Raw genomic sequence first — 115,343 nt, forward strand, 5'->3', positions numbered from 1 at the left:
ACATTATAAGTCTAGAAATCTAATTTAACGCACTGTTTTATAGCAAAAAATGACCGTAAATCTTATACGGTCATTTTGAGTCATTGCACATACTGGTGATACGACCATCAAATCACCATCAATAAAATACTATCAATGATTAAACGCTTTCGATCGTGCCAGCAGGCAATACTGAAATAACAGAAGCACGTTGTACTTTTACATCAGTGTGGTTATTTAAGCTTACAACGGCATAGTCGCCTTCTATCGCTTTAATACGACCCATCAAGCCACCAGCAAAGATGATTTCGCTACCCACGGTCAATGCATTGACCATCGCACGATGCTCTTTGGTACGCTTAGACTGTGGACGGATAACCAAAAAGTAAAAAATCGCAAAAAAGGCAATAGGCAATATAAGTTGACCGAACTGTTCCATATCTCTCTCTCTCATTAAATGATAGGTAAAAATAAAATTAAACGCATAGTAACAAAAAATCCCAGTCTTGGTAACTGTTAATCATAGGCTAAGGACGTTTTTATTGAGTTAACAGTATACTAGTAAGCCATACTTATGGTACCAGTGAGTAGTTTTACTCGGACAGTGATACTAAATTTTTGAAAGTATATCAAATTCTGAGTATTTGATGGCCAATAGATAAAGATATATGAGAAGACACGTCAAAAAATCAAGGCTCGAAAAGAGCGACTTATTGTGAAATGCTATCATCAATGCTACTATCAAATGGTAATAATTACTTGTATTTAGCATGCAATCCACTGAGATGTGATAAAGTTCTAATATGAAGTCAAAAATCCGTTTTGAGCGGTTGTTGGCCATTGTTTTTATAGGCATCTTGGCCTATTCTGACAAATAATCTTGTTATCAGATTTAACTTACTCGTTGTATCCCTTTTCCTTTTTTCTGTTTAGGTTCCCTAACTTGTTCAACACTCCTATGTTTATACCTCGTTTACGTCGTCCACGCGCTCATAAAGAAGCGTCTGCCAAACCTCCTCCGACGATACGTCATATCATGCGGCTTAGTCGTTACCAGTCAGTTTCTGGTATAGCAGCGCTAATAGCCTCTTTGATGTTGCTAATGTCTTCTTCTGCTTTTGCAGCAGGGGCAGGAGCGGTAGCAACAGAGGCGATAGCAGATCCAACTGCCACAAGTGTGTTGTTACTGGTGTTTTTTGTCGTCGTTGCCATTGGTATCTCATTTATTTGTTCTTTATCAGAAGCAGCGTTATTGAGTATGACACCGTCGTACATTGCTGATATTCAAGAGCATAATCCAAAAAAAGCAAACATGCTCAGACGCCTAAAAGTTGATAACATCGATCAGTCTTTGGCAGCTATTTTGACTTTAAACACAGTGGCTCATACGTTAGGGTCTATTGGTGCGGGTGCACAAGCCACCATTGTATTTGGTAGCGCGTGGTTTGGACTGTTTTCTGCGTTTATGACCTTGGCGATTTTATTTTTATCTGAGATTATTCCAAAAACATTAGGCACCATGTACTGGCGTCAAATAAGTGGCGTTGTCGCTTATTTTGTCCGAGGTATTATTCTACTGCTGTATCCTTTGATTTGGATATCAGAGCGACTGACAAAATTGCTGGTACGTGGTAAAGAACCTCAAGCGTTTAGCCGTCGTGAGTTTGCCGCACTTGCGAGTATTGGCGAAGAGTCAGGACAAATCGATCCACTAGAGTCTCGTATTATTCGTAACTTACTGGCGTTTGGTGCCATTAAAGTTGAAGATATTATGACGCCGCGATCGGTGATGTTAGCGTTTGAAGAAAACAAAACGGTGGCTGAGTTACTGGTTGATCGTCCAAAATTGACGTTTTCACGATTGCCAATTTATGAAGGCGATTTGGACAATATTACTGGTTTTGTCCTAAAGACAGATATGCTGTTGGCAAAAGTCAACCATGCTATGCATAAGCCATTGACACAGTTCAAAAGAGAAATTACGTTTGTATTCTCAAAAATGAAGCTGTTCGACTTGTTAGAGCTGATGCTAAAAAACCGTATTCATATTGCTATCACGGTAGGTGAGTATGGTGAAGTCAAAGGCTTGGTCACCCTAGAAGATGTGTTTGAAACACTATTGGGTCTTGAAATTGTAGATGAAATAGATCGCGTTGAAGATATGCAAGCGTTGGCTCGTCAAATGATGGACAGACGAGTGGAGCGTTTGGGTATGAAGCTTAGTGATGATGAAGAATACGAAGACATCAGCGGTAATAGCAAACTGTAATGCAAACTTGTAGAGGCATCGTTTTTAAATGCATTGTTTGCAGAGACAAAGATATCGTTAGCAAGAATCAAGCCAGCAGCTGTATATTGTATTCAACGAACTCAGCTGTTTTTGATGGTTTGATTGCCGCATTGTCATAACCGTAAGAGTCCCTTTATAACGACATCCTGTACGTTTTGTTTTTCGCAATAATTACACAGGGTGTCACATAACTGTGAGAATTGAATGATACGCTCACTCTATGATACAAGTAAGCTATCATCGATATTGATTGATATAGTGTTGATGAGATGGTGCTTAGGTATTGAAGTCAATTTATTGATTTATCGAAATATAGAGTCTAAAAAATAAGTATTTAAATGATAAAAGTATTGATTGTCATCATTCAAATACAATGATATTAACCGCAATGAAAACAGAGTTCCTAAGGATTACCATGAAACAATTATGGGGTAAAAGGTGGCTCGCGCTATTGATAAAAGGCACAAGCGTTGCTGCAGTTGTAGCAGCGGTGAGTGCAGTAAGTATCACTGCCCAAGCAGCAACGATGACCGAAGCGCTAGTATTAGATTATATAGCAGCCATGAAGTCGTCAGCGAACAGCCAAAGTATCAACCAAGTTGCCCGTCTGGTTTCTGATGATGCACTAATTTCATTATCTAGAAAGGGTAAATCCACCAGTTTAGATAAAGATGCTTATCTAAAATTATTACAGAATAGTTGGAATGATACGTCCAATTATAATTATGACATTTCTGTTGATAATATTGTTATTACTGGCACGCAGGCCAAGGCAAATGTCACGACCAATGAGAGTTGGGTAAAAGATGGTCAAAAAGTTTCATTTGTAACGACATCAAGGGTGACCCTAACAGTCGCCACTGGCAATGCAGTACTGTTACGTGCAGTGTCACAGGTCACCATTAATTAATCATTGATGTGACTGTAGGTCTGGTTTTTGCCTACTATCTTTTAATATTAAGGTAGTTTTTGCTTTACGTTGCATACTATACTACCAAACAACTTTATCTTATCACTTCTTGTCGTTAGGAAACTTCCAATATCATGTCTACTGTGCTATCAAAATCTCACTCATTTATTGCGTTGCCATTGACGCTTGCGGTCTCCACTTTACTTATCAGTGCTTGTAGTAATACGTCAGCGGTAAAAGATAAAGGTGTGACCCATGGCTCATCTGTGCTCGTCAAACGTCCCTCCACTCAAGCACCTAAACCAAATAGTAGCGATGAGTACTCAACTGCGTTTTTGGACGCAGAGAGCTTAGATGAGTTAGCAGATTTGTTAGAAGCCACTGACATGACGATGGTGGAAGGTAACAAACTTGCGATTCAACAGTATGGTGATTTGTGGAATCGTTTACGTGCTGGTTATCGCATGAACGGTGGACAGCCAATTTATAACCAGCGTATTGAAGGGCAGAAAAGCTGGTTTACCAGTCGTCAAGATTACCTTAATCGTTTGACAGCGCGTGCCAGTCGCTATATCTATCATACTGTACGAGAAGCGGAGCGTCGTAATATCCCAACGGAGCTTGCTTTATTACCAGTCATTGAGAGCTCTTACGATCCAAGTGGTACAAGTAGTGCGGCAGCGGCAGGTCTGTGGCAGTTTATTCCAAGTACAGGCCGAATCTATGGTCTGAACCAAAGCGGTACTTATGATGGTCGCCGTGACGTTATCGAATCGACGCGTGCCGCCTATGACTTTTTGACGGCACTGCACAATCAGTTTGGTAGTTGGGAGCTTGCGCTTGCTGCATACAATGCTGGTCCTGGTCGTATTCAAAAAGCAATCGATGCCAACGCTGCCCGTGGTTTGCCAACCGACTACTGGTCACTCAGATTGCCTACTGAAACCATGAACTATGTGCCGCGCTTTTTGGCAGTTGCCGAAATCGTTGCCAAGCCTGAGCAATATGGTGTCTACTTACCAGCCATTGCTAACCGCCAGCATTTCCGTAGTGTGCCAGTCAACTATGGAGTAAGTTTGGCCGAAGTAGCCCAACTAACGGGTGTGAGTTATGATGAACTAGAAAGACTAAATACGGCTCTGACTTCTGGGCGTGTTGACGCTTCAGGTCCTCAGCGTGTCATCATTCCTAATGATGTCAGTCTCAATGCAGATGCTAAACTCAGCACATTGAGAGGCAATGGCACAGGTAACGTATTGGCTTCTAATAACACGAGCAGTCCAACGACTACCACAACTACGCCAAGCTATAACAGTAAACCATATAGCAACTCTTCTTTGCCATCTACCGGCAGTGCATTGGCTGATTATGCAGCAAGCGCCAGCGTGCCACAGCAAACAACAAGCTACATCTCACCTTCTGTGACACCAACCAGTGGCTCTACCTACAATAGTAGTACACCAAGCCGTACTGAGCCACCACTAACCAATGCAGAAACCAGCAAGATCAATGCTGAGCTTAAGAGTAGTAATAGTCTGCCTACGACTTCTGCCCAAATCACTCAGAATAATACGATTGTTCAAGAACCACCATTGAGCAAAGAAGAGCGTGATTTCATTGCCAATCAAATTCGTACCAGTACGTCTGAGACTAATGTCATCAATGCAGATGGTAATATTAATTTATCAGCAGTACAGACGCAGCAGTCTATTCTAGAAGCCAGTGGAGAAGAGAAAAAACTGAGCTTTGCAAATTCTTCAGCGAGCAAACCTAAGCCTCAAGGCACACGTACAACGTATACCGTAAAACGTGGTGATACTTTATCCAATATCGCCAGTCGTGCTGGTGTGAACTGGCGTGATATCGCAGAGTGGAACCAAATAGATGCCAGTGCTAATCTGCTATCTGGTAGTACCCTGTATTTATATAACGCCAAAACCATTGAACCTTTGAGCACAGAGAGCAGTGCCGCAGCCAAGCAACCAGAAAGCTATGTGGTACAAGGCGGAGATACCTTAATTGGAACGGCGAATCGCTTTGGTTTGTCAGTCACTCAGCTAGCCAGTTACAACAATCTTAGTAGCCGTGCCGACTTGCTAAGAGGTCAAAAGCTATGGCTGATACCAGGCAAAGTATCTGCGCCTGCTGTGACTCCAGCAGCACCGTCTAGTAAGCCAAGTAAATCAAGTACAGCTACTAAAAACTATAAAGTAAAAGCAGGAGATGGTCTGATTGCACTGGCACGTCAGTTCAATGTTCCAACGAATACACTTGCTACATTGAACGGTATTGGCGCTACAGATTCATTGTACGTTGGTCAAACGCTAAAAGTACCTGCTAGTGTTGATTTCAATGCCGCTGCCAGCACCGCCTCTACTGTAAGTAGCAGTAACGGCACCAGTAGCTCAAGCTCAGTCGCGACAACCAACTACAAAGTTAAGTCGGGCGATACCTTAATTGGAATCGCTAATAGTGTAGGGGTTAGTCCAGCGGACATCGCAGCGGTCAATAGTAATTTTAATGCCAATGCACGTTTGCAACGTGGTCAGACTATTAAAGTACCTGTGTCTAAAGAATTGGTAGATCGCCAGCTTAATGACAAAGAAGTCAGTTATAAAGTGAAGTCTGGGGATACCTTGACAGGCGTGGCGCAACGCTACAATATTGGCATCAGTGATTTGGCTGCCGCTAATAATCTAAAAACCAATTCTAATCTCATATTGGGTCGTACCATTACGATCCCTGCTGGCGGTAGTGTCACAACTTCTAGCGCTTCTAGCAGCACTAAGCAAAGTAGTAGCAGTAACACTACTAGCACAGCAAGCAGCACTAGTACTGGTAAAAAACTGGGAAATACTGAAAGCTACAAAGTCAAATCAGGTGATGGCTTAATTGCGCTAGCCCGTCAATTTGGCGTCTCAGTAGAAGACTTGGCTGCAACCAATGACATGGCAACCAATGCCCAATTGCAGCGTGGACAGACGCTTAAAGTACCAAAAGCAACCGTCAGTTACACCGTGGGTTCAGGTGACAGCTTGATTGGACTGGCGCGTAAGTACGGTGTATCGACGCAAGAGTTGGCTGATATGAATAATATAGCTGCCAATACCATGCTACAACGTGGTCAACGTCTCACAGTACCAAACCGCTAGTCGTACAGGAGTAACTAAAGCTAATATCAGTTTACCGACTAAAGGTTTAAACCTAAATACGTAAAAAAGCTGCTCTTTATAGAGCAGCTTTTTTATTAGATTATTTACCCATGAATGATGGATAAAAATCTGTGGTTAAACCGTTTGGGTTTTTATCGTCTCAAGGTAGCTTCTGATATTACTGACATAATGCATCGCCTGACCGTAACGACTGTTAGAGGCTTTATTATCAGCCAAATATGCATAAACGTTTGCCCAGCTTTTATCATCAATACCCTGATCTCTTAATTTACGCTGGATACTTTTTACCGCATTGGGGCCCATGTTATAACCCGCAAGCGCAAACCAGATACGATCTGTTTTTGGCACGTCTGCAAACTCGCTTTTTACTTGCTCTAAATAGCGTGCGCCACCACCGATACTTTGATAAGGATCTACGCGGTCTGATACGCCCATCGCTTTAGCGGTATTATTGGTTAGCATCATAAGGCCACGCACACCAGTGGGTGAGACAGCATTGGCATCAAGGTGTGATTCTTGATAGCCCATTGCGACAAGCAATTCCCAATCGTGGTTATAATTGCGCGCCTGTTCTTCAAAAGAAGATTGATAATCAGGCAGCTTCTCTGTCAGCGTCTTTTTGAAATGATCTTGACTATAAGCATCTTTTAATAAGTTTTGATTATAGAATGCCGCCAGCTTTTGCGTGTTTTTTAGCTTGATGCTATCACACAAGAAATAACTGGCTTTTTTTGATAAAGGATCTGTTGAAGAGCCAAATGTCCAGCTTACTTTTGGATGCAGCCCGTTTTTGGTTAAACTGGCATCATAGCCGCAGCTGACGTTGACAGACGCCAAATTCAGCTTGCTTTTTAGTTGCGTACTGGCTGTGGTCAGCGCCATATCTGCTTTACCTGAACGCAAGGCTTTTAGCGCTGCTTCCTCATTGGCATAAGCTTGAAGATTGATATCGACACCAAGCTCATCGGCATAAGTACGTACCAAATCAAAGCCAAAACCGTGTTGGAAACCATCAGTGGCAAAGTACGTGCTATCACCTGGGACAGCAGCAATCGTCAGCGTATTATTAAGCATGACGTGGTCATAAGCTGGCATTTGCACGCCCATCGTCGTCAAACTCTGAGCGGGGAGCGAGAGAAAGGCGATACTAGAGATTTGTGCCAACTTCTTAGTTTTGGAAAAACGAGTCGAGGTAATAGGGGTAACGGATGAAACGATGTTACTTTTAGTGTTGAGTCGGCGTTTGGTTGGACGCAGTAAATAAGAAATACGGCGTTTTGCCCCTTGCGCAGATACCTTTACACGGTAAGTAATACGCTGCATGGATGTCTCCTGATTTTAGCCATCCTACTTACCCTAAAACGTAAATGAACCACGCTGATACAATAGACGTAGACCACTATTACATTTCAAATGATAGGGCACTCATCGAATAGACAAGTCCACCATCACTCTGTTTTATCATCGCTCCGCTACTAGCTGTCTTAATAAGGTAGCAGGATGCTTTATGTATTCGCTCTCTATTGGCATAAACGTTGGCGACTAAAAAGATCGCCCTTAAAATCTAGACGCACAACCACGCGAAGGGTATAAATCGAATGACTCCTTCACCGATAATAGAGAGCAACAATAGTAAAACAACGATAGATCAAACACAGGTAAGGTCATGAATAAGTTATCAAAACAACACCGTATATCAATGGGTCAGCAGAGGTAATTATCATTACCACATCGCTGTCGCTCGAATATCAATACGTTCATATTTTTCACTATTGGCGTGTGTATTCATTTATCACGCAGCAAATAGGTGCAAATATGTCATTGTTCAGTTATAAGGATGAGCAAATAACCTTGATAGATAAGGACAGCAATCATAACTGTCTTATCATCAAAATATGCAACATCGTTATTAAGACGCCAAAATAAAGGCAAGTATCACTGCTCAAAATATATGAGACAGTAAAAAGCCAATGGACAACCAGTCTAAAACCTCACAAAACAATAAGATAGTAGAGAGTTATCCCCATTAAAGCGCCATAACCGGAAGCTATAATAAATGGGAAGTCTCATGACAAGACGTTCTTTCTTCAATGAGTAATATGTAGATACTAATAGGATTATTCAAGAGGAGTTAAGAAATAAGCGATAAAACTTAACAATAGAACTATAGACGGTAAAAAATAGGGTCATTATTTATGGGTTTACAAGAATAAATATCATAAAAACAGAGGCAATAAGACAAGAAATGGCTCTTCTCGTCTTATTTTTTTGACCGTTTTGGCCAAACGCTCTTCAGTCATGGGGTAATTAAGCAGGGTTTTCAATATCAATAAAAGTGACAGGCAGCGCAAAATGATCAGCAAGCACATGACCTAAAGCTTCAATACCGCCACGCTCTGTCGCATGATGACCGCAGGCAAAATAATCTATGCCAAGCTCACGAGCAATGTGAGTAGTGCGCTCTGATATCTCTCCAGAAATAAAGGCATCACAGCCCATGATCGCCGCCTGTTCAATCATGTCTTGCGCGCCGCCCGTACAGATACCGATGCGCTCAATCATTCGCTCATTTTCTATCAGGTTGCCGGTCTCATGAGAGGCATGATAGTTGGCTGAGATGTGTAGTGGTTTACGTCCCAATACTTGAGTGATGTGAGCAATAAGACTGCCTGCGCTCTGCGGCTGACAAGTAGTGATATTGCCAACAGGATGCGACTCATGAGGGTATAGCGCACCAGTGATGGTCAAATTCAGTAACTCTGCAAGTTTGGCATTATTGCCAATGATTGGATGAGCATCAAGCGGCAGATGATAACCGATCATAGAGATACCATGTTGCATCAGTTTGCGGATACGTCGTCCTTTCATTCCCGTAATAGGAGCGGGTTCGCCTTTCCAAAAATAACCATGATGTACCATGATGACATCTGCATTCTCTGCAATAGCCGCATCAATCAGCGCTTCACAAGCAGTCACACCAGTGACAATACGCTGCACAGGGCGTCCACCATCAACTTGTAAGCCATTTGGAGCATAGTCTTTAAATGCGCCAGCCGATAGGTAGTCATCACAAAACTGCGTTAAGTCTTGTACGCTGATACCAGTAGGGAGGGTAGGTGTTGAGACAGAGTTGGTGGTCATTTTTATTTTCCTTATCATTGGCATGTTTTGAGTCAAAATGAATGCGCTACAAATAGCTTATCATTAAATAGACTGTCACTGTACAGGGCAGAGTGCTTAAAGCCTGCATTTTAACATGACACTGCAAAAGAGTAGACAAAGGCAATAACTGAAATGGTACACGATACGTGACAATTTGATGATATGGAGAGTTATACTTTACGCACGTGAGCCTGTACCCAACATCACCTATTATGACCTCTCGGCAGTGATTGCCACTGGATAGGTGAGGCGGAATCGGCACGTTTCTCCTACTTCATTCACTTTCGTTTGCTTGTATCAAATTTATAGAGGTTTTATATGTCATCGTCTCGGAACACCAACAATAAGGCACCTTTTTTAAAATGGTTACCTTGGGTTTTATTACTGATAGTGATTGCCGCATTTGTCTGGTTGTTTATGAGTATGAAGTCGCCGTCTAAGGATGCATGGGAGCCGCCAAGAACCACGCCAGCTGAGCAACAAGCCTCAGCGCCTACCAGTGATACACCAGCGCCGATTGCCTCTTATCATAATGCGGTCGCTCGAGCGTCGCAGTCGGTTGTCAATATCTACACCACACAAACGATGACCGAGCATCCTTATATGGATGATCCTGTATTGCGCCGGTTCTTTGAATATCATGGTGGCCCATCACAAGAACAGGGCAATACCAATTTAGGCTCTGGTGTGATTGTGTCAGAAGATGGCTATATCGTGACCAATGCCCATGTCATCGAAAAGGCAGATGAGATTACGGTTGCCTTTAACGATGGTCGTAAGAGCCGTGCCAAAATCATTGGGACAGACCCAGACAGTGACTTGGCCGTGATTAAAGTAGACATGACTGGACTGACGCCGCTTGGCTTCCGTGAAGAACCTATTCGAGTGGGCGACGTAGCACTAGCCATTGGTAACCCGTTTGGCGTCGGTCAGACCGTGACACAAGGTATTATCTCAGCCACAGGCCGCACAGGCCTTGGCGTCAATAAGTTTGAAGACTTTGTACAAACAGATGCAGCAATCAATCCGGGTAACTCAGGCGGCGCACTGGTGGATGCGTATGGTGAGCTACTAGGGATTAATACTGTGATTTTCTCACGCTCTGGCGGCTCGATGGGTATCGGTTTTGCCATTCCTACCTCTATCGTTGAGCAAGTGATGAATGCTCTGATTAAAGATGGTCGAGTAAGCCGTGGTTGGCTCGGTATCGAGATACAATCACAGCTGCGTGATCCAACACAGCTTGAAACCTCAACAGGGGTCGAAGTCTTAAACGTCATCGAAGGTGGCCCTGCTGCCAAGAGTGGACTACGTGTTGGCGATATCATCTTGACTATTGATGGCGTTGAGATGACGGATGCCAACACACTGATTCAGTACGTTGCGCGCAAATCGCCCAATACCAAACTGAATGCACAAATCCTGCGTCAAGGTAAAAACGCACAAGTAGAGATATTGCTAGAAGAACGTCCGGCGCAAGAGACGGTTGAGCAACCTGTTGTCATGATGCAAGATGAAGACGGTCAATCAGGTCTACAAGGTGGACAGCAAGAAGTACCTATGATGTCAGAGGCTGAGCGTGATCGTATGCGCGAAGAGTTATTAAAATTGTTCGAGCGAGATGGTGCGCCTTTATAACAGGCATAGTTAATACAGAAAGGCTTTGAACAAAGTAGCCTATAAGAAAAAGCGCGTTATCCGTTGAGATAGCGCGCTTTTTTGATGGGACGGTCTTTAATGCAGGAGCAGTTATTTTACGACAACCTCATGATTGATATGAATCACGCCTTGCACACGGCAACAGCAAGGCAGGATTTCATCGTCCTCAATCATGGCAAGCGGATGAAAGGGATAATCAATTTTGTGGGAGCTGGCGATGTGCTTGACACGGCAGCTACCACAATAACCTTCACGGCATTGATAATTCACATCATGGCCTGTGCGTAGCAAACCATCTAACAGACTTTCGTCATCATGTAGATAGAACTGCTTTTTACTGGTCATTACCCAAGTCATAGTCTTAATCCTATTGGGATATGTCTTTGCTATTACTACTATTAAAGCCTAAAAATATTACAGTTCAAAGTCATCAAAATCACTGTCTGAGAGATCAGAATCAATCTGACCAACCAAGTACGAGCTAATCTCGGTCTCTTGCGGGGCGACCTGCACATTGTCAGACGACAACCACGTGTTGATCCATGGGATTGGGTTTGATTTTGAGTTCGGGAACGCCGCTGGCAAGCCGACCGCTTCCATACGTAAGTTAGTGATGTATTCGATGTATTGGCATAGAATGTCTTTGTTGAGACCAATCATTGAGCCGTCTTTGAACAGATAACCTGCCCATTCTTTTTCTTGCTCAGCCGCCTTGCGGAAGATTTCAATACTTTCATCGAAACACTCTGCAGCAATCTCGACCATCTCAGGATCGTCACGACCGTTGCGCATCAGGTTCAGCATGTGCTGCGTACCCGTCAAATGCAGCGCTTCGTCACGAGCGATGAGTTTGATGATTTTGGCATTACCTTCCATCAATTTGCGCTCAGCAAAGGCAAACGAGCAAGCAAATGAGACATAGAAACGAATAGCTTCTAAGACGTTGACCGCCATGATGCATAGGTACATCTGCTTTTTTAGCGATCTTAAATCAACGGTCACTTGCTCACCATTGATGTTGTGCGTACCTGGACCGTATAAGCTATATAGCTGCGAGTTGCGATACAGCTCATCATAGTATTGGGCGATATCAGAGGCACGGCCTAAGATGTGCTCGTTTTGCATAATATCATCAAAGATAATATTTGGGTCATTGACGATATTACGAATGATATGCGTATAGCTGCGTGAGTGAATGGTCTCAGAGAACGACCATGTCTCAATCCACGTCTCAAGCTCAGGGATAGACACTAGCGGCAGTAGCACCACGTTTGGACTACGACCTTGGATAGAGTCGAGTAGAGTCTGGTACTTGAGGTTACTCAAAAATATGTGCTGCTCATGCGAGGACAGATTGCTAAAGTCGATACGATCTCGTGATACATCGACTTCTTCTGGACGCCAAAAGAACGACAGCTGCTTTTCAATCAATTGCTCAAAGATCGGGTGTTTTTGTTGGTCATAGCGCGCCACGTTGACGGGCTGACCAAAGAACATCGGCTCTTGTAGCGCATTGTTTGGCGTTTGCGAAAAAATCGAGTAAGTCATGGGACTGCCTTTATCATTGATATGGTTATTAATGTGAATGTTAAAAATGCTGCTTTAAAAGTAATATATAGCCATTCCAAAATAAAATCGATACGTGCATGACGACGTGCTACTGGTATACATATTTTTTGCTTGCTGTTCGCAAGCGTGACAGAGGCTAAAAAATATGTATACCAGTAGCTCTGTATCGGTTTTAAAGTGTGTTGACCATATTATAAATTCTCTAATGATATCTGTGAGGATTCTTGTCCATCGTTCATATAGGCTTTGAATATCTCGCTTAGCTCACTATCATCGAGTGCCTCTAATTCATCAAGTGCGCTTTTGCGTAGTGTACTCACATCAGACTCTTCCGCTGCTGTTTTTAAGTCTTTTTTAGCCGCTCTCGATACTGGTTTTTTGGCTGCTTTTGCCACGCTTTTTTTGGCGACGGCTGCCTTTGGTGCTTCTTCTACACCTAACTGCTGACGCACCGCTGCAATATCAACCTCGACTTGTACGATATGTGAGCCACCATCGTTTAGGTCTGAAAATACGTTTGGGATAAACAAACCACCGTCTTTGATGATTGCGGTATATTGCACATGACCTCCGTCGTTTTAGTTCTATCTAGGTTTTGATTATGGCTGACGCGTCGCCAGACTGTCATATACCTTGTTGTTTTCTCTTTTACCGACTGCCAATACATAAACCACTACCACGTCATCTTTGACGGTATATACCAGACGATAGCCTATGGTGCGTAATTTGATTTTATAAGTATCTGTATGTCCAGAGAGTTTTGACGCAGGCACATGAGGATTTGAGAGTCGCTGCTGTAATTTTTTCTTAAACTGCTGCTGGATACTTGGCGCTATCTTTTTCCACTCTTTTAATGCTAACGGGTGAAACTCAAGACTATAAGTCATCTAACGTGACCTTGATAGGTGTTTGCCCATCATTCATCCGTGCGCCCACGGTTTGGCTGAGTGCCATATCGTCCATCGCTTCCATCATGCGCTCAAACATGTCTGTTGATACCAAATAAGCCACGGGTTTGTTGTGGTTTAAAATAGCAATCGACTCACCATCTGACTGTTTGATTAAGGCAGAAGGATTGTTTTTTAGCTCTGAGATACTGGCTGTTTGTGTCGCAAATATCGGTTGCATGACTCATTCTCCACTAAAATTAAGCTCTAAATATAGGGCTGATTTTAGCACGAAAATTAGGTCTTAATTACTACTATATTAAATTTAGATACATGACTTATTTTAGTTCAGTTCTGTTTACAAACAACGTCTTCTAGTACGACCGTTTTATCACTAATTATGTCTAGTATTGATGCTATCAAGTATTCACTAGAAAATTTTCTGATGACTATAGTGTAGGGCACCCAAAAGTAGTTGCTAAATGGCGAATCTATAACAGTGTTGTCCATAGATGCTATCACGCAATTTAACGAAAAGGCGGTGCCTGCGTAAATATTACCTTTGTACTCTAGAAAAAAATCCAAGTTTTCGGATAATTTGTCACTCACTTCAAATGAATGATGGGTATAAATCCGTACGCCATCTGCATCATATAAAATAGTGGACATCAGGTTTATCTCTTTTAGACTTAGCATTTGGATGCCTTTAGTGCAAGTATTAAATTCTTGCGGCTCATCGTTACTCTAGATGTACTCCACATCACGTGCAAATATCTTACGTCCTACATGCTGTATTGATAAAAAACTTGTCTGCTATTTTAAATTTACTCTGTTGCACTGTAATATCTTCTAATAATTGATATTCGTAGAAAATATCAGAATAACCATACTCTTCTTCTGTTGGACAATTTGTACGACATTTATTGATAGCGACATATGCTTTCATATCATTATCGAAAGTATAGTCTTTCGGATCAACGAATGGTTCAACAAATGGCTTACCCGCTATATTCTGATAAATAGTTTTGGGTGATACAGCAAGGTTTTCAATATCTTCCAACGATGAATCGTCTTCGTCTGTAATTTCGGGAACAAAGCGTTTAATCGTTTTGCCTTGCTGAAAGATAAGATGATCGTCTTTAATAATTGCTTTGATAGTATCTTGATAAGTCAGGTCTAGATACGTTGAAATACGAAAATCATTAAAATTATTGTTATTATTAAATGTGTATATATCTATTTTTGAATTTCCTTTATTCCCATTATCAGGGTTGTAAGCGAGTGAGATTGAATCATATTTCTTAGGTAGCTCACTAATATAAGGTCTTTTGTTGCAATCAGTATTTTTATTCAAGATAGGTGTTAGTATTGGCGTCTCATTCAATACATTATCGTAGTTTATGAACGTATTATGGCTAAGATAGGTGCCATTGAAAACTACTCGACTCGTCTCATTCAACTCAGTGGTATGACGACCATAGACGTTGAAAGGATAGGCGTCATAAGCCAGTAAGTGTAAATATTTACCATCTACCACTCGCCAATCACCAACCCTAATAGGGGTAGTAAAGTTAGAGCCAATCATTGTATATTTTCGATTTTTAGAAAGTTCAATTAGCTTTTGTTCTGCTTTAGACCCTTGTCCAAAAGATAACGTATAGTGTCCAACTAAATCATTCTCTATATCTCTATATTTATCGTCTATCTTATAAATTGGATCAGCAAGCTTTGACTTAGCTGAGCTATTTTTTAATGAGCTATCAACCTCTCCAAAACTTTGAGCATTCACTGGTATGGATAACAAAGAGATAGTGAGTAGACAAAAGAATATTGAAACATTATTGATTTTCATAACTATATTCTCTTGTCATTTTCGTCAATATTAAATTTCTATTTCATCGGTGTGCTGGGCACATCTTAAGATTTAATAAGCCAGCCATTATCGTTCGCAATATTTCCAATCAAATCGAAATCCTGATTATGAGAATCTTGACCGATATCCATCTTAATTTCGCTAATCAAGCCTTTGATCTGTTGCCAATTTAAATAACTGATAAAGTCTTCGGGCTTACTGTTATTTACGTCGAATGACTCTTTAAATAGCATCGGCGGATGGTAACGTTTGCAATCATCTGGCGAGTCACGAACGACTTCCATAAATATACAATATTTGCTGTCGTCATCTGCGGTGAATCTCAATTCAAGCGAGCCACCATCACGGTAAATTGTTGCATTAGCAGAGCTTTTATAACTGATTGGTGAAGACAGCTGCATTTTTATCCAACCTATCTAACAGGCGTAGGGTGTGCCTCGCGCACCTTTAAACACAATTCCTATACTATCGGTGCGCTGGGCGCACCCTACACTTTTTGCTAGTTAAAAATTGAAAATAAATAATTGATAAATAGACCTATAATTATTGTTCCAGCTAGAGAAAGAAACCAAAGTTTATAAGATCTGTTCTTATCCAACGTCTCCATATAAGATTTTGTTTTATTTGTTAAAATAATAAACGAAGTTGGAGGTTGAAGATAGCTTTTCAGAACACTTACTAAACAGATTAGTATAACTATAACCAGCATTATTTTTCCGAAGCGGTAAGCCATGTACCAAAAATCTATCTCAGGTCTGTTGAAAAACTTGTAAGCCATGAAGTCTATTTTGTGATGAAGACTTTCAATGCCCGTTGGATATTTATTTGAAATATCAAGATAGTTTGAATATGTTAAATCTTTTATATCTGTTTTTTGAGGAACTGACATGTAAATAAAAATTAAAATAAATATTGGAACGTACATATACTGCATTTTTAATATTGAGGTTAAAATTCTACCAATTTTTTTTATAGTTGTTTCTTTCACCCATATATCATCAAATGAGTTCTCTATCAATGTCAACATGTCATCAGCCCATGTACGTTCAGTATGGTTTATTTCTACAGAAACAACTCCAGTAAGTTCGTTTTGGGTTTTTAAAGCCACATCAAACATATTTCTAGCATACGTACCATTCGCACTTAATGAAGTAGCAAAATACATATCTATTTCTTGTTTTTCAGGTATATCCTTTCTAGGAAAATTTACAAGTATTCCTAATTTTAAGTTTAAATCTGTACTAACTAGATTTTTTGTTTCAGAGAAACCTTTGAAAGCTTCAATAGTTGATACTTTTCTCTTAGTTTTATCTTTATAGCCTATAGTTGCTTGAAATGAGACAATGCTATATTGGTTTTGCTGATCTAAGCGTTGGATTATTAAATCAATAAGATTAATAAAATATTGATAATCTGCTACGTACGAATCAGTAAAAATTTTTTCAATTGACTGAGGCTGACCTAGAAGACTTGAAATGAATGACGCTAACTTTTTATCTTCTAATGGTAGAAGGATGCCACCATCTTCACTATTTATATTAATCAAGCTACTCATTTATGCATCCTTACTAATTTTATTAAAAAACATTTAGAGTATATAAATTAATTCAAGATATCGTATGCATTTTTCTGAAAAATCTGACCAATTAGTTTAAAGGTAATTAACTGAAGTGAGCTTAACAAAGCTAGATGACGAGCTTAACCCAAAAGCCAAACCCGCCATCCATCAGAAATTCTATTTGAAGAATTTCTCTTGCGAACCTAAAATTGCACTGCAATTTTTTAACGGTTCTTAAATCTTACAAGCCCCGCCAGCACAATCATCTTCCATATCCGCTTGCGCATCGTTCGCACCATCACGAGTGTTATGGTAGTACAACGTCTTCACGCCCATTTTATAAGCGTTTAGCAAATCTTTTAGCAATATTTTCATCGGTACACGGCCACCAGCATAACGAACGGGATCGTAGTTGGTGTTGGCAGAGATACTTTGATCGACGAATTTTTGCATGATAGCGACCAGCTTTAGGTAACCGTCATTGTTTGGCATTTGCCATAGTAGCTCGTACTGATCTTTTAGCTTATTAATCTCAGGCACGACTTGCTTTAAGATACCGTCTTTTGACGCTTTGATAGAGACCAGACCACGTGGTGGCTCGATACCATTGGTCGCGTTGGCGATCTGACTTGAGGTCTCAGACGGCATCAAGGCAGTTAGGGTAGAGTTACGTAGACCGTGCTCGGTGATCTCGCCACGTAGCGTTTCCCAATCGAGATGTAGCGGCTCTTGGCAGATTTTGTCCAAGCCGGCTTTGTACGTATCAATCGGCAAGATACCTTGTGAGTACGTGGTCTCATTGAACGCAGGGCACGCGCCTTGCTCTTTTGCCAATTTGTTTGACGCTTTTAAGAGATAGAACTGCAACGCTTCAAACGTCTGATGGGTCAGACCAAGCGCGCTGTCGTCTGAATAGCGTGCGCCATTCTTAGCCAAGTAGTAAGCATAGTTAATCACGCCCACACCGAGCGTACGGCGACGCATGCTGCCGTTTTGAGCCGCTTTGACTGGGTAGTCTTGATAGTCGAGCAGGGCATCAAGTGCACGCACGATTAGCTCAGCTGGCTCTTCGATATCGCTGACGTTATTCACTTTACCCAAGTTGACCGCTGATAGCGTACAAAGGGCGATTTCGCCTTCTTCGTCATTGATGTTATCAAGTGGCTTGGTCGGTAGCGCGATTTCCATACATAAATTTGACTGGCGAATTGGGGCAACCGTCGCGTCAAATGGGCTATGCGTGTTGCAATGATCGACGTTTTGGATATAGATACGGCCCGTACTGGCGCGTTCTTGCATCATTAGACTGAACAAATCAGCTGCTGGGATCTGACGGCTACGAATAGCAGGGTCATTTTCGTACTTGGTGTATAGCTCTTCGAACTTGTCTTGATCTTCGAAGAACGCATCATAGAGGCCTGGGGTATCGCCTGGTGAGAATAGCGAGATGTCTTGGCCTTTGATGAGGCGCGTGTACATCGTTTTGTTTAACTGTACGCCGTAATCCATATGACGGACACGGTTGTCTTCCACGCCGCGGTTGTTTTTGAGTACCAGTAATGACTCAACTTCTAAATGCCATAGTGGGTAGAACAATGTTGCAGCACCGCCACGGACGCCACCTTGTGAGCAGCATTTCACCGCTGTTTGAAAAAGTTTATAGAATGGGATACAGCCAGTATGCTGTGCTTCACCGCCACGGATAGGGCTACCAAGGGCGCGGATACGGCCTGCGTTGATGCCGATACCAGCGCGCTGTGACACATAGCGTACGATGGCGCTGGTGGTCGCGTTGATTGAGTCTAGGCTATCGCCGCACTCGATCAATACGCACGAGCTAAACTGGCGTGATGGCGTACGCACACCTGACATGATAGGCGTCGGTAGTGAGATTTTGAATTCTGAGGTCGCATCATAGAAGCGTTTGACGAAATCAAGACGGTCTGATTTGTCGTATTGGCTAAATAAGCACATACCGACCAGCATATATAAGAACTGCGGGCTTTCATAGACCGTCTTACTCACGCGATCCTGTACCAGATATTTACCAGCCATTTGCTCAACAGCGGCATAAGCCAAATTCATATCGCGCCAATGATCGAGGTATTCTTCTAGCTCATCAAATTCAGCACGGCTATAGTCCGCTAAGATATGCTGATCGTATTTGCCAGCGTCCGTTAAGGTTTTGACGTGGTCATATAGGTGCGGCGGCTCAAACTGGTTATAAGCAATCTTACGCAGATGGAAGATCGCCAAACGCGCGGCGAGATATTGATAGTCAGGGGTGGTTTCAGAAATAAGGTCGGCGGCAGATTTGATGATGGTCTCATGAATGTCACGAGTTTTGATACCTTCATAGAACTGAATGTGCGACTTTAGCTCAACTTGCGATACTGACACATTTTCTAATCCATCAGCGGCCCACGCGATAACCTTATGAATTTTGTCTAAATTAATAGGCTCTAAACGTCCATCACGTTTGGTTACTTGGATTTTATCAATATGTGTCATGTTGGCCTCTTAAGTTGATTACTTATAGTGATGCTGCACAGCTGATACTTGGCAGACATTCTTTATAACGCTAGTGCGATAGGTTTTTTTAGGCAAAAAGCTGCCGCTACTCATGATGATGATTAAAATCATTGAGTACTACATGTAGCGTGTTTGTTAGTAGGTAGGCACAATATAGCGGGAAATTTTTGAAAATACTATATTGATTTTAGGATAAAACTATGTTGCTACAACGTTGTAGACGGTCCAAATTTTGGCAAAGGACGATGGGATAAGGGTTAGGCGCAAATGCGGTCGATCATAAATTTTTTGTAAAAATAGTGCGGCCGTTTGCTTTTTATTTTCTCAGTGATTGTCGCCTGATAACCATCATCATGGCGGCAATAATGCGGGCGCAGATTGTACATCAAACCACAAAAAATCGCCACCCATATGTTATTACTAGTGAGTGACGATTTAGACGAAAAAGATAGCAGGTTTTAATCAACTATCTTTTCGTTAAGCAACAACGGTCTTATTAAACAACCATGCGTACCGTTTTGGCATTATCAAGTGACGCATATAGCGCATTGACCTGACTGGCATTGGTTAAATATAGATTGACTCGTGCTGAGTGAAAACGACCCGTTCTAGAGGGCTTGACTTCGATAGAAGCCAAATCAAAATCTGGGAACTGGCTGCCCAAGATAAGCTTCACTTCATTAAGCAAGCTTTCGTGCTCGCCTTCATGACCAATGATGCTTAAAGGATAGTTCATCGGAAAATCCCAAAGCTCAGGATTTTGAATGTCCGTTTTTTTGCCTTTTAAAGTACCTTCATTGGGTGTGAGGTCAGTCATATTCACGGCTCTTTTGTTTGCTGGGTTTTGGCTATTGTCTCTTTGATCATCACTCATGATGTATGCCTCGCTTTTCTAAGAATTTGGCTGTATAAATATCGGCCTTAACAAAGCCAAAAAGCTGAGACAGGCTCAGTCTTTTAATGAACTCAATTGCTGGACAGGTGCCTTTATTAAGGGGAGTTTCTTTATGCGCTATTTATGGTGGTATCTGCACGATTTTTCAAGTGCCTTGATATCCATCTATAATCAGTCAGGCGCTGTCATGCACCGCGGCAAGCTTAACAATTATACCATCAGGATAAATAGCCATCGATAGGGGCGATAGCGGGCGGCAGGTCTGTCTCTCCCAAGGCTTCTAACAGATTAATCTCAATCGTACGTGACAAAGCGGTAAGCGGCAGTTGATTGGCAGCCATGCCAAAGGGTTCTTCAAGCTCCTCGCTCAGTGCATCTAGACCAAAAAACGTATAGGCAATCACCGAACAGATGAGAGGTGTTGCCCAGCCGAGTGAGGCCACCAAGCCAAAAGGCAACATGATGCAATACAGATAAGTGGTACGGTGTACCAATAGCATATAGGCAAAGGGTAGTGGCGTATTGTGAATGCGCTCACAAGCAGCCAAGACGATCGTCATAGAGTTCAGGCGTTCATCCATATTTTGAATCATTTGCTCTGACGTCAGTCCTTGACGTCGAATATCCCCAAGCGCGCTCCCCATCAAACGTATTAGATAATCGGGTAAGTTTTGCGCTTGACGCATGCTGGCATGATGCGCTGGGTCAACAAACCGCTCGATATCTTGCCACGGCTGAGTATCACGAAGGCGATGGCGCACAGCGTGAGTAAACGCAATGGTTAGATAAATCATATTTTTCTGCAAATCTTGTCCAGTCTCGTCTTCTTCGTCTATAAAAGACAAGATTTGACGAGTGAGGCTGCGACATTCGTATACCAGCTGACCCCAAAGACTGCGCGCTTCCCACCAACGCTGATAGCTTGCATTATTACGAAATCCTAAAAATAATGATAAAGCGACACCGAGTAAGGTAAAGGTTGCTGTGCCGTAGTAGGGAAATGAGTTCGGAATCCAGTGCTGCACAATTGTAATCAAGGTACTGAGCAGAGCGATTAGCAGAATTTGTGGATAGATTTTTGGAATGATTGAACCGCGAAGGGTAAAAAATATTTTGAAACGATGAGGTTTTTGCCGAACAATCATGATGTTTCCTAAGGCTGGCGCGTCTATATGTAGCGCATAGTATATAGTGTAAGATTACACCATAGGGCAAAAACCTACTGTTTTTTCGCTCTAGTTAATCTATTAAAAATTAACATTTTAAAAGCTTCTTAAAAAGAGTAGATAGAGTGTCTGTATGCTTGTTAAGCTGACGAAGAATATTTGCTTATAAGAAAATTTGGAACTTATATGTTGAATTATATTGACGTAGATAGACAGTTTTCAGTTATTTCTAAAGATAAAGATGATTCACAAGATATTGAAAATTACCTCAAATTTAATGCTGGACAGTCTGAGTCATGGGGTTCACTTCTCAACGAGTATCGTTGTGTCGTACTTGCTGAAGCAGGTGCAGGAAAAACGCTTGAGTTCAAGGAAAGAGCTTCTTTGATGAAGTGTAAGGGGGAGTATGCATTTTTTATTAGAATTGAAGATATTGATCGTCATTTTTATGAAAGCTTTGAAGTTGGCGATGATGAGGCGTTCGATAGTTGGTTAGATTCAGATGAAGAAGCATGGTTTTTTCTGGACTCTGTAGATGAAGCCTTACTTACCAGTCCAAGAGCATTTGAAAAATCAATACGGTGTTTTGCTAAAGCCATTAAGAGAGGTCAGCTTAGAGCACACATATATATTTCTAGTCGACCTTATAGCTGGAGAATAAAGACTGATCAAGAATTAATGGATGAAGTTTTGCCACTAAAAGGCAGCGATTATCAAGAAGGGTCTAACAGTAATGATGAAAAATCTCCTAGTGCGCTTAAAGTTTATAGCTTACGTCCTCTGGATAGAGAAAAGATCGCTGCATACTGTCAAGAAAAGGGTGTTAAAGATACTGATCAATTATTAGATGAGGTTGAAAGGATTGACCTTTGGAGCCTAGCTGAAAGACCGTTTGACTTAGATACAATAATCGATAAGTGGAAAGATGATAAGTCACTTGATGGACGCCTAGAACTTATACAACATAATATTGATCTACGGCTTAAGGAGAGTCATAGCGCTGGCTCTCGTACCGCATTAAATACAGATTTGGCGCGCAGCGGGGCACAGCGCTTGGCGGCAGCTGTAGTATTAACAGGAAATGCAGAAATTAATGTACCTGACTCGGAGCGTAATAAAAAGGGCATAGATGCAGACACCATACTGTACGACTGGGATAAAAGTGATGTAAAAAAGTTATTAGAAAGTGGACTGTTTAACGATATTTTATATGGCGCAGTACGGTTTAGGCATAGGGATATACGCGAGCTATTGGCAGCAGAATTTTTTAGTTCGCTAATTAAAGATAATTATAATCGTTTAAATATTGAATCCTATTTTTTCAAAGACTCTCTTGGTGAAAGTATTGTCACCCCTTTACTTCGCCCAGTACTTCCGTGGCTGATTCTATTTGATGACAATATTTACGCTAAGGCTTTGAGTATAACACCAGAAATCCTCATTGAAGGTGGTGACCCGTCTAAGCTAGCTATGCATTTAAGAAAGCAAGCACTCTTAAAGCTTATCGACAGTATAGATAAAGATCGCTACAAAGCATACGTAGGAAGCGATACAGCAATTGCCAATCTTGCCCAGCCTGATTTAGAAAGTGATGTGCTCGAACTTATCGACCATTATAAAGGTAACGATAATATCATTCTATTTCTTAGCCGATTGGTGCTTCAAGGAGCACTGTCGAAATGCGTTAGTGCATTGATATCTGTTGTTATTGACGAGGATAGACAGAAGTATACGAGAAGAGTAGCTGCCAGTGCAGTTATGTCAGTTGGAACTCAAGAGCAAAAAAATACTGTATGGCAAGGTATTAATAATTCTAATAAGGAGATTCCAAGATGGCTATTAGCGGACTTAGTCCTGTATGCTGAATCAACGATTTCAAATGTTGATTTGATTATCCATAGTGTTGTTAATTTATCTGAACCAAACGAATTTACGCCCACAGCCTTGTCTGGAGCAATGTCTGGATTTATTGAACGTGCAAATAGTGATGTCACTGCTTATCTGTTAAATAAGCTCCACAGCCATCTAAGCATACAGGTGTTGAATGAAACAGAAAGGGACGAGGTGTCAAAACAAGATGCGTGGCTGATGAGTGTGGCGCTAAAATGTATAGAAAGATTGATTTTAGCAAGGAATCAATATGCTCTATCGAACGCATCACTGTCAGTATTGGCTTGTGCAGCTGAGTTAAGATTTTATCGAGAAGTGCGTTTTGATGCCTGTGAAACGAATTTGCACCATATATTACCTCAATGGACTGAGTTGAACGATGCCCTGTACTGGTACAGTATAGAAGATGAAAGAACAAGACTGAGTAGTGCTGATCAATCTCGACCTTTGAATTCCGACTTCCTTCTATTTTATAGAGATAATTATTGGAGGTTTGAAACGTCTGATTTTTCAAGAGTGCTTGCGTACGTCGGGTCACGAACGCTAGATGATGATAAGCTAGTCGCACTTGGTAATGCGTATCGAATATATCATCAGAGCGATTGTCCCACTGAGATGTTGGACGATTTGCGCAAAACTGTATCAGGAAGTGATGTACTTGAGGATAAATTAGAAAGATTATTGAATCCTGAAATCAGTGAAGCAATGAAAAAGTATGAAGAAGAATCAAAAATAAGGTGTGAGCAAGCAGAGAAAAGAAAAGAAGAGTGGGAAAAAAGTAAGAAAAAATGGATAACGCATTTACGCAATAATCCATCCGAAGTTATTACACCTTCAGTAGTGGAAAGTGAAATCACTAATAATCATCTATGGCTATTAGATGAGATAAGAAAAAATAGCGTAGATGCCAGTTGTCTATATTGTACCAACTGGAAAAGCCTGATTCCTGAATTTGGTAACAAGGTTGCATCAGCATACAAAGACTTTTGTATGAATTATTGGCGATATTATAAACCTCGATTAAAATCAGAACAAGACGTTGATAGTTCAATTTCTGATGCTCTATTAATCGCTTTGTCTGGTCTAGAAATTGAAGCCAATGAAATCAGTGACTTTCCTAACTATTTAGATAATAATGACCTAAATACAGCACTGCGTTATATTACTTGGGATATTCATGGTTTTCCCAGTTGGTTTGAAAGAATGCATAGAGCATTTCCAAAAGCCACAGAAGATGCTATATGGAAAGAGTTGGTTTGGGAGCTAGAAACCTCTTGTTCTGAGGGTTCTTTAAGTCATATTTTGCAAGACTTGATTCATCATGCTCCTTGGCTTCATGAATTTATGGCGGGCAGAGTATTAGACTACTTGATGGGTCGTACCAGTCCACTTACTATTCGTAAAGAATACTGTGTGAAGATATTGATTGAGGCTGGTGTTGAATCTGGAAAGTTGGCCACACTAGCTGATAAATATATAGCACTTAATGCTGATGACTATAAAGAAGTGGCTTGGTGGTATGCACTATTGGTTGATAATGATGCAGATAATGGTCTTCCAAAGCTTGAGCACTGGCTATCTGGTTTGAATAATACAGATGCTCAGCAACAAGCTGCAGCTATATTTATTACAGGCTTATTAGGTGGAACTTATACTCAGAAAACAGTATATAACGCAGGAAAATTTAAGATAGCCCCTCATTTAAAGACCCTTTATGTGCTGATGCATAAATATATTAAGCTAAGCGATGATATACAGAGAGCTGGAGAAGGTGTTTATTCTCCCACCATTCGTGATGAGGCTCAAGATGCTAGAGATAGATTATTAAGTTATTTGGTAGAGACACCAAGCAAAGAGAACTATTATGTTCTTAAGCAAATTTCTAAAGAGCATCAAGACAGCTCACACAAATTGTTGCTGCAAAAACGTGCTTACGAAATGGCGGAAAGGTATGGAGACATAACGCCATGGTCTGCCCAACAATTTAAGGACTTTTATAAATCTAAAATGTTGTCCCCTCAAACACATAGACAGCTATTTGATTTGGCAGTACAACAGCTAAAGGCGCTCAAAAATTGGGTCGAAAATGGCAATGACAGTCCATGGTTAACTTGGCAAAAAGCAGTAGAAGAAAATGAGGTTAGAACCCTTGTAGCGGGTTATCTAAATCAGCACAGAGGCGGTCACTATACCATTGCTGAAGAACCTGAACTGGCTAATGAGCAACGAATGGATATTTGGCTTGCTAATCCAAAAATTCAATCGCCTGTACCTATTGAGTTAAAGCTGCTTGATAAGAAATGGAGTGGTAATGATTTATGTGAGCGATTGAGAAATCAGTTAGTCGGTGATTATCTGAGAGAAGAAACGGCGAGGTGTGGTATCTTTCTTCTAGTCTCCCTGAATCAAACAAAGGGTTGGATAATTGACGGTAAAACAGTCAGTATTGATGACTTGGCATCAGCTTTGAAGCAATATTGGCAAACTATCTCTGATCAATATACGGGTATCGAGGAAATAGAAGTTATCGTCATTGATTTAAAAAAACGAGCGCTAGTTTCTAATAAATAAGCTGTCAGGTATCAAACCGTGATTTTTACGCACTTTAATACCCGCAATACTTAACTAGAGCCTTTAAAGTACAAAAAAGCCGAGATAAACTCGGCTTTTCTAGTTAATGCACCATCTATTATTGAGAGTATTTGATTTATAAATCCACTACTTCTTTACGCAGTAGTTGTCATCAAATCAGCTGTACTAATAATTTTCAGCAATACTCCAAGACAACAGACCAATTAAGATATTAATTGGTCTTACAAATCATTAATAACAAGCTTAAACCGATCTAGCACAGAGTCTAAGACTGATAACATTATCAAACAGACATAAAAAACTGAGATATGCCCAGCTTTATATGTTTTATTTTGATAAATGGCTTACGCTTAATTAGATCCTAAACTCTAAACCCAGATAACATAGTACTAAAGGCAGCCACTGTATTGGGTAAAGCAACTTCTGGATCAGTACTCGCTGCAATCCAAAGGGCAGCATTCATAGCAGCACCATTAATGAGCATGGCAGTGGCTTCCGGATCTACCTCTTTCATGGTTCCTTCTTCAATTAACTGAGTCACAATCTGCTTGGTAGACAATAAGCAGCGATTTTGACTGGGCCAAAGAGAAGGGTCGCCCAATACAGCAGGCCCATCTAATAAAATAATTCTCTGAATTTCTGGATCTAGCGCACTCTCAATGTACGTTTGTGCCTCAATGAGTAATCCTTCCCAAAGGTTCTCGCACCCTTCTACTCTAGCCTTTGCGTTTTCTACCATCTCCAAATCTATTTGTTCAACAACCGCTGAAAACAGTCCTTTTTTATTGCCAAAGTTATGGTAAAGCGCTCCTCTAGTCAAACTGACATCGGCTGTCAACTTATCCATTGACGTCTCTGAATACCCATATTCGGCAAATGATTTTCTGGCCGCAGCGATTATATTTTTTCTGGTTTCAGCCATTTTTAATGCACGTTTTGACATAGTCTTGCCTCAAAAGTAAAAAATAAAAATCACATACATCACGTATATTAACTTGACATACGCCACGTATGTGTTAATTTTACATACGCAATGTATGTTAACTGACAATAAGCACCATTATAAGGGCTATATGTCTTTTAATCCTCAATATATATCAATTCAAACATTTTGGAGTAAGTTATGTCTCGAAGAAAAGCAGTATTTCCAGCGGGTAGACACTCTCTTTATGAGAAACATGGTTATTCTGCCGCCATTCAATCAAAAGATTTACTATTCGTTTCAGGTCAAGTAGGCAGCCTTCAAGACGGCAGTGCAGAACCAGATTTTGAGAAGCAAGTCACACTCGCTTTTGAAAATTTGCGTCATACATTAGAGGCGGCGGACTGTACGTTTGAGGATATTATAGATGTGACAACCTTTCATACGGATCCCGAAAATCAACTTGATTCAGTACTGAAGATAAAAAACACTATTTTTAAAGAAGCGCCTTATCCAGCTTGGACCGCGATTGGTGTGACTTGGCTTGCTGGTTTTGATTTTGAGATAAAAGTGATTGCTCGATTGCCAGATGATGTGCGTTAGATAAAAAATTAGACATAGAGTGGGCTTGTGTTGTTTTAAAAGCTCAAATGCGTTTTCTTATATATAAAAGGAGAAAAATTTTGAATACTAAATATCCTATACTCTTTGCCGGTGCGACAGGCGTTGTCGGTCAGCAAGCGATAGAGTGGTTTCGCACGATCAATCCTGAGCAAGCCATTTATATTGGTGGTAGAAATATGGCACTCGCTGATGAACTTGCTCTCAAAGTCGGCAACGCATCGTCACTCGCAATTGATGTCGAACGGCCCAACTTGGGGATAGACGATCGTATCGAGATCGGTGCTGTCATGATGCTTGCTCCAGATTCTGGTACGCATGGTTTACGCCTTGCACAAAATCGCAAGATACCTTATATGAATGTTGTGACTGGAATGGTTGAGATTGGTGCTGAGTTGGCAGAATATGCATTGACCACCTCAGGCCCAGTACTACTCGCCAGCCATTGGGCTGCAGGTGCTGCAACATTTTTAGCACTACACTTGGCAGAGCAGTTTGATTCAGTTTCTACACTTAATATCGGTGTGGTGCTCGATCCAGAAGACATCTATGGTCCTGCTGCATTCGAGGATATGGAGCGATTACAATCAGGTGTGCCCTCAGCATTTTCTTATGAGGACGGAAAGAGAAAATGGTTAATCGAGGATGCTATACATCATAAAATATCTACGATTGATGGTCGAGAGGTCATAGGAACGTCCTTTGCTTCACTTGACACAGTGAGTTTACGAGCCGTAACAGGTGCAAAGAACATTAGGTTTGATATTGCAAGCGAGGCCTCTTCTTTTAGAAACACACAAGATAAGGCTGCGGCCGAAATTATTGTATCCATAACGGGAAGTCACGCTGGGGTAGAGAGCACTCGCAAACTAGCCATTGAGTTTCCTAAAGGTCAGTCTGCGCTAACCGGACTGTGTTCAAGCTTATTACTCAATGAGTTCATTAAAAAATGGCAGTCAGATGATAAGGCGACATTGTACACACCCGAGAGTTTGGGGATAAAGCCAGCAGAGTTTTTGGGTTTACTTGTGGATTTTGGTGCAAGGATTGTTGAACTATAAGGTTAATGATAACTGAATGGTGTGGCCGCAGCCGAGAAACATAAGACGACATATTATCTTTATGGTTGATATAATCGTAAAGATAATATAATGAAAATAAAGGAGTAAATGTTTAATGTCTAATTTAATCATTCCAATTCAAGTTGATTACGGCGCTGAGGAGTATATTTGGTATAGCTCGTTTACTAATATAACAGATCTCATTGAATGGTGGGAGAATGTCCCTTCTATAGATATTTTAAATTATGACCCATACAAACTTATTAATGGAGGTAAACTAAAACTTATAACAAACGAAATGGAATTCGACTTTGGGCAACGGTATTCTATAGATAATGGTCCAAGTATTATGATGGACAATGATTATTCTTCTTACCTTTATTATGGTGGTAAGCAGTATCAACATAAGGGACATAAAATTTATAGGAACGAGCACTATATAATTAAATGAGAGTGAGTCATGCTTAAATTTGTTTGTCGATGCGGTCGAAGGATAAGTCCATCAGAGTCTATCACTTACAAAAAAAATAGGATGTTATAAATCGAACGCATCTATGTTAGAATGACCGCAAATATTATTTCATACACTCAAAAAAGCTACTCACTATAAAGATGAATACGCCACCCTAGCTGTACCTCTCCTCAGTAAACATTGCTCTCGACAGCAATGACTCTTATAAAGCGTCTGACGCTTTTTCTTATGCATATGCGCTGCTTTTACGTTTGTCTCATTATTCGATGTTTCTACTGCATTATTAAGATCAAATGAACCATCAAGATCAAACCACGAAAAGTAAGTTATGACAACAACTGACTAACGATGACAGTTCACATTTTTATACTCATTACTTGATGGGCATCATGCTTAGATAAAAATGTGTCGGACTGTTTGGCTCAGATGTTTTCAAAACACTTCACTTGTTGACAGACCAAAGCTGCGCTCAAAAACTGAGCTAAAAATGTTAAATACAATTAAAGAACAATGGCTAGGCAACGTGAGAGGCGATGTCTTGGCTGGCATGGTGGTGGCTTTGGCCCTTATTCCTGAAGCGATTGCGTTTTCTATTATTGCTGGTGTGGATCCCCAAGTAGGTCTCTACGCTTCGTTCTGTATCGCTGTGGTGATTGCCTTCGTTGGTGGACGTCCAGCCATGATTTCTGCGGCAACGGGTGCGATGGCACTATTAATGGTCACGTTGGTTAAAGAGCATGGTTTGCAGTATTTACTAGCAGCCAGTGTGTTGACAGGCGTCATACAGATTATCTTCGGCTTTTTAAAGCTCGGTAATTTGATGAAATATGTGTCTCAATCTGTTGTCCTTGGCTTTATCAATGCGTTGGCTATTTTGATATTTATGTCGCAGATTCCTGAGCTGATGCCGCAAGCAGGCTCAAATTTGGTACATGTCTATGCTTTGGTGGCGTTAGGTTTAGGGATTATTTATGGCTATCCCTATATTCCCAAAATTGGCAAAATCATTCCGTCACCACTCATCAGTATTGTACTGGTGACCGCAATTGCTATTTTGTTTGGGGCAGAGGCGCGTACCATCAATGATATGGGTCAATTACCCGATACCTTGCCGATATTTTTGATACCTGATATCCCGTTAAACTTAGATACTTTATTGATTATTTTTCCATATTCTATCAGTCTAGCGATAGTGGGCTTGCTTGAGTCTATGATGACCATGACCATCGTCGATGATTTGACTGATACCAAAGGAGATCGCACCCAAGAATGTAAAGGTCAGGGTATCGCAAATATCGTCAGCGGGTTTTTTGGGGGCATGGCAGGCTGTGCGATGATTGGGCAGTCTATTATTAACGTAAAATCTGGTGGCTATACACGGCTTTCTACCTTGGTGGCAGGTGTGTTTTTATTGCTGATGGTCGTGTTTTTGAGTGACTGGCTAAAGCTGATTCCAATGGCAGCACTGGTTGCTGTGATGATTATGGTTTCTATTGGTACATTTAATTGGGGTTCTTTTAAAGAGCTGAAAACCAAGCCGCTACAAAGTAATCTTGTGATGCTGACGACGGTTGCTGTGGTCGTTGCCACGCATAACTTAGCGTACGGGGTACTTATTGGCGTATTACTATCAGCACTGTTCTTCGCCAATAAAATCGAGCGTTATATGAGCGTGCATACCTATATGGATGCATCAGGCACTCGTCATTATCGCGTTGATGGACAGATATTCTTTTCATCAGCAGAGCGTATGACGGAGTCCTTCGATATTAAAGAGTCTGTCTCCAAAGTCGTTATTGACGTATCACGAGCACATTTTTGGGATGTGACGGCAGTTGCTGCGATAGATAAAGTCATTATTAAGTTTCGCCGTGAAGGCACTGAAGTTGAACTAATAGGTCTAAATGACGCGAGCCAAACGATGATAGAGCGTTTTGGTGTTCATGATAAAACCGATGCTGAAAAAAACTTAGGGGTTCATTAATAGCCTAGATTAACAGACACAAAAAAGCCGAGATACACTCGGCTTTTTTATACTCAACTGACTAAAGGCTTAGTCATTTTCAAGGAAAGAGCGCAAGTGCTCAGAACGTGATGGATGACGCAGTTTACGTAATGCTTTTGCCTCAATCTGACGAATACGCTCACGCGTCACATCAAACTGTTTACCCACTTCTTCTAGCGTGTGGTCAGTTGGCATATCAATACCAAAGCGCATTTTCAATACACGTGCTTCACGTTCAGTCAAGTTGCCTAAGACATCACGAGTGGCTTCACGCAGACCAGCCGATGTTGCATCATCAACAGGACTTGAAATCGTGCCGTCTTCAATGAAGTCACCTAAATGTGAGTCTTCATCATCACCGATTGGTGTCTCCATTGAGATAGGTTCTTTGGCAATTTTCAACACTTTACGGACTTTAACTTCGTCCATCTCTAAGCGTTCGCCTAATTCCTCAGGCGTTGGCTCGCGTCCCATTTCTTGTAGCAACTGACGTGAGACACGGTTAATCTTATTGATGGTCTCAATCATATGCACAGGAATACGAATGGTACGGGCTTGGTCAGCGATAGAGCGGGTGATTGCCTGACGAATCCACCATGTGGCATACGTTGAGAATTTATAACCACGGCGATATTCAAACTTATCCACTGCTTTCATCAAACCAATGTTACCTTCTTGAATCAAATCCAAGAACTGTAGGCCACGGTTGGTATATTTTTTGGCGATAGAGATAACGAGACGTAGGTTGGCTTCGACCATTTCTTTTTTGGCACGGCGAGCTTTTGCTTCACCAACCGCCATACGGCGCGCCACATCTTTCATGTCATGGATTTTCATGTCGAGCTGCTGCTCGTAGTCACGGATACGACGTTGTAATAGAATCACGTCATCGGTGACTTTCTCTAGTGTGCCAGCAAATGCAGGCTTGCCTTTGATACGTTCGATGAGCCAATCAACGTTGGTTTCGTTGCTTGGGAAGGTCTTACGGAACTCTTCACGTGGCATACGACCACGGCGAATAACCAAACGCATGATTTGGCGCTCAAGCTTACGCACATCATCATAGACATCATGCATGATGGCCATGACCTGATCTGACAAGCGGTTGTTCAGCTTTAACATCATAAAGCGTTCAGCGAGTAGGGCATAAGCATCATCTGCTTGTGCACTACCACGACCGTAGTCTAGCAAGGCTTGTTTGGCTTTGATGAATAGATGCTCGATTTCTTCTAGACGTAAGCGAACTTCTTCTGGATCAAGACCACTGGTTTCTTCTTCAGCTTCTTCTTCAACGTCTTCTTCATCTTCGTCATCATCATCTAATGCCAGTGCCTTGGCATTGGCTTTTGCTTTGATGATTGGTGGGTTTTCTTTTTCTTCTTTGATTCGCTCTCGCTCTTCTTTTGCTGCTTCTTTGGCTTCTTGCGCAGCAATCTTGTCTTCTTCGGTTTCAGGATCTAAAAACCCAGTGATGACATCAGAAAGTTTTTTCTCACCATCTTGTACTTTTTGATATTCATCAAGGACAAACTGTACCGTACCCGGCCAGTAAGACATGGCATGCTGTACATCACGAATACCTTCTTCGATACGCTTAGCAATGGAGATTTCACCCTCACGGGTCAATAGATCAACGGTACCCATCTCACGCATATACATACGCACAGGGTCAGTGGTGCGACCAGGCTCAGTCTCAACAGAGGCGAGTACCGCTGCTGCTTCATCCGCTGCCATATCATCATCACTTGAATCATCGTTCATCAAGATGTCATCGGCATCGGGGGCTGATTCAAAGATTTTAATACCAACGTCAGTTAGCATTTGCACAATATCTTCGATCTGATCGCTTTCGGTAATAGAGTCGGGCAGTTGGTCATTCACCTCAGCATAGGTGAGATACCCCTGCTCTTTACCCATCTGGATTAAGGTGGCCAGTTGAGATGTGGACTTAGAAACTGACTTATCGTTCATAAATACTCGCTTACTTGCATCGGACATTTTTATATTGTGACTCGCTATCGCTTGTTGGCTGCGTTGATCTTATCAATCGATTGATCAAAATGGGGCGTAGAGGTTGTCAATAATATCAAAAATGAGTTGATATGAATAAAGGCTCAAAACACTACAATAACACTGCTGAAAACAGCTAAACATTCAAAAAGGCTTCAAACGCTGAGGCCTAAAAAACAAATACCTAAAAAATGTGTGCTCAACGAGGCGTGCGTATCATCACTCACTAAGCAATGCTGCAAATACACAGCGACACAGTTTAACACAGACCACCGCAGTCAAGCACGAGGTAGTGAGATCTACCCACTGTTTTTTACTGATTATTTGTCATCAGCGAAACGACTAATGGGCTGCACATGCTACTGGGCATAATCATTAATAGTGGGGGCAGCTATGATACTTTTAAAGGGCTACCATTTGAGAAACAAAAATTAAGCATAGACGCTAAGATTGGACAGTGACCATTTGCGCTGATTGTTCGGCCTGCTGGGCGCGTAGCCAATCATTTAATAATTGAGACTGCTTACGAACAATTGCCAGTTTGATGTGGTCTGGATTTTTTATCAGCTCTTGCATCTTTTTTTGTAGATGTAATTTGAGCAATTGCATGACCAAGTTTTCAACCAGCTCATCTAGGCTTAATACATTTCTTGCGGTCAATGTCTTATAAAACCCGCCCCAACCACGGCTGAGCGTTTCTTGTGTGAGCGGCTTTAGATTGGATAAGATAAAGTGCGCCGCTGCATTGGCATCTTTTGGCAGGTAATTAAGGCAGCGTTTGATGGTGCTGACAATATCGAGCAAGGCCGTGTCTTGTAAGTCCTCCCAAGCTATAGGACGCAAAACATCAGGTGATGCTTTTTGTTGAATATGGGGCGGCAAATGTAAACCGTTAATACCAGCACGCTGCCAAATGATTTCTATAGGATCATCAATAAGCGTGCGCGGTTGAAACAAAAAACAAAGTTGAAGCTGCTGACTGATGGTCATGTCACCATCAAAATCTAATAGCGCATCTTTGGCTTCAACATTTTGGCTGCGTTTGCCGCCCAATTTTTGATAAATGTCATTATTGAGCAGATAGCGAAAGCTACTGCCTTTGGGCAGGGCCGTCGTCAATGAGCGTACTTGCGACATCAGTTTGGCTTTGCCTTCTGCCAACGTTAAGTCATAACGCTCGCTTAAATAAGCAAAGATGTACTGAGACAAAGGCATAGCGTTGGCAATTTGCTCGCGCATCGCATCGCCCCCCTGACTCTTGATAAAAGTGTCAGGGTCATGGTTGTTTGGTAAGGTTAAAAACCGCAGCTCCTTATCATCAGCCAATACAGGCAAAGCCACTTCAAGCGTACGCCAAGCGGCTTTTTGTCCCGCACCATCGCCATCAAAGCTCAAAGTTAGCGTCGGGTTTAACGTCAATAATCGAGATATCTGACTCTCATTAATCGCCGTACCCATAGATGCGACTGCGCCATAAATCCCCGCTTGATAAAGGGCAATGACATCCATATAACCTTCGACCACAAGCCAGCTGTCAGCACGTTGCTGGCGCGATTCATAATAGCCATATAGCACGTGTTGCTTATGAAAAACGGGTGAGTCTGAAGAGTTGATATATTTGGGTTTTACTTCATTGTCGAGCGCTCGACCACCAAAGCCAATAGTGCGTCCTTGATTGTCACGAATGGGAAAAATCACGCGATCACGCAATAAGTCGTAATCTCGTCCAGATTCTGATTGGCGCACCAATCCTAGGGCTTTTAATCCCTCAATATCTTGTGGAAATTGATGCTCAAGATGCTGCCAGCCAAAAGGCGCATACCCCAAACCAAACGTCTCAAATATGTCTTCTGTGATACCACGTGATAAAAAATAATGCTTGGCGTGAGGATGAGTAGCAAGGTTGTGCTGATAAAACTGCTGTATCTGCTCTAGTAACTCATACAAGTTACCATCTTCATCAGCGGCAGGATTCAGATTGTGCAGCTTTGTGATGGCATCAGTGTCTGTCAACCATGAAGGCGGATAACCATTATCACTACTACTCTGATAGTCTAAGCCGTCATTCTCAGGTGAATAAGGCACTGAGTCATAAACGTCTACTGGGGGATAATTGTCATAATGACCCTCATCGTAAACAAAAGCGTCTGAATACGAGGAAGCGCTATTGTCTTGATTTTGACCAGCGGGCGTAGAACCCTCTGATGGAGGCGCTGTTGGTGCTTGAGGCGTTGGTTTTACAGTAGGCTGTTTGGTACGCTGATAGCTGACGTTTTGCTGTTCTTCTTTTGGTACTTCGATGCCCGTTTGCTTTGACAGCTCATTAACGGCTTCAATAAAGGTTAAACTTTCATAATCTCGCAAGAAACTGATGGCATTGCCACCAACCCCGCAACCAAAGCAGTGATAAATATTTTTTTGTGGATTGACATAAAAAGAAGGTGACTTTTCACCATGAAAAGGGCAGCACCCTTTATATTCGTTGCCCGCCCGTTTGAGCGTGGTATGACGCCCAATAATACTGATTAAGTCAGCTTGGCTATTTAATTGTTCGAGGATATGGTTAGGAATGCTCATACAAAAAACAGTTTACCATAGGTCAATTAGGTTAAGACATAGCCGAGCAATTAGTCGTAGCAAAATATCAAGGACAGAAAAATAAGGCCAACATAATGTTGACCTTATTATTTATGACACGCAGTAGACAGCATAGCGCTGCCCTAATAAATCTGCCTTAGTTCATATCTGTATCAGTATTCGATGGTGTGAGCATAATGCCATCACGCTCAGACTCAGGCAGAGTCGTGCGGCGTGTTGGGTTAACGTTTTGCGGATCAACGTTTGCTTCTCTGGCAGTCGAGCTTGTGCTTGATTGACTGGTAACGCGCTCTGTTGACGCTTCTGGCAATCCTAAGCCAATATTGACACCATTATTATTCATAGGCGCTGTGAAAGAACCAGCAACGGGTGCATTGGCTGGAGCAGCATTGTCACTTGGTAGTCTCAATTGACTGGCGTTGCGAATCATTTGGAGTTTGGTTGCACCATTATATTGACCAGTGGCAGCAGAAGCGTCTGTCATACTTGAGCGACCAAGTTTTCCAAAGGTTATCTTATTGAGCCACGTGCTGTCGCGTTTGGTTTTTAATTTAACACGGCCATCGTTGGTCAACCAGTTTGGATAGTTGATTTGCAGTAGAGTCTTATATTCATTTGCCAAATCAGTCAGACCCAATTTGCCATGACTATAAGCAAGCACGGCAATGGCTTCTGGCGTGGATTCACTGAGTGGATAATATTGGAATACCCATTTGGCGCGGTTCACAGCAGCGACATAGGCTTCACGCTCGATGTACCAATTGGCAGCGCTCATCTCACTTTGTGCAAACTGATTGTAAATAAAGGTCATGCGCTGAGCCGCATCTGGTGCATAAGGGCTGTTCGGGTATTTATTAATAAGCTCTTGGAAGTTGGCAAAAGCAATACGCAAGTAGGCGGTATCGCGCTCTGCTTGATTTAGTTTAAACAGCTTTAAGCCTTCTGATGAGCCTTCCATATTGGCCACGCCGCGTACATAGTAGGCATAGCTGACTTGTGGGTTGGATGGGTATAGGCGAATGAATTGTTCAGCACTGGATGCGGCCATTTCAAACTCGCCACTGGCATACTGTGCATACATCATGTCGAGCAGGGCTTGCTCAGCGTACTGTCCAGTAGGGTAAAAAGTACGCAAATTGGTCAAATCTTCGATGGCTTGATTGTAGCGATTTTTGTCAATTTGAGCGATGGCATCGTTATAGTAGTTTTGCTCTGATTTTTCGGCAGTTTCTACTGCATCGACGTCTTTTTTACCAGTCAGGTTTTTGAAAGTCTGACAACCCACAAGGTTTACGCTAAGCGCAAGTAAGGTTATTGAGGACAGTTTGATAAACGTATTGCCAACAGCTTGCATACTTCTTCTCCGACACAAGACGCACAATAGCAGCGCCATTATGCTATATAAAAGGTTAATAATAAAAAACGATGCTTATGGCATCAGTTAACTGTCTACTATTGAGTATGCTTATGATCAAGCGGACTCATTATAAATATGATCTTCATCGAATGCGATTTTGCTATGGCTAATACAACTTATGCATTAGATCAAGATCTTATTTTACGCTAATAAAATACGATTATTCTGAAATACAGTGCCATAGCATACAGCAAAACATGGCTATACTTTATAGAATAACACTGGCCTCGTCTATTTTTTCGCCATCTAATTGTAGCTACATGCTGTCAAATACCTATGAATCGGTGCTGCTCAGACATTTTAACATCACTCAGACCAGCCAACACCAGTTTTTGACCTCGCTATATTGATGCAATTACATGAGGATGTATCTGCTTATAAGTACAATATATTTTAGATGGTTTGACACCGCCCTCTGATTTTAGCCTAGCATTTTAACATGAGCGGTCACTGTGAGCGATATCCAATGCTACTGGCATCGCTAAATATACAGTAAATTACAGCAATGTCATATTCTAGAGAGTTACTAGGTGATGCTTGATAAGGCAGTTGATCTTCAAAAAAAGACAGATAAAACAGGGCATCTATAGGGCTTAAGTGCTTGGCATGATACACTATCGCCATATTGCTTTCGCTTTTTTTAACGAAGATTACTTTTAACATACATGAGTAATCAATGAGCGGTTGTCTGTTTTTTATAAAACTTCCTTTAACGTTGCTATTTCAAGCCATGCTAGGAAGTGTGTTCTATATAAATCTATTATGAATAATAATGCTATGACTACCCATTTACCACCGAATCAGACGCTAGATACTGATTCATCAGCACAAGAGTCACCAATGCCAAATAACGTTTTAAAAAATGACGAGCCTGACAATCAAGCAATGATTGATGAGGACACCGACGCTCTTGATCATGACGATTTGCTCGAAGAAGATAGCGATATTGATGACGAGATTGACGATAGCGACATAGAGGATGATGTTCCTGTTGCTGGTCAAGCTGTACCAGTGGTGGTAGATATGACGCACATTGTCACCGAAGATGAGTCTGGCCTGCGCATTGATAAAGTGGCTTCGCAGGTGTTTTCAGACTTTTCGCGTGTGCAAGTACAAGGTTGGATAACTGACGGAAGCTTGCTCTATAACGGCAGTGTGCAACGACCAAAAGTCCGTGTCAAAGCAAATGATGTCCTACATCTATCAACGACGTTGCAGCAGCATAGTGAAGATCAGCCAGAAAACATCGATATTGATGTGGTCTATGAGGATGACGACGTACTGGTGATTAACAAACCTGTTGGTATGGTGGTTCATCCGGGCGCTGGCAATCAAACAGGCACTTTGGTCAATGCTTTGCTGTACCATTATCCGCAGCAACATCACTTGCCGCGCGCAGGTTTGGTACATCGTATTGACAAGGACACATCAGGTCTTTTGCTCATTGGTAAAACCAAACCGGCTCAGATGGCCTTGATGGAGCAGCTAAAAGACAAGTCGGTCTATCGCCATTATCAATGTGTGGTGGCAGGAGATGCAGCAAGTTTACTTCGTCACAGGCGTATCGATGCACCGATTGGTCGTCATCGTACTCAGCGTACCAAAATGACGGTAATGACCGCAGGGCGTGAAGCTGTGACGCATTTATTAAATGTCACACCGCTGAATGAAAACTACTGTTTATTGGATGTTGGACTTGAGACAGGGCGTACGCATCAAATTCGTGTGCATTTAAGCCATGTGACTTATCCGCTAGTAGGGGATCGGGTTTATGGGGGGCGTCGCCAACTGCGCTCAGGTCTAACAGAAGCACAGCGTCAAGCGATTAGCAACTTTCCACGTCAAGCCTTGCATGCCTATACATTAGGATTTGTTCATCCAACGACAGGCGAAGACATTGAGGTCACAACACCACTGCCTGAAGACATGCAGCAGTTAATAGCAGTATTAAGCGATGGCTATGATGACGAATATGACAAATAAATAGGTATTTCTAAAGGCTTGTGATAGTCAATAAAAAAGCACTTATTGTCGGCAATACAATCACCATATATAAATAATAACAACCCATGAATACGGTATATCAGCCATGATTAATACGTTTCCCATGACATTGCTGGCGCAGATTGATAATGTGGCGGTTTTCCAAACGTCTGCTTTTTTTAGCGATGATACTCTCAATATTGAGACGCTCGATTCGAAGAGCGTGCAAGCTGACGAAAAGAGTAGGGCTAATTATGGTGAGCTAAACTTAGGGTTGCATGTTAAGGATGACGCGACAAAGGTACTAAATAATCGTATGCGTTTATTGTCTGCTATCAACGAGCAAATAATGAATGTAACGCTAAATAGTGAGCAGCACACAAAGATCAAACGCCTACATTGGGTCAACCAAGTCCATGGTAAACAGATTCAGAATATTGATTTTGCGGCACTAAGTATGGAGCCGATGGCTGCCGATGCCATGATTAGCAAGCAGGCGGGTCTTGGACTGGCGATCATGACAGCAGATTGTGTCCCTATTGTGTTGTATCAACCTGCCAGTGGTCAGATTGCCGCGATTCATGCAGGCTGGCAAGGGTTGGCATGCGGAATTATTCAAGCGACCGTGCAAGATTTCACGGAGTCTGGAGAGATTAAAGCATGGATTGGTGTTTGTATCAGTCAAGCGAGTTATGAGGTTGGTCACCATGTTCGTGATCAACTGTTTGCAGGCTGCTTTGAAAACCAGTCATTAACAGCCTCTGATCTTGATCGTTTTGACCAGCGGTATGTTGTTAATAGTGAGGCAGGTAATGCTGATAAGCTCAAACTTGATTTACCAATGCTGGCTGCCGATCAATTGAAGGCGACTGGTGCAACGTTGGCTGATGGGTTACCGGAGCATTGTAGTTACGCTGATAATCGATATTACTCTTATCGACGCCAGACGCATTTGAATCAGCCTGCTACAGGACGTATGGCATTGGTGATTGTTCGTAGTCTTTCTGCGTTTTAATAAAAGCTATTTATTAATAGAAGCAGGTAACGGTGGCTATTCGTTTGTAGCATTTATAGGTTAATCGTCCAAAAAAATAGCAAACTTATATTAAGTCTGCTATTTTTTTATTCGCAAATTATCGGTTTTTTTAGCATACAGAATCATTAGATTTTGGGACAGACAGCCCAAATAAGGGGCGCAAATATAAGGCTAAAAAAGTCCCTGCCATTGCCATAATGCCCCAAATATACCCATGAGCACTAAAAGAGGCAATACCACCAAAATAAGCACCGATATTACAGCCAAAAGCCAGACGCGCGCCATAACCCATCATCAAACCGCCAATCACAGAGGCTGCAAAATTGCCTAGAGTAATCTGAGTAAATTTGAATAAACCTCCTGCTGCCGAGGCAATAAAAGCACCGATGATAATACCGATATTCATGACCGTGGTCGAATCAGCAAAAATTGAAGCATTTAGCGCAGCGGCATTGGTTCCTTGCCAATAACCCCAGCTTGCAACATCAACGCCAAAGTTGCTTGCAATTTTAGAACCCCATAATGTAAATGCAGAGGTGATACCCCATGGCTGACCACGCGTGATCAATGTTAGCGCATTCAATACTGCTAAGACGATTGCTGCTGCAAATAACGGCCATGAGCCGCGAAAAATGCGTCTCCAACCTTTTTCAGTCGGCACGGGTGCCATTTTCGGTGCGTTGGTTTTTTTCTCAACAATGAGCGTGACCCATGCAATCAGACCAAATAGTGCAAGCGATACTATCCAAGCACCACTATAGCCAAGACCTGTGGAGGTCGCTAAAGAAAAAGGAGCAAAGGAGGGCATCTCTTCTGTCCAAAATGGCAGATGATAGGCGCCAACAGTTGCGCCAATGACAAAAAAGATAAAGGTGATAAACATCACTGAACGTCCACCGCCAACAGCGTAGAGCGTCCCAGAAGCACAGCCGCCGCCCAGCTGCATACCAATACCGAATACAAAAGAGCCGACGAGTAAACTGACGCCCACGGGTGATACATACCCTGCGACCGAGCCGCCAAACAGGGTCGTACCATAGGCAAGAATAGGGGCAAATAGACTGACGGCAACCGCTAACATCAGCATATGAGAACGCATTGCTTGTCCATTACCCACTGACATCAGACGCCTAAATGCAGAAGTAAAACCAAAACGCGCATGAAACAGAGTATAGCCAAGCAGTAGGCCGATAATAAAAAGTAAGGGCTGAGCCATAGGTTGAGTGCCAAACAGGTAAATCAGCATAACAAAGCCAGCAAGTGCGCCGCCTACTACCAGTAGCTTTTGCGGGTCGTTTAATTCCAAGGTTCCTCTAGCAATAGGGTCTAGTGTGTCGTTTACGGGTTGAACTTTCGTTGTTGTAATAGCCAAAAGAGTACATCCTTCCCTGATATATGTTTTCAGAGTTTGTTATTTAAATGGTTTTTTGGAATATTTAAGCGGTATATTCGGGAAAATTTGAATAAGTGACCTATGATAAACCCGTTCATTAAAAGCGTGACAAGAAGAAGGGGGATTTATATATTCTTCAATGGAATATATAAGCTTGTAATGGCTGATTAATGATTAATCGTAATACAAGGAATCTATCCTTTTCCTTAACTATTATTTATTCAATCTATTGGCCGCTCATTCATTAAAAATAGTTATATCGTTAGGACACTGATTAAGTTTTTATAAATATAGCAAATAAGATCAGGTTGAATTTACAAAAGCTTGCCTCATATTAGCTAAATAAATAAGATATCTATAACATACATTTTTAGCATCCTAAAAACAGACTCTGAGTCTGTTCAATTAATCCACAATTAGAGTTTGTATGAATACACCTGTGAAATCGTCTTTAACCTCCACCTCCACTGATAATGTTCCCAACGTTTCTATTGCCGTGATTTTTCATAGTAACTATGGGCATACCAAGCGTGTTGCTGAAGCTATTGTCAAAGGGGCGCACCAGCAATTACCAGCATCACAGGCCAAAATTGTCGATGTCCATGATGTCGATTGGGAGTATTTGGATCAAGCGGACTTGTTGGTCTTTGGTAGCGCTGTCTATATGGGTAGCGTGACGGCTGAATTTAAGACCTTTATGGATGAGACCTCAAAGCGTTGGTATCATCGGACATGGGAAGGTAAGTGGGCTGCCGCCTTTGCCAATTCGGGTGGGTTAAGTGGTGATAAATTGGCAGTATTGCAGCAGATTTCCTTGTACGCAATGCAGCATGGTATGAATTGGATTGGATTGCCCTTGATGCCAACGGGTCATGAAGCCCATGATTTGAACCGACTATCCAGCTTTTTGGGATTAATGACACAGTCTTTGGATGGACCGCCAGAAGAAACCCCAGGGCCTGGCGATATTGATACGGCTATTTGGTTTGGGGATCATTTAGCAAAAACCATTATCAAACATCAGCCAGCTTCTACAAAGTCTTGAGATAAAGTGGTAAGTTGCCCTTAAAGTCGTTCAATAAAAAAACAGATACCAAGTTGGTGTCTGTTTTTTTGCTTTACTGGGCATGGTTTTGTACAGCAAGAGGTGCCGTGACAGGTATGGGGCTATCAACGAATTGAAACGATTGACAACCTGTAATTAGCAGTACCGAGGTCAATAAACCGCTTAGCGTTAAGGATTTCATAAAGGTATCTCAAAAAGCAATGAAAGGTATATAAATACTACTTATTATAGTATTAATCATTATAAGTAATATTATAAAAAGCGCCTCGTATAACGTTAGGCGCTTTTTTATGTTTCACGAGTACATCAATAAAGCGAAGCCGACCCTCTTATTTGGGACTAGGTGACCAGACGGGTGAGCGGATAACACCTTGTCCTGATTTACCGAACGCTTCGCCGCCGTTTAATGATTTAATGGTTAGTACACCTTTACCGCCTTGCTTTGAGGCATATACCACGCGCTTACCATTTGGAGAGAAGCTTGGTGCTTCATCAATCCCTGTGTTGCCCAGATTAGCAGTGACCGCGCCATTGTTATTCATGATGGCAGCTGCTCTTCCACTCAAAAAAGCAATTTGTGAGCCATCGCTACTATATTGCGGACTGGTCGCATAACCGCTATTGGATACTTTGGTTGTGCGACCTGATCCGAACTCATAACGATAAATTTGCGGCTTATTAAAGCCGGCCCGATCACTGACAAAGACGAAAGATTTACCATCGGGTGCATAGCTTGGTTGTACTTCACTGCTAGGCCAATTGGTAAGTCTTCTAGGCTGACCGCCACTGGCACTCATCTCATAAATATGAGCACTGCCTTCAAAGCTGCTGGAAAATAGTATCTTACTACCGTCAGGCGAAAATGAAGGGCTCAAGTTACTGCCTGCAAAAGGCGTTAACGCACTTGCGCCGCCGCCACTAACATTTTGTACATAAATAACTGGGTATGACTTGTCGCGCTGTACAGAATAAGCGATACGACTGCCGTCTGGTGACCATGCTGGTGAAAAGATAGAGCCTGCAACTTCTGTGATGGTTTTGGCGTTTTCGCCGTCTGCATCCATAACTTTTAGGCGTGAGACTTTCTCTTTTCCAGCGCCAATCTCTTCAATATAGGCGATACGCCCTGAAAAATCACCTGGGATACCTGTGATAAGTTCATACACTTTATCGGAGATCACATGCCCTGCATAACGTAGGCTTTCTCTATTATTATCAGCGGTTAAGCTTTGCTTGCCTTCGATGACCCGACCAGATTTGACATCAATTACTTCATAATCAGTCACTATCTTTCCGCGATTACTGCGCGTAGTGCCGACCACCAGATAAGGAATTCCCATACTTTGCCATACGGGTAAAGAGCCTGCCAGCTCACCACTGCTGTGCGGCTGCTGCGGCAGGTTTTGGCTAGTCACTTTTAGCTCAGTCTTACTCAAATCATTTAATACGATAGGTGATAAAACCGAATCGCCAGCGAAGGGCACAAAAGCCACTTGGTTTTGCTGGACAGGGATTTCATAATTCCATTCTAAGACAGCAGGCTCTGCAAATAATGTCGGAGAAATAAGCAGAATGGAGGTACTAGCAAATAAAGCGATACATAGTTTCTTATCAGTATGCATGAGTCAGTTGAGCTCCTAAAGTAATATGGTTATCATTTTTATAAGTAATCGACATATGATGAAGCGGTATGTGCTGCGTAGACTGCGGTTTAGCCTCGCATTATCAAGTATTTACGTTAACAATAATACAAGATATGAGCAACTCATTAGTTACTACCTGTAAGCTTTATAACGAAGGTGGGATATCTAGGGTCGTCAGCATTAATTGGTAAAGTGCCTGTGTCCCATACTGCTTGTTTGGCAGCTTCATTCACAGCGTCATCAGATCCTGATGCTGTAACATCGAGTATGGTTCCATTAGCGTTTACGGTAATGGTTAGTGTAGCACTACGAGTCGAGCCTCTAGCCGCTGGCGGTGGATTATAGTTACGTTGAAGCAAGCTAATGATGTCAATATTGCTTGCACTGCGGTTACCACTTGACGCAGAACGTTCATTGCCTTTAGTAAGACTGGATGTGGCTGTGTCGCCAGAAATAATGGATTGACCATCTGATAAATTGTAGGTTTTACCTGCACTGCCTGTATTGATTTTTATATTACGATCACTTGCAGTAGGAGGCGTAATCTTTGGCGGGTTGTTGCGTTTATTACGTAAATCTCCGAGCGTCTCTTGCTCTTCTGCACGCTGTTCTCGTTTGTTTTGTTCAACTTGACTGTGTTCTTCTGATACAGATTCATCTAATTGCGCGGCCCATTCTGCCATCCGGCGCTCATAATCTTGGTTTTGCTCAAGTATGCGCTGACGCTGATCTTCACTCATTAGCATCGGCTGGCTAGCATCATCATCAGAGCGTGTAAAGACGGGTACACGCTGAGAGCTTGTTTGATTGGGATTTTGTGTGCTTGCGCCACCATCAAAGGTCTCTGTTTGCGTCATGGTAGTGGCACCATTTTCAGCCTGCAGGGCACTGGCTGCTGCTGCTCGATTTGCCAAAATTTGTCCCTGCATCTCAGCAAGCTGCTCAGGTGATACCATGACAGTCTCAATACTACCAGCCGTTTCTACCTCAGCGTGTTGATAATTATAAATAAGCACGCCAATCACAAGCGCATGTGCCAGCAAGCTGAGTAGCGTCGGCAAGGTAAGACCATTGCTTTCAGGTTGAGTTGGTACATAAACGATAGGAGCATTATGCATGGTAGAGATACTCAAAAACGAGGTTTATCAAATGATTGGCTTTATTATAGCAAGTTAGACGAGGCATAGACGTTATTATAATGAAGGTGTGGGCAAGGGTGCGCCTGTTAATAGCCCAACTTTTTGGATACCTGCTTGTTGTAAGGTTGCCATTAGAGTCATGATATCGCCATACTGATTGTTTTGATCCGCATTTATCATGACTTGCAAAGGTTGCGCCCCAGCAGCGTCGCTTTGATTTTGTAGGTTGGATAAGGTGTCAATCAACTCCAGCTCACTCATTGGCAAATCAATATTGTTTTCATAACTGATAAAAATCTCACCGCTATCAGTCAATGAAACAATAATGGGCAGTTGACTTTGGCTCATCGTATTGGTTTGCTCTTTTGGCAAGTCAACATCGACGCCCGTGATCAGCATAGGTGCTGTCACCATAAATATCACAAGGAGCACGAGCATCACGTCAATATAAGGAACGACGTTCATCTCCGCGTTGAGTGCCTTTTTTTCACGGCGATAAGGGCTTTGTCTCATAACCCTGTCACCTGACCCGCCGCCGCTTGAGTCTCTCTACCAGTGATACTCTCTGCACTGGTCTCACGTTGGAGCATGCCTGTCATCTCATCACAAAATAATGCGCGTGAATCATACAATTGGCTCGATTTGGCCGTAAAATGGTTATAAGCCAGTACGGCAGGAATAGCAGCAAACAAGCCCATAGCAGTCGCGATTAGCGCTTCAGCGATACCAGGCGCCACAGAGGACAACGTCGCTTGCTCGGTTTGAGACAGTCCCAAAAACGCGTTCATGATGCCCCAAACCGTCCCAAATAGACCAATATAAGGGGCCACTGATCCGATACTTGCTAGCGTGGTCAACCCTGACTCTAGTAATTGCTGCTGACGCCCCAAACCGACCCGAAGCTTGCGCTCAACGCCATCAATAATGTCATCTTTGGGTTGGCGCTTTTTATGCATTCTGAGATATTCAGAAAACCCCACATAAAAAATTTGTTCAAGCCCTTGGCGTTCAGGAGAGCCTTGAACCCCTTGATACAGTTTGGCCAAGTCTTCACCCGACCAAAACCACGTCTCAAACTGTTGATCGAAGCTCTTGGCAGTCCCAAGCCGTGCACTCATACGAAAAATAATCACCCAGCTGAGTAAGGAAGCCAATAACAATAACGCCATTACTATCTGTACCAAAAGACTGGCTTGAGTAATAAGGTCAATAATATTTAAAGATTCAGGCATGTATGAGACTCATGAATAATTGATAATGACTGGCAGGGCGCAGCACGCAAACCAAGTTAGACCATCTAATAAAACATAGAATAGGACACCAAAAATGTGCTTTGATTTTGCACATTGGTATCAACCGCTTAGTGTACTGGTAAATGTACAAAAGGTCATTTATTAAAGTGTTAAATACTCAATAATATGAATCTAGTTGGTTTTGAGCATGAGCCATTATCAATACATCGCGTTTTCTGAAAATAGGCAGGTACAATGCAATTGCGCTAGTGCAAGACAATTTACTTATTTTATGTCTGACAAGTTCAACAGATGACGAACTCTGATTATAGACCTAGCACCTCTTTAAGCAAAAGGACTGTACAGTAATATTGAAACCTTGTTTAGTCGCTGCTCATTTGGATGTCAGTAAGTCAGATTTGTACCCATAAGGCACGGGTAATGATTGAATTTACACCACAATTTCTCTAAAATGTTGCACTTTGTTACCGCTGCCTTTTGATTATGACGTCGCAATTTTTTGTTGACGTCATATTTATTTTAGGCACCAATAAATTTGTTCTTTCACTAGCAAGCTGGGCGCGACACTTATGAATGCAATTGAACGCTATTTTGGGATTAACGGTGAAAACACCACGGTCAAAACGGAAATCCTTGCTGGTATAACCACTTTTTTGACCATGGCATATATCATCTTTGTGAACCCTAACGTATTGGCTGAAGCTGGTATGGATAAAGGGGCAGTGTTTGTTGCCACCTGTATGGCCGCAGCAATAGGCTGCTTTATTATGGGGATTTATGCCCGATTACCTGTGGCATTAGCGCCAGGTATGGGTTTGAATGCTTTTTTTACCTATGGTGTCGTATTGGGTATGGGGTATGCGTGGCAAACGGCACTCGGCGCTGTGTTCTTATCGGGTTGTTTGTTTATCATTTTAAGCTTGTTTAAAATTCGCGAATGGATCATCAATGCCATTCCAACCAGTCTTAAGCAAGGTATTGTGGCAGGTATCGGTGCTTTCTTAGCGTTTATCGCATTACAAAGCTCAGGTATTATCGTTAGTCGTGATGCCACATTGGTGATGCTTGGGGATATGACTTCATTTTCGCCAATGATGGCGGCATTGGGGTTCTTTATTATTATAGGCTTAGTCTATAAAAAGGTACCAGGTGCGGTCACTATTGGTATTTTGATCGTTACCGTGATCAGCTTGCTGACAGGTCATACGCATTTTGCTGGCATTATGTCTGCGCCGCCATCTATTACACCGACTCTTCTAGAACTTGATATTGCCGGCGCGTTTGATGTTGGAATGATCAGTGTCATTTTTGCTTTTTTATTCGTTGATTTGTTTGATACAACCGGCAGCTTAGTAGGTATCGCCAGTAAAGCAGGTTTGATTGATAAAGATGGCAATATTCCTAACATGGACAAAGCGCTATTAGCTGATTCGACAGCAACGGTGGCAGGCGCTATGCTGGGTACTTCATCGACGACCAGTTATATCGAAAGTGCTTCTGGTGTGGCATCTGGTGGACGTACAGGTCTCATGGCGGTAACGGTTGGCGTCTTGTTTGTGCTGAGTATTTTCTTTGCACCATTGGCTGGTATGATTCCTGCTTATGCGACGGCGGGCGCGATTTTTTATGTATCGGTACTGATGTTGTTTACGCTAAAAGACATCAACTGGGAAGACTTAACCGAAGCGGCTCCAGTGGCAGTCGTACTGCTATTAACCCCGCTCACGTATTCTATCGCAGATGGTATTGCACTTGGCTTCATTACCTTTACCGCGGTCAAGTTGATGACAGGTAAGTTCTCTGAGATTACCATTCCTGTTTGGGTGCTGACCGTTATCTTATTGGCTAAACTGGTATTGCTATAGGCATCTGATAGTTAATTTCTTACCTTATATGACTGTTTTGAGTCCCCTTTATTCTGGATGAATGAAGGGGATTTTTCTTTGCGTAAACGATGATCCAATGTTACCTTGTAATTGCAAGTATTTGATTTAAAGAAATTAAATGTTGATAGTAAATAGAAAAATATAACCAGAGCGTCATCCTGACTAAGGTGCTGATAACTGGTTATTTTTCAGCACGATACGAATTTAGAAAAATAGTAAATAGTGTTAGTTTGAAAATTTTTTTCATGCTAATATGCCCAAGTTAAGCGCATCACCTCAATCAACGCCGTAGAGGTTTTTCTTACAGTGAATTAGCGTCAAATAAGATGACAGATTTAGACCTAGTCAAAATGATAATTTATTATCTTTTTTGATTTAGCAATAAAATCATCTGCTCATCACACTCCTTTCACTACTAACAAGAAGAAGGCACTAATGTCGCTTAACTGTTTGTTGCCTTTGTATTGTTAATGTAGCCCGTTTAACACTCGAACGACCTACTTAACCATTTCCAGCCGATGCTGGATTTTCCCGTTTTGTAATGGCGCCGTTTGGTCTTTTGATTACCGCTGCGAGTATCCCTATTAACCACTGTTTAAAATAACAGGGGGCGTAGGCACTTAGGCGTCATAATCAGACCTCCTAAAGCATCATTAATTATGGTTTTTAAACGATAGTTATGGAGTTGTTATGAACCCAGTAGATCAGTTTACCCCGCAAGAACCAATTTTATTTAATCCTGTCGATTTGCTATCGCCAGAATATATTACTCACTCATCAAAAGAGCTATATGCGCGTATCTCGCCATTATATAGCGTGGATGAAACCAGTTGGTTGTCAAAATTACTACCACTGGCCAAACCTAGCGATGAAGAACGCAATGCGGCGGCTGAGCAAACGCGTCAGCTGGTTGAGCATGTACGTAATGATGGCAAAGCGGTCAAAATGGTTGACTCATTATTGCTTGAGTACAGTCTAGATACGCAAGAAGGTATCTTGCTAATGAGCTTGGCAGAAGCCTTGATTCGAGTACCGGATAATTACACGGCAGATGCACTTATTCATGACAAGATGAGTGTGGCTGACTGGAAAAAACACATTAAAAATGACAATGGTTTTATGGTCAATGCGTCTTCATGGGGCATGATGATGACAGGCCGTGTCGTCAGCATTGATAGCAATACCACTGCCTCAGGCTTTTTGGATCGTATGACCAAAAAAATGGGTGAGCCTGTCATTCGTAGTGCGATGCAAAAAGCCATGCGTATTATGGGCCATCAGTTTGTATTGGGCGAGACAATCGAAAGCGCTAATAAAAACAGCCAGCCATATCGCAATAGAGGATATACCTATTCATTTGATATGTTAGGTGAAGCGGCTATCACGCATAGAGATGCCGAAAAGTATTTTAACGACTATCTGCATGCTATTAGAGCTACGGCTAATGTCAAAGTCAAAGAAGGCATGCCTAAGCCTTCTGTATCTATCAAACTATCAGCTTTGCACCCTCGTTACGAAGCCACCCAAGAAGCGCAAGTCATGGGATTACTGCGTCAGCGTTGCTTGTTGCTTATTGAAGCTGCACGTGAAGTCAACGTCGATCTTAGTATCGATGCTGAAGAAGCGGATCGTCTTGAGATTTCATTAAAATTATTTGAGTCTTTATACCGTGATAATTTGACCGCTGGCTGGGACGGATTAGGCATCGTTGTTCAGGGGTATTCTAAGCGTGCTATTTCTGTCTTAGTATGGCTGGCTCGTTTGTCATCAGAAGTGGGCGACCGTATTCCAGTACGTCTGGTCAAAGGTGCTTATTGGGATACTGAGATCAAACTTGCTCAGCAAAAAGGACTGTCAGGCTATCCTGTTTGGACACGTAAAGAGGGCACAGATACGGCTTATCTTGCTTGCGCCCGTTTCTTATTGTCAGATCATCTACGCGGTCTTATCTGGCCACAGTTTGCGACTCATAATGCGCATACACTGGCGTCAATTATGACGATGAGTAAGCACAAAGAGTTTGAGTTCCAACGTCTACACGGTATGGGTGATGCGCTGTACGATCATATTTTACAAGCCTATCAAATCCCTGTCCGTATTTATGCGCCAGTTGGTGCACACAAAGACTTGCTGCCATACTTAGTACGTCGCTTGCTTGAGAATGGCGCGAACAGCTCGTTTGTGCATCAGTTGTTGGACAAGTCTTATCCTATTGATAAGCTCACCGTGCATCCTTACGACAAGCTGCTTGCCAATGCCACCTTGCACAATCCAGACATTCCGCTGCCATCAGAAATATATGGCTCGCGCCGTGCAAGTTTTGGCCCGAATATCTTTGTAGAGTCACAATGGCTACCATTTAAATCTGCTATCGATAGCCACTTAAATAAAACGTGGTCAGCAACATCTATCGTTAACGGTAAAGCCATTAACGAATATGAAGTGGATGGTACAAACCAGAAGCTAAATGTGCAGACCGTGCGTGCTCCTTGGAATCATGAAGTGAGCGCAGGGGAAGTCACCTACGCCAATGCAGAACTTGCTCGTCATGCCATTGATGTCGCAGTTGCTGGACAAAGTGTGTGGAAAAATGTGCCAGCTGTTGAACGTGCTGCCATATTGCGCAAAACAGCCGATCTTTATGAAGAAAACTACGCTGAATTGATGGCGCTTTGCCAAGTTGAAGCTGGCAAAACCATGCAGGATAGTATTGATGAGATCAAAGAAGCGGTCGATTTCTGCCGTTTTTATGCTGATGAAGCCGAGCGTTTAGATGCAACAGTATATGAGTTTACAGATTTAAATGGACAACAGTCACGTCAAGTCTATAAAGCACGTGGTACTTTTGTTTGTATCAGTCCTTGGAACTTCCCATTGGCCATTTATACAGGTCAAATCGTGGCCGCTCTAGCAGCAGGCAACACGGTTGTGGCAAAACCTGCCGAACAGACCAGCTTGATTGCTCATTTTGGCGCACAACTAATGTATCAAGCGGGTGTGCCAGTAGAAGCTTTACAATTGGTCATCGGTGCAGGTGACGTTGGTGGTGCATTAACGGCTGCTGATAATATTGCAGGCGTTATCTTCACAGGCTCAACCCAAACCGCGCAACGCATCAATCAAAGTTTAAATGATCATGCCCAAGCCAGTGGTGAGCTACCTGTGTTTATCGCTGAAACTGGTGGTCAAAACGCCATGATCGTCGATTCAACTGCGCTACCAGAGCAAGTGGTTAGAGATGCAGTATTGTCTGCCTTTGGGTCAGCAGGTCAACGCTGTTCAGCTTGCCGCATCTTATGCGTACAAGAAGAGATGGCTGATGATTTGATCGAGCTATTGCAAGGTAACATGGCGGAGCTGTCAGTAGGTAATCCACTATATGCAGCGACTGACGTAGGGCCAGTGATTGATGCTGATGCTAAGCAAGGTCTAGAAGCACACATTGAGCGTATGAATGCTGAACCAACAGCGCGTATTTTGGCTCAAACGCCGATGAGTACCAGTTCAGTCGTCAGTCAAGAACAGTCTACCTTTGTATTGCCAACAGCGATTGAAGTGAACAGTATTGATGTGATTGGCGGTGAACACTTCGGGCCAATATTGCATGTACTACGCTACCAAGCACGCGACTTAGACCAACTGATTGATGCCATTAACGCCACAGGATTTGGTTTGACTTTAGGTATCCACAGCCGTATCGAAAATAATGCTGAGCATATTGAGCGCCGTGCTTTTGTTGGTAATACCTATATCAACCGTAACCAAATTGGTGCCGTAGTGAACGTACAGCCATTTGGTGGCTGTGGTCTATCAGGTACAGGCCCTAAAGCTGGTGGTCCGCATTATGTGGCACGTCTGATGACACTGAGTACAGAATCATCAGTGAACCCTCAGGCGACTGAGCAAGCAGCAGTTACGAATGACACAATCTCAACCACTCAAACAGAACTCGTATAAGGAGTAGCAACATGGCGACTGAATTCAAAAAAAATCATGCCCAGGTTTGTGAATCCTGGCGACTACTTGGCGCAGTCAATCGCGCCACATATCTACAAGCTGCTGTGCCAAAGTTGGCATTGCTGACGGGTGATGCCAATAAGGCAAAACGCTTATTCAATCACTTGTTAGAGGCTGCGCCGAGTTTGGATGAAGTGCATCGCATGGTTGGTGCCACTGGTGAGTCTAATGATCTATATGTGACTGCTCGCGGCAAAACCATGGTTATTGGCAGTGAATCTGCTAGAGCCATGGCAGTATTAGGGCAGCTCGTCGCGGCATTGTTGACCGGTAATGAAGTGATTTTGCATTGCCCGAGCCAAGATGAGATGTGTCATGAAGCGGCAAAAATACTTTATGAAGCGGGCATCAGCGATGATGTGTTGAGTGTTGCAAACGATTCTCAAACCATCACGCTTTTACATATTGACCGTCTGGCGCAAGTTGCAGTTTCTGGTAATGGTAGTGAGATACAAACCATCAGCCAAGAACTTGCCAAAACTGACGGTATCTTGACGCAAGTGATTGCGGTCAGTGATATGGAAGGCTTATCAGAAATGCTAAGGCCTGATTATTTGCACCGCTTCGTTACAGAGCGAGTCAAGACGATTAATACGACCGCCATCGGCGGTAACGCCAGCTTACTTGAGCTTGGTACAGAGTAATAATTTTTATCAAGCTGCGCTTAGTTTTGATCAAAGCTAAGCGTATTAAAATAAAGTTAATAAAAAACCGCTATCTGAATGTTGTTCAGGCAGCGGTTTTTTTATATGTTTATGTGAATGTTAAGCTAGTCAATGAGATTGATTGAACAAAAAATCACTCAGCAAAATCAATCCAAACCCAGCCATTTTCTAACCATTCACTGAGATCATCTGGATCAATGTCCGTCACATCGCTATGCAGCAGAGGCTCACCATTCGCCAAACGAATTAAGACAGCTTTTGTCACTTCGTCCAGACCATCAATGCGTTGACCATTGGCATACAGCACTGCGCCATTACTGTCCTGAGTATAAAGCAGACGATTGCTATAATCTGCTTGTAGTGTCCCGCCCTCTAACAACGCTTGCATCAACTCATCAGTATCTAACGTTTCTTCTGGCATCAGCGCATCATATTGACGTTTGCTCACCACCTCTGATACAGCCTGACGGATAATATGATCGCCGCGCTCAGATTGTAGCATTTGCAGCAATTGATTTTTGATTGCCTCAATACTTTGGGTTTGCAATGCACCTGAGGTTTGTATGGTCTGCGGAAGTAGCATGGGTACAAATAAATCGCTATCGTTGGTTGCGATATCAGCCATACTATCGATGATTTGCATTAGATTTGGACGACGACAGCCAAAAGAAAACGTCAAGCAGTCATCTTGAGCAACCCCAAAATGCGATAGCTTCGGCGGTACATAAAGCACGTCACCAGCTTCTAATATCTCATCAAAAACAATCTCACCCATATCATCAAAAAGTCTGATTGGCTCATCGGCGACGAATTCTGTGCTTTTATCGCAGAACTTGCCCAATTGCCAACGGCGATGTCCATAACCTTGCGCCAGAAACACATCGTAATCGTCATAATGTTTGCCAACTGAACCGCCTTTAGGCGCATAAGAAACCATGATGTCATCGCGTTGCCACTGCGGTATGAATCCAAATGCTTGCCATAATTGACCAAGCTCAGGCGACCACTGTTCAAGGTTCTGTACCAGTACCGTCCATTGCTTTGGTAGGTTGTCAAAATCCGATTCAGTCAGTGGGCTTTTTTTTAGTTGCCACTGCGCTTGACCGTCTTTTTTGGTATCGGCTTGTGTCAATAAACGTGCTGAGGCTTCTTCTTCTATAGCAAGACCCAGCATGTCTTCTGGTTCAAACATATCAATAAGCTGGGGTAAGCCTTGTTTAATAAGTAACGGCTTTTTTTGCCAGTACTCGGCTAAAAACTGCTCGGGCGTGATAGATTCTGGTAAACAAAGGGGTATAGAAGTCATGGATGAATCCGTATTTTAGATGAGAGTGAGATTAATAATGAGCAGTGCTTTATAGGAAGGTTTTAATAGTTTATGATGATCCTCTATCTGATGGCTATCATCAGAGCTACCACTGAATCGTAGGAACGTTATGAAAAAAATGCATTTGATCGTCATTCTCACAAGCGTATTTTTATTGCAAGCTTGTGTACATAAGATCGTCACTGTGCCAGCTAAGATTGCTTACAAAACCACCAAGGGTGTGGTTAAAGGCACTGTTGCTGTTGGTAAAGCCATCATACCGGGTGATAGCGATGACGATAAAAAAGACAACTGATCTATTTTGGGTCAGCCACTTGATGGTTACGAGTTTTAAATAAAATAACCCCTGCTGCAATCAGCCCACCGAGTAATGCCAAAGCCATGTCTTTGTGGGCGTCCCAAATATCCCCCTGCTGTCCATTATAAGCTTCAGCTGCCTCAGGCGATAACATTGAGGCGATTCCCCATTCAAGCAGCTCATAGAGTAGGCTTGATGACATATTAATCATAAGTGCGATAGCAATTAATAGCTTAATTGACTGAATACGAAAGACATATCTTGAGCTTTCAACCATGGCGCTAAGCAGCAAAAGCCCATAACTGAAATGCACGAGCCTGTCGTACATATTGCGCTGCCAACCAAAAATTTGGTTTAGATTTATACCGAATAGTCGCTGTGTCCAATCATTATATGGCACGTATGAGTATAAGTACCGTGCACCTATGATATGAATGATGAGAAATAACGAAGCCAATATGTAAGAGCGAGAGCCAATCTGCTTATAATGATAAGCACCCAGCATCACTGCCAAAAAAAGCAGTGTGCCGAGTTGATGGAGTAGGTAACTTGACCACTCTAGAGGCTCAATACTGGCCAGTACCATAACGATGAATACCGTGATAGTACTGGCAGAAACAGAGTTTAAGCGATGAGTCATGGCAAATATTTGCTCAACGATTCGCGCTTAGATTTTAGCGATCCAGTCTTTAATGGTGCGAGCTTGTTCAGCGGCATTACCAGTGTAAGTAGCTGGTGTCAATTCACGTAGGCGCGCTTTGTCAGCGTCACTCACGGCAGACAACTCATCACTTTCAACGAATGTCAGCATGGCTTCACGAGTCATGGCGTTACCGCGCGTCAACGCCTTTAATTTTTCGTAAGGGTTTTCGACACGGTAGCGGCGCATGACCGTTTGGATTGGTTCTGCCAAGACTTCTTGTGCTTGATTGAGATCTTCATCTAAACGCTGGGCGTTTAACTCAAGCTTACCCACACCTTTTAGACAAGCATCAAACGCAATCATACTTTGCGCAAGACCAACACCGATATTACGTAGAACGGTTGAATCCGAGAGATCACGCTGCATACGTGAGATTGGCAGTTTTTCACCCAAATGTGCCAGCATGGCGTTGGCAACACCTAAGTTACCTTCAGAGTTTTCAAAATCAATCGGATTGACTTTATGCGGCATAGTAGAAGAACCCACTTCACCGTCTTTTAGGCGCTGTTTAAAATAGCCTAAGCTAATATACTGCCAAATATCACGGTTAAAATCGATCAAGATTGTGTTGAAGCGTTTTACTGCGTCAAACAGTTCGGCGATATAGTCATGTGGCTCAATCTGCGTGGTGTAAGGATTGAAAGTCAATTCTAGACGCTCATCGATAAATTGTGCGGCATGAGTCTGCCAATCCACATCAGGATAGGCTGAAAAATGCGCATTGTAGTTACCGACTGCGCCATTGATTTTACCCAATAACTCTACTTGACCGATCTGCTTGATTTGACGAGCAAGACGATAAGCCACGTTTGCCATCTCTTTACCAAGTGTGGTTGGACTTGCAGTTTGACCATGGGTACGTGACAACATAGGCTGATCAGCGTGAGCAATCGCCAAGTCTACAATGCTATCGGTGACTTGCTGCATTTTAGCCACTACGATGTCGCGGCTGTCTTTGAGCATCAGTGCGTATGACAAGTTGTTGATGTCTTCACTGGTACAGGCAAAGTGAATGAATTCAAGTGAATCGATTAAGGCATCCTGACCACGGAATTTGTCTTTGATGAAGTACTCAACCGCTTTCACATCATGGTTGGTGGTCGCTTCGATGTCTTTAATCGCTTGAGCATCTGCTTCGCTAAAGTCGTCAACAATGCTGTTCAAAAACGCATTGGTATCTGCATCAAACGCAGCAAGCTCACCAATCGCTTCATTATCTGCTAATGATTGCAACCAGCGAATCTCTACCGTAACGCGAGCTTTAATCAAACCAAATTCAGACAGATACGGGCGCAAGCTGTCGGCTTTAGATGCATAGCGACCGTCGATAGGGGAGAGTGCGGTAAGTGGGGTCATAACGATACCTCAAATGATTGTAAATAGTGAACGTGATTAAAAAGAACAAAAATAACATCGAAAGATGAATAAAAAATTAAAACCCACAAGGCGCATCAATAGACGCGATGACACCGCCGCCCAAACACACCTCATCTATATAAAATACAGCCGATTGGCCGGGCGTCACTGCGCGCTGAGGCTCATCAAATATCACGCGGACTTCGCTACCGTCGGCTTTTGTGGCAAAAACATGGCACGCTTGATCTGGCTGACGATAGCGCGATTTTGCCATACAGCGTAGACCTGTGTCGCTAAAGACATCAGCAGGTGGCAAACCATCAATCCAATCGAGCTTATAAGCGCTTAGCTCATTGCTCATAAGCATCGGATGCTCATGACCTTGACCGACGATTAGGCGGTTTTTTTCTAAGTCTTTTGCCAGTACAAACCATGGCTCCTCGGGGCGGTCTTTGACGCCGCCAATACCGATGCCACCGCGTTGACCAAGCGTATAGTACATAAGTCCATCATGCGTACCGATGTTTTTATTGTCATCCGTCATGATGTCACCTTTTTGCGCAGGCAAGTACTGCTGCAAGAAATCTTTGAAACGGCGTTCACCAATAAAGCAGATGCCCGTAGAATCTTTCTTTTTTGCGGTAATCAGATCATGTTTTTCAGCGATTTGACGCACGACAGGCTTTTCAAGCTCGCCAACTGGGAACAGTGTTTTGGCAATTTTATCGCCGCCTACAGCGTGCAAAAAGTAGCTTTGGTCTTTGTTATTATCGAGTCCGCGTAACAACTGCGCGACCGTCTCGCCCTCATCATTAGTGTAATTTACGCTACGACGAGTATAGTGACCGGTCGCAATATAATCGGCACCAAGTGTCAGAGCATAGTCTAAAAATGCTTTAAATTTGATTTCTTTGTTGCACAAAATATCAGGATTGGGCGTACGACCCGCTTTATATTCTGCTAAGAAGTGCTCAAACACGCGATCCCAGTATTCCATCGCAAAATTGGCCGTATGCAGTTTGATGCCAATTTTGTCACAGACAGCCTGCGCATCTGCTAGATCATCCATTGCAGTACAGTATTCGGTGCCGTCATCTTCTTCCCAGTTCTTCATAAACAAGCCTTCCACCTTAAAGCCTGCCTGCTGAAGCAAAACGGCCGAGACAGAAGAGTCGACGCCACCTGACATACCAACGATGACGTGCTTGGTGCTAGGACTGTCGATATCAGCAAGCGTTAAAGGACGATGGGCGATAACAGAATCTGAGTGTGATGTGATGGCTGACATAGAACGGCTCAACTATTTATACTGGATCCAAAATCGTAATGACACTTATGACAGATGCTAAAAGTGATAGCATTAGCATTTTAACAGTGCCAGTTTTTCTTTTGAATTGGGTATTATGATAAAATAAGCGTCACATTATACCAGTTAATTGAAACTGGTGGCGACCTATGGCATCTTACGGTGAGTAAAATCGCTTTAGAAATTCAGATAGTGGTTTTGAATTATTTGAATCATGCCTAATTAATCGGTTCTAATTGAGTTGAGACAATAATGATAAAAATTGGTCAAGGCATTGATGTACATGCGTTTCATAACAATGGTCAGCAGCAGCAATATGTCATGTTGGCAGGCGTACCGATTGAGCACACGCATAGCCTACTGGCACACTCTGACGGCGATGTGGTGTTGCACGCATTAGCAGATGCGCTACTAGGGGCGCTCGCGCTTGGTGATATTGGTCAGCATTTTCCAGATACGGATGCCGCACACGCTGGTCTAGATTCGCGAGTGCTTTTACGCTATGTATATAGCAAAGTCCAAGAGGCTGGATATATCCTAGGTAATGCTGATATCACCGTCATGTGCGAGCGTCCAAAACTGGCACCGCACAATCAAGCCATGCGTGACAATATCGCAAGCGACTTGCAAACAGCGGTGGGTAATATCAGTGTCAAAGCCACCACCACTGAAAAACTGGGTTTTACGGGTCGACAAGAAGGTATCATGGCCAATGCCGTGGTATTATTGGTTTCAAACAAATCTGACACATAATCGACGTGCACTTGCTGATCCTCAGGCCAATCTATCAATTGCGCTTGTAATATAGGGATAATTGCCCCATGTATCAACCATATCGTCATTCAATACCTTTGCAATATTGCTATCTTAATATATTGCCTTTTTAATATACCGCCTTATCAATAGGAGTTTTTATGAGTGATCAAACCCCAAATACTGCTGCAAATGATGTTGAACAGTTGATTCGCGATCAAATCCGTGACAACAAAGTGATTCTTTATATGAAAGGCACACCGCAGTTTCCACAGTGTGGTTTTTCTGCCCGTTCTATCGAAGTATTGACGCAGATTGGTCGTCCATTTGCGTTCGTCAATATTTTAGAAAACCCAGAAATCCGTGCGACGTTACCAAAGATCGCCAACTGGCCGACATTTCCGCAATTGTGGATTGATGGTGAGTTGATGGGTGGTTCTGACATTATCTTGCAGATGTATCAATCAGGCGAGCTTAAGCCATTAGTTGAGGCCAACAGCCCTGCTGCTTAATATTCAAAACGGTTTAATGTATTACTGTTTATGTTATTAGTATTGATAGCATTGTTATGATGTTTTAAAAGTCAGCGATACATAAATTGGTTTTGCTATTGAAGCACCGTGAACCCAAGTAGTCTGACGGCTATTTGGGTTTTTTGCGGTTTATACCTTCTATTGCTTTTATAGGTTTTAACCCCATATATAATTGTTAATATAAGCAAAACAATAAGCACTATTATCAATAAGAGAGTCTTATGAATACTCAAGCATATGATCAACAACAAGCTCAAAAAGAAGCTGACGAGCAAGCGCTCATTGAAAAGCGTCGCGAGCGCCTGAAAAATGAATCTCTGCGTATTATTGAGATTGCAGACAATGAAGCCAACTCAGCCCTTAAGTGTATCCATCAGCTAAGTGTGGCAGGCGGTGCCACAGAAGCGACTTACATCGCTATTGAGCAGCGTATCGTTGCCGATCAAGATGCTGCTGGTGCTTATCATTTGGCACTATTGGCGCAAAGCACGCCAGATTTACCGATTGATGCGCGTCAGCTTATCGAATTGGTGGTGAATAAGGGCGACAATCAACAGCGCTTAGCGCTTCTTAAGAATTTGCCATTGCCTCCTGTCGATATTATCAAAGAACAAATCTTAGCCACTAATGATGGTGAGGCGATCGGTTTAATGAATGCGTATTTGCAAATCAATCCAGAAGGCTATGGTAGCCATCATATGCTAAGCAGTGGTCAATCTGATCAGGTTGTACCGCTAAGCTCTGGTAATCACTCAAACTAAATTTGAGAAACGAATATGAGTGATTTGGTTCATTTTTAGCATTAATTTCAACAGTTTTGGTTGTAGCGTTTTTTAAGTGACAAAAAATTGTTATAATTACTGGTTATCTATTTAAGTTTTAAACACTTATATCATCCGTTCTTAAAATAAGAGTAACGCTCATTTATAGGGCAGCAAGCGTATGACAATCAATACGTCGCTGGCTGGCAACAATAAAATATCGTTATTCAAGCGAGGCATGCATGCAGTATCCAAAAAATTACGACGTGGTAGTGATCGGTGGTGGTCATGCTGGCACAGAAGCAGCCCTAGCGGCCGCACGGATGGGCGCGCAGACCTTGCTGTTGACGCATAATATCGAAACGCTTGGGCAGATGAGCTGTAATCCCGCGATCGGTGGTATCGGTAAATCGCATCTGGTACGTGAGATTGATGCGCTTGGCGGGGCAATGGCGCTCGCAACGGACAAGGCGGGTATCCAATTTCGCGTATTGAATAGCCGGAAAGGGGCTGCTGTACGAGCCACACGTGCCCAAGCCGATCGTATCCTCTATAAAGCGGCTATACGCCATACGCTTGAAAATCAGCCCAATCTGGATATCTTTCAGCAAGCGGCGGATGATATTTTGGTAGAAAACGGTCGTGCGACAGCAGTTGTTACTTCTACTGGAATTATTTTTAAAACGGAAACGGTTGTATTGACCTCAGGTACTTTCTTGGGCGGGGTTATTCATATTGGCCTTGAAAACTCAAACGGTGGACGTGCAGGGGATCAGCCTTCGATTAAGCTTGCTGACCGTCTGCGTGAGCTAAAGCTGCCAGTAGGACGCTTAAAAACGGGTACGCCAGCTCGTATCGATGCCCGTAGCGTTGATTTTAGCGTGATGACCGTACAGCCAGGTGATACACCGCTGCCAGTCATGAGTTATATGGGTGATGTGTCGATGCATCCTGAGCAGGTTAACTGCTATATTACACATACCAATGCGCGTACTCACGATATTATTCGTGAGAACCTTGATCGTTCACCGATGTTTTCTGGCAAGATTGAAGGCGTTGGTCCACGATATTGTCCTTCTATTGAAGATAAGATTCATCGTTTTGCTGATAAAGACAGTCATCAAATCTTTATCGAGCCAGAAGGCTTGACCACGCATGAGTTGTATCCAAATGGTATTTCGACCAGTTTGCCGTTCGACGTGCAGTTAGACTTCATTCATAGTATGAAAGGGCTTGAGAATGCGCATATTACTCGTCCAGGTTATGCCATTGAATATGATTATTTTGACCCTCAGAGCTTGAAGCCAACGCTTGAAACCAAATCGATTGACCGCTTGTATTTTGCAGGTCAAATCAATGGTACGACAGGCTATGAAGAAGCGGGCGTACAAGGTCTTTTAGCAGGTACCAATGCGGCATTGGTTACGACCAATAACAGTGAGTTTGACACATGGACGCCTCGTCGTGACGAAGCGTATCTAGGCGTGCTTGTCGATGATTTGATTACGCATGGTACCAATGAGCCGTATCGTATGTTTACCAGTCGTGCAGAGTATCGTTTGTTGCTGCGTGAAGACAATGCCGATCAGCGTTTGACCGAGATAGGTCGCAAGCTTGGTTTGGTTGACGATGTGCGCTGGCAAGCCTATCAAGAGAAAATGGAAGCCATCGAGGCTGAGTCTGCAAGATTAAAAGACATGTGGGCAACGCCGACCAATACATTGGGTCAGCAAGTGAGTGCGCAAACAGGCGAGGTGTTGTCAAAAGAAGCGACCGCTTATGACTTGTTAAAACGTCCGCAGATTCATTTTGCTGATATTGCCGCTATCACTGATTCAAAAGTGGATGCACAAGTGGGTGAGCAGATAGAAATCTCTGTCAAATACGCAGGTTACATTGATCGTCAGCAAGAAGAGATTGATCAAATGAAACGTCTGGAAAATACAGCGTTGCCAGTAGATTTTGACTATACGATAGTATCAGGTCTTTCTAATGAGATTGTACAGAAGCTAACCAAGGTACGACCTGCTACGCTTGCTCAGGCAGGACGCGTGAGTGGAGTGACGCCTGCGGCTGTCCAGCTATTAGCAATGACCGTTAAAAAACAGAAAAAAGCTGCCATGGCATTAAACTTGTCGTAGCAAGCTAAAATCTAGAAAGCAAAGTAAGAAAAGCTTATAGCGTCATTTCGTTATAAGCTTTTTTTATGCTCAATTCTTTAACAATGTCAAAACAACTTAACACGGCTTTATGCTGTTTTGATGGTAAATAATAGGTAGAATGGAAAATTCTTATTAATGATGCTAGTTTGTTACTGAATTTCTTACTGAAAAGGAATGTCTTTATGCCTTATGATAAATTATCAGACCTGCCACCTGCGGTAAAAAACAACTTACCCAAACATGCTCAAGAGATATTTCAAGCAGCTTTTAATAGTGCAAGCAAACAGTATGATGAAGAGTCGCGTTGGTTTGCGACGGCATGGGCTGCTGTTGAAAATGTTTATGAAAAAAACGCTGATGATGAATGGGTAAAAAAACCTGATCATAAATAACAAAGCGTCGTAGACTTACCTCAAAATAAAAAATTTATCCATTTCCGATTGTTTACATTGACCTACAACAGACAGATTGTCACTGCTTTGAACATCGGGCTGTGAGAATGCTGCTGATTCGAGCTTACTTATGATTGAAGCCATTATTTTTGCGATTACCATTGTACTACCCAACCTTGCTTTGATGGGGTTGGGTTTTTTTATGCAACGCCGCGGCCAAGCCAGCCAGAGTTTTATTGACCAGTCATCAAATTTTGTCTTCAATTATTGTTTGCCCTGTCTATTGTTTTTCAGTGTGGCCGATAGTAACGTTGATTATGCCAAGCAAATCACGCTAATAGGTGTCGGAATCCTTGTCACCTTTACTCTGTTTATTGGGGCAGAAATTTACGCTAAATACTTTATTAGTAAACCTGCTGATCAAGGCGTGTTCGTACAAGGTATTTTTCGTAGCAACATGGCCATTATAGGTTTGGCCACTGTTTACAATGCTTACGGAGATGCAGGGTTAAGTATCGGCGCGGTTTATATGGGCGTAGTCACCATATTGTTTAATATTTTGGCCGTGATTACTCTGAGCCGTGTGTCGAAAAAGGTGGGAGATACGTGGGGCAGTCGCATCATCATGGTATTCAAAAAGCTGAGTACCAATCCTCTCATCTTGGCATTGTTGGCGGCGTTTGCTTATAAGGCGCTTGGATTACCACCGATCACAGGGGTTATTCATGTCACAGGTGATTTGTTGGCAGCGGTCGCCCTACCATTAGCACTGATTTGTGCAGGCGCTAGTATTGATTTGAAATCCATGCTACGTCTGTCTGGATTGTCCATGCAAGCCAGTATTGGGCGTATTATCGTTGCACCGCTGATGGCTATTGCTATTGGATTGGCATTTGGTTTATCAGGTGTACACATGGGCGTGCTATTTTTGATGGTAGCCTCGCCAGCCGCCGCCGCCAGTTATGTAATGGCAAAAGCCATGGGTGGCAACGATGTGCTTGCGGCAAATATCCTAGCTTTTACCACGGTAGTAGGCATGTTCGGAATGGCGTTTGGTGCAGCAATCCTACGTGCTTTGGGTCTTATGTAGTATCCTGTACTCTATAATAAGAAGTAAGACAAATAAAAAGCCCTTTTCACAATTGAAGAAAAGGGCTTTTTATTACTTAAACTGACTACTTTAGATGGTCTTGATTGCGACTGTCTTCTCGGCGTTGTTTGCGTTTAGGACTGGTGCGATACGTAAGGTATGCAAAAATAGCCATCACAACGATAAACGCGACAATGTACAAAAATATTGATGAACCAATGAAGCTTGAGGTTTCCATGACCTTTTTCTCATTATAGTTTATCAATAATTATGCAATCGCCAATCATGCTTGTAAAGTAAACAAGTTTAGCTCAGATGTAAGTTCAAGTGAACGCAGGCGCGCCGCTTGATCATAAACATTGGCAGTGACAATCATCTCATCTGGTTGGTGTGTGGCAATAAACGCAGCAAGTTTGGGTCTGACTGTTTCAACTGAGCCAATGAATGAAACTGACAAGGCATTATCCACCATCATTTTTTCTGCTTGACTCCAGATACTGTCCATATCATGTGTTGGTTTTGGCATTTGACCCGTTTCACCGCGGCGCAATCGTACGAAGCTTTGTTGTGCTGAGGTAAAGTGATAGTGCGCAGTTGCATCATCATCTGCAAGTAGTAGGTTTACCGCCAGCATCACATAAGGTTTATCTAGATAGGCAGATGGTTTGAACTGTTCACGGTAAGCGGCAATGGCTTGTGACATCATCTGCGGGGCAAAATGTGAAGCAAACACATAGGGTAGGCCAAAATGTGCAGCTAAAGTAGCCCCAAAAAGTGAAGAGCCTAAAATCCAAATAGGAACGTTTGATTTTGCACCAGGGAACGCCTGTACAGGACTACCGTCTGTATCATTCCCTAAAAAGTACATCAATTCTTGTACATCTTGCGGGAAGCGCTCAGCATCTTTCATTTGGCGACGAAGCGCCTGAAAGGTTGCGCCATCAGTACCAGGGGCGCGACCAAGTCCCAAATCAACACGATCACCATACAAGGCTTGCAAGGTACCAAATTGCTCAGCGATAACAAGCGGCGCATGATTTGGTAGCATGACGCCACCTGCACCAATACGGATACGTTTGGTTTGGCTACCTATGTGTGATAATAAGACTGAGGTTGCGGCACTAGCGATACCCGGCATGTTGTGATGCTCAGCCATCCAATAGCGATTCAAGCCAGATTTTTCTGCTTGCTGTGCCGTTTCGACAGTTTGGGCAATACCTTCGGAAATTGTCTTACCCTGAGGAACAGGAGCTAGGTCTAAAAAAGAGAGGGGGATTTTGTTACTCATAAAGTGTCCAATAAAGTTATTCATTATTTTCTCTTGATATGCTTATCATCGGTATCGATTTCAAGCTATGTTACTGAGTGGTAATAAATCATAACAAAGACGGATTATTGATGATTAAGGCGTTTAATGAGCAACAATATCCGTTAAGAGATAAGCCTGTCACTATAATAAGAATCATCAGGACATAAAAAAGCAGGTAGCCTAAGTTACCTGCTTTTTCAAAATGATGTTATTTAACTGAATGGTTATTTGAGTCGATTATTTAGCTTGACCACCAAGCTTATAAGCCACCACATAATCACCAATCTTCGTACCTACTGAACCATGTCCACCAGCTACCAATACCACCATCTGCTCACCTTTAGAGTTCAAGTAAGTCATAGGCGTGGCTTGACCACCTGCTGGAATACGAACATTCCATAGTACGTCGCCATTTTTTAGATCATAAGCGCGGAAGTTGTTCTCAGTAGCCGCTGATAAGAAAGCCACACCACCTTTGGTGATGATAGGGCCACCGATACCAGGTACACCTAGCTCAAACTTCAATGGAATAGGAGATAAGTCTTGGACCGTACCATTTTTACGTTGATAGGCAATCTTACCTGTTGCTAAGTCAGCGCCAGCAATCGTACCCCATGGTGGCTGCTGACACGGTATACCTAAAGGTGATAGGAAGGGTCCAAGCTCGACCGCATAATCTGCCCCTTTGTTAGCATTAACCCCATGCTCACCTGTATTGGTTTCTGCATCACCAAGATTTTCTTTAGGAATAAGCTTTGAGGTAAACGCCAAATAAGTTGGCATACCAAACATCACGCCATTTTCAGGATCGACAGCAAGGCTACCCCAGTTAAAGGTACCGAAGTTACCAGGATAGACCAATGTACCATTGGTTGATGGTGGCGTGTAGCGGCCATCATAATTAAGTTGATTAAATTCAATACGGCACATCATTTGATCGATAAGGCTTCCACCCCACATGTCTTTTTCAGTCAGTGGCTCAGGTTCAAAGCTCAAACCAGAGTATGGTTGCGTTGGAGCAGCATGTTCGCCTGCAACCAAGTAACCTTGCGGTGCATCACGTTCTTTGATTGGTACGATTGGTTCGCCTGTCTCACGATTCAATACATACACATCGCCTTGCTTGGTAGGAACAACAAGGGCCGGTTGAACGCCAGTGTCAGTCTTCAAGTCAATCAAACTTGGTTGGGCAGGCGTGTCCATATCCCAAAGGTCATGGTGGACAAATTGTTGAACCCAGCGCGCTTCACCTGTTCTAATGTCTAAAGCGACAACAGACGTTGCATATTTTTCTTCAGCCGCATTTCGATAGCTACCCAATTGATCTGGTACACGATTGCCCATCGGGAAATAGACCAAACCAAGTTTTTCGTCCGCACTGGCCGTTGACCATGAGTTAGGTGAACTGGTTTTATACGTCTGTGTTGGATCATTGACGTCGAAAGGTGCTGTGTTGTCAGGATCACCTGAATCCCAGTTCCACAATAGCTCGCCAGTATTGACGTCATACGCGCGAATCACACCAGAAGGTGAATTAACGTCGTAGTTATCATTGACTGCGCCTGCCACAACAATCGTATTACCTACCACGATCGGAGGCGACGTAGAATAGTAGTAACCTGCTTGTTTGAATGGCATGTTGTGCATTAAATCCAATGCACCATCTTCACCAAAATTCTGACAACGTTGTCCAGTATTTGGATCAAGTGCATATAGTTTGGCATCAGAAGTTGGGATAAATATCTTGGCATCGCATTGTTTAGACGCGTTTTCAAAGGTATTACCAGCCACTTTTTGTGCCATCACATTGCTGGTCGTAGTTGCTTTATTGGCAACAGCTACACTACTAGCACTATCATCACTTGCCTGTGCAGTGGCTGCTGGAGGCGTGCTACTTGTACCAGCTTGACCAGCATAGTAAGACACACCGCGACAGCTTTGATGCTGACGCTGTAGGTTTTCTCCCACTTTAGGATCAAATTTCCATAAAGTCTCACCAGAGTCAGCATCTAAGGCTAACACCCAGTTATGCGGTGTACACAGATATAGTGCGTTACCAATTTTAAGAGGGGTGGCCTCGTAAGTGGTCTCACCAACATCATTAGGACCTTTGATATCCCCAGTTTGGATTTGCCAAGCAAGCTCTAAGTCTTTGACATTATCAGTATTGATTTGAGTCAAAGGAGAGTAGCGCTGGCCATAATCTGTACCACCATACGCACTCCATTCACCCTCTGGTGTTTGCTGACCATTTGATAATGGGTCACCAAGATTGGCAGAAGTGTCGCCTTTATTAGAGGCAGTTAAATCAAGTTCACCCAATTTATCAGTAGCGTTGTTTGCTAAGCTACCAAAAGAGAGTAGTGCACCCACAACCACACTTGCTAATAACCCCCAATAGTAAAGCGGGTTCTTTTTAACAGTGTCGGAAGTTCTTGGGCTGTTAGCACCTGTCGCGACTTGAGTAGGCGCTCCATGCATCTTTTTAAAGACCCATGGGAATAGCATCAGCACGCCAAAGATGAGTGGGAAGCCCAAGCGAGTTGCTAGGGCCCACCAATAAAATCCAGATTCCCAAAGCGCCCATATTAGTGTTACAACGATAAATATCGCGTAAACCCCGTAAGCGCTCCAGTGTTTTTTGAACAATAAAAATGCTGTCGTTAGCATGGCAATGCCAGCGAAAAGGTAGTACGGACTACCTCCTAGAGAGAGCAAGTAAGCACCGCCGACAAGCAAAGGGACGGCAAAAACCGCCATAATGATCGCTACGAATTTTTCCATGAGCGGTATAACCTGTTTACATAGAAGCAAATGGACATGCACTGATCGACACCCAGCAAAAATGAGGCGCCCATCAATACATGCATAAATAATAAATAAGGAAAAGAAACGTTGAATCACGTTTCAGACTCCATTTTATCATTTATACACAAGCTCGGTAAAGGAGGTGTAAGTTTGAATCATTATCAATAGGGCTAACTACTGTGGTCTAATTGTTAAATTGTTTTTGACAAAGCTCCATAAAAGCACGTCCATACTGACGAATTTCTGCATCATCGCGCACGGCCATCCAGCTGGTAAAACGACCAAAGTGATCGACTGGAATCGCTGTTAAGTTTCGATAATGGCTTGGCTCAAAAGCCATCTCAGCAATGATACCGATGCCCAAACCCAAACCAACATAAGTACTGATTACATCTGCATCAAGCGCTGCCAATACGATATCAGGCTCTAAACCAGCTGCTGCAAACGTTTTGTCAATTGCACCGCGCCCTGTAAAGCCGCCATGATAGGTAACGATTGGATAGCTGGCAAGGGTTGGTAGATCAACAAATTCTTGATTGGCAAGCTCGTGATCGCTTGGCACGATAACGCGATGTGTCCAGTCATAGTATCGATAGCATCTTAGATAATTATTGTGAAGTAAAGACTCAGTTGCAATACCAATATCAGCCTGACCACGAATAACCATCTGCGCGATGGTTTCAGGATCGGCCTGCTGTAAAATCAAATTGACCTTAGGGAAACGTGCTTTGAACTCTTTTACTACTTGCGGTAAAACATAACGCGCTTGGGTGTGAGTCGTAGCAATGGTGAGTGTGCCGATGTTTGGATTGTTAAAATCGAGGCTCAAATTTTCAATGGTACGAATTTCTGCAAAGATGGACTCGATATGTGGCATGAGCGCAGTACCCATGGTCGTAAGACCCGTTAGGCGCTTGCCTTGACGAACAAACACTTCTGTTTTGAGTTGATTCTCAAGTGCAGCAATGTGTTTTGATAAACTTGATTGACTGGTATGCAATACCATTGCTGCTTGACTTAAGTTATAGCCATTAATCACCGTATGCCACACTGTTTCCAACTGTTTAAGCTGAATTTGCAAATGTCGCTGATTAACTACTACATCGATTGCCATAACCTAATCCTATTGGGTAAATATACAAAGCCTGTTTGTATACATAAAGTAAAAATGTATAAATATGGATAATGGAGTAGTGTAAAACAAAGTTATTATTCTTGTATATAATAAATAGCTATCAATTTATAATATTTGGGAATATAGAGTTTTTTTTGGTAAATGGTATCTACTAACAGCATACTTGCTGAAGGGTCACAAGAAAAAACAGCTACCTTTTGAAAGATAGCTGTTTTTGGTGTAATTAAACAGTGATTATAGTTTAAGGTTATACGTTAAATCATTCATACAGTATCAAAACGATCTGCATTCATAACCTTACTCCAAGCGCGAACAAAGTCATGCACGAATTTCTCTAAATTATCGTCCTGCGCATATAGCTCAGCATAAGCGCGCAGTATAGAGTTTGAGCCAAATACTAAATCCACGCGGCTGGCTTGCCATTTAGTATTACCTGTACTGCGCTCACGTATTTCGTAGCTACTGACCGTATCGCTTGGCTCGTCGCTTGTATTGACGGGGTGCCACGTGTAATTCATATCGGTCAAGTTGACAAAGAAATCATTGGTAAGCACGCCAGCCCGCTCGGTAAAGACGCCTTGTTGACTCTGACCATAATTGGTGTCCAAAACGCGCATACCACCGACAAGTACTACCATCTCAGGAGCCGTCAACCCCATCAACTGACTACGATCAAGCAACATCTCTTCTGGAGAGACTGCATAGTCTGCTTTTACCCAGTTGCGGTAACCATCGTGCAAAGGCTCCAAATCAGCAAAAGCTTCTGCATCAGTCATTTCTTCATCCGCATCACCTCGGCCTGCTTTGAATGGTACGGTGATATTTACGCCAGCTTCGTCTGCGGCTTGTTCAATCGCAGTATTACCTGCTAGCACGATGAGATCGGCTAAGCTGACGTTTTTGTCAAACTCAGCTTGAATACGTGTCAAAGTTTCAAGTACGCGCTGCAACTGCTGAGGCTCATTACCCGCCCAATCTTTTTGCGGTGCCAGACGGATACGAGCGCCATTTGCCCCGCCGCGATAATCTGAGGCACGGAACGTACGAGCGCTATCCCATGCAGTAATAATCAACTCGCGACGGCTCAAATCACTGTCCAATATTTGCGATTTTAAGGTCGCAATCTCTTCATCGGTCAAGTCAGTATTGCCAGTAGGAATAGGATCTTGCCAAATAAAGTCCTCACTTGGTACATCTGCACCCAAGTAGCGAGATTTAGGACCTAAATCACGGTGGGTCAGTTTAAACCATGCTTTGGCAAACACTTCATCAAAGTACGCTGGGTCGTCATGGAATTTCTCTGAAATTTTGCGGTAGACAGGGTCTTTAATCAAGGCCATATCCGCATCAGTCATGATAGGATTGCGGCGGACACTTGGATCATGAGCGTCTAATGGACGATCTTCTTCTTTGATGTCCGTTGGCTCCCACTGCCAAGCGCCTGCTGGACTTTTGGCTAATGCCCAGTTGTGATTCAATAGAAGCTCAAAATAGCCATGATCCCATTGAGTGGGATTGGTCGTCCACGCGCCTTCAATACCACTTGAAACAGTATCACCTGCATTGCCACGACCTTTAGGATTGCGCCAACCTAGACCTTGCTCTTTAATGTCAGCGGCTTCTGGCTCATCTTCCAATATCGTGGCGTCACCATTACCATGACATTTACCAACGGTATGTCCACCAGCAGTTAAGGCAACGGTTTCTTCATCGTTCATGGACATACGCGCAAACGTCGTACGCATGTCTTGAGCCGTTTTTAGTGGATCAGGATTGCCATCAACTCCTTCAGGATTGACATAGATCAAGCCCATTTGTACCGCTGCTAATGGATTCTCAAGCGACTCACGATCTTTATCACTCTCATAGCGATTTTCGGTAGGCGCTAACCATTCACGCTCAGAACCCCAATATATGTCTTTTTCTGGATGCCAGATATCAGCGCGACCACCAGCGAACCCGAGAGTTTTAAAACCCATTGATTCATAAGCCATATTGCCTGCTAGAATCATTAAATCTGCCCAAGACAGCTTATTGCCGTATTTTTTCTTGATGGGCCACAATAGGCGACGTGCCTTGTCTAAGTTGACATTATCAGGCCAGCTATTTAGCGGTGCAAAACGCTGATTACCAGTGTTAGAGCCACCACGGCCATCAGCACTGCGATAAGTACCCGCCGAGTGCCATGCCATACGAATCATTAAGCCACCATAGTGCCCCCAATCTGCTGGCCACCATTCTTGTGACTCGGTCATCAAGTTTTTCAAATCCGTTTTGACGGCTTCTAAATCGAGTTGCTTAAAAGCTTCAGCATAATCAAAGTCTGCTCCCATTGGATCAGTCTTTTTGTCTTGCTGATGCAATATGTCTAGGTTTAAACTGTTTGGCCACCAGTCGGTCGCAGCAGAGGCTGTGGTAGTATGCGCTTGATGCATGACAGGACAGCCACCCATACTAGGGCGCTGCGGTGCGTGTGTATGATCGACGTTTTCACTATGAATCGTCGGTCCCTTATCATCACCTTGATCATAGGTTGTATTAGTAGAAGCATCTGCTGGATTGCTATTATGGTTTACAGGACAACGTCCCATATCTGATGCTTCATTCTTATCGGCGTTGGTAGAGGTTGAGTCGGTCATGGCATAACTCCTGTACTATGATGATAGAGAGATTCAATAATTAATTATAATAAGCATTATTTATACACAGATCATAGCTAAATATCATGGTTTTACAAAACATATATATATGGATTATAAGTTTTAAATAACCAATCATAAAAAAGTGTATTTACCGTATCTTACCTTTTATAAGCCATAAGTTAATGTAAAAATATCTAGTCAAGGTAGAGGTTCTCAAGTACCATAACTGGATTTTGTTGCGATAAGAGTATTGGTGCAACGTTGAGCAATTTTTATCAATCCTTGTTGATAGTAAATACTTATAATGATTGATAAAAATTGTGCACGGTTGTGTTCTTCGTTTTAAATGTAGTGAGTCATTATGTCTGCTGTCAAATCTTCTCCGCCCAATCAGCCCGTTGCCAAAAAATCATGGGGAGAGGCAGCAAAAGCCTATCTCGATCGCCGCGCTATTATTATGTTATTTTTGGGCTTTGTCGCCGGCATTCCAATTCTGCTTATTTTTTCAAGTCTATCCTTGTGGTTACGGGAAGCCGGTATCGATCGTAGCGTAGTGACAATGTTTAGTTGGGCGGCCTTGGGATATTCGTTCAAATTTATCTGGGCGCCTTTGGTTGATGCCGTGCCATTGCCTATATTGACTAGACTATTAGGTCGCCGTCGTAGTTGGATATTAGTTGCTCAGCTATTGATTATTCTAGCTATTTGTTTGATGGCTAGTGTCAACCCAATTGACGAAAGTAGCTTGATTTGGATGGCAGTTGGTGCCGTATTGCTTGGGTTCTCTTCTGCCACTCAAGATATTGTGGTTGATGCTTATCGTATTGAGCTTGCACCGCCTAGTCTGCAATCTGTCTTATCAGCGATGTATACGGCTGGCTATCGCTTAGGTATGATTGTCGCAGGTGCAGGCGCGCTATATCTAGCCGACTATTTTGGTTCTACAGAAGCGCTTTATAGTTATGAAGCGTGGCGTAACACCTATTGGATCATGGCGGGTGTGATGGGGATTGGTGTAGTGACCACGCTGATTATTCGTGAGCCAGTGAGTGAGCAGGTGCGTGTACCTCGTCAGACCTCAGATTACACGCGTTTGGTCCTCGTATTTGCCTTATCGGTCATTGGCTTTGTCCTAGTATTTGCCAATATGGGTGCCATACTGCCTGAAACTGAGAGTGCGTTAATTGGCTTCTTAATTGAGATTGTACATCTGACATTGAGTTTGGCGACAGCATTAGTCATTGGTTATGTGCTAGTTAAAGTAGGGCTGGTTAAAGAAGAGGTAGCAAGAGCTACTTGGATCGAGCCGATTGCAGATTTCTTTCGTCGTTATGGCAAAAAGGCATTGTTACTGCTGGCACTAATTGGCCTATATCGCATCTCCGATATCGTCGCTGGTGTAATCTCAAACGTCTTTTATCTTGATATGGGTTTTAGCAAGACAGACATTGCCAATGCGGTGAAGCTCGTAGGTGTCATCATGGTAATTGCTGGTGGCTTTCTGGGCGGCTTAATGGCGCAACGGCTACGTATGATGCAAGCAATGATGGTTGGTGCAGTTTTGGCGTGTGTGACCAATTTATTGTTTGTGCTATTGACCTACCATCAAGGTAGCTTACCTGTCATGTATTTGGCGGTGATTTTTGATAACTTGGCAGCAGGTCTTGCCAGTGCTGTATTCATTGCTTTCTTGTCAGCACTGACGTCGATTCGTTTTACTGCGGTACAATATGCGATATTTTCGTCACTGATGACCTTATTGCCTAAAGTCTTGGGTGGTTATTCAGGGACTATCGTGGATAACATGGGCTATCCGTTTTTCTTTATCTTTACCTTTGCCATTGGTTTGCCAATCTTGATTTTAATCTATTTGGTCGATAAACACATTGTCATTGGTGATAATGACGATATCTATGGCGATAATGAGGATAAGTTGACGAAGGCAAATCCAAACCTGACCGATACCAATGAGCCACCGCGTGCGTCAGAATAGCCTAAGCATCAATTTTAAACTTGTTTAGTGATAGTCCTTTTTTGTTAGCCGCATCTTTTTATTAATCGTACGTTTAAGAGTTATTTATGACATCAATGACTGTTCGTCAAATAAAGCAGCAGATTGGACAACTGACGAATGGTAATACGAGCAGTCAGATTCCATCGTTTTGGCTAACCGATTGGCTGCTACATGTCATTGATAAGCCAGCGCTGTTTTTGATTACGGATGAAAGCTATGCGCTGACAGAGGATGAACAAAAACAGTTCAACGCTGGTGTCATGAAGATGCAGCAAGGAATACCACTTGCTTATCTAACGGGTCAACAAGCCTTTTGGTCACTGAACTTTACGGTTAATGAGCACACGCTGATTCCCAGACCCGATACTGAGATCATGATTGAGCAAATGCTGAATTGGATAAATGCCCAGCCAACATCGCCATTTACTAAACGCTTACTAGATTTGGGTACAGGGTCAGGTTGTATTGCTATCAGTCTTGCTCACGAGTTAAAAAAGGATAACTGGCAAGTGGTTGCCGTTGATTTATCAGCAGCGGCACTTGAGGTTGCACGGCATAATGCGCTTATCAATAAGGTAGGCAATATCGAATTTATACAAAGTAGCTGGTATGACAAGCTTTCGACGTCTGACCAGCTGTTATTCGATGTCATCGTATCTAATCCTCCTTATATAGACGAAGCAGATGAGCATCTAGCACAATTAAAGGCTGAACCTATCAGTGCGCTCAGTGCGCCCAATCACGGTTTGGCTGATATCGAACATATTATTCAGCAAGCACCAGACTATTTGCGTGCAGATGGACTACTGGCTATCGAACACGGTTTCGATCAAGGAGTTGCTGTCCGTCAACTGTTTGCAAACAATGGCTTTAAGTCTGTAATAACGGTGCAAGATTATGGCGGTAATGATCGCGTGACGCTTGGCCACATCTAGTCATATCAATTTTATTCAGTTGGACCCATTTATTGTCATTGGTTTTTTAATTATAGGTTTTAATAATGGATAGGGCGCACTCATTAGAGACAGAGCAGTTATCAGACGAAGAGCTACTGGTTTATGCGCGTCAAATACTGCTTGATGGCTGGGACATTGATGCTCAGCTGCGGTTAAAGTCTGCACGTATCGTCATCATTGGAGCAGGCGGGCTAGGTTGTCCAGCTTCTGAAACGTTAGTACGTGCAGGTATTGGACAGGTTTATCTCATTGACGATGATGTGATTGAGGCAAGCAATCTACAACGGCAAACCTTGTTTTTACCTGATGATATCAATAAGCCTAAAGCGCTAACAGCAGCGCAGATGCTCGAGCGCATTAATCCTTTGATAAGCGTAAAAAGTACGATAGCAAGATTGAGCGAAGACAATGCTTATGAATTGCTCGATATGGCTTCTGGTAAGCCAGACTTATTACTAGACTGTACTGATAACTTTGCGACTCGTGACGTCATTAATCGCATTAGCGTACGCTATCAGATTCCGTTATTGTCTGCGTCAGCGATTGCGATGCAAGGGCAATTGGCTTTGTTCGAACCGCATTTAGATACAGGGTGTTATCACTGTGTGTTTGGCTCAGTGGTAGATGAGATAGAAGCAGATGAACGTACGTGTGCCAATTCAGGTGTGCTTGCCAGTACAACGGCTATTATGGGCAACTTACAAGCCAATGCTGCTTTGCAGTATTTAGGATTAACCAAAAATCCACTGACAAATAAACTGTTATTGTGGGATGGTAGCCGAATGCAGCAACGGCTCATGGGCTATCGCAAAGATCCAGAGTGTCCTGTCTGTAGCAGTCATTAATCTTTGTCTATCCTCAAATATCCTTTTTATTACCACAGTTGTTTTTTATGAAAATTCATCGTCCCCATTTATTGAAACACACTTTCAATGTTGTTAATCGTGTTCGCCAAACGGCGAGCGTGGCTGGTCTTTCTGCACTAAGAGTTGTAAAAGGTGAGAAACCCGATGCTATGCTGCTAAAAGAAACTTTTGAGCAGCTAGGTACGACTTATATTAAAATTGGTCAATTCATTGCCAGTACGCCGTCGTTGTTTCCTCGCGATTATGTGACTGCGTTTCAAAGCTGCTTGGATCAAACCACGCCATTGTCTTATGCTTATATTGAGCAAGTCTTAAAGGAAGAGCTGGCAGCCGATGGTATGACACTTGATGAGCTGTTTGCTCATATTGAACCAAAGCCGCTGGCCTCAGCTTCTATTGCGCAAGTGCATGCTGCACGTCTACATAATGGTGACGAGGTGGTATTAAAGGTACAAAAGCCTGGCGTAGAGACCATCATGCAAACAGACTTGGGTGTCTTGCATGGGGTGACTAAGTTGCTTGAGCTACTCATGCCCTCTATGAAGTTTGCTAGTATTGCGCCGATTATCGATGAAATCCGTCTGCGTATGCTGGCCGAAACAGATTTTATCGCGGAAGCACAAAACATTCGTGATTTTCAGCAGTTTTTAGTGATATCTGGCAACACCCGTGTGACGGCGCCAGAAGTATATGAGACACTGACGACGAAGCGTGTGCTCACAATGAGCCGTTTATATGGTGTCTCTATGGTAGATGAATCACTGATGCGTCAGTACTGCGCTGATCCTGCCCAAGTCATGGCAGATACCTTAAATACATGGTTTGCCAGTCTCATGTTATGCAATAGTTTCCACGCTGATCTGCATGCTGGCAACTTAATGCTGTTAACCGATGGCCGTATTGGCTTCTTAGATTTTGGTATTGTCGGTAAATTAAAAGCGGAAAGCTGGCGTGCGTGTATGGGTATGATGCAAGCGATGCAAGACAACGATTATCAAGCAATGGCACGTCATATGATTGATATGGAGATGACACATGGTGGAAATCAGGTTGATGTAGTAAGCCTAGGGGATGATCTACAGCGTATGATGAAAACCATCATGGCAGAAGACAAAGCCTTTACCAGCGGTGTTCCTTTTAATAGTAAAGAGCAAGCAGATGAGCTCAATACCATGATGCTTGAGATTGTTGAAGTGGGTAAGCGTCATGGTATTCACTTTCCTCGTGATTTTGCTCTATTGACCAAGCAAATGCTGTATTTCGATCGTTTTATGCGCACGCTTGCTCCTGACATGGATATGTTTAGCGATCAGCGAGTGCAAATGCTTGGACAAGTGGAGAATGAAGCCGCGACAACACGTACCTTAAATCATTAATTGATTCTTATTTTTTACCCGATATTATGACGCAGCTATCGTTTTCAACGACGATGGTAGGGTGGTTGGCTCCAATTAATGACATTGGTTACTTTATCGATGGGCCTATTGCCATGTTTGTGTCTCAACGCGCTACATGGCAAGCAATGACAGCATAATGCGCGCTTAGGATAGCCTACACCACACTACGGCTAAATACTTCTCTCAGCTCAAAACTGGTATGGACTTGGGCAACGCCTTCAATACGATTTAACCTGTGCAATAAGAACTCCTCGTAATGTGCCATATCGCGTACCCGAACTTTAATCAGATAGTCTTCGGTACGACCAGTGACGATACTACAGCTCACTACCTCATCAAAACTTTGTACTTTAGATTCAAATTGTTCGAAACGCTCTGCTGTGTGGCGATCCATACTGATAGCGATAAACACCGCCAGTGGGTAACCAATTTTTTGTGCATCTGTTTTGGTATGATAGCCTGTGATAATGCCTGCATCTTCTAAGCGCTTAATACGGCGTGCACAGGGAGTCGCTGAAAGATTGACCCGTTCAGCAAGCTCAGTAATACTCATTCGAGCTTGCGTCTGTAATAAACGTAATAAGTGCTTGTCGGTATCGTCTAAATCGACTAATAAAGCAGTGTCTGAATAATGGCTTGTCATAAATTACTGCCTATCTAGAGATTTAATCTAATTATAACGAGAAATTTGGGTTTTTTCACTAAAATAACGTAAAAATGCATGAAAAAAAGCGGATTTCTGTAGCTCAAACTTTGCTATTATAATGACAGATACAGTGGTTATCTCGTATGATACATAACGCTTTAATAAAAAACTGTCCAATTAAATATATAAAATCTCATATCATCTAAGGATTGATTATGTCTAACCCAGCCACCAGCACCGTTGCCAAAGCGACCACCAAAATGACACCAAAAAGTGCCGCTTTTGATTTCCGTAAATATCGTCCATTTGCTTTTGCACCATCGTTACCAGATCGTACTTGGCCAAGCAAAACAATCGAGAAATCACCAATATGGGCAAGTGTGGATCTGCGTGATGGCAATCAGGCACTGATTGATCCGATGACTATTGAACAAAAAATGCGTTTTTTTAACACGCTAGTAGAGGTTGGGTTTAAAGAAATTGAAATTGGCTTTCCATCAGCGGCGCAAGTTGAATTTGATTTTGCGCGCAAACTTATCGAAGAAAATCATGTACCAGACGATGTAACCTTGCAAGTTTTGGTTCAGGCGCGTGAGCATCTGATCGCTCGTACCTTTGAATCATTGAAAGGCGCAAAACGTGCGGTGGTCCATGTTTATAACTCAACCAGTCGCGTACAACGTGAAAAAGTGTATGCCAAAAACAAAGACGATATTAAAGAAATCGCTATCACTGGTGCTAAGCTATTAAAAGAGTATGCAGCAAAATATCCTGAGACAGAGTGGGTGTTTCAATATTCACCAGAAAGCTTTAGCCAAACAGAAACTGAGTATGCCGTAGAGGTGTGTGACGCAGTCTGTGACATTTGGCAGCCGCAGCAAGGACAAGAGGTGATTCTTAACTTACCAGCGACGGTTGAAGCCTCAATGCCAAACGTTTTTGCTGACCAAGTTGAGTATTTCTGCCGCAATCTTGTCCATCGTGAGCATGTCATTGTCAGCTTGCACACGCATAATGACCGTGGTTGTGCCGTGGCTGCTGCTGAACTTGGTGTCCTTGCTGGTGCTGACCGTATTGAAGGGACGCTATTAGGTAATGGTGAACGTACAGGTAACATGGATATCATGGTAATGGCCATGAACTTGTTTAGTCAGGGCATCGATCCTGAGCTTGATTTTAGTAACATGAGCGAAATTGTACAGGTGGTGAGTGAATGTAATAACTTGCCTTTACATCCGCGCCATCCATATGTGGGTGAATTGGTGTTTACCGCTTTTAGTGGCTCACATCAAGATGCCATCAAAAAGTCGCTTGATTATAATGAAAAGCATCAAGACGAGACCGACAATGTTTGGGATGTGGCTTACTTGCCAATTGATCCGGCGCATATTGGTCGTAGTTATCAAGATGTGGTACGCATCAATAGCCAATCTGGTAAAGGCGGCGTCGCTTACATCTTGCAGCGTAACTATGGATTTAACTTACCACGTTGGATGCAAATTGACTTTAGCGGTGTGGTACAAAAACAAGCTGAGGCCGTAGCGCGCGAATTGCAGAATGATGAGATTTTGCAGACTTTTGAAGACACATATCTACAGCAGGGCAAGTTTGAGCTACTCGATTATAGTGTCAATAATAAAGGTGGCGAGGTTTACTTTAATGGTCAAGTACAAATGAACGGCGATATCATCAATATCGATGGTACTGGCAACGGGCCATTGTCATCTTTCATCAACGGCCTTGCACAGCACACTGGCAAATCACTTCACATCATCAATTATGCTGAGCATGCAATCAATCCGCAGCACAATAATGGTAATGGGATTGATGATGATACCAACCGAGACAATAAGACCAATGCAAACGCTGCCGCTTATATTCAATTAAATGTAGATGGCGATGTTTATTCAGGCATCGGTACTTGTAGTAGCACAGTATCGGCAATGCTTAAAGGCGCATTATCTGCCTTTGCTCAAGCAGTAGGCACTGCCGCTGCCTAACCGCTATTATTATAATGGTATTGACCATATGTATTAATGACCTCATCGCTCCTTGTTATAAGCAAGCCTGCGATGGGGTTATTTTTTATACTATAAAAGCGTTAGGATTCTAATGTAGAGCCTTACAATGATGCATTATTTTAGCGTGTGCTAAGTCATCATCAATAGCATAATGTTACTTGTGTTTTTGGTGTCTAAGACTTACGCTAATGTATATAACGCATATTATTATAAATAAAAGGTCAATTATGGAACCTATATCATTTGCTTCATTTTCATTAGCAGCTTTGCTGGCTTCATTGCCAGCGAATGGTGAAGTTATTAGTAAGCCAACGATTACTACTCATATCAGTCCTGCCATCGCTGGACAGTGGGAGATAGACTTAAACAGCGAGATCACCATGACAAAAGAGGCTAAAGCCAGACAGGCTGCTGCCTTAGTCGATGGACAGAACGCTGGGATAGATGAGCCTAAAATAATGGCAGGATCAGAGGGCGGTATTCTGACCCAAGATGAAAAGCGGGCACTCAATATTCAATCAAATCCTAACAAAAACTTGGTCGCCTCTACTAAAGCTCCCAATCAATGTCGCGAGCTATACAATTTTGCAGCAGATAATGAGGTATGGACTGTCAGTGGTAAAGAATTGACATACGGTCGCTATCTCATCACACATCGTGAAGAGGGTCTACCTATTATCGCTATTAAAACTATCTATGATAATAACGAAGTAGACTGTTCTGGTAATAAAATTGATCAAACGGATGAAGCGTTGATTGCATTTGTGAATCATGATGGCAACCAAATGCAGTGGTGTGCCGACCCTGATGGTAATGAGTGCTTTATGAACTTTAATAGGATATTACCTTGATTAGCTGTATTAATTGCCTTTGAGTTTCATGAATGGTCATAATAAAAAACCGCTATTTAACATAGCGGTTTTTTCTTTTAAAGCACTATACTTTTCAATGCTAGAATTATTTTTTAGCTTTGTTCGCTGTTAGTAGCTCTCTTTCAAGATAGTGAATATTTTGAGCTTCATTGACAAAATTATCATCTGCTAAAATCACGTCACGATGTAGAGGAATGTTGGTTTTAATACCTTCAATGACCAACTCATCAAGAGCATGCAACGTTTTAGATACCGCTTGCCGACGCGTTTGACCGTGACAAATAAGTTTACCAATCAACGAGTCATAATAAGTCGGTATTTCGTAGCCAGGGTACAGGTGTGAATCAAAACGAACGCCTGCGCCACTTGGGGCAAACAATTGACTTACTGTACCAGGGCAAGGAACAAAAGTTGCGGCATCTTCAGCATTGATACGGCACTCAATCGCATGTCCTTGAATCTCAATCTCGCTTTGACGATAAGACAATCCATAACCAGCAGCAATTTTAAGCTGTTCGACGACCACATCGATACCTGTAATCATTTCGGTAACAGGGTGCTCAACCTGAACACGAGTGTTCATCTCGATGAAGAAAAACTCATTATTTTCGAATAAAAATTCGAAAGTACCTGCGCCGCGGTATTTCACCAGCTCACAAGCTTTTACGCAAGCTTTTAAGATGGGTTCACGTACATCATCAGGGATATCAGGAGCAGGGGCTTCTTCTAATACTTTTTGGTGACGGCGTTGTAGCGAGCAGTCACGATCGTATAAATGAATCGCGTTACCGTTACCATCGCCCAATACCTGTACTTCTACATGGCGCGGGTTTTGTAAATAACGCTCCATATAGACGGTATCATCACCAAACCACAACTCTGCTTCTTGTTTGGCAGCTTGTACTTGACCGACGATATCTTCAAAACGTTCAACCACACGCATACCGCGACCGCCGCCGCCAGAAGCTGCTTTAATCAACAAAGGAAAACCAATATTGCGTGCTTGCTCTTCAGCATTATGAAGCGTGACAGCGCCCACAGAACCAGGCACAGTCGGTACGCCTGCTTTTTTCATCGCGTTAATTGCTGATACTTTATTACCCATCAAGCGAATATGATCAGCGTTAGGGCCAACGAAGGTCAGGCCTGCCTCTTCAACTCGTTCAGCAAACTCAGCATTCTCTGATAAAAAGCCGTAGCCTGGGTGAATGGCATCTGCGCCAGTGATTTCAGCTGCGGTCAAAATGGTATTGATATCAAGATAACTCTGACTGGCGTTAGGTTTGCCAATGCAGATTGCCTCGTCAACAAAGCGCAAATGCATTAAGTTTGCATCAGCTGTGGAATAGACACCTACAGTTTCTATTCCAAGAGCTTTACAAGCTCGAACGATACGCAGGGCAATCTCACCTCTATTGGCGATGAGCAGTTTTTTTATCATGGGTTCATCCTTGTCGAAGCGGCATTCATTGATAGAGTCGCTAACTTAGGCATACTTAAAGTAAAATGCGCTTAGTATAAGACAATCCAAATTAGATCATCCTAAAGAAGATAGCGAATCCTCTATCATCATGAGATAAAGTATGGCAAAAATAGTCGTTAAGCTTTGTAGCGTACGACAGGCTGACCAAACTGTACCACTTCTGAGTTATTCACTAAGATTTCGTCAATGACACCACTTTGAGTCGCCTCAAGAGGATTCATGATTTTCATCGCTTCAATGATTCCTAGGGTGTCACCAGCCTGTACCTTTTGTCCAACCTTTACAAATGGCGGATCATTAGGACTAGGGGCTGAATAATAAACACCTACCATTGGCGATGTCTCAACACTACCAGCTTTTACAGCTGCAGGAGCAGCTTCAGCAGTGATAGGTGCACCTGCAGCTGCGGTAGGCGCAGCCATCATCGTTGGCGCAGGCGCATCATAGTGACGAGTCAAACTGATATGCTCATCATCTGAGCTGACTTCTAAATTAACCAGTTCACTTTCTTCCATAAGGGCGATCAGGGTGCGTATTTTTTCAATATCCATAGTTTTAATTTTGCCTTGTACCAAAGTCGAGAAATAGTGTAACTAAATATTGTGTAGATAATTGCTAATGATACCTATATTCTGTTCAATGAGCAATCGATGTACAGTTGTTAACTGAGTTTTTTTACATATTATGACGTAAGCTATCGTGCGCGTAAGAAAATACTAACGATTTATCATAGTCTATGTGACCTCATAGCGCCAGTAAATATCATTAGAAGCTATGTTTAGATGTTTAGATAAATCGAAATATGATCAACCCCATAAAGCTCTCAGACGTCTTTGTTGATATCGTAGTCTGAGTGTGAGTAAGACAGATGACAAAACTAGACCAGTAATCAATGCCATCCAAAATCCTTGTGCACCAACATCAGTGAAGCGCACCAAATAAATCCCTAGTGGTAGCGCCACTAACCAATAACAAAATAGCGTGACCAACATGGGTACGGCAGTGTCTTGCATACCGCGCAATATCCCTGCGACATTTACTTGCCAGCCATCAAAGAGCTGATAAGCGAGCGCAAAAATAAGCAGGTGCATAGATTGAACCATTACGGCTGGATTGTCAGTAAAGGCCGCCGCCAATTGTGGTCTAAATAACCATATTCCAATCATACAAACAATGGCAATCAGCACTGTCCAAACAAGACCAGTGGCTTGCACTTGACGCAGCGCCACCATGTTCTTTTCACCGAAGCGATTGGATACCATGATGGTTAAGGCCATCGCGACTGATATGGGTATCATGAACAATTGCGAGGTGACAGACAATGCCACTTGATGCGACGCGGTTGCCAGCTCGCCCAGTGGGCTGATGACTAGTGCGCCCAAACTAAATAAACTGGCTTCAAAAAATATCGATATGCCGATAGGAATACCAAGTTTAAGAAGCTTTTTGATCTGTTTGCGATTAGGACTGGCAAACGCATAAAAAAAGCGAGTACTAGCAAATTGTTTACGCTTAGTGAAACTGGTATAAGTCGCCAGTAGTAATACGTTTATCCATAAAACCAAGGCAGTTGCAACCCCGCAACCGGCGCCGCCAAGCTCAGGCATTCCAAATAAGCCATGGATAAAAATATAGTTAAGAGGAATATCGGCCAGCAAACCAATGATACTAATGACCGTCACAGGCTCAGGTCGACCAAGTGCTTCGCAATAACTGCGTAGAACCGCATAGACAGCCAAAGCAGGGAAGCCAAAGGAGACACCATGCAAATACTGTGTGGCAATTGGCTGAATATTCTCAGGTACGCCCATGATGCCAAGTACATTGGGTGCCAAATTGACAACAATAAAACCGATGATACCAAGAACACCCGCGGTCCATAAAGATTGCTGGGTGATATGTGGTACTTGACTGTGCTGATCTTTACCTATCGCTTCGCCAATCAGCGGTGTGGTTGCGATTAAAATACCAGAAGCCAATAAAAACAGGGGAAGCCAGATGCCAGATCCAACAGCCACAGCTGCTAAATCAAGTGCAGAGACTTGGCCTGCCATGATGGCATCTACAACACCGAGCGCTGCTTGGCAAAATTGAGTAATTAAAATAGGAAGCGCAAGCACGCCTAAGCGGAAGCTGTAGCTTTTAAAGTCTTTAAAAGATAATGGAAAAACCATAGTGAGCAACTTGTTATTCTTTGTGGTCGTCATTGCTGATGAGCAAATATGGTCATCGACAAATCAATAGCGGACAGTAAGACAGAAGTTGTGCCAATGATAATAATTTGATAAACAGTAGGAGCAAGCCTATTAGGGGCAAAGTCTGAAAATAAAATGAAAGGCACAAAAATGAAAATAACCCGTCAATTCAAAAAGTGAATAGACAGGTTATAAGTAAACAAGATGGTAAAGAAGCTAGGCTATGATGTCAACGTTAAAGAAGCGTTTGTTATCACTAAAATATTAGCTTATAAAGATTCTGGTAAATCTTGTACCACTGCTTGATAGCCGATCAGTACATTATTTGCATCAAATGCTTGTACGACAATCGCGTAGTTAATTGATTTGTCAGAAATAACAGGCGCAAACTGAGTTTCAAGATTATTCAATACCAGATTTTGTACATAGCCATTAGCACCCGATTCTGCTTTGTTGACGTCGATTTGACTGATTAATACGTGCTGAGTATTAGCAGGATTTTTCCAAATGACGGTTTTCTGATTGCCGTTACCGACGATATCGAGGTTCATTTGACCAAATTCATAGTCTAGAGGGTAGGTTCTAAAATTGGAACGATCACTAATGGTATAAGTCACATTACAATTGTTTTCGCCACTCGATAGCGTTTTGCCGCCCAATCCGTCTTGATATTCAAAGCTGCCTTTCCACGGTGAGCCTGCTTCTTTTTCTTCAAAACTACCAGCAAAGGTAGTGAGCAAGTTTGGTGTCTCTATCCCTAACTCATTAACATACTTAATATCCAAAAACTCTAAGGTATCGAGACTGCCTGTCACTTTACCAGCGATATAATTATCGACTTTTAGGGCTGAATTTATACCCAAGCTGTTATTTTCTTGGCAAGCTTGCTGCTGATAGCTAATGCTACCGTCAACACTGCCAACGCCATCTTTACTGATGTCGAAATATATGGCGCCAATATCAGTATCGTTGTCATCACCATCGTTGAGTTCAACGAAGTGTCCAACATACAGACCACCACGTCCACCCTCTGGTGTTAGCTTATCTAAGAAATTATCTAAGGATTCTTCTGGCAAAAACACTGACTTTAAAATCTCAGCCATAGATTTTTCGTCATCGCTGAGTTTGTCTTCAACTTCTTTATATTTTTCTTTTACTTTGTCTTCCACACGATCATATTCGTCTTTTACCTGATCTTCTATGCGGTCGTATTCTTCTTTGGCCTTATCGCCATCACTACCACAAGCACTGAGCGTCAAGCTGAGCATACTGAGGGTTAGGGCAGACAATAGCAGTTTGGGTGTGCTCATAACTAAATCCTAGCGTTGTGATATGACGGTCATAAAAAAGGGTAAACAAATAAAAATTTATGCTCGCCAATATAGCAAATTTATACAGCTTATACGTGCATAAGTGTTAACTTACAACATAAAATTTTTTATATTACCCTCACAGATAGACGTTGGCCTCGTCTGGCAGTACGCCAAGAGTCTCTGCCATAGACATAATGGCGTGCCAATGTTTTGGCTCAAGTGGAATAATAGTAAGCTGCTCACACCCTTTTTTTAGGAGTAAAGAATCTTCAAGTGCTGGCAAAAATTTAAGCTCTGATAAAGGTAAAATATCTGTAAAAGCCAACTCAAAAGTCACTTCTACCATGTACCAGCGCGGCGTGTCTTCAGTGGCCAGTGGATCGTAATGGCGATGTTCAGGATGAAACTGGCTGGGATCAGGGAATCCAGCTTTGCTAATAGTCATGATGCCAGCCACGCCTGATGGTTTGGCACTAGAATGATAAAAGATAACCTTATCACCAACACGCATATCATCGCGCATAAAATTGCGAGCACGGTAGTTACGAACGCCATCCCAGTCGTCTGTCTCTAATCGCTCTAAATCTGTAATGCCAAAGAATTTTGGGTTGGATTTCATTAGCCAATAAGCCATGTGTTTTATCCTTATACTATTATCAAATCATTGTTATTAAATTATTGTTACGAAAGCTTTATTTGTAGTCGATACGCTCAAAAAACAATATGGGGCAGTTTTATTAATGGTCACTTACAACATAGACTGTATATCTTGTAGCAAAGTTATTTTTAGTTTTATGGTTACGTGGCTTTTCTTTGTATCATCTAGCCGTTATCCTAGCGCTACTTTTTGCTGATAACAGCAGCCACCTATTGATACAGACTTTTTTGCAGATAGCTTCTTCACAGATACCTTTATTAAAGAACCCTTCGTTTATGCCAAATACTCAATCTGCTCATTTCTCAAGTAGCAACAGACCTTTTAATGATTCTATGGTGAGCGTATGGGACGTAAAAGCCATTCCGCTAGCCCTATATATTCACATACCGTGGTGCGTCAAAAAATGCCCTTATTGTGACTTTAATTCACACGAGCTGCCAGAAGATTCTCAGCTGTCCATGTACGATGAATACGTAGATGCGCTGTTGCTGGATGCTCGATTACAACAGTCACTGACGCAAGAGCGTCAAATTAGCTCGATATTTATAGGCGGGGGTACCCCATCATTGCTACCAATTGACCAGTATCAGCGTTTATTTTCTGGTTTACGTCAGATTTTTAGATTTGCTGATGACATTGAGGTGACGATGGAAGCCAATCCCGGTACGCTTGAGCATGCACCTTTTGTTGAATATCTGAATGTAGGCATTAATCGCTTATCCATTGGGGTGCAAAGCTTTGCCGCTGATAAACTGAAAACGCTTGGTCGTATCCATGATCCTGTACAGGCACTATCAGCAATCCGTGCCGCTCGTGCCGCAGGGTTTGAGAGAGTCAATGTGGATTTGATGCATGGGTTACCGCAGCAAACGATGGATGAAGCATTGACCGATATTCGTATGGCGCATACAGCAGGCGCTACCCATATTTCTTGGTATCAATTAACCATTGAGCCCAACACGGTGTTTTATCGCAGTCAGCCTATTTTGCCAGATGAAGACAATTTGGCTGATATTGAGCAAGCTGGTCAAGCGCTCTTGGAGGACTTGGGCTATAGCAATTATGAAGTCTCAGCTTGGGCGGGCGCGTCAGACAAGCCGTGCCGTCACAATGTTAACTATTGGCAGTTTGGTGATTACCTCGCGATTGGCGCTGGCGCACATGGCAAGGTAACGGTTGGTCATGTAGGCGCAAACCCAAGTGAAAGTGAGTCATGTTCTTTAGAAGAAGACAGTAAGTCAGAAAATAATTTGCTAGAAGCATCTGGTATTTACCGTTTTAGTAAGTCGCGCTTGCCTAAAGATTATATGTTTAAAAATGATGCGTTTGACAGTCATGATACTGCTAGCCTTGAGGCTAAAGATTTACCAGTAACTGAGTATTCGTGCCTTCATCAACGTGCTCCAAAAATGGTTGGTTGGCAAAAGATTGCCAGTGACGAGCTGGTCAGTGAATTTATGCTGAATGTACTACGTTTGCATGGCGGGGTAGCGTGGTCATTGTTTGAAGCCAGAACGGGTCTTAGTTATGATGACATTGCTGTGCAAGTGAAAAATCTGATCGCGCAAGGGCTACTGGTAGACAGTACTGAGAGGCTACAGCCGAGCGCATTAGGACAGCGTTATTTAAATCAGATATTACGAGCATTTTTGTGATCGTGAATTTTAACAATCAGATTATTAACCAACCTCTTGAAACTGAAATCTTATAAAACAGGCCAATAAAAAAAGGCTTATCAAATCAATGATAAGCCTTTTAGATCATCTAAGTAGTTAACACTTAGATTTTATTTTGTACTTCTTGTGCACTACCAGTTACAGCATTGCCAGCACTTGATACGTCTTGGCCTACACCTTTAAGAGTGTTACAACCAGTTAGAACAAACATAGCAGCTAAAGATGCGATAATTACTTTTTTCATAATAGTATCCTCAAAAATGGTTTTTTATAAATAATCACAGTGACCTAAACATCTGCTTAAACTTCACTGAGAAGGTAATGAATAAAATGATAATGTATAAAGATTATCTCGCTATCCGTTACCGACATAATAGTGAAAGTTAAAAACGCTGCACAGTATCAAAATGTAATTATCGCTAGTAAACTGTAACTTTCCATTACATACCATATATAAGCGCAAACAACAGTTTGCTTTGATTACTTCAGGAGTTTTATGACCATTCATATTGTACTGGTAGCCCCTAAAATGCCCAGTAACACAGGCAATATTATCCGCTTATGTGCAAATACTGGCGCACAGTTACATTTGGTGAAACCTTTAGGGTTTGAGCTTGAGGATAAAAAGCTACGCCGTGCTGGCTTGGATTACCATGAGTATGCGCATCTGCAAGTACATGATGATTGGATCATGGCAAGACAGGCGTTGCAAGCTGCAAATTGTCAAACGATTACCGCCCTGACCACCAAGCTGAGTAAGCCATTTTATGACTATGATTTTAGCGGACAGCGAGGCACTAAGGAGGCAGAAAAAGACTCAATGCCTAGTATTGCTCTGGTGTTTGGATCTGAAACCGCAGGATTGGCTGACGATATTCGTGAAGACATCGGCGCGGATAATTGGCTAAGATTGCCGATGCTTGCTGATTCACGCAGTTTGAATTTGTCGAATAGCGTGGCAATATGCTTGTATGAAATATGGCGCCAGCAGGGCTTCTCTGGGGATGAGGGCCGCAGTATTGGCTATGAGACATTGACTGTTTATGACCCAAAATAACGCTCTGTTGATTGGATGACTAAATATCATGTCCTATATCTCTAGACGCGCATAGTAATGCCCCATCCTTTATAAACAGTTGGGCGGCTTGGGTAGACCAGCCAAGCGATTGACATGGCGAGCAACCAACCCTGTATTAAATAACTGCTGAAGTTTTTGGTTGCTAATATCATGGGTTGGCAGCGTTTTTTGTAGCCATTTAATGAGCGGGCGTGTGGCGGGCGCGTGATTGAACTTATCAAAAAACGCTCGCACCTGTTGTAGGATTTGCAAATGCTCATTCTCTAACACCACATCCAAGGTATCAGCAAGTTGCTGCGCAATCGCAGGCGTCCAAATAGTATGGTCACATAAATGACCATCTTGATCCAATGCCACGTTACTCAAATCGTGAGTCATACTACTGTCGTTATTCATAAAGCAATCGTCACCACTTTTTCAAATTGACGGTTTTGGGTTAGATTGACCCAGTCTAGATCTGTCAACAAACCATTTAATTTGGCATCTAAATTGAGCTTAGCACTGGTATCGGGGGTTAGCTGAGCCACATCATCTGCTAGCGCATAGATGCCAGCAATACCCTGTATCTCGCTCTCTTCTAAATGAGCCTTAAACCAATCGATAAAAGCGATGGTTGAGCCAAGCAATATCACGCTGTCACCTGCGTGCCATGTGCGCGCCATCTCTTCGGTGGCGTGACTGAGCGTATCCATTGTACTGTGTAACTGATATAAGGTTGCCATAAGTATGTCCACTGCTGTTATTCTAATAGTGATCTATCTGAGGATATTACTTGTCATCAAAACCGCAATATCTGCTCAAAATCTTGAGTGTTCACTGCTTCAGGGATTAATGTCAATTGTGAGGTTAAATCGGCTGGTAGCATGCCCATGGCCCAACCGCTAAAAACATCATCAGGGAGCCACGCGGCAGGCATATCATATAGATCAAGTGACTGGATCATGCCATGCAAACGTGATTCAGGCTGCATCAGTAAGCCAAAAACTGGCGCATCTAGATACAATTGTACCTCATGGCCAAAAGTCGCTAATGTTAGCGCAAGTGCACAGCCTTCATAACTGGCCATCTCAGTCGCCGTATGGAGCTGAATTAATAATTTCATGATTACTTCCTAATCTGTGTAGTCACTGACCGGTCTTTATCTAAGGCCGCTTTTTGTTAAAGCCGTACTTTATCAAAACTGCATCAGCGTCTTATTTTCTTGCATCATCATGGCAAGTTCGCTAAGTCCAACTAAGCCAAAACCTGCGGCAAGGTTATCGCTATCAAGCTGATGACGTGCGCTATTATCAGCATCGGTGATACCGCGACTAAGGGCAGTACTGACACAGACAGGCAGCGCTAAGTCATATTGCTCAGCGAGCTTTTGCCATTCTTTGGTTAGATTGACTTGATCAGCAGACTGCCAACGCAAACGATTGGCAGTATGAGCGCCATCTCCATAAAAAAAGATATTTAACGGTGCTTTTTTTGCTTTGGAGTGGTCGCTGTCATTGTGTTGCTCGTCCGCATTTGCAGCATTTTGAAGATAGGCGCGTGCATAACGTAGCGCTAGCTTGGCAAGCGGATGGCTCGGGTCAGCAGTAATAAGAAGTAAGGGCGTTGTGGTCATAGAATTTTTATCGATCATCTGTGCTAAAGTTGTTTATGCTACCATAAAGCCACTCAAAGCAACTAGGCGCACTGCTATGAAATGTGGTTTTATATCCTACTGTTATTATTTTATTTATAACTAATCAAGTGCTGTTATCGGATACAGTGACTGCTTCGTAAGAAAAAACAATAAACTTATGCGCAAGCTTCACGTAGTCTTATCACTCTATGCAAGGAGTCTATGTCCCTATGTTACCTGCCATGCCTTCACCCATGAACAATACGACAGATTATCAGCCGACAGCGGCGCAGCTACAGATACTACAAACGGCAAGTAGCTTTGCTTATCAGATTTGGGAGAGCCGGACGGTCTCGTGTCAGACGTTTTTGCGTAGCTATCCTTTAGACCAAACCCTAACACGCCAGCAAATTGACGATCTGATTCAAGATTATACGTTGGATGAGAACTATCAGTTGGTTGATGAAGTAAAGGTAATGAGCGGCTTACGACACTTGCGTACACTGCTGATGATGCGCTGGATTTGGCAAGACGCCTTACAAGTGATTGCGCTTGAGCAACTGACTGATGAGCTGTCTGAATTTGCTGATGGTTGTATCTCGTTTGCTAAGGACTATACGTATCGTCATTTGGTTAAACAGTACGGTGAGCCAACCTTTATTAACGCTCAAGGTAATATACAAATTGATGATATGGCAATCATGGCGATGGGTAAGCTGGGTGCTCATGAGCTGAATTTATCGAGTGATATTGACCTCATCTTTGTTCATCAGGCACGCGGCGAAACTAACGGTAATAAGGCAAATGGCAAACGCAGTATAGACAACAAGCGTTTTATGACGCGACTCGGTCAAGGCATCATCAAACTATTGGACAATAAAACGGCTGATGGTTTTGCTTTTCGAGTCGATATGCGTTTGCGTCCATGGGGTGATGGTAGTGATTTGGCCATACATTTATCAGCGCTACAAAAATACTTCTCTTTGCATGGACGTGCGTGGGAGCGTTTCGCTTGGCTAAAAGCCCGAGTAGTAGGCCAAATAGAACAGCCCTTTTATGATGAATTACAAGCACTCATCAAACCATTCGTGTTTCGCTACTATGTGGATTATAGTGCGTTCTCAGCGCTTCGAGAGATGAAGTCATTGATCCAAAACCAAGTGGCTCAGCGTGAGGACTTGGATAATATTAAGCTGGGTGCAGGCGGTATCAGAGATATTGAGTTCATTGTACAGGCCTTTCAGCTGATTTATGGGGGCAGGCATCCGCAGTTACAGATCAAGTCTTGCTTAGAAGCGATGCAAGTATTGTGTGAACTTAGGTATTTAGAAACATCAACTTATGAGCAGTTACAGTCGGCATATCGGTTTTTGCGCCGGCTTGAGCATGGTATTCAGGCCATCAATGATCAGCAAACTCAGCGTTTGCCGCATGATCCAAAATGGCAGCACAACCTTGCGATCACCCTTGGATTTGATAACTGGGAAGCGCTGCTAAGCACTCTTAATCAGCATCGAAACAATGTCAACGTGCCATTTGAACGCATGGTGACTGAGCGTCAGGTGCCCACTCAAGAAGAGACAGATATTGGACCAGAAGGTTTGGATAAACAGATTGCGCGTTTATATCAAGTGCTGTCAGAAGACAATGGCAAGTTGTTACAGGATTTTTGGCAGTCAAAAATGGTTGCTAACTTAAGTGAAGAGGCCCGCGAGCGCTTGGATGATGCATATCCTGTTATCGTACATGCGCTACTTGCGCATCAAGAACAGCAACAACTGGCGAATACTGCCTTACCTCGCCTTATCGCCTTGCTCGAAGCGATTTGTCGCCGCTCTATATATTTGGTCATGATTGCAGAGAACCCGAATGCAACGGTTGAATTGATTCCGATGTTATCAGCCAGTCCGTGGATTGCAAAAGAGCTGGCACAGTATCCGGTACTGCTAGATAGCTTCTTACAGCAGCGCTATCGCCATTTACCTGACAAGCTTGAATTGCGGGATATTTTGCGTCAACAATTATTGCGGGTTGAACCTAATGATGAAGAAGAGTTACTCAGTGTCCTAAGACTGTTCAAAAAGAACCAAGTATTGGCTGTGGCGGCCAGCGATGTGTTGGCTGAGCGTCCAATCATGAAAGTGTCGGACTCCCTGACTTATATTGCAGAAGTGGTGTTAGAAGCCGCCCTTGAGCGTGCCTTTGCCGAGCTTGTGAAGCGTTATGGTTATCCTATTGGTCAAGATGGAGACCCAGTTACAGAGGCAGATTGCGGCTTCGCTATTATCGGTTATGGCAAGCTTGGCGGGCTAGAGTTGTCCTATGCGTCAGACTTGGACTTGGTGTTCTTGCATAAAATAAAAGAGCAGGGCATGACCACAGGTGAGAAGTCAGTGAGTGGCATGAAGTTTGCGGCGCGTTTGGTACAAAAACTGATGAATTATCTCAATACTCAGACGCGAGACGGCCGCGCTTATGAGATTGACATGCGTCTGCGTCCTTCAGGCAACGCAGGTATGATGGTAGTATCCTGCCATGCTTTTGAAACCTATCAGTTTGAAAAAGCATGGTCTTGGGAGCATCAAGCTTTGGTTCGCGCACGCGCCATTTGTGGTGATAGGCGAGTGACAGCACAGTTTTGCGATATTCGCCGAGATGTGTTGGCATTGCCACGGACAATAGAACAAGTACGTTCTGAAGTCACCAGTATGCGTATAAAAATGCAAAAACATTTGGGTACAAACCAATGGCAGCAACAAGCAGGCAAGTTCCATCTTAAACAAGATGCAGGCGGCATAGTCGACATTGAATTCTTAGCACAATTCGCGGTACTGGCTTATTCGCACGAGTACCCAAGCTTGACTAAATGGAGTGATAATGTACGTATTTTTGAGGAAGTGGGATTGCTAGGTATTTGGGAGCAACAAGTGTGTCAGGATTTGACAGATGCTTACCTCAGAATTCGCGCTGCGACGCATCAGTTGGCGTTGTCAGAGCAGTCACTCTTGGTCGATGAGTCATTATGGAAAGAGACGCGTGCACTTTTGCAAGCGCAATGGCAGCATCTGATGGGTGTTAATTTGACAGACACTACCTTACCGACATCTTAAGAAAACTTTTGACTATAAATAATATGAAAATAGGGTGTGAACCAAAAGATTTCATTTGCTCGTACTGCCAATGATATAATCGGCCTCACATCATAATGTCACCATCAGTATCGATTCATAATGAAATTGCATTTTTAACCATAAAATTTGATACGGCGGTGTTATTATATGATGTTGATAATTACTGTTGAATAAAATCTATTTAAAAAGTTAGACGTTAGCGCTAGCATAAGGACTATAAAATGAATATGGCAACACAAGATGGTAAGCTTTGGATGAATGGCACGATGCTTGAACAGCCAGATGCCAAAGTGCATGTACTGACGCATAGCTTGCATTATGGTATGGCTGTGTTTGAAGGCGTACGCGCTTACCAAACAGCCGATAATCGCACTGCTATTTTTCGCCTAAAAGATCACACTGAGCGTCTATTGGGCTCTGCAAAAATATTCCAGATGGATGTGCCTTTTGATGCAGCAACGCTTGAGCAAGCACAAAAAGATGTGGTCAAACAGAACAACTTAGTAGAAGCCTATATCCGCCCTTTGATTTGGGTAGGCGCAGAAAAACTAGGTATTTCATCTCGTGAAAACAGTATCAATGCGATGGTTGCGGCTTGGCATTGGGGTGCTTATCTAGGAGATGAAGGTATCAAAAATGGTATTCGCGTCAAAACCTCTTCTTACACGCATCATATGCCTAACGTTACCATGTGCAAAGCAAAAGCATCTAGCAACTACCCTGTGTCTATCTTGGCAAACCAAGAAGTGACTCGTAATGGTTATGACGAAGCGATTTTGATGGATCCACAAGGGTTTGTATGCCAAGGCGCTGGCGAAAACTTATTCTTAGTTAAAGATGGTGTTTTACATACCCCAGATCTATCTGGTGGTGCATTAGACGGTATTACTCGTCGTACTATCCTTCAGTTCGCAGCTGATTTAGACATCAAAGTTGTTGAGCGCCGTATCACTCGTGATGAGTTTTACTTAGCGGACGAAATCTTTATGACAGGTACTGCTGCGGAAGTGACGCCTATTCGTGAGTATGATGATCGTACTATCGGTAACGGTGGTCGTGGTGAGCTGACCGAAAAACTGCAAACGTTATATTTTGATGCTGTGCATGGTCGCAATGAAAAATATATGGATTGGTTAAGCTTCATTGACTAAGCCATATTGATGAATGCTTTGTCAATAAATGCTTATTGCTTAGTAAGCGATTAAAGAAGTTGCAAACAAAAAGTCCAGATTATCACTTATCTGGGCTTTTTTATTGTGCGTTGTAAAGTGTTTAGGTGCTCATACTGATATCTGACCAACGTACCAATCTGACGTCATGTTGCTGCAACTGTTGACCAAACTGCTCGCTCATTAACCACTCGTATTCAAGCTCGCGCGCTTGCTTAATCTCATCTTGCCAAGCATTACTGGGTACCGCAGGATGGCACATGATTAGTGTGAAAGGCGAATCAGCCAGCAACGGGTGCAGGCTAGTCGTACGTGGTGCTTTTTGTAGCCAAGTCTCCCAAAGTGCGCTTAACTCTTGACTGGTAGCATCAAACCCATATACCCCGCCAAAGCGATCATTAATAGAAAGGTGACGATCTTCGCACAGCCTGCGCCATACACTACCACCAAGTGCGTAAATAATCCAAGATTTTATGTCGTGAACCAAAGGTGTCGTCACTCGTGCACCCATAGAGGTTTGAGTATTTTTGCTGTAGCGGGTGCTGATTTCATTGACTAGATGTTGACGAATAATTGGGAACTGATGAATGTGTTGGTGACCGTCTATAAAGACAGGCGCTCGTCCAAAACAGTCTTCAAACGCATCCAGTTGTTGCTTTATAACGTCATTGACTTGAGCAGGATTGAGTTTGCGCAGATAGCTTGCCACAATAATTGACTTAAGAGAACTGTGCAGTGCAGATGGAAATATCCCAGTTAAGTCTAAATGTAAACCGATATCGACGTTCAAGGCTGTCAACGTCTTGATCTCACTATCAGTGATTGTCCCGCCAACCATATAGCTGCTAGCGCCAATCCGTCCGCACTCAGCAAGATGCAATACAGCATCGTTCACTGCACCTGACAACCCTAAGTCATCAACATTAATCATAATGGCTCGGGCATTGTCTTTGGCTTGAGACGACGGTTGTTGCAACGCGTTGATTGTCATGATTTAAACGCCCACAGTTTGCCTAAAGAAAAGGTCATTACCGTAATAATGCCAGTAACTACTATCCATATCGGTATGTAGTAGTGCTCACCAAACCAGTTTAAACCCAATACAAACAAGCTTTGATTGGCCGCAAAACCTACCGCTGAGCTGGCAAACCATTTGATTAATGTTGGTAAGGAGTGACGCCAAGAGAATACACGGAAATTTTGCTTAGCGTTTTGTTTCTGATCGTCATACTCGTAAGCTTGCATTGGCTGACGAAACGTCAAATAAAAATGACCAAAAAAACTCACAATAAAGGCGAGCAAAAAGGCCATAACATTTGCCCAAGTCGGTGTGATGGCGGTAAAACTTACGATGCTGACCAAGACTAAAAAATGCACCAATGCAGCACTTGCGCCGACGATCAAAAACCATAGCGCTTGTTGGGATGTGGAGGCTGGCGACTTTGTTGTTGATTTTGTGATAGCCACTTTATTCATCAACCTGTTTTTCGCTACTGATGGTTTCATTAATTAGATATAGCGGTCGCTGTTTTACTTCTTCATATAGTCGACCAACATACTCGCCAATTACACCGATACAGACCAGTTGTATACCGGTAGAGAACATAATACCCGCCGCAACGGTTGCCCATCCTGCGACATCAGCACCAAATAACAGCGTATCAATAACGATATACAAGCCGTATAAAAATGCCAAAGCAGAAACTAAAAATCCCATGCGAGATATCCAGCGTAAGGGCTTTTGGGAGAAGGACGTAATCCCAACTAGAGCCAATTCAAACAGTCCGCCATAGTTAAATTTGCTCTCACCTGCGTCGCGATTGTCTGCGGTGAAGGGTAGATAAACAGTATTGAAGCCCACCCATGCATACAATCCTTTCATAAAACGCTGGCGCTCGGGCAGTAAGCGCAATGCTTGAACAACTTTGCGATTCATGACGCGAAAATCGCCAGCATTGGGACGAATCTCATAACGCTGTCTGTCTTGAATAAAATGATAAAAGCTGCCTTTTAACGTTTTTGCAAGCTTGCTCTCATGAGGACGGTTTGCTTGAATGCCAGCCACCATATCGATATCAGGTTGTGCAATCATATTAAGCATTTGTGCCAGCACTGATAATGGGTGCTGACCATCAGCATCAATCATGGCAACCACATCACCTTGTGCTTTAGCAAGGCCAGCACTGAGGGCAGGTTCTTTGCCGAAGTTACGAGACAAGCGTATCAGATGAAGCGCTGTATTATTGGGACGAGTCGGCATTAGAGTAGTCACTACTTGAGTTAAATCATCCTGACTGCCATCATCAACGATGATAATCTCGCAGCGGCTCGTAGTGGTTTTACCCATAAGGATATCATCACTTGTAGGCGCACAGAATGACTCAGTAAATGCGAATACTTTTGGCAAAAAAGCCTGTACTGCTTCTGCATCATTGTACGCTGGTATGATGATAGACAAATAAGGTAAGTTTGAATGGTTTTGAGACATAAGCACACTTATCAAAATGGGTTGAACGGTATAATCAACAAACTGTCATACAACCGTAATCTACTGAGGCTATTTAAGACAACTAATAGGGATATAAGCAGTCCAGTTTACTAATAAAGGCTCAGTCGCCTTGATATCGCGCCAATCAACTTGCCATTGACCTTGTTGCTTTACCAAAGCCATCGGGTTATTTTTGATGTCATCATTACTGTTACTGACCTTACCAGTAGCATCTATATTGTCGGTTACGCCAATATCAGTGACTGTTATATCATCTAGCAAAGGCAATACGATATCTTCTTCATCACCATCTTGCCATAGGATTAGCGTCCCATTTTTTTGAAGACGATCAGCACTCATCCATGGTGAATGCCTGGCAGGCCCTGAAATCATTTGTGATGGGAAGCTGCTATTCATAGCAACCAATGCGCCAAGCCATCGATCGCCCGACACACTATCAAGCGGACAATTACTCAAGGTCTGCCATGTGTCTTGGGCCTTGACTGCCAAGGCTTTTTCAGGCCAATTCATCCGTGAAGGCTTATGGCGTATTTTATCGCCAAAACCAACATACACCACCATGAGTACGGTCGCAAGTGCAAGCCAGATCGTTAGTGCTTTACGCAGTTTAGTAGCGGTCAAAACTTGAGTGGCGGGTGCGATAAAGGAGGCGGCAAGAAGCCCTGACAATGCCCACATTGGCATGCCCCACATATCACGCAGTCCGACACCGAACACCAAGCTTAGTATTACCAGCAACACAAGAGGAGCAAGCCAAAGATACCATAGTAAGGGCGCGCCAGTGGGTAAACTGTATTTATAGTCCTTTATACCAATCAATCGTTTACGATTAAATCCAAGCATTAACAACAGTGGGATATGCGCGACAATTTGAGCTGCAAGAAAACCGAGCCAGCTAAAATGACGCGTGATACCGTTAGCCGTTTCAATCACCTCTTGGGAGCGCCCACTTGCATAAGTCAGTGGTAACCAATCATGTGTCATGAGCCAGTACAAGTGCGGTGCAAATATGGCGAGCATGACAAAGGCGGCAATCCATGGTTGTGGTTGCTTAAGTAAAGGCCACTGTTTTGGTAATACCAAATATAGTGCCATCGGTAACAGCAAAAAAATGACACTATACTTGGTGAGCATACCAAGCCCGCCGAGTACACCAAGCAACAGCCAGTCGCTCAAACGATTGCGCGTTAGAGCTTGATAAAACACCAAGTACAAGCCCGCCCAAATGGGAAACTGAGCAACATTATGATTAAATTCAAGGCTTGGATAAACGTAATAAACGACGGCAAGCGTGAGTAAGGAGCCGAGCAGGGCTGTCTTTTGTGACCAAATCTTTTTACCCAATTGATAAATTAAAAATAGGGTCAAGAGCACACATAGTTGGCTTAATAAATAAGGACCGATGTGCCCAAAAATCTGATAGAAGCTATACAGTATCCATGAAGATAATGGCGGGTGTTTATAATATCCCCACTGCCATTCACTGCCCCAATTAATACCTTCACTGACATCAAATGGCACACTACTAGCGATAAAAGCAGGCAGAATGCTCCACAATATAAAATATATACCAAGTAATATAAGAAACGACTGCCATTGTTTGATATGGCTATGAGCGGGAGAAGGAATAGAGGGCATGAATAAGCTCGCACATGTATGATAAAGATTCAATCATAGGATTACATATAGATAGCGGTTGATAAAAAAGCTAAGAACAATCGATAGTAACGCGCATTGTAATCGCTTATCCGTTATATTGCTAACTTATAAACATGTAAAAAGAGGGAGAAGGCTTCATTAATAATTATTGGATAATAAGTTATGTCAAAATGGCTTACAAACCATTTTGGCAGCTAAAAGCCAGTCATACAAACATAAACCGCTATTCATATCAAAGTACTTCTTAAAGTCACTCATATTATGAATAGCACGTTTCTTGTTTTTATAGAAAATAGCTATAATTGTTTAGTTTTTCTCATACGATGTGTGCTTTGTATTTATCAAAAATGGGGTCTTAACCAATACTTGTCTGACGTTGTACTTATCTTTCGCTCTCTCAAAACCTGATATCTGCATGAAAGTCTCTGAAGAGTTATTTTTTACACGCTGCCATTCTCTTGAAACGAACTCCTTAACAGGGTTATCGTATTTTGGCGTTTTGCGTCTTTTATCAAACATGGTCAAAATCTCAGGCGTGATTTCAGGAAAATTGGTTAATAAGAATGTTTTGTAAACTTCCTGATATTTGACAGTATATTTATTATCAGTCATCCAAGGTTTATTATCACTGATAAAATGAATAATGTAAGGGTCTATAATATCCGTAAACTTATAGGTCAGCTTATTGATTTGCCAATTAAAGTCAAACGGTAAAAGCGCTATATCAGTTAGCAGAACTCTGTTGAGCGCTGATTGGTCATGGCATTGTAGACTGCTAGCATTTTCAAGGGCATAGTTAAAAACTCTAGATAATACATTTTCTTTTACATAATTCTTGGTATGAAACACGAGCACACCTGAATTGCGATAAATATGTTCTAACTTATGATAAGACTTTACATAAGAGTCAACAACACTCTGCTTGCTTTTAAAAGATGAGCGGAACTTTAACTCCATGATATCGGCCGCAGCAGCAACAGAAAAGTCTGACGGGAAACCCTTTACATGTTCCATCATGTCACGATAAAAAGCCTTATTAATATAAGTATCAGCATCTAAATAGATGATATATTCATAGGCATCTTCAAAAACTTGCGGTAAAAATAGACGATAGTATGCAGCAATGCTAAGGCGTCCTACAGGCAAAGTATCTATTCCATTGATGGCCAATTCAATAAAGCGAATTTGTTGGTTTTTAAACTTTTCAGGTACTTTGCTAATATCAGGCAAGCAAATACAAATATCGCATGGAAAATTGGGATGTAGAGTAATGAACTGTTCAGCTGCGAATAAGGCATAAGGCAGATATCTATCATCCACACAAAAAGCTAAGGTATTATCGTTATGGGCTTGCCCAGTTTGAGCTGAAATAGTTGCAGAAATATCCATAGGCGTAAAGATCATGCCATGCTCTCCTAGATAAAATAATTTGAAACGTTACATTGAATACTTTATATAATCAATAAAAAACCGATAGTATTACCTATCTCTTTTGACTGTTGCCGAGCTACTCATTTAAATTTAGAAAATTAATTAACAACCACTAGTACAAGAAGAATGACGATCACTATAATTGATAGGATGACAATCCTATTACGCTTTCTTATCATTTGACGTTTAAGCTTAGTATGACCTCGGCTTGCTTGATATTGTTCAATAAAGACGTCGCCTTCGTAGTCTTTATCAAATATTTTAATATAACCAGGATTAAGTGGTTCAATTGATAACTGGTCACCAAGCTTTTCCATTGCCATGTCAAGACTGTCTTGATCTACCTGAGTACGTTTACCATCTACCTGTTCAGCAATCCACTGTTTAACCAGATTAACGGTATTTTCTGTATTTTTGAAAAACATCGTACTGGCCAGATAGTCATGAGACATGCCTTCCATGCCTTTTGTCTTATAAAAGGCAACATCAGCGTTAATATGGTTAAAATAATCTAGAGGTTTTTTAACGAGGGCATCGGCGTCTAAGTATAGGACATTTTTATCGGGAAACTGGTGTAAACAGTCCAAAATGAAATGTGGTTTAATGCGGGTGTTTGCTTCCCAATAACCTGCGTCGTCAACTTGCTTGAAGTAATAGTTTAAGCCAAAACTATCTAGTGATTGCTTTAAGGATAAAGCATGATCACGATAATTTTCTGTAAAGAAACAACAAACAATGAAACTATCTTGAGAGCTGGTATTCTCAAAGGATTGAGGATGGGAAACTGTAGTCATTGAACACTCTATAAGGTTTGAACGCAAGTAAATTGATGGTTGTTCTAATTGCTAGTGAAACTCATCAAATTTATAAAAAAATAAAACGCGTAGATCATATTACGCTGTTTTGGCAAAAACGAATAATAGCATAGTCATTGTCAGTTTATCGAAACCAAACGAAATTCTTTAGTAGGTATGCTTATTTTTTAACGTCACATATAGTATTTATAGAAAAAAGGGCGTTTTTAACGATAGCGCGACCTATTTTATCATTAATTAGTGTAAGGAGTTAAAACTAACGAGTCCTTATATCAATAACTAGTCCTTTATATAACTATTAGGAATGCCTAAATTTTTGAAAAGAGTAAATAAGTTTTTATCCATTAAGACTATCAAATAAGGTTTTGGAGACTGGAGAAAAATTGGTAACGGGGATACCTTGGTGCTTATACACACGACCTAGCAAGTTAAATGAAGGCACAATACGTTCAGTGATGGCTTTGCTCAATTTTGACGGAGCACTATTATCAGTGCTTTCATAAAACCTGGGCTGGTCACTGTTTAGTAAATCAATACCATATAAATGAATGGCACCAGCTTGTCTAGAAAATGCCAATTGTGCTGCTATATAAGCGACAGTACCGCCTTCTACGAAACCGTAAGTGATATCAAGAGACACACCGATTGCTTTTGGTTTATGAGCGTCATCGATTACAAAGTTTGGATGAGTTTTAAATTCTGTTAAAGACTTTTTCTTATTAAGGAATTTTTCTTTAAACCCCTGCTTACTAAAAAAAGAGGGCTTTGATTTGGTGGCTAAAGGACGATCTACCGGGTGTAGAATCCTCATGACTTGATGATACATGAGTAAAAGGGCTGGGTGAGTGATTTTCATTGCTTCGAATACGGCTAAAGTTGCGTACAGAGGCTGACCTGTGTAATGCTTCTGTAAAATCTCAGGTTGGTGACTGATAAAGCGAGCATCACTGATAACATAACCTACTATATTGGTAAAGTCATACTGTTCTGTTAGGCTAATGCTACCATTAACAAAGATAGTCGGCATATCTAATAGTTTTGCAAATGCTAAATCAGCAATGGAAGGACCAGAGGCAATAATATTAACAGTCTGATTATGAAGATTCTGTATAGGCTTACTCGCATCAAATGCATAAACAGTAATAGTTTTATTGTCGATATTGAACTGAGCATTAGGAGCTACGGTCAAATCTAATACCATATTGTTCTCCGGTATCGTTATTCGTTATTTAATATATGCTAATCTGTAATGTTGTAGCTGCGACAGTAAAACAGTACGTATTGAGATTGGCAAGGTCTAACTGATCTGTATAGTGAAGACTGCACATTCTTTCATGTGAGAGCACATAACCATACTTCAATCAGTCTAAGCATAGGGCCAAAGGTAGCTGAGACTAGCATATAAAGTCAAAATTTGGCAATCATCGTAACCATTGATATGCTCATTTGACCAGTTTGCCATACTTATATTTCTACAACCTTAAGCTGGAATAACCATGCCTGCAACTATTCTATTTATTTTGAAAGCGCTTGAAGGTCGCGGTGCTGAGCGTATGGTGACAACGTTAGCAAGTGCTTATGTAAAAATGGGCCATAGCGTTCATATTTTATGTTTGGAACACACGCAAGACATGTCCTTGGATGCTGGTATTCACTATCATGTGGTGCCATATGATAAGGTGTTTTCTCCTCAAAATATGGCACCATCTTCTACCCAATCAGCCGATTATAGGACTATTGCTCAGCGGGTTGACAATTATATATTAAGCCAAATAGGGACGCCTGATCTAATATTGGCTAACATATATAAAATAAATTGGATTATGGCGTACAGCCAATTACCCAACATTGTGAATGTGCTACATACAGCGCTATCTAAGCAGTTTGAGCATCAATTATCTGATAAACCACTACAGGCGATAAGTCACTTACGTATGGTCTATGGTGCTCATCCCTGTAGCTGTGTAAGCGAGGGTGCACGCAAAGATTTAAAATCGCTTTTAGGAGACATCACCAAAACCGCAACCATTTATAATCCTTGCGATGTCGCTTGGATTCAAAGCAAAGCGTCACAAAAACCACATATCGAACAGTTTGGCTTAGCAGATAAACAGTATATTATTCATGTGGCCTCATTCGATACCATGAAAGGTCATCGAGACTTGCTACAAGCCTATGCGAAAACAGAGCGGAAGCTGCCATTAGTATTGGTCGGTAAAGGCAAGCTTGAAGCAGAGATTAAAGCGCTGGCGCTTGAGCTCGATATCAGTGATGATGTGAAGTTTTTAGGCTTTCAGACCAATCCTTATTCGATCATTGCCTCGGCGGCATTGATGGTGCTCACTTCCAAATTCGAGGGTTTTGGTTATGTCATTGTAGAGGCGCAAGCACTTGGCGTACCAATGATCAGTACCGATTGTCCATTTGGTCCAAGAGAGTTGCTACCTGTCAAAAACTTGATACCTGTCGGTAATATTGAGGGATTGGCGATACTCATCGATCAAGCAGTAGACGATCTGACGAATTACATAGTACCGCTAAATCAGCAGCTCTTACCGAATCATATCGCGCAGCAATATTTAGAATTTGGTGTAGCGTTGAATTCATCAGTTAAGAATGACTAAAGATCATCAAATAGAGATTTGGAGACAGGGGAGTGATTGATCACAGCGACACCATGTGCCTTATAGCTCCTACTCAATAAATTGAAAGAAGGCACAATGCGCTCGTTCATGACTTTGTTCAGTGTGCTTGGCGCGCGGTTGTGGTTATTTTCGTAAAATCGCGGCTCATCGCTATTGAGTAAATCAATCCCGTATAGGTGAATAGTCGCCGCATGGCGTGAGAACGCCAGTTGTGTGGCTACGTAAGCAACCGTACCCGCCTCGACAAATCCATGAGTAACATTAAGTGAGACGCCGATCTCAGTAGAGCTATGACCGCTATCAATAACAAAATTCGGATGATTGATAAAGTAGGATAAAGGCATTTTCTTATTCAGGCGTTTTTTCTTAAAAATTAGCTTATTGAATGATAGCTTATTTGATTTGACGCCCCACGGTCTGTCTACTGGATACAATACCCGCATGGCGTGATGATACGTACGCATGATATCAGGGTGAGTCGTGGCCATCGCTTCAAAGACGGCTAATGTTGCATATAAAGGTTGACCCGTATAATACTGACGTAAAATGTCAGGTTGATGATTGATAAAGCGCGCGTCACTAATAACGTAGCCGGCGACATGAGTAAATTGATGCCGTCCGGTAAGGCTAAGACTACCATTAACAAAAATAGTGGGCGTGTCTAATAGTTCTGACAATGCTAATTGTTGTACAGATGGGCCTGAGGCAATAATATTGACGTCTTGTCCAAGCAAACTTTGCTCCGCTTCATTGGCATTAAAAGCACTAATAACGATGAGCTCGTTATTAATGTTGAACCCAGCGGTAGCAGGTAACCTCAAATATAACGCCATACTATGTTCCAGTCGTTGACCTCAAATAACTTGTATCCTAATGCGTTACCTGTAAATTGTTTGGACTATTGGTGAAGTATATAGACATGGCTCATGGCTATATATTTACTGCCAGTATTGCTTTAACCATGGGCTTGGTTTCACATGTCGATACCATTTGCCGCCGCTACCAGCAATCGCATCGGGCGGGTTAATCTCACCATGGAAAATTACAATTTTTGCCTCATCTGGAAGAGCAGGTGCCCGCACAAAGTTAAAAGGAATGGGCGCGATACATTGATACTTGAAGCTCACGCACCATGTCTTATCCCAGTACTCTAGGTGATGATGCTCGCGCAAATAGTTAGAGAGGTAAGCCTGCTCGTGACGCACTTGGGTACGAATGGTTTCAAAATTGCGCTCAAAGTTTGCCAGCAAATCAGGATAGGTATTCATGCCAATATTAAAGCGATACACGGAGCTATTACCAATCATACGCCACGGCTTTTTCCAGTCGCGGATGATGACCACACTGTCTTCATGCTTCGCTTGATAAGTGAAAAACGCATCGATATTATCGACAATTACTATATCAATATCCAAAAACAGCGCCACACCTTTAAGGTCATAAAGCTCAGGCTTAAAGGTGGTCAGCTTTTTCCAGCCGCGCTCAGGGCCAGCGGGCAGATCCATCTCAGGGATAGGGTAACAAACAATATCAGGATCAATACCAGTGCTGTCATCAGTCAAACAAACCATCTGAAAATCTAGTGTAAGATGACGACTGACCATATTGTAAAGACGATTGACATATTCAGGACCGTATTTGTCGCCCCACTTCATACAAATAATATAGCGCTGGTCAGCAGTATTATCGCGGGTGTGAGTTGAATCTATTGGGGTGGTCTTAATTACGTCAGATGTCATAATGCACTCGTCGTGAAATAATGGTGAGGTAAATGAAGGACGAACAATAAAAAAAAGATGCAAGATTTGGCCAATATTAGCATAACTGCCACTCACGATATTTTTATGCAGTTAAACTATATTATAGGTATTATCTGTGATCATCGATCTTAATATTACCACTTAAACCATTGTCAGAATGATCGGAGGTGGTAGCGTGATGCGATTGAATAAAGGCTGCTAATGCTGATTTGTCTTTTCTATAAGGGTTGCCTAGGCTTGGTATACGTTTAAAACGTCGATAGCCCCACATGTAATGACTAAAATTGTCCTTAATCATGTGTTCCATGACACGGTTAAGAGCGCCTGTGGCGGTTTCAGCATTACGGTCGTACAAGGCTGGGTCATCAAGTTTGTAGCAATAAATATCAAACCCACGTCCATCGTCACGGCGAATACAAGATAAGCCCACCAAGGCACATTTGGTTTTGCTGGCAAGTTTGGAGGCAAGTGTACTGGTTAAGGTATTGATACCAAAAAAAGGCACGACCACACCCCCTGAAGGGTCAGGTACGTGGTCTGGTAAAACAATACTAAATCCACCTTGTTTGAGCGTTTTAAATACAGCCTTAACGCCACTACCATCAGTAGGCACTAAAGTTGCATTGAGCCGTGCACGACCTTTTAACACAAAATCATTGGTCATATGGCCTTTGACAGGCTTGTACATAATGGTTGGTGAGCCAAACTGATTGAGCCACGCGTTCATCATCTCCCATGTACCAAGATGAGGGACGATAGCAAGCATACCATTGGGGTTGGCCAGTCCTTCTAATAAAATATCTTTATTATGGACATCACAAATCTGAGCAATGCTCCATTCGGGCGGCATCGCCCAGCTTTTAATAGACTCAATACTGGTCAAACATTGATGATAAATAATGTCTGTGGTCAGTCGTGTTTTTTGTGCATGAGATAAGGCAGGAGCAATCAGCGCCATATTGATATGAATAGTACGCATGATGCTTAAACGGGGCATCTTAATAATTACCCAAGCAACAATACGTGCCATTGTCTGTAATATAGACAATGGCACGTATTTAAAAACATGATATGGATTCATGAGTATCCATATGGTGATAAATCACCTAGCATGTGGCGTAAAAAATAACCAAACATCATCACATCATTTACTATTTGGTATCAGCTTGTGCTTTTTCGCGCACACGAATACCAAGATCACGTAACTGCTTGCTATCGACTTCAGCAGGCGCTTGAGTCAATGGGCACTCAGCAGTTTTTGTTTTTGGGAAAGCGATGACATCACGAATAGAATCTGCGCCTACCATGAGCATGATTAGACGATCCAAACCAAATGCCAAGCCGCCATGCGGTGGTGCACCAAATTTTAGCGCGTCAAGTAAGAAGCCAAACTTATCTTCCGCCTCTTGCTCACCGATACCTAGTGCATCAAGTACGGCTTGTTGCATATCATAGGTATTGATACGTAAGCTACCACCGCCAATCTCAGTACCGTTTAGTACCATGTCATAAGCGATAGAAAGAGCAGCTTCTGGGTTGCTTTTCAGCTCTTCAACAGAGCCTTTAGGCTTAGTAAATGGATGATGCATAGACGTCCAGCGACCATCATCAGTCTCTTCAAACATTGGGAAGTCAGTCACCCAAAGCGGTGCCCACTGACAAGTTGTCATCTCAAGATCTAAACCAATCTTCTGACGCAGCGCGCCAATAGCATCATTCACCACACTGGCTTTATCTGCACCAAAGAAGATAATGTCGCCATCTTCTGCACCAGTACGCTCGATGAGGCTAACCAAAACATCATCAGTCATGTTTTTGATGATAGGTGATTGTAGACCTGATTCTTGATCCACACCATTGTTGATGCTGCTTGCGTCATTGACTTTAATATAAGCCAGACCGCGTGCGCCATAGATGCCAACAAACTTGGTATAAGCATCAATTTGCTTACGGCTCAATGAGGCGCCACCAGGAATGCGTAGGGCAGCCACACGACCTTTAGGATCGTTAGCAGGACCTGCAAATACTTTGAAATCGACGTCTTTCATCAAGTCGGCAACGTCAACCAATTTCAATGGAATACGCAAGTCAGGCTTGTCTGAGGCATAATCACGCATTGCTTCAGCATAAGTCATGCGAGGGAATTGCTCGAACTCAACGTCCATCATGGTCTTGAACAAATGCTTGATGAGACCTTCATTGATGTTCATGATTTCTTCTTCGTTTAAGAAAGACGTCTCAATATCGACCTGAGTGAATTCAGGCTGACGATCGGCACGTAAGTCTTCATCACGGAAACATTTCGCGATTTGATAATAACGATCAAAACCTGACACCATCAATAATTGCTTAAATAGTTGTGGCGACTGCGGCAGAGCAAAGAAGTTACCAGGACGCGTACGTGATGGCACAAGATAATCGCGCGCACCTTCTGGTGTTGCACGAGTCAAAATAGGCGTTTCGACATCCAAGAAACCATGATCGTCTAAATAACGACGAATCGCTGATGTGGCCTTGGCGCGGAATACCATGCGCTCTTGCATCTGCGGACGGCGCATATCAAGGTAGCGATATTTTAGACGCAAGTCTTCTGATACGTTGGTTTTTTCGTCATTCAATGGGAAAGGCGGTGTTTCAGATTTGGCCAGTACTTCAATTTCTTTACCCAATAGCTCAATTTGGCCACTGGTCATATTGTTATTTTCGGTGCCTTCATAACGGCGACGTACGCGGCCAGTGATCTTTAGTACGTATTCAGGACGTACCGCATCAGCAGTAGCAAAGGCTTCTGGGGTATCAGGATCGACAACTACCTGCAAGATACCAGCGCGGTCACGCATGTCCAAGAAAATCACGCCGCCATGATCGCGACGACGATGTACCCAGCCTACGACACTGATGGTTTGCTCAAGTAAGCTTTCGGTTACGGCTCCGCAATATTCGTCTCGGTATTCGCTATGCGTCATAATATAGTTATCCAGTTATCAGCCCAATTCAAAGTACAATAATGCAGCCATTGTTGTGCGATTCAAGCCATTTGCAATAAAAAGCACAAACAACGCGATTTAGACAAAGGTCATCACGTTGGCTACAGAAAATTTGATACAAACGCATATTATGCCTAATCTGCCATTGTTATACAACCAGATGCGTTTAATCAAAACAGAGTAATACGTCGGTATCAGACTTATTTATTCAGTAACATTTGGATTGGGTTAAATATTGTCAGTTTGCTTGAAAATTTAATCAAGTGTGCGCATATCAACCGCACGCTAATAAAAACAGCCATATCGATATATCTACTGACTTGAGGAATTGCCATTATGTTGTTTCATTCACCTAAAAACCCTATTGAGCTTAAGATACTTCATCTTAATGAAGCGCAAAAACAGCGCCGCGAAGATTTGATGGAAGCCACGCAAGGTAAAGACGCGCTTAAGCAATTTAAAAAAACCATGGCAAAAAAAGCCAAGCAAGCATTAAAAGCCAAATCCAAAAACAAGAAAAAAGGCGCTAGTACCGATACCAAATCACAAGTGTTCGTTTTGGATTTTGATGGTGACATTAAAGCGACAGCTGTTAAGCATTTGCGGGAAGAAATCAGCACCCTAATTAGCGCTGCAAACAAAGGTGACGAAGTGGTCATCCGTCTTGAATCCGGTGGCGGCCTCGTACATGGTTACGGACTAGCAGCCGCGCAATTGGTGCGCTTAAAAGATGCTGGTCTAAAGCTAACGGTCTGTGTCGATAAAGTGGCGGCGAGCGGCGGCTATATGATGGCGTGCGTGGCAGATAATGTCGTGGCTGCGCCATTTGCGATTATTGGCTCAATTGGTGTGGTCTCACAATTGCCAAACTTTCATAAATGGCTAAAAAACCATGACGTCGATTATGAGATGTTCACCGCTGGTGACTATAAGCGTACAGTGACTGTATTTGGTGAGAATGACGAAGAAGATCGCGCAAAGTACCAAGAGGAGCTGGAGCAGACGCACGAATTATTCAAGCATTTCGTCAATACTTATCGCCCAGAATTAGATGTTGCCAAAGTGGCAACAGGTGAGCACTGGTACGGTGAAGACGCACTAAAACTGAACTTGATTGACAGCTTGCAGACCTCTGACAGCTATATTTTAGCTCGTATGGATGATAGTGAGGTATATGCACTGCATTCACGTCAGAAGCCAACATTGGCAGAAAAGCTTGGACTGGCACAAGCGGCAGAGGCAACGCTAACGATAGCTGTCGATAAATTGCCAGATGCATTGGCTCGTTTTGATCTAAACAGTCGTCTGAATATTTTAAAATAGATTTGTGATTATGTTTAGATAGTATTTGGCATTACTGATAATCATCTGAGCACTGTTTGTATTTTGTAAAAGGCGTGTCCTAATGGGTCGCGCCTTTTTGCTGTTTATTCAAAACTGCTGTGTTATAAATACAGGAGACAAAAAACAGTATACGTACGTGCACTATAAAAAATTGTTTATTAGAACTTGATGAAAATAAGGAAAAGGATGTCACCTATGTCTAACAATACATTGATGTTTACGGCAACAGAACATGGTCAAGCCATGTATGAAAAAGTCAAAGCGTTTATCGAGACACAGATTGAACCCATTGAAGCACAGTTTTGGCATGAGTGTCATGAGCAAAATCCTGATGGCAATTGGCGTAACTGGCAGTGGCCAGAAAAATACGAGAGCTTACGCAAGCAAGCACAGGAAGCTGGACTGTGGAATTTATTTCTACCAGATGACACCTTAGGTGCTGGTCTTTCGGTCACTGACTATGCACCGATTGCAGAGTTAACCGGTCGCAGTTTGCTAGCGCCTTATGTGTTTAACTGTAATGCCCCTGATAGCGGCAATATGGAGCTGTTGTGGCGATACGGTTCTGAGGAGCAGCAAAACAAATGGCTAACCCCAATCTTGGAGGGTAAAACGCGCTCTGTATTTTGTATGACTGAGCCTGAGGTAGCATCAAGCGATGCGACCAATATGCAAGCGACCGCTGTGGTAGAGGGTGATGAGATCATTATTAATGGTAGTAAATGGTGGTCGTCTGGTCTTGGTGATCCTGCCGTTGATATTTTGATTGTCATGGCATACACACCTGACGAAAACAAAGACCGCCATCATCAGCACTCTATGGTGCTTGTGCCCGTCAAAACAGCAGGCGTCAATATCGAGCGCATGTTAAAAGTATTTGGCGATTATGACGCACCGCATGGACATGGCGAGATCAGCTTTCATGATGTGCGAGTGCCTGTCAGTCATTTTATTGGTGGCGCAGGTATGGGTTTCGAGATTGCTCAAGGGCGTCTAGGGCCAGGTCGTATTCATCATTGTATGCGCTGTATTGGCGCTGCCGAAAAGTCGCTTGAGTTGGCAGTGAAGCGCGGTATGGTACGCACCGCATTTGGTAAACCTTTACTACAATTGGGTGGAAATTTTGAGCGTATCAGTGATGCCCGTATCAAAATCGATCAAGCTCGCTTACTGACCTTGTATGCGGCACAAAAAATGGATGCGCAAGGTACAAAGGCTGCACTCACTGAAATATCAGCCATCAAAGTTGTGGCTCCCACTGTATTGCAAGAAGTGGTGGACATGGCCATTCAGATTCATGGTGGTATGGGCATGTGCCAAGACACAATGCTACCCAACTTCTTTGCGCAAGCACGGGCACTACGACTGGCCGATGGGCCTGATGAGGTACATAAGACCATGATTGCCAAATTAGAATTAAAGCGTCAAGGTTTTAGTCGCTCATCTACACCTAAAAAGTCGTCATAAGCATGGCTAAAAGTATGCATTTTTAGTCAAATATTGACGCAAAGGTAAGCAAACCACTTAAGCCATAACAAAATACTTTGAAAGATAAAGCGCTTTGAAAAATTCACTATGAATGGTTGAGTAGTGAATTTTTCATGGCTCAATGGTTTGATCATTTTCACACTAAATTTTTAATAATAAATGACCACAGGATAAGGAACATCTTATGGCAACTGATTATTCTGCAAGCCAAACCGATGGCAAAAATCAATCCACCGAGAACAACAGTCAAATACTGGATAAAGGCGGCGAGGTTCGCGAGGGTGAAGCGCTTGATGTCAAGGCTGTCAGTACATGGCTGCGCGACCAAGGAATCGATATACAAGGTGAGCCTACCGTCACTCAGTTTTCAGGCGGCGCCTCAAACTGGACGTACCGTTTGCAATACGACAATCAAGATTTGATCTTACGTCGGCCGCCAAAAGGCACCAAAGCCAAATCGGCCCATGACATGGTGCGCGAATATACGGTGCAAAAAGCACTAAAAGAGGCTTATCCCTATGTACCAAAAATGGTGGCACTCTGTACAGATGAAGACGTGATTGGCGCTGATTTTTATGTCATGGAGCGCATGGAAGGCGTCATTCCTCGTGCCAATCTACCCAAGGGTGTCGATTTAGACACTGCACAAACGCGGGCGTTATGTACCAATGTCATCGACGCATTGATTGAACTGCATCAAGTGGATTATAAGCAACATCCTGATTTGGTGAGTTTGGGGCGCGGTGAAGGGTATTGCGAGCGTCAAGTTAGTGGCTGGGATAAGCGCTATGTCAAAGCAAAAACACCTAATGTCCCAAGTTTTGCACTAGTCAGACAGTGGCTGGGTAAGCACACACCTGCGGACAGTAAAACCTGTGTGATTCATAATGATTGGCGCTTTGACAATGTGATTTTGGATGCCAATAATCCCACGGAAGTCATCGGTGTCCTTGATTGGGAAATGGCGACATTGGGTGACCCTCTAATGGATTTGGGTAGTGCTTTGGCATACTGGATTGAAGAAGATGACAATATCATTATGCAGCAATCTCGTCGTCAGCCAACCCATTTAGAAGGCATGATGACCCGTCATGAAGTGGTTGATTATTACCTTGAACAGACAGGGCTCAAGATAGACAATTGGACCTTTTATGAAGTGTTTGGTTTGTTCCGTCTGGCAGGGATTGTCCAGCAAATTTACTATCGTTATTACAATAAACAGACGACCAATTCTACGTTTAAGAGTTTTTGGATCATCGTGCATGTGCTGCATGCCAAATGTCTGAAATTGATTGCTCAATATGAAGGGGAGGCATTGTTTGCCAGTCATGTGCAGCCTCATCTGCACGACAGAGGTATTGATGCTGCCACTATTGAGCAGCTGCCAAGTCCGCTACAGTCTGTGATTAAAGGTATTTTACCCAAAAGTTATTTTGTACCGGCGTCTCATAAGTCTGCTGAGCAAACAATCAAATAATAATTTATGAAAGATATGATAAGAAGGGATTCATTTATGACAACCATACTGTTGGTGCGTCACGGTCAGGCGTCTTTTGGCCAAGAAAATTACGATCAGCTCTCAGAGCTGGGCAGTACTCAGGCGCAAATGCTGGGTAAACATTATGCAACCACGCAGCGCCGTATTGATGCCATCTTTACAGGCAGCTTGGTCAGACAGCAGGACTCTGCCCGAAATTTTTTGGCGCGTTACCAATCATCAATCAACACTGACTGTAGCAAAGCCCTGCCTTTGTCGTCCGCAATCAATATTGATGAGCCTGACAGCTACATCCTGCCGCAGTTCGACGAATTCAATCACCAAGATGTATTGATAAAATCGGACCCTACTTTTAGTAATCGTGCTGCGCTCGCTGCTGAAATTGCTAAGTCAGAAGCACCAAATACAAGACTTGCTGAGTTATTCGATCAAGCGATGCAGCGCTGGCATGGCGGTGACAATGACCACGATTACCTTGAGAGCTGGCCACAGTTCAATGAGCGTGCACAGCAAGCAATTGAGCAGGTTCGCACAAAGGTAGCAGACCTAAATTTAGGTGGTGATAGTACAGTGTTGGTATTTACCTCAGGCGGTGTGATTGCTGCCATTACTGCGCAACTATTAAAACAAGGCAGTCAAATTGCATATCAGTTGAACAAAAGCTTAGTCAATACGGGTGTCACATCCATCACCCTAAAAGAGCAAAGCACTCGTTTGATGTCTTTAAATGAGTACAGCCATCTGTTCTGTGAAGGCAAACGCTTTGTTACTTGGCGCTAAAGTGATTTGATTGATCTGATTCAACATAGTATAGATGCGTTAAATCAATGATAGAGGGATTATTATTTGATGGTGATTGCTGGCTATGCATCAAAAGTCAGCAATCTTTTTTGCCTAATTATTGTTTATTTTTATAACTGACAAACCCAATCTATAGATTTGCGGTATTATAGACTATCAACTTTACCCAACATCTATAAAAAAGGATTGTCCATGCAGAATAAGTTGATCAATTCAGTTGTTAAGAGTGCTAATCAAAGTAAAAAACAGATATTGAGCGCGGTTCAGCCGTCTCGTTACTTGCAGGACTTAAATAAAAAACAGGCTGGACACAATAAAACAGTACTCATCACGGGTGCCAGTTCAGGGCTGGGTGAGGGAATGGCGAAACTTTTCGCCAAGCTTGGCTATAATCTTGCTATTTGTGCTCGCCGTGTTGATCGTTTGGAGCGTTTGCAGTCAGAATTGACAGCAGCATATCCTAATATACGTGTTGAGTATCAGACACTTGATGTCAGTGATTATGATGCCATCTTTGATGTTTTTAATGCCTTTGCAGAAAAGTTTGGCAGCATTGATCGAGTGGTGGTCAATGCTGGTATTGGCGATAGTCGCCGTATCGGTAAAGGGCGTTTTGATACCAATCGCCGTACCGTCGAAATCAATTTCATATCAGCATTGGCGCAATGTGAAGCTGCGATGAGTATTTTTCGAGCACAAAACAGTGGTCATTTAGTGGTTATATCAAGCATGTCAGCCATGCGCGGGATGCCTAAGCATTTGACAGCTTATGGAGCAAGTAAAGCAGGGTTAGCACATTTGGCAGAAGGGATTCGCTCAGACATGCTCTTAACCAAGCTTCCTATCAAAGTCTCTACCATTTATCCTGGTTATATTCGTACCGAAATTAACGAAAATGCCAAGCCATTACCGTTTGAGGTCGATGCTGATACGGGTACGAAAGCGATTGTTGCCGCCATCGAAGCAGGCGTAGAAGAAGCTTGTGTACCGAGCCTACCATGGTCGTTTGTGGGTCAGGCATTAAAGCATTTGCCACTTAGAGTTGTGAGTACAGTCAGTTAATAGCATTGATGCTACTGGCAATAAATAAAAAAGCCGCTTACATCACGCTGTAAGCGGTTTTTTTATTTATTGGTTTAAACTCAGCGCTTAGGCGTTGTCTAAAGTGTGTTTCTCGCGCAGCTTTTGACGCAGTACTTTACCAACGTTACTCTTTGGCAGTTCACTCACAAATTCGATGTGACGTGGGCATTTATAGCCTGTCAAATTGTCTAAGGCAAACTCTGTAATCACTTCTTTGGTTACATTGTTATCAGCAGGGACGATATAAATTTTTACCGCTTCACCTTGACGCTCATCAGGAATCCCAATGACCGCACAATCAATAATACCATCACAATCTAGCATCACAGACTCAATCTC

The 115,343-nt window shown here is 42.6% G+C and carries 95 protein-coding genes (1 of these 95 cut by a window edge); 39 read left to right on the plus strand and 56 right to left on the minus strand.

Annotated elements, in window-relative coordinates; all coding sequences use genetic code 11:
- Positions 1–139 precede the first annotated feature (139 nt).
- A complete protein-coding gene (gene yajC / locus CZ794_RS09710; RefSeq protein ID WP_201508789.1) occupies positions 140–418 on the minus strand; it encodes a preprotein translocase subunit YajC in 279 nt (92 codons plus the stop codon).
- A gap of 519 nt (positions 419–937) precedes the next feature.
- Between yajC and CZ794_RS09715 the strand changes: the two genes are divergently transcribed.
- From CZ794_RS09715 to CZ794_RS09725, 3 genes are all read left to right on the plus strand, one after another.
- A complete protein-coding gene (locus CZ794_RS09715) occupies positions 938–2,248 on the plus strand; it encodes a hemolysin family protein (protein WP_087041394.1) in 1,311 nt (436 codons plus the stop codon).
- A gap of 436 nt (positions 2,249–2,684) precedes the next feature.
- Positions 2,685–3,179, plus strand: coding sequence for a hypothetical protein (locus CZ794_RS09720; RefSeq protein WP_087041395.1), 495 nt, complete (start codon positions 2,685–2,687; stop codon positions 3,177–3,179).
- Positions 3,180–3,313: 134 nt separating this feature from the next.
- Positions 3,314–6,331, plus strand: a complete 3,018-nt coding sequence (locus tag CZ794_RS09725) for a LysM peptidoglycan-binding domain-containing protein (protein WP_087041396.1) — start codon at positions 3,314–3,316, stop codon at positions 6,329–6,331.
- A gap of 135 nt (positions 6,332–6,466) precedes the next feature.
- Here CZ794_RS09725 and CZ794_RS09730 read toward each other — a convergent pair whose 3' ends face one another.
- Entirely contained in the window at positions 6,467–7,675 is a 1,209-nt protein-coding gene (locus CZ794_RS09730; RefSeq protein ID WP_087041397.1) for a transglycosylase SLT domain-containing protein, read from the minus strand.
- A gap of 984 nt (positions 7,676–8,659) precedes the next feature.
- Positions 8,660–9,493, minus strand: a complete 834-nt coding sequence (locus tag CZ794_RS09735; protein ID WP_087041398.1) for a Nif3-like dinuclear metal center hexameric protein — start codon at positions 9,491–9,493, stop codon at positions 8,660–8,662.
- A gap of 339 nt (positions 9,494–9,832) precedes the next feature.
- Here CZ794_RS09735 and CZ794_RS09740 point away from each other — a divergent pair, with 339 nt between their 5' ends.
- Complete coding sequence (locus CZ794_RS09740) at positions 9,833–11,152, plus strand: S1C family serine protease (RefSeq protein ID WP_087041399.1); 1,320 nt, start codon at positions 9,833–9,835, stop codon at positions 11,150–11,152.
- A gap of 111 nt (positions 11,153–11,263) precedes the next feature.
- Here the strand turns inward: CZ794_RS09740 and yfaE are convergent, their stop codons facing one another.
- The 11 genes from yfaE to CZ794_RS09800 all read right to left on the minus strand — a co-directional run bounded on the left by yfaE (position 11,264) and on the right by CZ794_RS09800 (position 21,632).
- On the minus strand, positions 11,264–11,530 hold the full coding sequence (gene yfaE / locus CZ794_RS09745) for a class I ribonucleotide reductase maintenance protein YfaE (RefSeq protein ID WP_087041400.1): 267 nt from the start codon (positions 11,528–11,530) through the stop codon (positions 11,264–11,266).
- Positions 11,531–11,587: 57 nt separating this feature from the next.
- Positions 11,588–12,721, minus strand: coding sequence for a class Ia ribonucleoside-diphosphate reductase subunit beta (gene nrdB, locus CZ794_RS09750; protein ID WP_087041401.1), 1,134 nt, complete (start codon positions 12,719–12,721; stop codon positions 11,588–11,590).
- 212 nt (positions 12,722–12,933) lie between these two features.
- On the minus strand, positions 12,934–13,305 hold the full coding sequence (locus tag CZ794_RS09755) for a hypothetical protein (RefSeq protein WP_087041402.1): 372 nt from the start codon (positions 13,303–13,305) through the stop codon (positions 12,934–12,936).
- Between the two features lie 36 nt (positions 13,306–13,341).
- Positions 13,342–13,629 carry a type II toxin-antitoxin system RelE/ParE family toxin gene (locus CZ794_RS09760; protein ID WP_071001399.1) on the minus strand — a complete coding sequence of 96 codons (288 nt, stop codon included), beginning with the start codon at positions 13,627–13,629 and terminating at the stop codon, positions 13,342–13,344.
- Positions 13,619–13,870 carry a type II toxin-antitoxin system Phd/YefM family antitoxin gene (locus CZ794_RS09765; protein WP_087041403.1) on the minus strand — a complete coding sequence of 84 codons (252 nt, stop codon included), beginning with the start codon at positions 13,868–13,870 and terminating at the stop codon, positions 13,619–13,621. The genes CZ794_RS09760 and CZ794_RS09765 overlap by 11 nt, the downstream gene beginning before the upstream one ends.
- Before the next feature lie 534 nt (positions 13,871–14,404).
- Entirely contained in the window at positions 14,405–15,481 is a 1,077-nt protein-coding gene (locus CZ794_RS09775) for a hypothetical protein (protein ID WP_087041405.1), read from the minus strand.
- Between the two features lie 65 nt (positions 15,482–15,546).
- A complete protein-coding gene (locus CZ794_RS09780) occupies positions 15,547–15,903 on the minus strand; it encodes a hypothetical protein (protein WP_087041406.1) in 357 nt (118 codons plus the stop codon).
- Positions 15,904–16,001: 98 nt separating this feature from the next.
- Positions 16,002–17,057, minus strand: coding sequence for a hypothetical protein (locus CZ794_RS09785; protein WP_087041407.1), 1,056 nt, complete (start codon positions 17,055–17,057; stop codon positions 16,002–16,004).
- 237 nt (positions 17,058–17,294) lie between these two features.
- The gene (gene nrdA / locus CZ794_RS09790; RefSeq protein WP_087041408.1) at positions 17,295–19,571 is read right to left on the minus strand and encodes a class 1a ribonucleoside-diphosphate reductase subunit alpha; all 2,277 of its coding nucleotides are present in this window, start codon (positions 19,569–19,571) and stop codon (positions 17,295–17,297) included.
- A gap of 517 nt (positions 19,572–20,088) precedes the next feature.
- Positions 20,089–20,409, minus strand: a complete 321-nt coding sequence (locus tag CZ794_RS09795) for a YbeD family protein (protein WP_087041667.1) — start codon at positions 20,407–20,409, stop codon at positions 20,089–20,091.
- Between the two features lie 296 nt (positions 20,410–20,705).
- The gene (locus CZ794_RS09800; protein WP_087041409.1) at positions 20,706–21,632 is read right to left on the minus strand and encodes a bestrophin family protein; all 927 of its coding nucleotides are present in this window, start codon (positions 21,630–21,632) and stop codon (positions 20,706–20,708) included.
- Between the two features lie 207 nt (positions 21,633–21,839).
- Between CZ794_RS09800 and CZ794_RS09805 the strand changes: the two genes are divergently transcribed.
- A complete protein-coding gene (locus tag CZ794_RS09805) occupies positions 21,840–26,114 on the plus strand; it encodes a hypothetical protein (protein WP_087041410.1) in 4,275 nt (1,424 codons plus the stop codon).
- A 382-nt stretch (positions 26,115–26,496) separates the two neighbouring features.
- On the opposite strand, the gene CZ794_RS09810 is transcribed toward CZ794_RS09805, so the two are convergent.
- Entirely contained in the window at positions 26,497–27,078 is a 582-nt protein-coding gene (locus CZ794_RS09810) for a TetR/AcrR family transcriptional regulator (RefSeq protein ID WP_087041411.1), read from the minus strand.
- 180 nt (positions 27,079–27,258) lie between these two features.
- On the opposite strand from CZ794_RS09810, the gene CZ794_RS09815 reads away from it, so the two are divergent.
- The 4 genes from CZ794_RS09815 to CZ794_RS09830 all read left to right on the plus strand — a co-directional run bounded on the left by CZ794_RS09815 (position 27,259) and on the right by CZ794_RS09830 (position 31,195).
- The gene (locus CZ794_RS09815) at positions 27,259–27,660 is read left to right on the plus strand and encodes a RidA family protein (protein ID WP_087041412.1); all 402 of its coding nucleotides are present in this window, start codon (positions 27,259–27,261) and stop codon (positions 27,658–27,660) included.
- An 80-nt stretch (positions 27,661–27,740) separates the two neighbouring features.
- On the plus strand, positions 27,741–28,739 hold the full coding sequence (locus CZ794_RS09820) for a hypothetical protein (protein WP_087041413.1): 999 nt from the start codon (positions 27,741–27,743) through the stop codon (positions 28,737–28,739).
- Positions 28,740–28,854: 115 nt separating this feature from the next.
- Entirely contained in the window at positions 28,855–29,190 is a 336-nt protein-coding gene (locus CZ794_RS09825; protein WP_087041414.1) for a hypothetical protein, read from the plus strand.
- 508 nt (positions 29,191–29,698) lie between these two features.
- On the plus strand, positions 29,699–31,195 hold the full coding sequence (locus CZ794_RS09830) for a SulP family inorganic anion transporter (RefSeq protein ID WP_087041415.1): 1,497 nt from the start codon (positions 29,699–29,701) through the stop codon (positions 31,193–31,195).
- Positions 31,196–31,264: 69 nt separating this feature from the next.
- Here the strand turns inward: CZ794_RS09830 and rpoD are convergent, their stop codons facing one another.
- From rpoD to CZ794_RS09850, 4 genes are all read right to left on the minus strand, one after another.
- Positions 31,265–33,187, minus strand: coding sequence for an RNA polymerase sigma factor RpoD (gene rpoD / locus CZ794_RS09835; protein ID WP_087041416.1), 1,923 nt, complete (start codon positions 33,185–33,187; stop codon positions 31,265–31,267).
- 483 nt (positions 33,188–33,670) lie between these two features.
- Positions 33,671–35,803 (minus strand): DNA primase, encoded by a 2,133-nt coding sequence (locus CZ794_RS09840; protein WP_087041417.1) that lies wholly within the window; start codon positions 35,801–35,803, stop codon positions 33,671–33,673.
- A 157-nt stretch (positions 35,804–35,960) separates the two neighbouring features.
- Positions 35,961–37,178, minus strand: a complete 1,218-nt coding sequence (locus CZ794_RS09845) for an outer membrane protein assembly factor BamD (protein ID WP_087041418.1) — start codon at positions 37,176–37,178, stop codon at positions 35,961–35,963.
- Between the two features lie 510 nt (positions 37,179–37,688).
- Positions 37,689–37,904: a hypothetical protein gene (locus tag CZ794_RS09850; protein WP_087041419.1), complete on the minus strand. Its 216-nt coding sequence runs from the start codon at positions 37,902–37,904 to the stop codon at positions 37,689–37,691.
- Positions 37,905–38,018: 114 nt separating this feature from the next.
- On the opposite strand from CZ794_RS09850, the gene CZ794_RS09855 reads away from it, so the two are divergent.
- Together CZ794_RS09855 and CZ794_RS09860 are read left to right on the plus strand one after the other, a co-directional pair.
- On the plus strand, positions 38,019–39,224 hold the full coding sequence (locus tag CZ794_RS09855; protein WP_227681044.1) for an RluA family pseudouridine synthase: 1,206 nt from the start codon (positions 38,019–38,021) through the stop codon (positions 39,222–39,224).
- A 106-nt stretch (positions 39,225–39,330) separates the two neighbouring features.
- Positions 39,331–40,239 carry a polyphenol oxidase family protein gene (locus tag CZ794_RS09860; RefSeq protein WP_087041420.1) on the plus strand — a complete coding sequence of 303 codons (909 nt, stop codon included), beginning with the start codon at positions 39,331–39,333 and terminating at the stop codon, positions 40,237–40,239.
- A 130-nt stretch (positions 40,240–40,369) separates the two neighbouring features.
- Here the strand turns inward: CZ794_RS09860 and CZ794_RS09865 are convergent, their stop codons facing one another.
- On the minus strand, positions 40,370–41,632 hold the full coding sequence (locus CZ794_RS09865; RefSeq protein ID WP_256958936.1) for a YeeE/YedE family protein: 1,263 nt from the start codon (positions 41,630–41,632) through the stop codon (positions 40,370–40,372).
- Between the two features lie 448 nt (positions 41,633–42,080).
- Here CZ794_RS09865 and CZ794_RS09870 point away from each other — a divergent pair, with 448 nt between their 5' ends.
- Positions 42,081–42,698, plus strand: a complete 618-nt coding sequence (locus CZ794_RS09870) for a flavodoxin family protein (RefSeq protein WP_087041421.1) — start codon at positions 42,081–42,083, stop codon at positions 42,696–42,698.
- A 350-nt stretch (positions 42,699–43,048) separates the two neighbouring features.
- On the opposite strand, the gene CZ794_RS09875 is transcribed toward CZ794_RS09870, so the two are convergent.
- From CZ794_RS09875 to tolQ, 4 genes are all read right to left on the minus strand, one after another.
- A complete protein-coding gene (locus CZ794_RS09875; RefSeq protein ID WP_087041422.1) occupies positions 43,049–44,341 on the minus strand; it encodes a PD40 domain-containing protein in 1,293 nt (430 codons plus the stop codon).
- Between the two features lie 146 nt (positions 44,342–44,487).
- Positions 44,488–45,480, minus strand: a complete 993-nt coding sequence (locus CZ794_RS09880) for a cell envelope integrity protein TolA (protein WP_087041423.1) — start codon at positions 45,478–45,480, stop codon at positions 44,488–44,490.
- 75 nt (positions 45,481–45,555) lie between these two features.
- Complete coding sequence (gene tolR, locus CZ794_RS09885) at positions 45,556–46,014, minus strand: protein TolR (protein WP_087041424.1); 459 nt, start codon at positions 46,012–46,014, stop codon at positions 45,556–45,558.
- Complete coding sequence (tolQ, locus tag CZ794_RS09890; protein ID WP_087041425.1) at positions 46,011–46,733, minus strand: protein TolQ; 723 nt, start codon at positions 46,731–46,733, stop codon at positions 46,011–46,013. The genes tolR and tolQ overlap by 4 nt, the downstream gene beginning before the upstream one ends.
- A gap of 590 nt (positions 46,734–47,323) precedes the next feature.
- On the opposite strand from tolQ, the gene CZ794_RS09895 reads away from it, so the two are divergent.
- From CZ794_RS09895 to CZ794_RS09905, 3 genes are all read left to right on the plus strand, one after another.
- The gene (locus CZ794_RS09895) at positions 47,324–48,619 is read left to right on the plus strand and encodes an NCS2 family permease (protein ID WP_087041426.1); all 1,296 of its coding nucleotides are present in this window, start codon (positions 47,324–47,326) and stop codon (positions 48,617–48,619) included.
- 711 nt (positions 48,620–49,330) lie between these two features.
- The gene (putA, locus tag CZ794_RS09900; RefSeq protein WP_087041427.1) at positions 49,331–52,597 is read left to right on the plus strand and encodes a bifunctional proline dehydrogenase/L-glutamate gamma-semialdehyde dehydrogenase PutA; all 3,267 of its coding nucleotides are present in this window, start codon (positions 49,331–49,333) and stop codon (positions 52,595–52,597) included.
- Positions 52,598–52,608: 11 nt separating this feature from the next.
- The gene (locus CZ794_RS09905; RefSeq protein WP_087041428.1) at positions 52,609–53,301 is read left to right on the plus strand and encodes an aldehyde dehydrogenase family protein; all 693 of its coding nucleotides are present in this window, start codon (positions 52,609–52,611) and stop codon (positions 53,299–53,301) included.
- 154 nt (positions 53,302–53,455) lie between these two features.
- On the opposite strand, the gene CZ794_RS09910 is transcribed toward CZ794_RS09905, so the two are convergent.
- Complete coding sequence (locus CZ794_RS09910; RefSeq protein WP_087041429.1) at positions 53,456–54,628, minus strand: cupin domain-containing protein; 1,173 nt, start codon at positions 54,626–54,628, stop codon at positions 53,456–53,458.
- Between the two features lie 130 nt (positions 54,629–54,758).
- Between CZ794_RS09910 and CZ794_RS09915 the strand changes: the two genes are divergently transcribed.
- Positions 54,759–54,944, plus strand: a complete 186-nt coding sequence (locus CZ794_RS09915) for an NF038104 family lipoprotein (protein ID WP_062844371.1) — start codon at positions 54,759–54,761, stop codon at positions 54,942–54,944.
- A gap of 1 nt (position 54,945) precedes the next feature.
- Here CZ794_RS09915 and CZ794_RS09920 read toward each other — a convergent pair whose 3' ends face one another.
- The 3 genes from CZ794_RS09920 to mnmA all read right to left on the minus strand — a co-directional run bounded on the left by CZ794_RS09920 (position 54,946) and on the right by mnmA (position 58,294).
- Positions 54,946–55,587 (minus strand): DUF2238 domain-containing protein, encoded by a 642-nt coding sequence (locus CZ794_RS09920; RefSeq protein WP_087041430.1) that lies wholly within the window; start codon positions 55,585–55,587, stop codon positions 54,946–54,948.
- Between the two features lie 27 nt (positions 55,588–55,614).
- Positions 55,615–57,006: an adenylosuccinate lyase gene (gene purB, locus CZ794_RS09925; protein ID WP_087041431.1), complete on the minus strand. Its 1,392-nt coding sequence runs from the start codon at positions 57,004–57,006 to the stop codon at positions 55,615–55,617.
- A gap of 76 nt (positions 57,007–57,082) precedes the next feature.
- Positions 57,083–58,294, minus strand: coding sequence for a tRNA 2-thiouridine(34) synthase MnmA (gene mnmA / locus CZ794_RS09930; RefSeq protein WP_087041432.1), 1,212 nt, complete (start codon positions 58,292–58,294; stop codon positions 57,083–57,085).
- A gap of 270 nt (positions 58,295–58,564) precedes the next feature.
- Here mnmA and ispF point away from each other — a divergent pair, with 270 nt between their 5' ends.
- The 6 genes from ispF to CZ794_RS09960 all read left to right on the plus strand — a co-directional run bounded on the left by ispF (position 58,565) and on the right by CZ794_RS09960 (position 64,003).
- Positions 58,565–59,065 carry a 2-C-methyl-D-erythritol 2,4-cyclodiphosphate synthase gene (ispF, locus tag CZ794_RS09935; RefSeq protein ID WP_087041433.1) on the plus strand — a complete coding sequence of 167 codons (501 nt, stop codon included), beginning with the start codon at positions 58,565–58,567 and terminating at the stop codon, positions 59,063–59,065.
- Positions 59,066–59,226: 161 nt separating this feature from the next.
- Positions 59,227–59,577, plus strand: coding sequence for a Grx4 family monothiol glutaredoxin (gene grxD, locus CZ794_RS09940; protein ID WP_062844376.1), 351 nt, complete (start codon positions 59,227–59,229; stop codon positions 59,575–59,577).
- A gap of 242 nt (positions 59,578–59,819) precedes the next feature.
- A complete protein-coding gene (locus tag CZ794_RS09945; RefSeq protein WP_087041434.1) occupies positions 59,820–60,359 on the plus strand; it encodes a hypothetical protein in 540 nt (179 codons plus the stop codon).
- 242 nt (positions 60,360–60,601) lie between these two features.
- The gene (mnmG, locus tag CZ794_RS09950; RefSeq protein WP_087041435.1) at positions 60,602–62,500 is read left to right on the plus strand and encodes a tRNA uridine-5-carboxymethylaminomethyl(34) synthesis enzyme MnmG; all 1,899 of its coding nucleotides are present in this window, start codon (positions 60,602–60,604) and stop codon (positions 62,498–62,500) included.
- A gap of 203 nt (positions 62,501–62,703) precedes the next feature.
- Positions 62,704–62,913 (plus strand): ChaB family protein, encoded by a 210-nt coding sequence (locus CZ794_RS09955; protein ID WP_087041436.1) that lies wholly within the window; start codon positions 62,704–62,706, stop codon positions 62,911–62,913.
- 130 nt (positions 62,914–63,043) lie between these two features.
- Entirely contained in the window at positions 63,044–64,003 is a 960-nt protein-coding gene (locus tag CZ794_RS09960) for an AEC family transporter (protein WP_087041437.1), read from the plus strand.
- 85 nt (positions 64,004–64,088) lie between these two features.
- Here CZ794_RS09960 and CZ794_RS14080 read toward each other — a convergent pair whose 3' ends face one another.
- From CZ794_RS14080 to katG, 5 genes are all read right to left on the minus strand, one after another.
- A complete protein-coding gene (locus CZ794_RS14080) occupies positions 64,089–64,241 on the minus strand; it encodes a hypothetical protein (protein WP_179207282.1) in 153 nt (50 codons plus the stop codon).
- Positions 64,242–64,286: 45 nt separating this feature from the next.
- On the minus strand, positions 64,287–65,291 hold the full coding sequence (locus CZ794_RS09965; protein ID WP_087041438.1) for an LLM class flavin-dependent oxidoreductase: 1,005 nt from the start codon (positions 65,289–65,291) through the stop codon (positions 64,287–64,289).
- Between the two features lie 258 nt (positions 65,292–65,549).
- Positions 65,550–68,096, minus strand: coding sequence for a membrane-bound PQQ-dependent dehydrogenase, glucose/quinate/shikimate family (locus CZ794_RS09970; protein WP_087041439.1), 2,547 nt, complete (start codon positions 68,094–68,096; stop codon positions 65,550–65,552).
- A 208-nt stretch (positions 68,097–68,304) separates the two neighbouring features.
- Positions 68,305–69,234 carry a LysR substrate-binding domain-containing protein gene (locus CZ794_RS09975; protein WP_087041440.1) on the minus strand — a complete coding sequence of 310 codons (930 nt, stop codon included), beginning with the start codon at positions 69,232–69,234 and terminating at the stop codon, positions 68,305–68,307.
- Between the two features lie 284 nt (positions 69,235–69,518).
- Complete coding sequence (katG, locus tag CZ794_RS09980; RefSeq protein WP_087041670.1) at positions 69,519–71,708, minus strand: catalase/peroxidase HPI; 2,190 nt, start codon at positions 71,706–71,708, stop codon at positions 69,519–69,521.
- 550 nt (positions 71,709–72,258) lie between these two features.
- On the opposite strand from katG, the gene CZ794_RS09985 reads away from it, so the two are divergent.
- The 5 genes from CZ794_RS09985 (at position 72,259) to CZ794_RS14000 (ending at position 77,267) form a co-directional block, all read left to right on the plus strand.
- A complete protein-coding gene (locus CZ794_RS09985; protein ID WP_087041441.1) occupies positions 72,259–73,890 on the plus strand; it encodes an MFS transporter in 1,632 nt (543 codons plus the stop codon).
- A 95-nt stretch (positions 73,891–73,985) separates the two neighbouring features.
- Entirely contained in the window at positions 73,986–74,846 is an 861-nt protein-coding gene (gene prmC, locus CZ794_RS09990) for a peptide chain release factor N(5)-glutamine methyltransferase (protein WP_373407919.1), read from the plus strand.
- A gap of 65 nt (positions 74,847–74,911) precedes the next feature.
- Positions 74,912–75,712: a HesA/MoeB/ThiF family protein gene (locus tag CZ794_RS09995; protein WP_087041443.1), complete on the plus strand. Its 801-nt coding sequence runs from the start codon at positions 74,912–74,914 to the stop codon at positions 75,710–75,712.
- Between the two features lie 47 nt (positions 75,713–75,759).
- The gene (locus CZ794_RS10000) at positions 75,760–77,109 is read left to right on the plus strand and encodes an AarF/ABC1/UbiB kinase family protein (protein ID WP_087041444.1); all 1,350 of its coding nucleotides are present in this window, start codon (positions 75,760–75,762) and stop codon (positions 77,107–77,109) included.
- Positions 77,110–77,135: 26 nt separating this feature from the next.
- Positions 77,136–77,267: a hypothetical protein gene (locus CZ794_RS14000; RefSeq protein ID WP_256958937.1), complete on the plus strand. Its 132-nt coding sequence runs from the start codon at positions 77,136–77,138 to the stop codon at positions 77,265–77,267.
- Between the two features lie 17 nt (positions 77,268–77,284).
- Here the strand turns inward: CZ794_RS14000 and CZ794_RS10005 are convergent, their stop codons facing one another.
- Positions 77,285–77,773 carry an Lrp/AsnC family transcriptional regulator gene (locus CZ794_RS10005; protein WP_087041445.1) on the minus strand — a complete coding sequence of 163 codons (489 nt, stop codon included), beginning with the start codon at positions 77,771–77,773 and terminating at the stop codon, positions 77,285–77,287.
- 218 nt (positions 77,774–77,991) lie between these two features.
- Here CZ794_RS10005 and leuA point away from each other — a divergent pair, with 218 nt between their 5' ends.
- Together leuA and CZ794_RS10015 are read left to right on the plus strand one after the other, a co-directional pair.
- Positions 77,992–79,776: a 2-isopropylmalate synthase gene (gene leuA, locus CZ794_RS10010; RefSeq protein WP_087041446.1), complete on the plus strand. Its 1,785-nt coding sequence runs from the start codon at positions 77,992–77,994 to the stop codon at positions 79,774–79,776.
- 248 nt (positions 79,777–80,024) lie between these two features.
- Positions 80,025–80,648 (plus strand): hypothetical protein, encoded by a 624-nt coding sequence (locus CZ794_RS10015; RefSeq protein WP_087041447.1) that lies wholly within the window; start codon positions 80,025–80,027, stop codon positions 80,646–80,648.
- 106 nt (positions 80,649–80,754) lie between these two features.
- Here the strand turns inward: CZ794_RS10015 and accC are convergent, their stop codons facing one another.
- From accC to CZ794_RS10040, 5 genes are all read right to left on the minus strand, one after another.
- A complete protein-coding gene (gene accC, locus CZ794_RS10020) occupies positions 80,755–82,110 on the minus strand; it encodes an acetyl-CoA carboxylase biotin carboxylase subunit (RefSeq protein WP_087041448.1) in 1,356 nt (451 codons plus the stop codon).
- Between the two features lie 158 nt (positions 82,111–82,268).
- The gene (gene accB, locus CZ794_RS10025; RefSeq protein ID WP_087041449.1) at positions 82,269–82,703 is read right to left on the minus strand and encodes an acetyl-CoA carboxylase biotin carboxyl carrier protein; all 435 of its coding nucleotides are present in this window, start codon (positions 82,701–82,703) and stop codon (positions 82,269–82,271) included.
- A 255-nt stretch (positions 82,704–82,958) separates the two neighbouring features.
- Entirely contained in the window at positions 82,959–84,326 is a 1,368-nt protein-coding gene (locus CZ794_RS10030; RefSeq protein ID WP_087041450.1) for an MATE family efflux transporter, read from the minus strand.
- A gap of 290 nt (positions 84,327–84,616) precedes the next feature.
- The gene (locus CZ794_RS10035; protein WP_087041451.1) at positions 84,617–85,657 is read right to left on the minus strand and encodes a hypothetical protein; all 1,041 of its coding nucleotides are present in this window, start codon (positions 85,655–85,657) and stop codon (positions 84,617–84,619) included.
- Positions 85,658–85,796: 139 nt separating this feature from the next.
- Positions 85,797–86,294 carry an EVE domain-containing protein gene (locus CZ794_RS10040; RefSeq protein WP_087041452.1) on the minus strand — a complete coding sequence of 166 codons (498 nt, stop codon included), beginning with the start codon at positions 86,292–86,294 and terminating at the stop codon, positions 85,797–85,799.
- A 356-nt stretch (positions 86,295–86,650) separates the two neighbouring features.
- Between CZ794_RS10040 and hemW the strand changes: the two genes are divergently transcribed.
- The gene (gene hemW, locus CZ794_RS10045) at positions 86,651–87,973 is read left to right on the plus strand and encodes a radical SAM family heme chaperone HemW (RefSeq protein WP_087041671.1); all 1,323 of its coding nucleotides are present in this window, start codon (positions 86,651–86,653) and stop codon (positions 87,971–87,973) included.
- A gap of 124 nt (positions 87,974–88,097) precedes the next feature.
- Here the strand turns inward: hemW and CZ794_RS10050 are convergent, their stop codons facing one another.
- Positions 88,098–88,238 (minus strand): entericidin A/B family lipoprotein, encoded by a 141-nt coding sequence (locus CZ794_RS10050; protein ID WP_087041453.1) that lies wholly within the window; start codon positions 88,236–88,238, stop codon positions 88,098–88,100.
- Positions 88,239–88,490: 252 nt separating this feature from the next.
- Between CZ794_RS10050 and CZ794_RS10055 the strand changes: the two genes are divergently transcribed.
- Positions 88,491–89,051, plus strand: coding sequence for a tRNA (cytidine(34)-2'-O)-methyltransferase (locus tag CZ794_RS10055; RefSeq protein ID WP_087041454.1), 561 nt, complete (start codon positions 88,491–88,493; stop codon positions 89,049–89,051).
- Between the two features lie 69 nt (positions 89,052–89,120).
- On the opposite strand, the gene CZ794_RS10060 is transcribed toward CZ794_RS10055, so the two are convergent.
- From CZ794_RS10060 to tusD, 4 genes are all read right to left on the minus strand, one after another.
- Entirely contained in the window at positions 89,121–89,450 is a 330-nt protein-coding gene (locus tag CZ794_RS10060) for a TusE/DsrC/DsvC family sulfur relay protein (protein WP_373407920.1), read from the minus strand.
- A 14-nt stretch (positions 89,451–89,464) separates the two neighbouring features.
- Positions 89,465–89,794: a hypothetical protein gene (locus CZ794_RS10065; protein ID WP_087041456.1), complete on the minus strand. Its 330-nt coding sequence runs from the start codon at positions 89,792–89,794 to the stop codon at positions 89,465–89,467.
- Between the two features lie 56 nt (positions 89,795–89,850).
- Positions 89,851–90,174, minus strand: a complete 324-nt coding sequence (locus CZ794_RS10070; protein WP_087041457.1) for a hypothetical protein — start codon at positions 90,172–90,174, stop codon at positions 89,851–89,853.
- 72 nt (positions 90,175–90,246) lie between these two features.
- Positions 90,247–90,684 (minus strand): sulfurtransferase complex subunit TusD, encoded by a 438-nt coding sequence (tusD, locus tag CZ794_RS10075; protein WP_087041672.1) that lies wholly within the window; start codon positions 90,682–90,684, stop codon positions 90,247–90,249.
- Positions 90,685–90,914: 230 nt separating this feature from the next.
- Between tusD and glnE the strand changes: the two genes are divergently transcribed.
- Together glnE and CZ794_RS10085 are read left to right on the plus strand one after the other, a co-directional pair.
- Positions 90,915–93,794, plus strand: a complete 2,880-nt coding sequence (gene glnE, locus CZ794_RS10080; RefSeq protein WP_087041458.1) for a bifunctional [glutamate--ammonia ligase]-adenylyl-L-tyrosine phosphorylase/[glutamate--ammonia-ligase] adenylyltransferase — start codon at positions 90,915–90,917, stop codon at positions 93,792–93,794.
- 242 nt (positions 93,795–94,036) lie between these two features.
- Complete coding sequence (locus tag CZ794_RS10085; protein ID WP_087041459.1) at positions 94,037–94,966, plus strand: branched-chain amino acid transaminase; 930 nt, start codon at positions 94,037–94,039, stop codon at positions 94,964–94,966.
- A gap of 121 nt (positions 94,967–95,087) precedes the next feature.
- On the opposite strand, the gene CZ794_RS10090 is transcribed toward CZ794_RS10085, so the two are convergent.
- From CZ794_RS10090 to CZ794_RS10120, 7 genes are all read right to left on the minus strand, one after another.
- A complete protein-coding gene (locus CZ794_RS10090; RefSeq protein ID WP_087041460.1) occupies positions 95,088–95,975 on the minus strand; it encodes a ChbG/HpnK family deacetylase in 888 nt (295 codons plus the stop codon).
- Positions 95,972–96,460 (minus strand): GtrA family protein, encoded by a 489-nt coding sequence (locus CZ794_RS10095; RefSeq protein ID WP_179207283.1) that lies wholly within the window; start codon positions 96,458–96,460, stop codon positions 95,972–95,974. The genes CZ794_RS10090 and CZ794_RS10095 overlap by 4 nt, the downstream gene beginning before the upstream one ends.
- Complete coding sequence (locus CZ794_RS10100; RefSeq protein ID WP_087041462.1) at positions 96,453–97,472, minus strand: glycosyltransferase family 2 protein; 1,020 nt, start codon at positions 97,470–97,472, stop codon at positions 96,453–96,455. Before CZ794_RS10100 ends, CZ794_RS10095 begins: the two co-directional genes overlap by 8 nt.
- Positions 97,473–97,541: 69 nt before the next feature.
- Positions 97,542–99,131 (minus strand): glycosyltransferase family 39 protein, encoded by a 1,590-nt coding sequence (locus tag CZ794_RS10105; RefSeq protein WP_087041463.1) that lies wholly within the window; start codon positions 99,129–99,131, stop codon positions 97,542–97,544.
- 327 nt (positions 99,132–99,458) lie between these two features.
- Positions 99,459–100,556, minus strand: coding sequence for a glycosyltransferase (locus CZ794_RS10110; protein ID WP_087041464.1), 1,098 nt, complete (start codon positions 100,554–100,556; stop codon positions 99,459–99,461).
- 125 nt (positions 100,557–100,681) lie between these two features.
- Positions 100,682–101,377: a putative nucleotide-diphospho-sugar transferase gene (locus CZ794_RS10115; protein ID WP_087041465.1), complete on the minus strand. Its 696-nt coding sequence runs from the start codon at positions 101,375–101,377 to the stop codon at positions 100,682–100,684.
- Between the two features lie 358 nt (positions 101,378–101,735).
- A complete protein-coding gene (locus CZ794_RS10120) occupies positions 101,736–102,599 on the minus strand; it encodes a hypothetical protein (protein ID WP_087041466.1) in 864 nt (287 codons plus the stop codon).
- Positions 102,600–102,894: 295 nt separating this feature from the next.
- Here CZ794_RS10120 and CZ794_RS10125 point away from each other — a divergent pair, with 295 nt between their 5' ends.
- Entirely contained in the window at positions 102,895–104,022 is a 1,128-nt protein-coding gene (locus tag CZ794_RS10125) for a glycosyltransferase (protein WP_087041467.1), read from the plus strand.
- On the opposite strand, the gene CZ794_RS10130 is transcribed toward CZ794_RS10125, so the two are convergent.
- From CZ794_RS10130 to aspS, 4 genes are all read right to left on the minus strand, one after another.
- Complete coding sequence (locus CZ794_RS10130; RefSeq protein ID WP_087041468.1) at positions 104,019–104,876, minus strand: hypothetical protein; 858 nt, start codon at positions 104,874–104,876, stop codon at positions 104,019–104,021. The genes CZ794_RS10125 and CZ794_RS10130 overlap by 4 nt on opposite strands.
- Before the next feature lie 105 nt (positions 104,877–104,981).
- Positions 104,982–105,782: a glycosyltransferase gene (locus CZ794_RS10135; protein WP_087041469.1), complete on the minus strand. Its 801-nt coding sequence runs from the start codon at positions 105,780–105,782 to the stop codon at positions 104,982–104,984.
- A 130-nt stretch (positions 105,783–105,912) separates the two neighbouring features.
- Complete coding sequence (locus CZ794_RS10140) at positions 105,913–106,896, minus strand: lysophospholipid acyltransferase family protein (RefSeq protein WP_373407921.1); 984 nt, start codon at positions 106,894–106,896, stop codon at positions 105,913–105,915.
- A 58-nt stretch (positions 106,897–106,954) separates the two neighbouring features.
- The gene (aspS, locus tag CZ794_RS10145; RefSeq protein WP_087041471.1) at positions 106,955–108,769 is read right to left on the minus strand and encodes an aspartate--tRNA ligase; all 1,815 of its coding nucleotides are present in this window, start codon (positions 108,767–108,769) and stop codon (positions 106,955–106,957) included.
- Positions 108,770–109,126: 357 nt separating this feature from the next.
- Here aspS and sohB point away from each other — a divergent pair, with 357 nt between their 5' ends.
- From sohB to CZ794_RS10170, 5 genes are all read left to right on the plus strand, one after another.
- Positions 109,127–110,113, plus strand: coding sequence for a protease SohB (sohB, locus tag CZ794_RS10150; RefSeq protein ID WP_087041472.1), 987 nt, complete (start codon positions 109,127–109,129; stop codon positions 110,111–110,113).
- 234 nt (positions 110,114–110,347) lie between these two features.
- Positions 110,348–111,601: an acyl-CoA dehydrogenase family protein gene (locus CZ794_RS10155; protein WP_179207298.1), complete on the plus strand. Its 1,254-nt coding sequence runs from the start codon at positions 110,348–110,350 to the stop codon at positions 111,599–111,601.
- A gap of 205 nt (positions 111,602–111,806) precedes the next feature.
- Positions 111,807–113,099, plus strand: coding sequence for a phosphotransferase family protein (locus tag CZ794_RS10160; RefSeq protein WP_087041474.1), 1,293 nt, complete (start codon positions 111,807–111,809; stop codon positions 113,097–113,099).
- Between the two features lie 36 nt (positions 113,100–113,135).
- Positions 113,136–113,900 (plus strand): histidine phosphatase family protein, encoded by a 765-nt coding sequence (locus CZ794_RS10165; RefSeq protein WP_087041475.1) that lies wholly within the window; start codon positions 113,136–113,138, stop codon positions 113,898–113,900.
- A 213-nt stretch (positions 113,901–114,113) separates the two neighbouring features.
- Positions 114,114–114,983, plus strand: coding sequence for an SDR family oxidoreductase (locus CZ794_RS10170; RefSeq protein WP_087041476.1), 870 nt, complete (start codon positions 114,114–114,116; stop codon positions 114,981–114,983).
- Positions 114,984–115,070: 87 nt separating this feature from the next.
- Here the strand turns inward: CZ794_RS10170 and CZ794_RS10175 are convergent, their stop codons facing one another.
- Positions 115,071–115,343: the 3' portion of an AMP-binding protein gene (locus CZ794_RS10175; RefSeq protein ID WP_087041477.1), read on the minus strand. The gene runs 1,419 nt beyond the window's last position; 273 of the gene's 1,692 nt are visible here — the last part of the coding sequence; its start codon lies beyond the right edge, outside the window — the gene reads right to left on this strand; it ends in the stop codon at positions 115,071–115,073.

Source organism: Psychrobacter sp. JB385, from assembly GCF_900163785.1.
Classification (GTDB): Bacteria; Pseudomonadota; Gammaproteobacteria; order Pseudomonadales; family Moraxellaceae; genus Psychrobacter.

What these genes read in the sequence shown, in the direction of transcription:
- yajC (WP_201508789.1), bottom strand. Translation starts at nt 418, where the DNA reads ATGGAACAGTTCGGTCAACTTATATTGCCTATTGCCTTTTTTGCGATT.
- CZ794_RS09715 (WP_087041394.1), top strand. Translation starts at nt 938, where the DNA reads ATGTTTATACCTCGTTTACGTCGTCCACGCGCTCATAAAGAAGCGTCT.
- CZ794_RS09720 (WP_087041395.1), top strand. Translation starts at nt 2,685, where the DNA reads ATGAAACAATTATGGGGTAAAAGGTGGCTCGCGCTATTGATAAAAGGC.
- CZ794_RS09725 (WP_087041396.1), top strand. Translation starts at nt 3,314, where the DNA reads ATGTCTACTGTGCTATCAAAATCTCACTCATTTATTGCGTTGCCATTG.
- CZ794_RS09730 (WP_087041397.1), bottom strand. Translation starts at nt 7,675, where the DNA reads ATGCAGCGTATTACTTACCGTGTAAAGGTATCTGCGCAAGGGGCAAAA.
- CZ794_RS09735 (WP_087041398.1), bottom strand. Translation starts at nt 9,493, where the DNA reads ATGACCACCAACTCTGTCTCAACACCTACCCTCCCTACTGGTATCAGC.
- CZ794_RS09740 (WP_087041399.1), top strand. Translation starts at nt 9,833, where the DNA reads ATGTCATCGTCTCGGAACACCAACAATAAGGCACCTTTTTTAAAATGG.
- yfaE (WP_087041400.1), bottom strand. Translation starts at nt 11,530, where the DNA reads ATGACTTGGGTAATGACCAGTAAAAAGCAGTTCTATCTACATGATGAC.
- nrdB (WP_087041401.1), bottom strand. Translation starts at nt 12,721, where the DNA reads ATGACTTACTCGATTTTTTCGCAAACGCCAAACAATGCGCTACAAGAG.
- CZ794_RS09760 (WP_071001399.1), bottom strand. Translation starts at nt 13,629, where the DNA reads ATGACTTATAGTCTTGAGTTTCACCCGTTAGCATTAAAAGAGTGGAAA.
- CZ794_RS09765 (WP_087041403.1), bottom strand. Translation starts at nt 13,870, where the DNA reads ATGCAACCGATATTTGCGACACAAACAGCCAGTATCTCAGAGCTAAAA.
- CZ794_RS09775 (WP_087041405.1), bottom strand. Translation starts at nt 15,481, where the DNA reads ATGAAAATCAATAATGTTTCAATATTCTTTTGTCTACTCACTATCTCT.
- CZ794_RS09780 (WP_087041406.1), bottom strand. Translation starts at nt 15,903, where the DNA reads ATGCAGCTGTCTTCACCAATCAGTTATAAAAGCTCTGCTAATGCAACA.
- CZ794_RS09785 (WP_087041407.1), bottom strand. Translation starts at nt 17,057, where the DNA reads ATGAGTAGCTTGATTAATATAAATAGTGAAGATGGTGGCATCCTTCTA.
- nrdA (WP_087041408.1), bottom strand. Translation starts at nt 19,571, where the DNA reads ATGACACATATTGATAAAATCCAAGTAACCAAACGTGATGGACGTTTA.
- CZ794_RS09795 (WP_087041667.1), bottom strand. Translation starts at nt 20,409, where the DNA reads ATGACTGACCTCACACCCAATGAAGGTACTTTAAAAGGCAAAAAAACG.
- CZ794_RS09800 (WP_087041409.1), bottom strand. Translation starts at nt 21,632, where the DNA reads ATGATTGTTCGGCAAAAACCTCATCGTTTCAAAATATTTTTTACCCTT.
- CZ794_RS09805 (WP_087041410.1), top strand. Translation starts at nt 21,840, where the DNA reads ATGTTGAATTATATTGACGTAGATAGACAGTTTTCAGTTATTTCTAAA.
- CZ794_RS09810 (WP_087041411.1), bottom strand. Translation starts at nt 27,078, where the DNA reads ATGTCAAAACGTGCATTAAAAATGGCTGAAACCAGAAAAAATATAATC.
- CZ794_RS09815 (WP_087041412.1), top strand. Translation starts at nt 27,259, where the DNA reads ATGTCTCGAAGAAAAGCAGTATTTCCAGCGGGTAGACACTCTCTTTAT.
- CZ794_RS09825 (WP_087041414.1), top strand. Translation starts at nt 28,855, where the DNA reads ATGTCTAATTTAATCATTCCAATTCAAGTTGATTACGGCGCTGAGGAG.
- CZ794_RS09830 (WP_087041415.1), top strand. Translation starts at nt 29,699, where the DNA reads ATGTTAAATACAATTAAAGAACAATGGCTAGGCAACGTGAGAGGCGAT.
- rpoD (WP_087041416.1), bottom strand. Translation starts at nt 33,187, where the DNA reads ATGAACGATAAGTCAGTTTCTAAGTCCACATCTCAACTGGCCACCTTA.
- CZ794_RS09840 (WP_087041417.1), bottom strand. Translation starts at nt 35,803, where the DNA reads ATGAGCATTCCTAACCATATCCTCGAACAATTAAATAGCCAAGCTGAC.
- CZ794_RS09845 (WP_087041418.1), bottom strand. Translation starts at nt 37,178, where the DNA reads ATGCAAGCTGTTGGCAATACGTTTATCAAACTGTCCTCAATAACCTTA.
- CZ794_RS09850 (WP_087041419.1), bottom strand. Translation starts at nt 37,904, where the DNA reads ATGTTAAAAGTAATCTTCGTTAAAAAAAGCGAAAGCAATATGGCGATA.
- CZ794_RS09855 (WP_227681044.1), top strand. Translation starts at nt 38,019, where the DNA reads ATGACTACCCATTTACCACCGAATCAGACGCTAGATACTGATTCATCA.
- CZ794_RS09860 (WP_087041420.1), top strand. Translation starts at nt 39,331, where the DNA reads ATGATTAATACGTTTCCCATGACATTGCTGGCGCAGATTGATAATGTG.
- CZ794_RS09870 (WP_087041421.1), top strand. Translation starts at nt 42,081, where the DNA reads ATGAATACACCTGTGAAATCGTCTTTAACCTCCACCTCCACTGATAAT.
- CZ794_RS09875 (WP_087041422.1), bottom strand. Translation starts at nt 44,341, where the DNA reads ATGCATACTGATAAGAAACTATGTATCGCTTTATTTGCTAGTACCTCC.
- CZ794_RS09880 (WP_087041423.1), bottom strand. Translation starts at nt 45,480, where the DNA reads ATGCATAATGCTCCTATCGTTTATGTACCAACTCAACCTGAAAGCAAT.
- tolR (WP_087041424.1), bottom strand. Translation starts at nt 46,014, where the DNA reads ATGAGACAAAGCCCTTATCGCCGTGAAAAAAAGGCACTCAACGCGGAG.
- tolQ (WP_087041425.1), bottom strand. Translation starts at nt 46,733, where the DNA reads ATGCCTGAATCTTTAAATATTATTGACCTTATTACTCAAGCCAGTCTT.
- CZ794_RS09895 (WP_087041426.1), top strand. Translation starts at nt 47,324, where the DNA reads ATGAATGCAATTGAACGCTATTTTGGGATTAACGGTGAAAACACCACG.
- putA (WP_087041427.1), top strand. Translation starts at nt 49,331, where the DNA reads ATGAACCCAGTAGATCAGTTTACCCCGCAAGAACCAATTTTATTTAAT.
- CZ794_RS09905 (WP_087041428.1), top strand. Translation starts at nt 52,609, where the DNA reads ATGGCGACTGAATTCAAAAAAAATCATGCCCAGGTTTGTGAATCCTGG.
- CZ794_RS09910 (WP_087041429.1), bottom strand. Translation starts at nt 54,628, where the DNA reads ATGACTTCTATACCCCTTTGTTTACCAGAATCTATCACGCCCGAGCAG.
- CZ794_RS09915 (WP_062844371.1), top strand. Translation starts at nt 54,759, where the DNA reads ATGAAAAAAATGCATTTGATCGTCATTCTCACAAGCGTATTTTTATTG.
- CZ794_RS09920 (WP_087041430.1), bottom strand. Translation starts at nt 55,587, where the DNA reads ATGACTCATCGCTTAAACTCTGTTTCTGCCAGTACTATCACGGTATTC.
- purB (WP_087041431.1), bottom strand. Translation starts at nt 57,006, where the DNA reads ATGACCCCACTTACCGCACTCTCCCCTATCGACGGTCGCTATGCATCT.
- mnmA (WP_087041432.1), bottom strand. Translation starts at nt 58,294, where the DNA reads ATGTCAGCCATCACATCACACTCAGATTCTGTTATCGCCCATCGTCCT.
- ispF (WP_087041433.1), top strand. Translation starts at nt 58,565, where the DNA reads ATGATAAAAATTGGTCAAGGCATTGATGTACATGCGTTTCATAACAAT.
- grxD (WP_062844376.1), top strand. Translation starts at nt 59,227, where the DNA reads ATGAGTGATCAAACCCCAAATACTGCTGCAAATGATGTTGAACAGTTG.
- CZ794_RS09945 (WP_087041434.1), top strand. Translation starts at nt 59,820, where the DNA reads ATGAATACTCAAGCATATGATCAACAACAAGCTCAAAAAGAAGCTGAC.
- mnmG (WP_087041435.1), top strand. Translation starts at nt 60,602, where the DNA reads ATGCAGTATCCAAAAAATTACGACGTGGTAGTGATCGGTGGTGGTCAT.
- CZ794_RS09955 (WP_087041436.1), top strand. Translation starts at nt 62,704, where the DNA reads ATGCCTTATGATAAATTATCAGACCTGCCACCTGCGGTAAAAAACAAC.
- CZ794_RS09960 (WP_087041437.1), top strand. Translation starts at nt 63,044, where the DNA reads ATGATTGAAGCCATTATTTTTGCGATTACCATTGTACTACCCAACCTT.
- CZ794_RS14080 (WP_179207282.1), bottom strand. Translation starts at nt 64,241, where the DNA reads ATGGAAACCTCAAGCTTCATTGGTTCATCAATATTTTTGTACATTGTC.
- CZ794_RS09965 (WP_087041438.1), bottom strand. Translation starts at nt 65,291, where the DNA reads ATGAGTAACAAAATCCCCCTCTCTTTTTTAGACCTAGCTCCTGTTCCT.
- CZ794_RS09970 (WP_087041439.1), bottom strand. Translation starts at nt 68,096, where the DNA reads ATGGAAAAATTCGTAGCGATCATTATGGCGGTTTTTGCCGTCCCTTTG.
- CZ794_RS09975 (WP_087041440.1), bottom strand. Translation starts at nt 69,234, where the DNA reads ATGGCAATCGATGTAGTAGTTAATCAGCGACATTTGCAAATTCAGCTT.
- katG (WP_087041670.1), bottom strand. Translation starts at nt 71,708, where the DNA reads ATGGGTGGCTGTCCTGTCATGCATCAAGCGCATACTACCACAGCCTCT.
- CZ794_RS09985 (WP_087041441.1), top strand. Translation starts at nt 72,259, where the DNA reads ATGTCTGCTGTCAAATCTTCTCCGCCCAATCAGCCCGTTGCCAAAAAA.
- prmC (WP_373407919.1), top strand. Translation starts at nt 73,986, where the DNA reads ATGACTGTTCGTCAAATAAAGCAGCAGATTGGACAACTGACGAATGGT.
- CZ794_RS09995 (WP_087041443.1), top strand. Translation starts at nt 74,912, where the DNA reads ATGGATAGGGCGCACTCATTAGAGACAGAGCAGTTATCAGACGAAGAG.
- CZ794_RS10000 (WP_087041444.1), top strand. Translation starts at nt 75,760, where the DNA reads ATGAAAATTCATCGTCCCCATTTATTGAAACACACTTTCAATGTTGTT.
- CZ794_RS14000 (WP_256958937.1), top strand. Translation starts at nt 77,136, where the DNA reads ATGACGCAGCTATCGTTTTCAACGACGATGGTAGGGTGGTTGGCTCCA.
- CZ794_RS10005 (WP_087041445.1), bottom strand. Translation starts at nt 77,773, where the DNA reads ATGACAAGCCATTATTCAGACACTGCTTTATTAGTCGATTTAGACGAT.
- leuA (WP_087041446.1), top strand. Translation starts at nt 77,992, where the DNA reads ATGTCTAACCCAGCCACCAGCACCGTTGCCAAAGCGACCACCAAAATG.
- CZ794_RS10015 (WP_087041447.1), top strand. Translation starts at nt 80,025, where the DNA reads ATGGAACCTATATCATTTGCTTCATTTTCATTAGCAGCTTTGCTGGCT.
- accC (WP_087041448.1), bottom strand. Translation starts at nt 82,110, where the DNA reads ATGATAAAAAAACTGCTCATCGCCAATAGAGGTGAGATTGCCCTGCGT.
- accB (WP_087041449.1), bottom strand. Translation starts at nt 82,703, where the DNA reads ATGGATATTGAAAAAATACGCACCCTGATCGCCCTTATGGAAGAAAGT.
- CZ794_RS10030 (WP_087041450.1), bottom strand. Translation starts at nt 84,326, where the DNA reads ATGGTTTTTCCATTATCTTTTAAAGACTTTAAAAGCTACAGCTTCCGC.
- CZ794_RS10035 (WP_087041451.1), bottom strand. Translation starts at nt 85,657, where the DNA reads ATGAGCACACCCAAACTGCTATTGTCTGCCCTAACCCTCAGTATGCTC.
- CZ794_RS10040 (WP_087041452.1), bottom strand. Translation starts at nt 86,294, where the DNA reads ATGGCTTATTGGCTAATGAAATCCAACCCAAAATTCTTTGGCATTACA.
- hemW (WP_087041671.1), top strand. Translation starts at nt 86,651, where the DNA reads ATGGTGAGCGTATGGGACGTAAAAGCCATTCCGCTAGCCCTATATATT.
- CZ794_RS10050 (WP_087041453.1), bottom strand. Translation starts at nt 88,238, where the DNA reads ATGAAAAAAGTAATTATCGCATCTTTAGCTGCTATGTTTGTTCTAACT.
- CZ794_RS10055 (WP_087041454.1), top strand. Translation starts at nt 88,491, where the DNA reads ATGACCATTCATATTGTACTGGTAGCCCCTAAAATGCCCAGTAACACA.
- CZ794_RS10060 (WP_373407920.1), bottom strand. Translation starts at nt 89,450, where the DNA reads ATGACTCACGATTTGAGTAACGTGGCATTGGATCAAGATGGTCATTTA.
- CZ794_RS10065 (WP_087041456.1), bottom strand. Translation starts at nt 89,794, where the DNA reads ATGGCAACCTTATATCAGTTACACAGTACAATGGATACGCTCAGTCAC.
- CZ794_RS10070 (WP_087041457.1), bottom strand. Translation starts at nt 90,174, where the DNA reads ATGAAATTATTAATTCAGCTCCATACGGCGACTGAGATGGCCAGTTAT.
- tusD (WP_087041672.1), bottom strand. Translation starts at nt 90,684, where the DNA reads ATGACCACAACGCCCTTACTTCTTATTACTGCTGACCCGAGCCATCCG.
- glnE (WP_087041458.1), top strand. Translation starts at nt 90,915, where the DNA reads ATGTTACCTGCCATGCCTTCACCCATGAACAATACGACAGATTATCAG.
- CZ794_RS10085 (WP_087041459.1), top strand. Translation starts at nt 94,037, where the DNA reads ATGAATATGGCAACACAAGATGGTAAGCTTTGGATGAATGGCACGATG.
- CZ794_RS10090 (WP_087041460.1), bottom strand. Translation starts at nt 95,975, where the DNA reads ATGACAATCAACGCGTTGCAACAACCGTCGTCTCAAGCCAAAGACAAT.
- CZ794_RS10095 (WP_179207283.1), bottom strand. Translation starts at nt 96,460, where the DNA reads ATGAATAAAGTGGCTATCACAAAATCAACAACAAAGTCGCCAGCCTCC.
- CZ794_RS10100 (WP_087041462.1), bottom strand. Translation starts at nt 97,472, where the DNA reads ATGTCTCAAAACCATTCAAACTTACCTTATTTGTCTATCATCATACCA.
- CZ794_RS10105 (WP_087041463.1), bottom strand. Translation starts at nt 99,131, where the DNA reads ATGCCCTCTATTCCTTCTCCCGCTCATAGCCATATCAAACAATGGCAG.
- CZ794_RS10110 (WP_087041464.1), bottom strand. Translation starts at nt 100,556, where the DNA reads ATGATCTTTACGCCTATGGATATTTCTGCAACTATTTCAGCTCAAACT.
- CZ794_RS10115 (WP_087041465.1), bottom strand. Translation starts at nt 101,377, where the DNA reads ATGACTACAGTTTCCCATCCTCAATCCTTTGAGAATACCAGCTCTCAA.
- CZ794_RS10120 (WP_087041466.1), bottom strand. Translation starts at nt 102,599, where the DNA reads ATGGTATTAGATTTGACCGTAGCTCCTAATGCTCAGTTCAATATCGAC.
- CZ794_RS10125 (WP_087041467.1), top strand. Translation starts at nt 102,895, where the DNA reads ATGCCTGCAACTATTCTATTTATTTTGAAAGCGCTTGAAGGTCGCGGT.
- CZ794_RS10130 (WP_087041468.1), bottom strand. Translation starts at nt 104,876, where the DNA reads ATGGCGTTATATTTGAGGTTACCTGCTACCGCTGGGTTCAACATTAAT.
- CZ794_RS10135 (WP_087041469.1), bottom strand. Translation starts at nt 105,782, where the DNA reads ATGACATCTGACGTAATTAAGACCACCCCAATAGATTCAACTCACACC.
- aspS (WP_087041471.1), bottom strand. Translation starts at nt 108,769, where the DNA reads ATGACGCATAGCGAATACCGAGACGAATATTGCGGAGCCGTAACCGAA.
- sohB (WP_087041472.1), top strand. Translation starts at nt 109,127, where the DNA reads ATGTTGTTTCATTCACCTAAAAACCCTATTGAGCTTAAGATACTTCAT.
- CZ794_RS10155 (WP_179207298.1), top strand. Translation starts at nt 110,348, where the DNA reads ATGTTTACGGCAACAGAACATGGTCAAGCCATGTATGAAAAAGTCAAA.
- CZ794_RS10160 (WP_087041474.1), top strand. Translation starts at nt 111,807, where the DNA reads ATGGCAACTGATTATTCTGCAAGCCAAACCGATGGCAAAAATCAATCC.
- CZ794_RS10165 (WP_087041475.1), top strand. Translation starts at nt 113,136, where the DNA reads ATGACAACCATACTGTTGGTGCGTCACGGTCAGGCGTCTTTTGGCCAA.
- CZ794_RS10170 (WP_087041476.1), top strand. Translation starts at nt 114,114, where the DNA reads ATGCAGAATAAGTTGATCAATTCAGTTGTTAAGAGTGCTAATCAAAGT.